This is a genomic window from Alkalihalobacillus sp. BA299, assembly GCF_017745675.1.
In the GTDB taxonomy this organism is placed as follows: domain Bacteria; phylum Bacillota; class Bacilli; order Bacillales; family Bacillaceae_F; genus Alkalihalobacterium.
Genome location: NZ_JAFLJM010000005.1, coordinates 115,344 through 230,686, shown reverse-complemented (window position 1 = coordinate 230,686; position 115,343 = coordinate 115,344). Strand labels below are relative to the sequence as shown.

The 115,343-nt window shown below is 36.5% G+C and carries 118 protein-coding genes, 1 pseudogene and 1 riboswitch (2 of these 120 cut by a window edge); of the genes and pseudogenes, 25 read left to right on the top strand and 94 right to left on the bottom strand.

Features of this window, described 5'->3' with window-relative positions:
* Nucleotides 1–68: the end of a TetR/AcrR family transcriptional regulator gene (locus J0N78_RS08925; RefSeq protein WP_209122687.1), read on the top strand. 520 nt of this gene lie to the left of the window's left edge; the window shows 68 of its 588 coding nt (coding positions 521–588); its start codon lies beyond the left edge, outside the window; it ends in the stop codon at nt 66–68.
* Between the two features lie 184 nt (nt 69–252).
* Here the strand turns inward: J0N78_RS08925 and J0N78_RS08920 are convergent, their stop codons facing one another.
* The 16 genes from J0N78_RS08920 to J0N78_RS08845 form a co-directional block, all read right to left on the bottom strand.
* Nucleotides 253–1,434 carry a dihydrolipoamide acetyltransferase family protein gene (locus J0N78_RS08920; protein ID WP_209122686.1) on the bottom strand — a complete coding sequence of 394 codons (1,182 nt, stop codon included), beginning with the start codon at nt 1,432–1,434 and terminating at the stop codon, nt 253–255.
* A gap of 79 nt (nt 1,435–1,513) precedes the next feature.
* Entirely contained in the window at nt 1,514–2,488 is a 975-nt protein-coding gene (locus J0N78_RS08915) for an alpha-ketoacid dehydrogenase subunit beta (RefSeq protein WP_209122685.1), read from the bottom strand.
* Between the two features lie 12 nt (nt 2,489–2,500).
* Nucleotides 2,501–3,505 (bottom strand): thiamine pyrophosphate-dependent dehydrogenase E1 component subunit alpha, encoded by a 1,005-nt coding sequence (locus J0N78_RS08910; protein WP_209122684.1) that lies wholly within the window; start codon nt 3,503–3,505, stop codon nt 2,501–2,503.
* 117 nt (nt 3,506–3,622) lie between these two features.
* Nucleotides 3,623–4,390, bottom strand: a complete 768-nt coding sequence (locus tag J0N78_RS08905) for an SDR family NAD(P)-dependent oxidoreductase (protein WP_209122683.1) — start codon at nt 4,388–4,390, stop codon at nt 3,623–3,625.
* 39 nt (nt 4,391–4,429) lie between these two features.
* Nucleotides 4,430–5,497 (bottom strand): zinc-dependent alcohol dehydrogenase, encoded by a 1,068-nt coding sequence (locus J0N78_RS08900; protein ID WP_247747203.1) that lies wholly within the window; start codon nt 5,495–5,497, stop codon nt 4,430–4,432.
* A gap of 48 nt (nt 5,498–5,545) precedes the next feature.
* Nucleotides 5,546–6,187: an MBL fold metallo-hydrolase gene (locus J0N78_RS08895; protein ID WP_209122682.1), complete on the bottom strand. Its 642-nt coding sequence runs from the start codon at nt 6,185–6,187 to the stop codon at nt 5,546–5,548.
* Between the two features lie 247 nt (nt 6,188–6,434).
* Nucleotides 6,435–7,154: a MerR family transcriptional regulator gene (locus J0N78_RS08890; protein ID WP_209122681.1), complete on the bottom strand. Its 720-nt coding sequence runs from the start codon at nt 7,152–7,154 to the stop codon at nt 6,435–6,437.
* A 533-nt stretch (nt 7,155–7,687) separates the two neighbouring features.
* Nucleotides 7,688–7,969: a hypothetical protein gene (locus J0N78_RS08885; protein ID WP_209122680.1), complete on the bottom strand. Its 282-nt coding sequence runs from the start codon at nt 7,967–7,969 to the stop codon at nt 7,688–7,690.
* 219 nt (nt 7,970–8,188) lie between these two features.
* Nucleotides 8,189–9,715, bottom strand: a complete 1,527-nt coding sequence (locus tag J0N78_RS08880; protein WP_307794915.1) for a gluconokinase — start codon at nt 9,713–9,715, stop codon at nt 8,189–8,191.
* Between the two features lie 100 nt (nt 9,716–9,815).
* Nucleotides 9,816–11,408 (bottom strand): ATP-binding response regulator, encoded by a 1,593-nt coding sequence (locus tag J0N78_RS08875; protein ID WP_209122679.1) that lies wholly within the window; start codon nt 11,406–11,408, stop codon nt 9,816–9,818.
* A 77-nt stretch (nt 11,409–11,485) separates the two neighbouring features.
* The gene (locus J0N78_RS08870) at nt 11,486–12,340 is read right to left on the bottom strand and encodes a CheR family methyltransferase (protein ID WP_209122765.1); all 855 of its coding nucleotides are present in this window, start codon (nt 12,338–12,340) and stop codon (nt 11,486–11,488) included.
* A 13-nt stretch (nt 12,341–12,353) separates the two neighbouring features.
* On the bottom strand, nt 12,354–15,077 hold the full coding sequence (locus tag J0N78_RS08865) for an ATP-binding protein (protein WP_209122678.1): 2,724 nt from the start codon (nt 15,075–15,077) through the stop codon (nt 12,354–12,356).
* A 424-nt stretch (nt 15,078–15,501) separates the two neighbouring features.
* Nucleotides 15,502–16,575, bottom strand: a complete 1,074-nt coding sequence (locus tag J0N78_RS08860; RefSeq protein ID WP_209122677.1) for a branched-chain amino acid aminotransferase — start codon at nt 16,573–16,575, stop codon at nt 15,502–15,504.
* A gap of 241 nt (nt 16,576–16,816) precedes the next feature.
* The gene (locus J0N78_RS08855) at nt 16,817–17,263 is read right to left on the bottom strand and encodes a hypothetical protein (protein WP_209122676.1); all 447 of its coding nucleotides are present in this window, start codon (nt 17,261–17,263) and stop codon (nt 16,817–16,819) included.
* Between the two features lie 227 nt (nt 17,264–17,490).
* Nucleotides 17,491–17,634, bottom strand: coding sequence for a hypothetical protein (locus J0N78_RS08850; RefSeq protein WP_209122675.1), 144 nt, complete (start codon nt 17,632–17,634; stop codon nt 17,491–17,493).
* Nucleotides 17,635–18,201: 567 nt separating this feature from the next.
* Nucleotides 18,202–20,241 (bottom strand): penicillin-binding transpeptidase domain-containing protein, encoded by a 2,040-nt coding sequence (locus J0N78_RS08845; RefSeq protein WP_209122674.1) that lies wholly within the window; start codon nt 20,239–20,241, stop codon nt 18,202–18,204.
* Nucleotides 20,242–20,532: 291 nt separating this feature from the next.
* Here J0N78_RS08845 and J0N78_RS26490 point away from each other — a divergent pair, with 291 nt between their 5' ends.
* The 3 genes from J0N78_RS26490 to J0N78_RS08835 all read left to right on the top strand — a co-directional run bounded on the left by J0N78_RS26490 (nt 20,533) and on the right by J0N78_RS08835 (nt 22,963).
* Nucleotides 20,533–20,913, top strand: coding sequence for a DUF5658 family protein (locus J0N78_RS26490; protein ID WP_374193894.1), 381 nt, complete (start codon nt 20,533–20,535; stop codon nt 20,911–20,913).
* Nucleotides 20,914–21,105: 192 nt separating this feature from the next.
* Nucleotides 21,106–22,290 carry a class I SAM-dependent rRNA methyltransferase gene (locus J0N78_RS08840; protein ID WP_209122673.1) on the top strand — a complete coding sequence of 395 codons (1,185 nt, stop codon included), beginning with the start codon at nt 21,106–21,108 and terminating at the stop codon, nt 22,288–22,290.
* 268 nt (nt 22,291–22,558) lie between these two features.
* Nucleotides 22,559–22,963: a hypothetical protein gene (locus tag J0N78_RS08835; protein ID WP_209122672.1), complete on the top strand. Its 405-nt coding sequence runs from the start codon at nt 22,559–22,561 to the stop codon at nt 22,961–22,963.
* A 117-nt stretch (nt 22,964–23,080) separates the two neighbouring features.
* Here the strand turns inward: J0N78_RS08835 and J0N78_RS08830 are convergent, their stop codons facing one another.
* A complete protein-coding gene (locus J0N78_RS08830) occupies nt 23,081–23,800 on the bottom strand; it encodes a YebC/PmpR family DNA-binding transcriptional regulator (RefSeq protein ID WP_209122671.1) in 720 nt (239 codons plus the stop codon).
* 181 nt (nt 23,801–23,981) lie between these two features.
* On the opposite strand from J0N78_RS08830, the gene J0N78_RS08825 reads away from it, so the two are divergent.
* From J0N78_RS08825 to J0N78_RS08805, 5 genes are all read left to right on the top strand, one after another.
* Entirely contained in the window at nt 23,982–25,187 is a 1,206-nt protein-coding gene (locus tag J0N78_RS08825; RefSeq protein ID WP_209122670.1) for an MFS transporter, read from the top strand.
* A gap of 156 nt (nt 25,188–25,343) precedes the next feature.
* Nucleotides 25,344–25,934: a hypothetical protein gene (locus J0N78_RS08820; protein ID WP_209122669.1), complete on the top strand. Its 591-nt coding sequence runs from the start codon at nt 25,344–25,346 to the stop codon at nt 25,932–25,934.
* Between the two features lie 118 nt (nt 25,935–26,052).
* Entirely contained in the window at nt 26,053–26,223 is a 171-nt protein-coding gene (locus tag J0N78_RS08815) for a hypothetical protein (protein ID WP_209122668.1), read from the top strand.
* Nucleotides 26,224–26,376: 153 nt separating this feature from the next.
* Entirely contained in the window at nt 26,377–26,619 is a 243-nt protein-coding gene (gene yidD / locus J0N78_RS08810) for a membrane protein insertion efficiency factor YidD (protein WP_209122667.1), read from the top strand.
* 291 nt (nt 26,620–26,910) lie between these two features.
* Nucleotides 26,911–27,471 (top strand): hypothetical protein, encoded by a 561-nt coding sequence (locus J0N78_RS08805; RefSeq protein ID WP_209122666.1) that lies wholly within the window; start codon nt 26,911–26,913, stop codon nt 27,469–27,471.
* 70 nt (nt 27,472–27,541) lie between these two features.
* Here J0N78_RS08805 and J0N78_RS08800 read toward each other — a convergent pair whose 3' ends face one another.
* Nucleotides 27,542–28,189 carry a YhcN/YlaJ family sporulation lipoprotein gene (locus J0N78_RS08800; protein ID WP_209122665.1) on the bottom strand — a complete coding sequence of 216 codons (648 nt, stop codon included), beginning with the start codon at nt 28,187–28,189 and terminating at the stop codon, nt 27,542–27,544.
* Nucleotides 28,190–28,483: 294 nt separating this feature from the next.
* Here J0N78_RS08800 and J0N78_RS08795 point away from each other — a divergent pair, with 294 nt between their 5' ends.
* On the top strand, nt 28,484–28,645 hold the full coding sequence (locus J0N78_RS08795; protein ID WP_209122664.1) for an aspartyl-phosphate phosphatase Spo0E family protein: 162 nt from the start codon (nt 28,484–28,486) through the stop codon (nt 28,643–28,645).
* A 131-nt stretch (nt 28,646–28,776) separates the two neighbouring features.
* Entirely contained in the window at nt 28,777–28,950 is a 174-nt protein-coding gene (locus tag J0N78_RS08790) for a hypothetical protein (protein ID WP_209122663.1), read from the top strand.
* 107 nt (nt 28,951–29,057) lie between these two features.
* Here the strand turns inward: J0N78_RS08790 and J0N78_RS08785 are convergent, their stop codons facing one another.
* Nucleotides 29,058–29,660 (bottom strand): YhcN/YlaJ family sporulation lipoprotein, encoded by a 603-nt coding sequence (locus J0N78_RS08785; protein WP_209122662.1) that lies wholly within the window; start codon nt 29,658–29,660, stop codon nt 29,058–29,060.
* A gap of 363 nt (nt 29,661–30,023) precedes the next feature.
* Nucleotides 30,024–30,206: riboswitch (Lysine riboswitch) on the top strand.
* A 101-nt stretch (nt 30,207–30,307) separates the two neighbouring features.
* Here J0N78_RS08785 and dapA point away from each other — a divergent pair.
* On the top strand, nt 30,308–31,195 hold the full coding sequence (gene dapA / locus J0N78_RS08780) for a 4-hydroxy-tetrahydrodipicolinate synthase (protein ID WP_247747202.1): 888 nt from the start codon (nt 30,308–30,310) through the stop codon (nt 31,193–31,195).
* Nucleotides 31,196–31,237: 42 nt separating this feature from the next.
* On the opposite strand, the gene J0N78_RS08775 is transcribed toward dapA, so the two are convergent.
* From J0N78_RS08775 to J0N78_RS08755, 5 genes are all read right to left on the bottom strand, one after another.
* Nucleotides 31,238–32,179, bottom strand: coding sequence for a DMT family transporter (locus tag J0N78_RS08775; protein ID WP_247747201.1), 942 nt, complete (start codon nt 32,177–32,179; stop codon nt 31,238–31,240).
* 13 nt (nt 32,180–32,192) lie between these two features.
* The gene (locus J0N78_RS08770) at nt 32,193–33,575 is read right to left on the bottom strand and encodes a hypothetical protein (protein ID WP_209122661.1); all 1,383 of its coding nucleotides are present in this window, start codon (nt 33,573–33,575) and stop codon (nt 32,193–32,195) included.
* A gap of 106 nt (nt 33,576–33,681) precedes the next feature.
* The gene (locus J0N78_RS08765; protein WP_209122660.1) at nt 33,682–33,861 is read right to left on the bottom strand and encodes a hypothetical protein; all 180 of its coding nucleotides are present in this window, start codon (nt 33,859–33,861) and stop codon (nt 33,682–33,684) included.
* A 63-nt stretch (nt 33,862–33,924) separates the two neighbouring features.
* Nucleotides 33,925–34,251 carry a hypothetical protein gene (locus tag J0N78_RS08760; protein ID WP_209122659.1) on the bottom strand — a complete coding sequence of 109 codons (327 nt, stop codon included), beginning with the start codon at nt 34,249–34,251 and terminating at the stop codon, nt 33,925–33,927.
* 131 nt (nt 34,252–34,382) lie between these two features.
* On the bottom strand, nt 34,383–35,168 hold the full coding sequence (locus J0N78_RS08755) for an NRDE family protein (RefSeq protein ID WP_209122658.1): 786 nt from the start codon (nt 35,166–35,168) through the stop codon (nt 34,383–34,385).
* 204 nt (nt 35,169–35,372) lie between these two features.
* On the opposite strand from J0N78_RS08755, the gene J0N78_RS08750 reads away from it, so the two are divergent.
* The 4 genes from J0N78_RS08750 (at nt 35,373) to J0N78_RS08735 (ending at nt 39,622) form a co-directional block, all read left to right on the top strand.
* On the top strand, nt 35,373–36,377 hold the full coding sequence (locus J0N78_RS08750; protein ID WP_209122657.1) for a toxic anion resistance protein: 1,005 nt from the start codon (nt 35,373–35,375) through the stop codon (nt 36,375–36,377).
* Nucleotides 36,378–36,417: 40 nt separating this feature from the next.
* Nucleotides 36,418–37,326 (top strand): hypothetical protein, encoded by a 909-nt coding sequence (locus J0N78_RS08745; protein WP_209122656.1) that lies wholly within the window; start codon nt 36,418–36,420, stop codon nt 37,324–37,326.
* Between the two features lie 163 nt (nt 37,327–37,489).
* On the top strand, nt 37,490–38,437 hold the full coding sequence (locus J0N78_RS08740; protein WP_209122655.1) for an MBL fold metallo-hydrolase: 948 nt from the start codon (nt 37,490–37,492) through the stop codon (nt 38,435–38,437).
* 171 nt (nt 38,438–38,608) lie between these two features.
* Nucleotides 38,609–39,622, top strand: coding sequence for a DUF2777 family protein (locus J0N78_RS08735; protein ID WP_209122654.1), 1,014 nt, complete (start codon nt 38,609–38,611; stop codon nt 39,620–39,622).
* Nucleotides 39,623–39,690: 68 nt separating this feature from the next.
* Here J0N78_RS08735 and J0N78_RS08730 read toward each other — a convergent pair whose 3' ends face one another.
* The 6 genes from J0N78_RS08730 to J0N78_RS08705 all read right to left on the bottom strand — a co-directional run bounded on the left by J0N78_RS08730 (nt 39,691) and on the right by J0N78_RS08705 (nt 44,232).
* Nucleotides 39,691–41,133 carry a PH domain-containing protein gene (locus tag J0N78_RS08730; protein ID WP_209122653.1) on the bottom strand — a complete coding sequence of 481 codons (1,443 nt, stop codon included), beginning with the start codon at nt 41,131–41,133 and terminating at the stop codon, nt 39,691–39,693.
* Nucleotides 41,126–41,641 carry a PH domain-containing protein gene (locus J0N78_RS08725; RefSeq protein WP_247747200.1) on the bottom strand — a complete coding sequence of 172 codons (516 nt, stop codon included), beginning with the start codon at nt 41,639–41,641 and terminating at the stop codon, nt 41,126–41,128. Before J0N78_RS08725 ends, J0N78_RS08730 begins: the two co-directional genes overlap by 8 nt.
* The gene (locus J0N78_RS08720; RefSeq protein WP_209122652.1) at nt 41,622–41,831 is read right to left on the bottom strand and encodes a hypothetical protein; all 210 of its coding nucleotides are present in this window, start codon (nt 41,829–41,831) and stop codon (nt 41,622–41,624) included. The genes J0N78_RS08725 and J0N78_RS08720 overlap by 20 nt, the downstream gene beginning before the upstream one ends.
* A 125-nt stretch (nt 41,832–41,956) precedes the next feature.
* On the bottom strand, nt 41,957–43,087 hold the full coding sequence (locus J0N78_RS08715; protein WP_209122651.1) for a conserved virulence factor C family protein: 1,131 nt from the start codon (nt 43,085–43,087) through the stop codon (nt 41,957–41,959).
* Nucleotides 43,088–43,394: 307 nt separating this feature from the next.
* On the bottom strand, nt 43,395–43,826 hold the full coding sequence (locus J0N78_RS08710; protein ID WP_209122650.1) for a BrxA/BrxB family bacilliredoxin: 432 nt from the start codon (nt 43,824–43,826) through the stop codon (nt 43,395–43,397).
* 94 nt (nt 43,827–43,920) lie between these two features.
* Nucleotides 43,921–44,232 (bottom strand): thioredoxin family protein, encoded by a 312-nt coding sequence (locus J0N78_RS08705; protein ID WP_209122649.1) that lies wholly within the window; start codon nt 44,230–44,232, stop codon nt 43,921–43,923.
* A 240-nt stretch (nt 44,233–44,472) separates the two neighbouring features.
* Between J0N78_RS08705 and J0N78_RS08700 the strand changes: the two genes are divergently transcribed.
* Complete coding sequence (locus tag J0N78_RS08700; protein ID WP_075384714.1) at nt 44,473–44,559, top strand: YjcZ family sporulation protein; 87 nt, start codon at nt 44,473–44,475, stop codon at nt 44,557–44,559.
* A gap of 89 nt (nt 44,560–44,648) precedes the next feature.
* Here the strand turns inward: J0N78_RS08700 and J0N78_RS08695 are convergent, their stop codons facing one another.
* Nucleotides 44,649–44,918, bottom strand: a complete 270-nt coding sequence (locus tag J0N78_RS08695; protein WP_209122648.1) for a DUF2524 family protein — start codon at nt 44,916–44,918, stop codon at nt 44,649–44,651.
* A gap of 139 nt (nt 44,919–45,057) precedes the next feature.
* Complete coding sequence (gene rnz, locus J0N78_RS08690) at nt 45,058–45,984, bottom strand: ribonuclease Z (RefSeq protein WP_209122647.1); 927 nt, start codon at nt 45,982–45,984, stop codon at nt 45,058–45,060.
* 301 nt (nt 45,985–46,285) lie between these two features.
* Here rnz and J0N78_RS08685 point away from each other — a divergent pair, with 301 nt between their 5' ends.
* Nucleotides 46,286–47,542 (top strand): C40 family peptidase, encoded by a 1,257-nt coding sequence (locus J0N78_RS08685; protein WP_209122646.1) that lies wholly within the window; start codon nt 46,286–46,288, stop codon nt 47,540–47,542.
* An 87-nt stretch (nt 47,543–47,629) separates the two neighbouring features.
* On the opposite strand, the gene J0N78_RS08680 is transcribed toward J0N78_RS08685, so the two are convergent.
* From J0N78_RS08680 to ilvA, 3 genes and pseudogenes are all read right to left on the bottom strand, one after another.
* Nucleotides 47,630–48,274, bottom strand: a complete 645-nt coding sequence (locus J0N78_RS08680) for a YitT family protein (protein ID WP_209122645.1) — start codon at nt 48,272–48,274, stop codon at nt 47,630–47,632.
* 311 nt (nt 48,275–48,585) lie between these two features.
* A pseudogene (locus J0N78_RS08675) lies at nt 48,586–49,220 on the bottom strand (chemotaxis protein CheW).
* 68 nt (nt 49,221–49,288) lie between these two features.
* Entirely contained in the window at nt 49,289–50,536 is a 1,248-nt protein-coding gene (ilvA, locus tag J0N78_RS08670; RefSeq protein ID WP_209122644.1) for a threonine ammonia-lyase IlvA, read from the bottom strand.
* Nucleotides 50,537–50,768: 232 nt separating this feature from the next.
* On the opposite strand from ilvA, the gene J0N78_RS08665 reads away from it, so the two are divergent.
* Both J0N78_RS08665 and J0N78_RS08660 read left to right on the top strand, forming a co-directional pair.
* Entirely contained in the window at nt 50,769–50,975 is a 207-nt protein-coding gene (locus J0N78_RS08665) for a hypothetical protein (protein WP_209122643.1), read from the top strand.
* Between the two features lie 97 nt (nt 50,976–51,072).
* Nucleotides 51,073–51,675, top strand: coding sequence for a trimeric intracellular cation channel family protein (locus J0N78_RS08660; RefSeq protein WP_209122642.1), 603 nt, complete (start codon nt 51,073–51,075; stop codon nt 51,673–51,675).
* 61 nt (nt 51,676–51,736) lie between these two features.
* Here J0N78_RS08660 and J0N78_RS08655 read toward each other — a convergent pair whose 3' ends face one another.
* From J0N78_RS08655 to racA, 3 genes are read right to left on the bottom strand one after another with little or no spacing between them, the layout of a single operon-like run.
* Nucleotides 51,737–52,573 (bottom strand): sulfurtransferase, encoded by an 837-nt coding sequence (locus J0N78_RS08655; protein WP_209122641.1) that lies wholly within the window; start codon nt 52,571–52,573, stop codon nt 51,737–51,739.
* A gap of 43 nt (nt 52,574–52,616) precedes the next feature.
* The gene (locus J0N78_RS08650) at nt 52,617–52,997 is read right to left on the bottom strand and encodes a YppE family protein (RefSeq protein ID WP_209122640.1); all 381 of its coding nucleotides are present in this window, start codon (nt 52,995–52,997) and stop codon (nt 52,617–52,619) included.
* A gap of 35 nt (nt 52,998–53,032) precedes the next feature.
* Nucleotides 53,033–53,548 (bottom strand): chromosome-anchoring protein RacA, encoded by a 516-nt coding sequence (gene racA, locus J0N78_RS08645; protein ID WP_209122639.1) that lies wholly within the window; start codon nt 53,546–53,548, stop codon nt 53,033–53,035.
* Between the two features lie 200 nt (nt 53,549–53,748).
* On the opposite strand from racA, the gene J0N78_RS26130 reads away from it, so the two are divergent.
* Nucleotides 53,749–53,871: a hypothetical protein gene (locus J0N78_RS26130; RefSeq protein WP_280637196.1), complete on the top strand. Its 123-nt coding sequence runs from the start codon at nt 53,749–53,751 to the stop codon at nt 53,869–53,871.
* A gap of 119 nt (nt 53,872–53,990) precedes the next feature.
* Here J0N78_RS26130 and J0N78_RS08640 read toward each other — a convergent pair whose 3' ends face one another.
* A complete protein-coding gene (locus J0N78_RS08640; protein WP_247747198.1) occupies nt 53,991–54,956 on the bottom strand; it encodes a DUF2515 family protein in 966 nt (321 codons plus the stop codon).
* A gap of 139 nt (nt 54,957–55,095) precedes the next feature.
* On the opposite strand from J0N78_RS08640, the gene recU reads away from it, so the two are divergent.
* Nucleotides 55,096–55,695 (top strand): Holliday junction resolvase RecU, encoded by a 600-nt coding sequence (recU, locus tag J0N78_RS08635; protein ID WP_209122638.1) that lies wholly within the window; start codon nt 55,096–55,098, stop codon nt 55,693–55,695.
* 286 nt (nt 55,696–55,981) lie between these two features.
* Entirely contained in the window at nt 55,982–58,591 is a 2,610-nt protein-coding gene (locus tag J0N78_RS08630; protein WP_209122637.1) for a transglycosylase domain-containing protein, read from the top strand.
* Between the two features lie 96 nt (nt 58,592–58,687).
* On the opposite strand, the gene J0N78_RS08625 is transcribed toward J0N78_RS08630, so the two are convergent.
* The 8 genes from J0N78_RS08625 to J0N78_RS08590 form a co-directional block, all read right to left on the bottom strand.
* Nucleotides 58,688–62,275 carry a dynamin family protein gene (locus tag J0N78_RS08625; RefSeq protein WP_209122636.1) on the bottom strand — a complete coding sequence of 1,196 codons (3,588 nt, stop codon included), beginning with the start codon at nt 62,273–62,275 and terminating at the stop codon, nt 58,688–58,690.
* Between the two features lie 165 nt (nt 62,276–62,440).
* Nucleotides 62,441–62,947 carry a YpoC family protein gene (locus tag J0N78_RS08620; protein ID WP_209122635.1) on the bottom strand — a complete coding sequence of 169 codons (507 nt, stop codon included), beginning with the start codon at nt 62,945–62,947 and terminating at the stop codon, nt 62,441–62,443.
* Between the two features lies 1 nt (nt 62,948).
* Nucleotides 62,949–63,608 carry an endonuclease III gene (nth, locus tag J0N78_RS08615; protein WP_209122634.1) on the bottom strand — a complete coding sequence of 220 codons (660 nt, stop codon included), beginning with the start codon at nt 63,606–63,608 and terminating at the stop codon, nt 62,949–62,951.
* A gap of 19 nt (nt 63,609–63,627) precedes the next feature.
* Entirely contained in the window at nt 63,628–64,326 is a 699-nt protein-coding gene (locus J0N78_RS08610; protein WP_209122633.1) for a DnaD domain-containing protein, read from the bottom strand.
* A gap of 351 nt (nt 64,327–64,677) precedes the next feature.
* A complete protein-coding gene (gene asnS, locus J0N78_RS08605; protein ID WP_209122632.1) occupies nt 64,678–65,973 on the bottom strand; it encodes an asparagine--tRNA ligase in 1,296 nt (431 codons plus the stop codon).
* 257 nt (nt 65,974–66,230) lie between these two features.
* Nucleotides 66,231–67,415, bottom strand: a complete 1,185-nt coding sequence (locus J0N78_RS08600) for a pyridoxal phosphate-dependent aminotransferase (protein WP_209122631.1) — start codon at nt 67,413–67,415, stop codon at nt 66,231–66,233.
* Between the two features lie 103 nt (nt 67,416–67,518).
* The gene (locus J0N78_RS08595) at nt 67,519–68,001 is read right to left on the bottom strand and encodes a cell wall elongation regulator TseB-like domain-containing protein (protein ID WP_209122630.1); all 483 of its coding nucleotides are present in this window, start codon (nt 67,999–68,001) and stop codon (nt 67,519–67,521) included.
* A 17-nt stretch (nt 68,002–68,018) separates the two neighbouring features.
* A complete protein-coding gene (locus J0N78_RS08590) occupies nt 68,019–68,189 on the bottom strand; it encodes a YpmA family protein (RefSeq protein ID WP_209122629.1) in 171 nt (56 codons plus the stop codon).
* A 115-nt stretch (nt 68,190–68,304) separates the two neighbouring features.
* Here J0N78_RS08590 and J0N78_RS08585 point away from each other — a divergent pair, with 115 nt between their 5' ends.
* Nucleotides 68,305–68,478 (top strand): hypothetical protein, encoded by a 174-nt coding sequence (locus tag J0N78_RS08585; RefSeq protein ID WP_209122628.1) that lies wholly within the window; start codon nt 68,305–68,307, stop codon nt 68,476–68,478.
* A gap of 77 nt (nt 68,479–68,555) precedes the next feature.
* Here the strand turns inward: J0N78_RS08585 and J0N78_RS08580 are convergent, their stop codons facing one another.
* From J0N78_RS08580 to J0N78_RS08520, 13 genes are all read right to left on the bottom strand, one after another.
* Nucleotides 68,556–69,860, bottom strand: a complete 1,305-nt coding sequence (locus J0N78_RS08580; RefSeq protein WP_209122627.1) for an amidohydrolase — start codon at nt 69,858–69,860, stop codon at nt 68,556–68,558.
* Nucleotides 69,861–69,909: 49 nt separating this feature from the next.
* A complete protein-coding gene (locus J0N78_RS08575) occupies nt 69,910–70,797 on the bottom strand; it encodes a ComEC/Rec2 family competence protein (RefSeq protein WP_209122626.1) in 888 nt (295 codons plus the stop codon).
* A 111-nt stretch (nt 70,798–70,908) separates the two neighbouring features.
* Nucleotides 70,909–73,734 (bottom strand): ATP-dependent DNA helicase DinG, encoded by a 2,826-nt coding sequence (gene dinG, locus J0N78_RS08570; protein ID WP_307794914.1) that lies wholly within the window; start codon nt 73,732–73,734, stop codon nt 70,909–70,911.
* Nucleotides 73,735–73,776: 42 nt separating this feature from the next.
* On the bottom strand, nt 73,777–74,814 hold the full coding sequence (locus J0N78_RS08565; RefSeq protein WP_209122625.1) for a tetratricopeptide repeat protein: 1,038 nt from the start codon (nt 74,812–74,814) through the stop codon (nt 73,777–73,779).
* A gap of 78 nt (nt 74,815–74,892) precedes the next feature.
* Nucleotides 74,893–75,276 carry an aspartate 1-decarboxylase gene (gene panD / locus J0N78_RS08560; RefSeq protein ID WP_209122624.1) on the bottom strand — a complete coding sequence of 128 codons (384 nt, stop codon included), beginning with the start codon at nt 75,274–75,276 and terminating at the stop codon, nt 74,893–74,895.
* Nucleotides 75,277–75,324: 48 nt separating this feature from the next.
* A complete protein-coding gene (panC, locus tag J0N78_RS08555; protein WP_209122623.1) occupies nt 75,325–76,170 on the bottom strand; it encodes a pantoate--beta-alanine ligase in 846 nt (281 codons plus the stop codon).
* 3 nt (nt 76,171–76,173) lie between these two features.
* Nucleotides 76,174–77,010 carry a 3-methyl-2-oxobutanoate hydroxymethyltransferase gene (gene panB / locus J0N78_RS08550; RefSeq protein WP_209122622.1) on the bottom strand — a complete coding sequence of 279 codons (837 nt, stop codon included), beginning with the start codon at nt 77,008–77,010 and terminating at the stop codon, nt 76,174–76,176.
* Between the two features lie 389 nt (nt 77,011–77,399).
* A complete protein-coding gene (locus tag J0N78_RS08545) occupies nt 77,400–78,368 on the bottom strand; it encodes a biotin--[acetyl-CoA-carboxylase] ligase (protein ID WP_374193895.1) in 969 nt (322 codons plus the stop codon).
* Complete coding sequence (locus J0N78_RS08540) at nt 78,368–79,537, bottom strand: CCA tRNA nucleotidyltransferase (RefSeq protein WP_209122620.1); 1,170 nt, start codon at nt 79,535–79,537, stop codon at nt 78,368–78,370. The genes J0N78_RS08545 and J0N78_RS08540 overlap by 1 nt, the downstream gene beginning before the upstream one ends.
* Nucleotides 79,538–79,552: 15 nt before the next feature.
* Entirely contained in the window at nt 79,553–80,680 is a 1,128-nt protein-coding gene (bshA, locus tag J0N78_RS08535; protein ID WP_209122619.1) for an N-acetyl-alpha-D-glucosaminyl L-malate synthase BshA, read from the bottom strand.
* A 17-nt stretch (nt 80,681–80,697) separates the two neighbouring features.
* Nucleotides 80,698–81,105 (bottom strand): methylglyoxal synthase, encoded by a 408-nt coding sequence (gene mgsA / locus J0N78_RS08530; RefSeq protein WP_209122618.1) that lies wholly within the window; start codon nt 81,103–81,105, stop codon nt 80,698–80,700.
* A 10-nt stretch (nt 81,106–81,115) separates the two neighbouring features.
* A complete protein-coding gene (dapB, locus tag J0N78_RS08525; RefSeq protein ID WP_209122617.1) occupies nt 81,116–81,922 on the bottom strand; it encodes a 4-hydroxy-tetrahydrodipicolinate reductase in 807 nt (268 codons plus the stop codon).
* Nucleotides 81,922–82,257: a nucleotide pyrophosphohydrolase gene (locus tag J0N78_RS08520; RefSeq protein WP_209122616.1), complete on the bottom strand. Its 336-nt coding sequence runs from the start codon at nt 82,255–82,257 to the stop codon at nt 81,922–81,924. The genes dapB and J0N78_RS08520 overlap by 1 nt, the downstream gene beginning before the upstream one ends.
* A 225-nt stretch (nt 82,258–82,482) precedes the next feature.
* Between J0N78_RS08520 and J0N78_RS08515 the strand changes: the two genes are divergently transcribed.
* Nucleotides 82,483–83,355 carry a YitT family protein gene (locus tag J0N78_RS08515; protein ID WP_209122615.1) on the top strand — a complete coding sequence of 291 codons (873 nt, stop codon included), beginning with the start codon at nt 82,483–82,485 and terminating at the stop codon, nt 83,353–83,355.
* A gap of 146 nt (nt 83,356–83,501) precedes the next feature.
* Here J0N78_RS08515 and J0N78_RS08510 read toward each other — a convergent pair whose 3' ends face one another.
* The 34 genes from J0N78_RS08510 to J0N78_RS08345 form a co-directional block, all read right to left on the bottom strand.
* A complete protein-coding gene (locus J0N78_RS08510; protein ID WP_209122614.1) occupies nt 83,502–84,188 on the bottom strand; it encodes a zinc metallopeptidase in 687 nt (228 codons plus the stop codon).
* 131 nt (nt 84,189–84,319) lie between these two features.
* Nucleotides 84,320–85,105: a sporulation protein YpjB gene (ypjB, locus tag J0N78_RS08505; RefSeq protein ID WP_209122613.1), complete on the bottom strand. Its 786-nt coding sequence runs from the start codon at nt 85,103–85,105 to the stop codon at nt 84,320–84,322.
* A gap of 171 nt (nt 85,106–85,276) precedes the next feature.
* Entirely contained in the window at nt 85,277–85,873 is a 597-nt protein-coding gene (locus J0N78_RS08500; protein WP_209122612.1) for a DUF1405 domain-containing protein, read from the bottom strand.
* Nucleotides 85,874–86,037: 164 nt separating this feature from the next.
* On the bottom strand, nt 86,038–86,811 hold the full coding sequence (locus J0N78_RS08495; RefSeq protein ID WP_209122611.1) for a menaquinol-cytochrome c reductase cytochrome b/c subunit: 774 nt from the start codon (nt 86,809–86,811) through the stop codon (nt 86,038–86,040).
* Nucleotides 86,812–86,844: 33 nt separating this feature from the next.
* A complete protein-coding gene (gene qcrB / locus J0N78_RS08490; protein WP_075384751.1) occupies nt 86,845–87,516 on the bottom strand; it encodes a menaquinol-cytochrome c reductase cytochrome b subunit in 672 nt (223 codons plus the stop codon).
* 14 nt (nt 87,517–87,530) lie between these two features.
* Entirely contained in the window at nt 87,531–88,031 is a 501-nt protein-coding gene (locus J0N78_RS08485; RefSeq protein WP_209122610.1) for a QcrA and Rieske domain-containing protein, read from the bottom strand.
* Between the two features lie 140 nt (nt 88,032–88,171).
* Complete coding sequence (locus J0N78_RS08480; protein ID WP_209122609.1) at nt 88,172–88,630, bottom strand: YpiF family protein; 459 nt, start codon at nt 88,628–88,630, stop codon at nt 88,172–88,174.
* Between the two features lie 143 nt (nt 88,631–88,773).
* Nucleotides 88,774–89,298 carry a ReoY family proteolytic degradation factor gene (locus tag J0N78_RS08475; protein ID WP_209122608.1) on the bottom strand — a complete coding sequence of 175 codons (525 nt, stop codon included), beginning with the start codon at nt 89,296–89,298 and terminating at the stop codon, nt 88,774–88,776.
* Nucleotides 89,299–89,416: 118 nt separating this feature from the next.
* On the bottom strand, nt 89,417–90,682 hold the full coding sequence (locus J0N78_RS08470) for a tetratricopeptide repeat protein (protein WP_209122607.1): 1,266 nt from the start codon (nt 90,680–90,682) through the stop codon (nt 89,417–89,419).
* Nucleotides 90,683–90,896: 214 nt separating this feature from the next.
* A complete protein-coding gene (locus tag J0N78_RS08465) occupies nt 90,897–91,817 on the bottom strand; it encodes a hypothetical protein (RefSeq protein WP_209122606.1) in 921 nt (306 codons plus the stop codon).
* Nucleotides 91,818–92,340: 523 nt separating this feature from the next.
* Nucleotides 92,341–93,624: a 3-phosphoshikimate 1-carboxyvinyltransferase gene (gene aroA / locus J0N78_RS08460; RefSeq protein ID WP_209122605.1), complete on the bottom strand. Its 1,284-nt coding sequence runs from the start codon at nt 93,622–93,624 to the stop codon at nt 92,341–92,343.
* Nucleotides 93,625–93,631: 7 nt separating this feature from the next.
* Entirely contained in the window at nt 93,632–94,735 is a 1,104-nt protein-coding gene (locus J0N78_RS08455) for a prephenate dehydrogenase (protein WP_209122604.1), read from the bottom strand.
* A gap of 14 nt (nt 94,736–94,749) precedes the next feature.
* A complete protein-coding gene (gene hisC, locus J0N78_RS08450) occupies nt 94,750–95,856 on the bottom strand; it encodes a histidinol-phosphate transaminase (RefSeq protein ID WP_209122603.1) in 1,107 nt (368 codons plus the stop codon).
* Nucleotides 95,857–96,038: 182 nt separating this feature from the next.
* Nucleotides 96,039–96,842, bottom strand: coding sequence for a tryptophan synthase subunit alpha (gene trpA, locus J0N78_RS08445; protein ID WP_209122602.1), 804 nt, complete (start codon nt 96,840–96,842; stop codon nt 96,039–96,041).
* Nucleotides 96,839–98,035 (bottom strand): tryptophan synthase subunit beta, encoded by a 1,197-nt coding sequence (gene trpB / locus J0N78_RS08440; RefSeq protein ID WP_209122601.1) that lies wholly within the window; start codon nt 98,033–98,035, stop codon nt 96,839–96,841. The genes trpA and trpB overlap by 4 nt, the downstream gene beginning before the upstream one ends.
* Entirely contained in the window at nt 98,013–98,672 is a 660-nt protein-coding gene (locus tag J0N78_RS08435; protein ID WP_247747197.1) for a phosphoribosylanthranilate isomerase, read from the bottom strand. The genes trpB and J0N78_RS08435 overlap by 23 nt, the downstream gene beginning before the upstream one ends.
* Nucleotides 98,656–99,429, bottom strand: coding sequence for an indole-3-glycerol phosphate synthase TrpC (gene trpC, locus J0N78_RS08430; protein ID WP_247747196.1), 774 nt, complete (start codon nt 99,427–99,429; stop codon nt 98,656–98,658). The genes J0N78_RS08435 and trpC overlap by 17 nt, the downstream gene beginning before the upstream one ends.
* The gene (gene trpD / locus J0N78_RS08425; protein ID WP_209122598.1) at nt 99,422–100,447 is read right to left on the bottom strand and encodes an anthranilate phosphoribosyltransferase; all 1,026 of its coding nucleotides are present in this window, start codon (nt 100,445–100,447) and stop codon (nt 99,422–99,424) included. Before trpD ends, trpC begins: the two co-directional genes overlap by 8 nt.
* Nucleotides 100,440–101,954, bottom strand: a complete 1,515-nt coding sequence (gene trpE / locus J0N78_RS08420) for an anthranilate synthase component I (RefSeq protein ID WP_209122597.1) — start codon at nt 101,952–101,954, stop codon at nt 100,440–100,442. The genes trpD and trpE overlap by 8 nt, the downstream gene beginning before the upstream one ends.
* Before the next feature lie 278 nt (nt 101,955–102,232).
* Nucleotides 102,233–102,616, bottom strand: a complete 384-nt coding sequence (aroH, locus tag J0N78_RS08415) for a chorismate mutase (protein ID WP_209122596.1) — start codon at nt 102,614–102,616, stop codon at nt 102,233–102,235.
* A gap of 2 nt (nt 102,617–102,618) precedes the next feature.
* A complete protein-coding gene (aroB, locus tag J0N78_RS08410; protein WP_209122595.1) occupies nt 102,619–103,707 on the bottom strand; it encodes a 3-dehydroquinate synthase in 1,089 nt (362 codons plus the stop codon).
* Nucleotides 103,707–104,879, bottom strand: coding sequence for a chorismate synthase (gene aroC / locus J0N78_RS08405; RefSeq protein WP_209122594.1), 1,173 nt, complete (start codon nt 104,877–104,879; stop codon nt 103,707–103,709). The genes aroB and aroC overlap by 1 nt, the downstream gene beginning before the upstream one ends.
* 416 nt (nt 104,880–105,295) lie before the next feature.
* Nucleotides 105,296–106,069 carry a CheR family methyltransferase gene (locus tag J0N78_RS08400; RefSeq protein ID WP_209122593.1) on the bottom strand — a complete coding sequence of 258 codons (774 nt, stop codon included), beginning with the start codon at nt 106,067–106,069 and terminating at the stop codon, nt 105,296–105,298.
* A 273-nt stretch (nt 106,070–106,342) separates the two neighbouring features.
* Complete coding sequence (gene ndk, locus J0N78_RS08395) at nt 106,343–106,786, bottom strand: nucleoside-diphosphate kinase (protein ID WP_209122592.1); 444 nt, start codon at nt 106,784–106,786, stop codon at nt 106,343–106,345.
* A 241-nt stretch (nt 106,787–107,027) separates the two neighbouring features.
* Entirely contained in the window at nt 107,028–107,999 is a 972-nt protein-coding gene (gene hepT / locus J0N78_RS08390) for a heptaprenyl diphosphate synthase component II (RefSeq protein ID WP_209122591.1), read from the bottom strand.
* 15 nt (nt 108,000–108,014) lie between these two features.
* Nucleotides 108,015–108,872 carry a menaquinone biosynthesis protein gene (locus tag J0N78_RS08385; RefSeq protein WP_209122590.1) on the bottom strand — a complete coding sequence of 286 codons (858 nt, stop codon included), beginning with the start codon at nt 108,870–108,872 and terminating at the stop codon, nt 108,015–108,017.
* On the bottom strand, nt 108,869–109,474 hold the full coding sequence (locus J0N78_RS08380; RefSeq protein ID WP_209122589.1) for a UbiX family flavin prenyltransferase: 606 nt from the start codon (nt 109,472–109,474) through the stop codon (nt 108,869–108,871). The genes J0N78_RS08385 and J0N78_RS08380 overlap by 4 nt, the downstream gene beginning before the upstream one ends.
* A complete protein-coding gene (locus J0N78_RS08375; RefSeq protein ID WP_307794913.1) occupies nt 109,471–110,334 on the bottom strand; it encodes a UbiA-like polyprenyltransferase in 864 nt (287 codons plus the stop codon). Before J0N78_RS08375 ends, J0N78_RS08380 begins: the two co-directional genes overlap by 4 nt.
* 37 nt (nt 110,335–110,371) lie before the next feature.
* The gene (locus tag J0N78_RS08370; RefSeq protein WP_209122588.1) at nt 110,372–111,076 is read right to left on the bottom strand and encodes a demethylmenaquinone methyltransferase; all 705 of its coding nucleotides are present in this window, start codon (nt 111,074–111,076) and stop codon (nt 110,372–110,374) included.
* A 3-nt stretch (nt 111,077–111,079) separates the two neighbouring features.
* Nucleotides 111,080–111,886 (bottom strand): heptaprenyl diphosphate synthase component 1, encoded by an 807-nt coding sequence (locus J0N78_RS08365; RefSeq protein WP_209122587.1) that lies wholly within the window; start codon nt 111,884–111,886, stop codon nt 111,080–111,082.
* A gap of 186 nt (nt 111,887–112,072) precedes the next feature.
* Nucleotides 112,073–112,291 carry a trp RNA-binding attenuation protein MtrB gene (mtrB, locus tag J0N78_RS08360; protein ID WP_209122586.1) on the bottom strand — a complete coding sequence of 73 codons (219 nt, stop codon included), beginning with the start codon at nt 112,289–112,291 and terminating at the stop codon, nt 112,073–112,075.
* Between the two features lie 96 nt (nt 112,292–112,387).
* Complete coding sequence (folE, locus tag J0N78_RS08355) at nt 112,388–112,957, bottom strand: GTP cyclohydrolase I FolE (protein WP_280637195.1); 570 nt, start codon at nt 112,955–112,957, stop codon at nt 112,388–112,390.
* 159 nt (nt 112,958–113,116) lie between these two features.
* The gene (spoIVA, locus tag J0N78_RS08350) at nt 113,117–114,595 is read right to left on the bottom strand and encodes a stage IV sporulation protein A (RefSeq protein ID WP_209122584.1); all 1,479 of its coding nucleotides are present in this window, start codon (nt 114,593–114,595) and stop codon (nt 113,117–113,119) included.
* 661 nt (nt 114,596–115,256) lie between these two features.
* Nucleotides 115,257–115,343: the 3' portion of a hypothetical protein gene (locus J0N78_RS08345; RefSeq protein WP_209122583.1), read on the bottom strand. It continues 663 nt past the right edge of the window; the window shows 87 of its 750 coding nt (coding positions 664–750); its start codon lies beyond the right edge, outside the window — the gene reads right to left on this strand; it ends in the stop codon at nt 115,257–115,259.

Sequence of the window (115,343 nt, the reverse complement as noted above, 5' to 3'; positions counted from 1 at the left end):
GTGGAAAAACTCAAGAGGAAATTTCTGAAGCATTTTCAGATTACCTATTACGGATTGTTAGAAAATAGCGTAAATAGCTACTTTATCAAATCTATCAAAACGATGATGAGAGGCTGACTTTTATTAAAAGTGTCAGCCTCTTTTTTTAGTATCTGCCAAAGAATTTTGTTGCAGAATGAAATTTTATCGTCCAGAATTATAATGTTATGAGTCAAATTGTGAATTTTGAGTCTAGTGTCTTTTTGATACTTTTTAAAGATGTTCGATCGTCAATGTCTCTAACGCATTTTTTAAGCGATTCGTAAACTCAGCAGCAGCTACCCCATCAATAAAACGGTGATCATAGCTTATTGATAGTTTCATTATCGGTGCCACTACGATTTCATCGTGCTCATTGACAACTGGTTTCTTTATAATTGCTCCTGCAAAAACAAGCGTCGATTGTGGCATATTAATAATCGGTGTACCTGTTTCAATTCCCAGGCTTCCTAAATTAGAAACGGTAATCGTTCCATGAGCGAAGTCATTGACTGAAAGCTCATTGTTTTGCGCTTTTTTACCTAATGCTTTCACCTCCTTTGACACTTCATTTACAGATTTTTTCTCTACATGTTTAACGACAGGGACGACTAGCCCTTGCTCACTATTTATTGCCACCGAGATATTTATATCTTCATAAACGAGGACTTCGTTTCCTTCTAGCTTACTATTGACGATCGGATACTCACTAACTGTATTTCCTACTGTCTTTACTAAAATATCGTTGATCGTAACACCGTCTAGCTCTTTTTTTACCTTTAAAACATTTTCCATATTTACACTAACCACTTGTGTAAATTGTGGGATGTTTCTCCAGCTATTTAACATGTTTTCTGACATTTTCTTCTTAACATTATTCAAATTTATCTTTTCTTTAATCTTTAGGTCTACAGATTCATTTGCAGGTGACGCTGTTGCACTTCGTATATCTTTTTCAGTGATGAGTCCATCTTTACCCGTTCCAACGACCGTATCAATTGCTACTCCTAGCTCCTTTGCAAGTTTTCTTGCTCGTGGTACAATTTTAACTCGACCATCATTTGTACTAGGAGCTTCAATGACTTGACTAGCTGTAGCTAATTGATTTTCCGCTTGATTATTTTCCCCTGAATCTTGTGTGCATTCTTTGTTTTCGTACTTGGATAAATCAATTTCTTCATTCTCATCACCGATAATCGCAATTACGGTATTAATGGATACTTCTTCGTCCTCTGGAATTAATATTTTTTTTAACACTCCACTTTCCTGTGCTTCAACTTCAACAGTCGATTTTTCCGTTTCTAATTCAAATAAAAAGTCGCCTTTTTCAACATATTCCCCTTCTTCAATTAACCAACTGGCTATTGTTCCTGCTTGCATTGTTACACCTAATCGCGGCATAATGACTTCCTTCATATTCCCACTCCTCACCTAAATTACTTTTTAATACAAAGTCAATATTTTCAGAAATATATTATTTTAGAATATTAGATTCCTAGTATTCCATTAACTCATTCACCGCATCGACAATTTGTTGCTCACTTGGACGATAATATTGTTCTAATGCAATACTTTGTGCAATCGGTACATCTGGACTACCAATTCGCTTAATGGGTGCTTGTAAGTCAAACATCGCTTCTTCCGAAATTTGTGCGGCAATTTCTGCCCCAGAACCACCTGTTTTTGGCTCTTCATGAACAATAACGACACGTCCCGTTTTTCTAACAGAGTTTAAGATCGTTTCTTTATCAAGAGGTGCTAACGTTCTTAAGTCAACAACCTCAGCTTCAATCCCATCATTAGCTAATGTTTTGGCTGCATTTAAGGCGGTATGAACTTGTAATGCGGTAGCTATAATCGTTACATCAGCACCTTCACGTTTGACATCCGCTTTCCCTAAAGGAATTAAATATTCCTCTTCTGGGACTTCTCCTTTCATATCATAAAGCACTTTATGCTCAAAAAAGAGGACAGCATCATTATTACGTATCGCTGTTTTTAATAACCCTTTTGCATCATATGGAGTAGATGGGATTGCAATATGCAAACCTGGTCCATGCATGAACAACGCTTGTGGGCTTTGAGAATGTTCTGGTCCTGCTCCCCCAGCAATTCCGATTGGTAATCGTAACGTCACAGGTACATCCATCGTTCCGCCGTGCATCCACCGCCATTTCCCCAACTTATTATAAACTTCATCAAAGGCGATCCCGACAAAGTCTCCAAACTGTAATTCAGGTATCGGCCTAAGCCCTGTTAGTGCCATACCTAAAGCAGCTCCAACTATAGTAGACTCTGCAATCGGTGTATCAAAAACTCGCTCACCAAATTTTTCATGTAACCCTTTAGTCGCTCCAAAAACGCCACCAAATTTACCTACGTCCTCACCAAACAACACTGCCTTTGGATCACGTTCCATTTCTTCCGTTAATGCTTCAATAATCGCTTGTCGCATATTTATTTTTCTCATGACTTTCCCTCCTTATGAAAATAACCCTTCATAAATTCTTTTCGGATCTGGTATCGGTGCATTTTCTGCTACCTCAATGGCTTCTAGAATTTCAGCTTCAACCGAATGATCAATATCTACAAATTCAGCTTCTGAACTTATACCTTGTTCAATTAGTTGTTTCGTGAAGTTCTTAATTGGGTCTTTATTTTCTTTCCAATCTTTTAACACTTCTGGGGCCACATAATCATAAGGATCGCCTTCATAATGGCCACGGTGACGGAAGGTTTTCGCTTCAATAAATGTTGGACCTTCTCCTCTTTTTGCTCGCTCAACTGCTTCTCTTACAATCTCGTTGACTAGTAATGTGTCATTTCCATCCACAACAAAGTTTGGAATTCCGTAACCATCTGCCCAATCGGCAATATGTTCTTTTACAGAGTGAGTTTCAGTGTGATGACATGAAATCGCGTACTCATTATTTTCACAAATATAAACGATCGGCAGCTTGTAAATGCCTGCCCAATTCAGTGAACCATGCAGTGGTTCTCGAGATGCCGCACCGTCCCCAAAATAGCACAGTGTTACACGATCATTTCCTTGCATTTTAGCTGAGTAAGCGGTTCCAACCGCAATATTAAATTGCGAGCCAATCGTCCCAGCTTGACCTAATACTCCTCGTGACACATCCGCACTATGAACGATCCCTGCACCTAACCCTCTCGTCGTTCCTTCAATCGTCCCTAAAAAATCACCATACAATTTGGATAAAGGTACACCTTTTGCAATTTTTTGGTTACATCCTCTATGGTTATAAAAAATATAATCCTCATCACGTAAAACATTTCGTATCGAACCAGCAGATAATCCTTCTGAACCAATACCTGAATGATAAAACCCAGACACCTTACCTTCCTGCATTAAACGAATTAAATGCTCATCAAACTTTCTAATTTTGATCATTGTTCGATAAAAATCATGTAACGTTTCTTTCGAATAACTTGATACATCAATGTCTTTTTTATAAATTTGTGCCATTCATGTTCACTCCTTTATTTTTTATCATTTCAAAAGAGAAACGGTCGAAATTACTATTTTATTGATTATTCGGAAAATTCTTGTTACGATTATACGTACCTTCAATTTTCCAAAATATTATTGAGCACTCCAGCCGCCATCTACTGGCATAATGAGACCTGTAATATAACTCGCTTCATCTGAGCTAAGAAACAATGCGGCATAAGCGATTTCCTCTGGCTGTCCAACTCTACGAAGCGGACCAGCTGCATAATTATTTGCAATTTCTTTATTCTGTAGAGCTTCTGCAATCATTGGTGTATCAATCGCACCAGGACAAATACAGTTGACTCTCACGTTGTATTTTCCGTAATCTACTGCCATCACTCTTGTTAAAGCAACCACACCACCTTTTGCAGCTGAATAGGCGTCTGCTCCCTTTACACCAATGATCCCGTTTAAAGATGAGTTATTAATTATACTTCCTTTTTTCTGATCAATCATAATTGGCAGAACGTATTTTGACATCAAGTAGACACTACTAAGATTAACATTTAATACTTTATTCCAATCATCAAATGGCGTTTTTAATATCGATGCCATCGTAACCTTCGATTTGGAGGAAAAACCAATCCCTGCATTATTGAATAAAATATCAATTGTTCCATAGCGACTCATCACTTCATCTACTAGCGCTTTCACATTTTCTTCATCTGAAACATCAGTTTGAACAAAAAGTGCCTGATATCCTGCACTATTAATCTCTTCTTCTACTTGTTTTCCATTTTCCTCATTCCACTCAGCGATGACGACAGTTGCTCCTTCTCTTGCAAACAATTTTGCGGAAGCTTTCCCTTGCCCACTTCCCGCCCCCGTAATGATTGCTACCTTATCTTTTAGTCTCAAACCATTTCCTCCTTTTTTAGAAAATCAAATGAAAAAACTTTAATTTGTTTTATAATCAATCATAACCTTCACTGCGTCTTTGGCATTCATCTGTGTCTCAAATGCCTCTTTCGCATGCTCAATTGGAAATGTGTGCGTAACAAGCGACTTCGTCTGAACTTTTTTTTCTTTTAATAACTGAATAGCTTTTTTAATATCACCACCTAAACATCCGAGGATTTTTGGAGCTTTATGGACTATCTTTGTCGTATCAATCGATGCCTTTTTTTCTGGTAATCCAACAAAAGCGATAACCCCACCACTACGAACGATTTCAAATGATTGTTCAACTGCAGACGGAGCACCTGCTGCATCGACGACGATATCTGCCATCGCACCCTCGTTAAAGTGATAAGGCCCAACACCAACAATGTCCTTCACTCTTTCTAACACATCTTCCTCAAGAGCATTAATAACGACATCAGCCCCGGCATTTTTTGCAAATTCTAGTCTTAATGGCGAAACTTCAGTCACAACAACTTGATGAACAGGTATCGCTTTCATCACTTGCATAACCGCATTTCCAATGAGTCCTGCGCCAAGGATGACGACTTGATCTTCTTTTTTCGGTTTACATTGATCGACGGTGTATACCGCAACGGATACGGGTTCAATTGTTGCAGCGGTAATGTCATCGACTTCATCAGGCACTCTAAAATAATTCATTCCAGCTTTGGCATTTGCAATTTTTACATACTCCGCAAAAGCCCCAGGAAGTCCGTAACCTGTCGATGCTTTAAACAGTTCAGGACAAAGTGTATATTGTTTACTTTTACACCAAAAGCAGGTTCCACAAACACCACTATAAAACCCCGTCCCTCTTTCACCCACTTCAATGTTTTGGACATTTCTTCCTACCTGAACGACCTCACCAGAAAATTCATGGCCCATAATTTGCCCCTTAGCAATATACAATCCAGTACTGTAACTATGTACATCAGATCCACATATACCACAAGCGCTTACTTTCAGTAAAATATCACTGTCCCCAATTTCTGGAATATCAATCGTTTCTACTTGAAGATCTCGTGGACCATAATAAACGGCAGCTTTCATTTTACTAGCCATTCAAACACCTCCTTAACTAGGTTTCTTTTCTGTTCACATTCTATTTCTTTAAGAATGAAAGACTTTTAGATTCGGTAATAAGTTATACTTTTTTTCATGACCAATCGTCGTAGTATGACCATGCCCTGGATAAACCTGAATTGATTCATCTAATTGAAACAATATTTCTTTTACTGAAGTTTTAATTTGATTGCGATTGCCGAATGGTATTTCAGTAGGACCTATTAATCCATTTAACAGCGTATCTCCTGAAAATAGATAGTTTTCTAGTAAGTAGGAAGTACTTCCGGGCGAGTGTCCTGGCGTATGGATAACTTTCAATAAATAAGGTCCGCATTTAAGCATTTCTTCGCCATTTAATAGAATATCTGGCCAATTACATATGATGGGGGTTTCTTGTTTTTCAGATAGATTTAGAGAAGGAGTTGTTAACCACATTGCTTCTGTATGATGGACGGCAACAGGTGCATTCGTATGTTGTTTAATCTTGTTCAATCCAGCAATATGGTCATGATGGCAATGGGTTAGAAAAATAAAGTCTACTTTTTTGTCCCTGACATATTCAATGACATCATCAGGCTCTTCACCAGGGTCGACAATCATACAAAATGTCTCGTTGATGTCGGTGACTACATAACAGTTCGTCTGTAACTGCCCTAAAGAAAAGGTTTTAATAATTAACGTTTCCACGTATAGCCTCCTTCCTAATCTCTACTTTTAAATAGAAAAATAAAACGCTTACATCTAAAGAAGTTTAGTAGGTATATATGAAATTATACCTCTAATTTACACAATATTCAATAATTAACTAAATTATTAGAATTTGAATATTGATTTAAATTATTCTTACCATAAAAAAATCAGGTTGAGTATAACCTCTACCTGATTCTTTACATAATAACACCATTAATAGAAGAGCTTGAGCTAAAATTTTTGATCAACAATAATCTTCTTTTTTGTCTTTGGAAAATTGGCTAAACCATTTAGTTACTTTTCTTTTTAACGATTGATCTTGTTTAGCTGCTGCCGTTTCTCTAAACTGTTGTACAAATTCTTGGAAATGTACTTCTCGCTCTTCTAATTTTTGATGAATAAAAAGCTTCTCTTCATTTTCACGTTCAATTTCGAGTCTTAATTTCTGTAATTCTTCCTTTGCTTGATCTGCAGTGTCTAGCATCATTTGCGAATAGGATTGCACGAGAGAACTCGTTTTATGATGACCAGAATTAATTTCTTTCTTTACTTCGTTTTTGATCTCCTCTTTCGTTTCTTGAATCATTTCATCCTTAAATGTAAAAATCGAGCTTGTCAATTTTTCTACGCTTTCAACCGTTTCTTGTTGTAAGGATAAAATGGTCTCATATTTATAATCTTCCTCTACGTCTGCCACTTCCTCGTTATAGTCGTCGACTTCTACTTCGATCTTCGTTTCGAGAATATACTTTACATCGTCATCTTTTATATTTTTATCTTTTAAAAGTTTAATTTTCTTTAATGTATCAATTTCATAATCCGTATATAATCTTGCACCTGTTTTTGTTCTTTGCACATAAAGCAGCCCATCAAAGGTCCTTTCCCATTTTCTCAAATTGCCGACAGGTATTTTCAATAACTTCGAAACTTCTTTTGTCGAATATTTATTAATATCATTTCCCACATAAATCGCTCCCTTCTATTTTTTATCAGGCATTGAGTATTTATTACATCACTATTAGATAGACCTATGCCCTACTCCTTCTAGGTGACAAAACTTCTAATAACAACCTAATTTTCTCCATTCCTTTTATAAATTAAAAAGAAGCACGATTTATCTCGGATTATGCTTATCTACAATTAAAGCCTAGGAATATCGGACTATTATTCTATCTAAATACGTAAAAAAAGATTGGTTTTTGACATTATCAACTACTAATTCGTTATTTCATTATTAGTAAAATATTAAGTTTTCATATATAATAAATATATTTCGTATTTCGAAATAAATACAAACTTACATTGAAAGGGGATAAATATAGAAGGCTTATAGTACTAACCGATTGGTCTCCCTCTCAATGGCATCAAATTGACTCCTTAGTACCATCACCCCCTATTTTCCTCTCTCGGTCACTTGAATGACTCCTTGGTAACCTTCACCTTCTTATTTCTTCCTTTTTTTGTCACCTAACTGCCTCCTTTTAGACTTATTTCTCCTCATTTTTTCTTTTCTTCGGAAAGCTCTACTTTTTTTCCACCGACCGATAAATAGTTATATACTTCTGTATCTTCCTTTAATTTCGTTATTCCTTTTATGTACGGTTTCACTAAATCCTTGAAGTCTTCGTACACTCCATCGTTAGCTAAATGACCATACACATAAATTTTTTTATCGTCAACAATATATGCAAGATACCCAATTGCTTGATCATCACGATCGACAATATTTAAAACTTGAGCATCCTGTTTATTTAACTCTGGAGAAAAATAAATATCCATGAGTTTCATCTCCCATCCAATTTATTTATAAAAGTTTATGTACTATCAGTTTGTCCAGTCTGTAATGTATTAAAGAATAAATCGGTATTAATTCACATTTTCGAAGCAAATAAGAGGTCAATTGCATTTATGTGATAATGCTCTATTTTCTAATTTTCCCCACACAAAAATTCCTAATTCAACCAATCCAGCTAAATTAGGAATTTTAACTGCCAACCCTTAATGCCTTCTTTGAAAATTACTTAACGCTTGATAATGTGGGCGTAATGCTTCATAAAGTTGTTTGAAGGTATGATATAAGTTTTGGTAGAGTTTACGATTAGCATCGTTTGGAATAAATGACTTTTCCATTGGAATATAATTTGCAATTTCTGTAAGCGACTTCACTTCACCTATACTGACTAATCCCATCCAAGCTGCTCCCCAAGCTGAGCTCTGATGACTTTTAGGAACCTGGATCTCTTGTTCAAAGATATCCGCTAACATTTGTAACCAAAGTGGCGACCTAGCAAAGCCACCGCTTGCGAAAATATTCTTCGCTGGACCGGCAAGTCTTTCTAAAGCTTCACTGACTGTCAGTAAACTAAAAATGACCCCTTCCATGCCAGCACGGATAAGATGTTCTTTTTTATGAGCTAAAGTTAATCCAATAAAACTTCCTCTAGCATTTGCGTTCCAATACGGTGCACGTTCACCATTTAAGTATGGTAAAAAAAGTAATCCATTCGCACCAGGAGCGACTGTATGAGCAAGTTGTACCAAACGTTCAAAAGCGCTTTCCCCCTGTTGTTCGGCCAGATACATTTGATGCTCACCGACGACCTCTTTTAACCACTGCAGAACAATTCCGCCGTTATTCGTTGGTCCTCCCATGATCCATGCACCTTTTGTAACACAATAGCAAAAGATCTCTTGTAACTCGTCGGTATGAGGTTTTGCAGCCATTTGGCGAATCGCGCCACTCGTACCCACTGTAATGGCAACATCTCCAGGTGATATCGCACCGATTCCAAGATTAGCGAGCGGTCCGTCACTCGCACCGATTACAAACTGAATATCTGAACGAAGACCGGTTTCTGACACTACATAATTTACTAATCCTTCACATACATAGGTAGGTTCCACTGGAGTTGATAACTGTTCTTTATGAATTCCTGTAATGGCTAACGCCTGTTCATCCCATTTAAAAGTATGTACATTAAACATTCCTGTTGCAGACGCTACTGAGTAATCGACAATATATTGATTAAACCATTTTTTTATTATGTATTCTTTAATTGAAATAAATTTTGCTGCTTTCGTATATGGTAAATAATTTGTTTCTTTCATCCAAATTAATTTTATGAATGGTGACATCGGATGGATAGGTGTTCCTGTTTTCAAATAAATGTCGACCCCGTTTGTTGCTTTCATGGCTTCAGCTTGTTGGACACTTCTTCCGTCTGCCCATGTGATCGATGGCGAAATTGCATTTCCTTTTTCATCCATACAAACGAGTGAATGCATTGCAGAAGAAATTCCTACGACAGCAATGTCACCACCTGAAGCTTTTGCTTTTTCTACGATGGTCTTCAAAACTTTTATTGCTGCAGCTTCTATTTCAATAGGGTTTTGTTCAACCCAAGATGGTTCAGGGTGATATACACGATATGCTGCTTCACATTCAGCTACCACTTGACCTGCCTTTGTAAACAGGACGGCTTTTGTACTAGTTGTACCAATATCTAAACCAATAACATAACTCACAATACGCTTCCCCTTTCAATAAACAACCTTATCAATACTATTGTTATTCCTTAACGAACGAAAAAACATAACCCTAATGGATTATGTTTTTTGATTAAAACTATAGCGTCGCTGCGCTATTTGTATCTTTGTATACTCTGAAGTTTTGTTGAAAAGTCACAATAAATGTAGTTCCTTTTGGACTCGTATCAATTTCGATGTTGGCCCGGTTCCTTGCTGCAATACTGTAACAGATCGCTAGACCAAGACCAGTCCCCTTTTCTTTCGTTGTAAAAAACGGAGTCCCGATATTTTCTAGGACCTCAGGCTCGATACCAGGACCTTCATCGTTAATATTCAAAACCGCTTTGTCACCCTGCACATACGTTCGAATTGTTAATTGTCCACCTAAAGGCATCGCTTCAAGTCCATTTAATGCTATGTTTAAAATGAGCTGCCTAATTTCCTTTTCATCAATGTAAAGAAGCGGGCAATCTTCTAAATCTAGTTTCACGTCTTTATTGCCTAACATCCCTTCTGCTTGAAGTAGAGGATGTAGGGCATTTATAATATCATTTAAATTTTCAAGGCGAGGGTCAGTCGCCTTATCTTTAGCTAATGCAAGGAATTCCGTTATAATTCCGTTAGCACGCTCTAGTTCTCCAATCATTAAATCGATATATTCGATAGGTGTTGGATATTCTTGTTGCTTTTTCGATAACTGTAAAAAACCAAGCACCGTTGTCATCGGGTTACGAATTTCATGTGCAATTCCTGCAGCCATTTCGCCGACTAAATTTAAACGATCTAAACGAGTAATTTCTTTTTGCATTTTTAATGTTTCTGTGACGTCTGTTATGACACTTATAATACACGGTTCACCATTGATATATACTAATTCTGTGGAAAGTAGACCATTTCTTGTCTCGTTCGTTTTCGTTACATACGTTACTTGATAGTTATACAGGCCCTCTTTTAGATCTAAAGGCTCATTATCAGATGCGAAATCATCTGGAAAAGCTGGTTGAATATGTAGTAAATTCTCAAAAGTATGTTTCAATTCATCAAACTCATATCCAGTAAATTCAGACCAAATTTTATTCACTTTCAAATAGCATTTACTTTGAACTGACCTCATCGCCATCAAATTAGGACTGCTATGAAAAATTTTCCGAAAGCTTTCTTGTGAAACTTTCAATTCTTCATTTGCTATAAGCAACTCTTTCGTTTTGTCGGCAATAATTGTTTCTAAATTAAAATATTTTTCTTTAAGGTCCGACGTTTGCTCTTCTAATACGTTTCTTTGCCATTCAATTTCTTTTCTATTTTTATAAATTTCTACGAATGCTTCGACCTTACTGCGCAAAAGACTGGGATTAAATGGCTTAAATATATAATCAACTGCACCAGCTGAATATCCCCTTGAAACATGTTCAGTCGCTTTACTTAAAGCTGTAATAAAAATGATTGGAATGTGCATCGATGTTTTTCGCTGCTTAATTAATTCAGCCGTTTCAAATCCATTTAATCCTGGCATTTGAACATCTAATAAAATGACTGCAAAATCATATTGGAGAACGTATTTTAAAGCCTCCTCCCCACAGTCAGCTTTTACTAGATTATAATTAGGTGACGCAAGAACAGCCTCTAATGCGATTAGATTTTCAGGTCGATCATCTACTATTAATATATCTACTCTCTCTCCATTCACCATATCTTTATCCCTCGGTTTCCTTTAGTAGTTTTATGTTATTCGGCAATCTAGAGTATAGTTATTGAAGAGTGAAGAAGTTAGACGATTTTAGTTACTCCCTTAATATAAATCTTCTCCTCCCTATCAATTTCTTGATAAAAGTGTGAAGTATCACCGCTTGTGAGCGCTTCCTTATTTCCTAAACCTAAATAACCACCATCACTTAAACTATGAAAAAAAAGATCATAAACTCTATTTTTTAAAGCAGTGTTAAAATAGATTAACACATTTCTACAAATGATCACATGAAATTCATTAAAGGAATGATCTGTGACTAAATTATGGTGGGCGAACACGATATTTTTCTTTAGTAAGGGCTTTAAAAGGACATAATCACGATGTGCAGTGTAGTATTCAGAAAATTCCTTGTGCCCACCCGCTTGCTGATAGTTTTTTGTGTAAAGCTGCATATGACTTAAAGGAATTTTTCCTTCTCTCGCTTTATCCAATATATCCTCATTCATGTCTGTTGCATATATTTTCGTTTTATCATAAAGACCTTCCTCTAGTAGTAAGATTGCCATCGAATAAGCTTCTTCACCTGATGAGCAGCCAGCATGCCATATGCGTATAAAAGGATAATTGCGTAAAGTAGGAACAACTTTATCTCGAAACGCCTTAAAAAAACTAGGATCACGAAACATCTCTGTTACATTTATGGACAAATCGTTTAATAAATTTTTTAAAACCATTGGATCGTGCAATACCTTTGATTGTAATTCAGAGATCGTGTTTAATTGTTCAGTACGGACTCTGTGCCATACTCTACGTTTGACCGAAGAGAGGGCATAGTTTCTAAAATCAAATCCGTAATGACGATAAATCCCTTCTAGTAATAGGTCAATTTCAATTTTTTCAACATCCACCTCTATATCTTCAGAAGAAATTCTCATTGGCATTTTTTCCTCACTTATATAACCATACTTTTATTAACGACAATAATTGATCCATCTTTACTGGTTTACTTATATAGTCTGACGCACCAGCCATGATACATTTTTCTTTGTCACTTTTCATCGCTTTGGCTGTTAAAGCAATAATCGGCAAGTCTTGAAATGCATCACTTTCTCGTATTTTCTTCATCGCTTCATATCCATCCATTTCTGGCATCATAATATCCATAAGGACTATATCAATCGTTGAGTCGCTATTAATGATTTCAAGTGCCTCTATACCATTTTCAGCAAATAACACTTTCATATTTTGCATTTCAAGTGCTGTTGTGATCGCAAACACATTTCGCATATCATCATCGACAACAAGAACGACTTTGTTTTCAAAAGGTTCGTTGTTATTTTCTGTAGGGTCGACATCATTTGATACTTCTAATTTCATATCATCAGTATGAGGTGAATCAATAACTATAACATTATTTTCTTGAGTTGCAGCTACTTCTGCCGTCATCGATTTTCTAATTACTGATAATTCATAATAATCAGGTAAATGAAGACTAAATGTACTTCCTTTTCCTTCCGTACTCTCAATCGTTACATACCCGCCTAGCAATTGTGAAAGTTCACGAGTGATTGATAAGCCTAAACCCGTTCCGCCATACTTTCTACTCGTCGTACCATCCCCTTGAAAAAAGGCCTCAAATATTTCTTGCTGCTTATGTTTTGGAATACCTATGCCTGTATCTTCTACTGAAAAGACAATTTTAGAACGAATATCATCATGACCTTTGCTCAAACGTAGATTGACTGAACCTCTTGATGTAAATTTAAATGCATTTGATAATAAATTTTTCAATATTTGTTTTAATCTTTGATCATCTGTAAAAATAACCTTCGGTGTATCATCAGCAATCGTAATTTTAAAATCTAATTCTTTATGCCGTGCTACTGGATTAAATTGACGTTCTACAAATGCTTTTACATCACTTAATAGAACCTGTTCTGGATAAACATCAATTTTCCCTGATTCAATTTTTGATAGATCGAGAATGTCATTAATTAAGTCGAGTAAATCACTACCTGACGAATGGATTGTCAGTGCATATTCAATTTGCTTCTCAGTTAAATTTCCTTCGCCATTCTCAGAAAGAATTTGTGATAAAATTAACATACTATTAAGAGGGGTTCGAAGTTCATGTGACATGTTCGCTAAGAACTCTGATTTATATTTTGAACTCAATTCAATTCCTCTATTTTTTTCTTCTAGATCGCGCTTAATTTTCTCAAGCTCTTTTGTTTTTTCATCTGAATTTTTGTATTGTACATGCAGCTGTTCATTCGTCAACCTCAGTTCTTCTTGTTGTTGCTGTAATTCCTCAGACTGTGCTTGTAATTCTTCAGTTAACGTTTGCGAATCAGATAAGAGCTTTTCAATTTGCATATGATTAATAATTCGATGAATAATCACACCCGATGAATCACTTACTTCTTTTAGTAGCTTCATTTGCAAGGACGAAAACCTTTCAAACTTAGCTAACTCAAATACTCCTAGCACTTCACCTTCGATTTCAACCGGTAAAATCACTAATGATGTCGGTGACGCTTCGCCAAGCCCTGACTTCGTAGAAATGTAACCTTCAGGCAAATCTTCAATATGTAGGACTTTATTGTCTAGTGCACATTGTCCTACTAACCCCTGCCCAAGCTTAATCGTTTCTTTACCGACTCGTTCGTTCTGATTTGAGGCATAGCCGGCAATAAGATTAATTTGATCTTCTTCTTTTGTATAAAATGCACCGTATGTCGCATCAACAGAAGATGCTACCTTCGATATGAATAATTCCCCAAACCGCTGTAAATTCTGTTGTCCTTGAAACTTCTTCATAATGTCTGAATACTTAGTTTTTATCCAATTCTCATTTTCTAAATACTTTTTTATATCCTTTTCTTGTTTAGAGTAGTCTTCTAATGCATGTGCCATTTCATTGTACGCCTCTGCAATTTCCCCAATTTCATCCTTTGAATTTACTTCAATTCGAGGTAATTGCTCATTAACATGACCTGGCACACTTGTTATCACATCTCGAACTTTATAAATACTTTTTGTAATACTTCGCACGACTGAAATCGTAATACCAATAACAATTATTACTGCGACGATAAAAAGACTGATTAAAAAGAGCACCGTAAATTGAAAGTCTGCTTCCGCATTAGAAAGCGCTTGTTGCATTGCACTTTCTTCTAATTGAGTTAATTTATCGAACCCTTCTACAATTTGAGCTCTCATTTCACGATGATCGTCAATCAGAACTTTTATCCCAGCATCTTGATCGCCTTCTATAGCGTATTGTATGGCATTATTAACGACTTCATAATAGATGGTATTCAGTTCTTTAAGTTGTGAAACGACATGACTACTTTCTTCAACGGAACGAGGAATACTTTCGATTCGTAAAAATAAATCAGCTGATGCTACTCGCGACTTTTGAATGATACTAATGTGATCCTCTAGTACCGCATCCTCACTCATTAACAAAAGTTCTCTAATTTCTCGGGCTGTCGTATTAATTTCATTTCTTAGTAATTCTATGAGCTTCAATCTTTCATAGTTTTCATTGACGATTGCATTCATATGATCCTTTTGTTGATGCATCGTATAAAAACCATTAATACTCAAAAAAACGATAATTAATAGAATTGATCCAAATCCAAGATATAGCTTTGTTTTTAGTTTCATTTCTTCCATAACCTTTCATTATTGATAGGAATGCAAAGTCAAACTCACTACTATTTTATGGATATTTTACTATATCAGCCGTTTGGATTCTACAATAAAATACAAACAATTCTAATATTTCATACATTCTATCATTTTTTTTATAAAAAAAGGTACATTTTATTATAAGTGTTCTGTTGTCGTAAACAAACATAAGGAATAACGCATCAACTTGAAGCATCCTAAATTGCATATTAATTTAGGGCCTTTGAATAAGATTAAAACGCTTAGACGTTTAAATCTAAGCGTCTTAATAAGCTAAATGATTGTTATTTCCTTTGCTAGTTCTCTTATGTTTTCATATGTCTTTTAACCTGCTATTTTAGCTTTTTTCCACAGTGTCGGAACTACTTAAAATCACCTCTGTCAGCATCCTAACAAGCCATTATTTTTCCACTTCTACTGTCCAACCATAAGGGTCATTTTGTTTACCTGTTTGAATACCTGTTAAAGTATCGTAAAGCTTTTTAGCAAGCTCCCCCGTTTGTTTATTATTAATTGTGATTTGACGACTGTTCCAAGTAAGCTCTCCTACTGGAGAAACGACCGCAGCTGTACCTGTACCAAATACTTCTTCTAGTCTGCCTTCTTCGTGGGCTTGGAATATTTCTTCAATGGAAATTCTTCTTTCAACGACAGGAATTTGCCAATCTTTTAAAAGTTCAATAATCGACAACCTTGTAATCCCTTCTAAAATACTTCCGTTTAGTTTTGGAGTAACGACTTCTCCATTGATTTTAAAGAAAACGTTCATACTACCTACTTCTTCAATAAACTTTTTCTCTACGCCATCTAACCACAGAACTTGAGAAAAACCTTTTTCTGTTGCTCTTTGCTGGGCAATATACGCTGCTGAGTAATTTCCTGCCGTTTTAGCCATCCCTGTACCACCACGCACAGCTCGTGTAAACTCTTCTTCTACAAAAATTTTAACTGGATTAATTCCTTCACGATAGTAAGAACCTACGGGCGATAAAATGATGTAAAATTGATATGTACCAGATGGAGCTAAAGAAAGATTTGGTTCAGTAGCAATAATAAAAGGTCGTATGTATAAAGAATAGCCTTCTGTAGTTGGAATCCAGTCTTGATCAATTCGTAGTAATTCTTGTAAATAGCTTAGTACTAGTTCTTCATCTAAAGTTGGAATACTTAATCTGTCACTCGATCGATTTAAGCGTTGGAAATTTTTTTCAGGTCGGAATAATAAAATCCGCTCATCCTCGGTTCGATATGCTTTTAACCCTTCAAAGACCGTTTGACCGTAGTGAAAAATCATCGCTGCCGGATCTAAAGTAATCGGCTCATATGGAATAACTCGAGGATCATGCCATCCTACGTCAATTGAATAATCCATCACAAACATGTGATCTGTAAATTGTTTACCGAAAGCAAGTTGATCATCTGCTAGTCTCGGTTTTCTATTCGTATTTTCTATAATTGTTAGCTGCTCTTTCATTTTCCCACTCCTTCTAAGACATACCATTTTTTCAGATTTCTATTTCTTTACCTATAACTATTATTTATTCTAATATATAACAGCTATATCATGCTAGTCCTCATTCCCTCTATTACCGATTATTGAAAGTGCTTGTCCAAATTTTAAATGAATTTATCATTTGAAAAGCTCTACATTAGTTTACCTTATCAAATGAAAATACCAAAAGAAAAAGCACTATATTCAGTGCCAGGTCCATCGATTAACGCCCCTGTTTTAATTTTAAAAGCTCTTGATTAAGCTCAACTAATTTCGCTTTTATATGTTCAACCGTTTTTTCATCACCATTCTTCATATAATCACTCATGTCCATTAAATATTGATCAATACGATTATAAATATCCTGCTCCTTTCTCATTCGGTCACCTTGTTCTTTTCGTTTTATTTCTTGGGATATGAACACCCATTGATCTAAGTTTTGAAGCATTTTTTCAGACTTAATATCGACCTCAACCAATTCAAGAAAATGTTTATGTTTCACCATTGTTAGTTTATGATTTGCTTCAGCAGAGTAAATATTCAATATCATTTTACCCCTGTCAAATCCCCAGAAAATACTATAATTCATACTTAATACGCCTTTAATCAGTCGATCTAGCTGCTGTTTATCTAATTTTATAGATAAATCACTATATTGTATTCTTTTCAATGGCTACACCTCGCTACTATTTTATTCCCTCCAGTATGATATTATATTTGCAAGCCCTTACATTAAACTATTTCACTTTTTGCGTAATCATGCTTGTAATATGAAAACAGTAAAAAGAGGCTAACTCACTATGTGTTTTTTCCTTTAAACATACAGAGTGCTTTTTACGTACACTACATTGTATGAAGGTACTTGACACTTTGGTGATTTAGCCTCTTACCTTTTCATTACCCTTTAATTCCCGCTAGCCACTCTTTATAGCATTCTTTACAAAGTGGTTGTTCAACATGATCACTATCTTGTATAAAAGAAGCATATTGAAAGTTGTTTTCCTCTAGTTCACTATTGCAATAAAAACATTGTTGTTCCAAAGTGAACGACTCCTTTTATTAATAATATCGGGACTATGGGTTGAAAAGAAACAACATTGGATTAAACCGCATATCACTATTGTTTCTCCATTCCCTGTTGTTATTTTTCACGAAAAATAACAGATCATACACTAAAATATTGCGTTGCATCCTAGAAAAAAATGAATGTAAATACCAAGAAAAGCGAAAGCGCCCGTTTAGCGACGTATGGACTGGAGACCTCCGTATGAGATAAAGGAAACACGGCGAGTGCTAGCGAGGCGATGTTGACTTATCGTAAGGAGGAGAGCGAAGTCCAATAGACGCTGGGCGCTGTAGCTAGACAAGAAAAGCGAAAGCGCCCGTTTAGCGACGTATGGACTGGACTGAGCCGCAGGAGATAAAGGAAACACAATGAATGTTAGTGAATTGATGTTGACTTATCGTACGGCGGTGAGGGAAGTCTCACTAGTCGCTGGGCGCTGTAGCTAGACATCCTCGAAATTTAAACTTCCTCATTAAAGTAGCGTATTTCTTTCTTATTCTTTTAAAAAGGACCTCTCCATATAGAGAAATCCTTGTAAATTTTTATTTTTTTAATACCTGCAAAAACACTTCTCTTACCTTTGGGACGACATAGGAACTTCCGGAACCTTCCACGTTCTCAACCATCATTAGAACGAGTAGTTCAGGATTGTCCGTATTCATCGCAATAAACCAACCGAATTCTTTTCCTAGTTCAGCTTGATTTGTTTTATATTCGGTCGTACCTGTTTTTCCTGCTAATGGGATACCTTCTATTTTTGCCGTTGATGCTGTACCTCTGGGACTTTCAATAACTTGTGAAAGGTCTGAAAGAATACGGTCTGCATGTTCATCATTAATCATATCTTCCTTCCATAGCATTGGGTCTTCATTTTTAAATAAGAGTGGCTTTGGAATATTTCCACTATTAATAAATGCAGTATAAATTAACGACATATGCAATGGATTGACTAACAATTCAGCTTGACCATATGCTGTATCTGCTAATTGAACTTCAGACTGAATTTTGTCATTTGCAACTTTAGACATCTTCAATGGGTATTCAAACGGAACACTTTCCTCAAATCCAAAAGCCTGAAAGCCTTCTGTAACTAAATTCTCCCCTATCTCAATTGCCATTTGCGCAAAATAAATATTATCTGAATAAACAAGTGCATCTGACAAATTCACATCATGGTTAGGGTCTTTCACGCGTCTTACTTCATAACTCCCCCAAGACGGATCCTTTCTCCAACCTAATCCATTGATCTTGCGCTTTTCATTTGGATCCCAACCATTCTTGAGACCAACAGCTGCTGTCAACGCTTTTATTGTTGAACCTGGTGCATATGCCTGTGTAAAGCGATTAAGCAAAGGCCGATTTTCATCTTCGTTATAATTTTGCCATGTTTCCGTAGAAATTCCTAAAACAAATTCATTTGGATTATAAGCTGGAGCGTTGACTAGAGCTAAAACTTCTCCGGATATTGGATGAAGAGCAACACCCGTTCCTGCATCGTTATCTTTTTTTAGCTGATGATAAATCACCGCTTGAATTTGACTATCAACCGTTAATTGGAGCGTTTTCCCGTCAACAGCATCTTTTTTTGCAAGTATATCTTTTTGATTCCCTTCTTCATCGACAATAAAAATGACAGCGCCTTTTTCTCCTCTTAATTGACCTTCATATAAACTTTCAAGTCCGGTTCGCCCAATGAACGAATTCGTATGATATCCTTTGTCTTTGTTCTTTTCTAAAAGTTCAGCAGTAATCGGTGTAATATATCCGACTAAATGAGCCGCTGCTTCACTTAAAGGGTATTCTCTTGCTGGAACTTCACGATAGGTTACACCTTTAGAAATTCCCCGTAATTCGTTAACAAAGTCCAATTGATCCTTTGGTACTGTTTTGATTGGAACAAAAACATCAGGTCTCACCCACGATTGATTCAACGCATTCTCAATGACCTTCTCTGACATATTGAGAGCTTTACTTAGCTCTGTAACCGTATACTTCTCAAGTCCTTCCATTCTGCCAGTCACTAAACCGATTTCAAGTGCGCTCCCGTTCTTTGCTAGTGCTACCCCGTTTCGATCGAAGACTTCTCCCCGCTCAGGAATTAAAGCTTTTACCCTCACTTCATCTCCTTGTTCTAGTGGAGGAAAAATCATCGCAGGTGTCCAATCGATTTTCCATTCTTTCACCTCATCTTGTTCTTCTAATCGTAAATCAACTGTCGAGTAAAACCGAAGCTCACCTGCGACAGTGTTCATTGCTTGTTCAAATTCGAGGATCACTTCGGTCATTGCTTTATCGATTTCTACATCAGGATCTCTAGTTGGAGTCGTTACAGAAAGGCTTTCTGCACGAATTCCGTCATAAATATTCGTATATCTCTCAACAAATTCATCTTTTGAAATGGTTTCTTTTGCATCAGAAGAAAGTAAACCATACATTAATTCATAATTTCCACTTTCCCAATGCGCTGCAAACTCACTTAATGCATCCTCTGGCGTCGGTAGTTCCTCCGAACAACTTACTAATATTAGAAAAATAAAGGATATAGTAATTAACCTGACTACTTTTTTTATCTGATTATCCATAGACATCTCCTCTCATTTTCAATATTCTGGATTTCCCTTCATTTTACCAAATTTTACTAACAATAGATACTCCGCCTGAAAACGTATGAGTTATAACGAATTCAATAATAAAAAAAACTGACTCAAAGCGTACAGTCATACCCATAACACATACATTTGAATCATCTTCTGTTTGATAAAGGTCTTTTCGTACCCTTTTAAGCTCAGTTCTTTCAATTTTCTTTCACTTTTCTTTAATTTATAGTATTCTTTATTAAGAACGAAATTCTTAATAAAGAATACTATTGAAGGATGTGCCTACCCGTGGTTAACCATATCATTCAACACCGAACCCCTTATTTACTAACCTGTTGCCTTTTGCTGCTATCTATTGCTGATGCAATATTTACAGATATTGGATTACGTCAAGCTGTCATCTCTGAAATGAACCCTATCATAAATTCCATATACGATAAAAGTGTCATTTTATTTTACCTCATTAAGATTGCCCTCCCTATCTCTTTAATTATTTGTGTTCCTTATGTTATTTCTAGTGGCATCGTAAAGCAAATATTAGCTTTTGCTGTCATCATTTATTTTTGCGTATTTATTTATCACATCGGGTGGTCGACATATGTTATTTACTCATATTTCCTATTTTACCCTCTAGCGGGTACCTATCCCTCTCTTTGATTATTCCATTCTACTTAGTTTTACGACTGCCTTCTCTTATCCTATTTCGTAGTTTATTACCTTTTGTTGACTCTCCTTTCATTGTAAATGAAAGGGGATTTATGTATGATATGTAGGGTAATACATAATGTGGACTTCCAACAGTTATACTGAAGACAAGTTCAAACACCAGGATAAATTGGAGTTGAGAATGTGGCAAAAGTAGTATTAAATCGAAAGCGCAAAAAACGATTGGAGCAAGGACATCCATGGGTTTATCAAAGTGAAGTAGCTTCTATTGAAGGTGATTATCAACCAGGTGATATCGTTGATGTTTATAATCATCAAAATTTTTTCTTAGCAAAAGGATTTATAAATCCAAATTCTCAAATGATCGTTCGGATATTATCCTATGAAAAAGACGAAGCCATCGATCAAGCCTTTTTCGATCGAAAAGTGAAAAAAGCATGGGCACATCGTGAACAGTTTATTCCTAATGTTCGTTCGTGCCGTGCGATATACGGTGAAGCCGATTTCTTGCCAGGCCTAATTGTCGATAAATACGATGATACGTTAGTCGTTCAAAATATGGCATTAGGAATGGAAGTGCGAAAAGAGCTTATTTTAGAAGCATTGCTTAACGTTTTCCAACCAAAAGCCATTTATTTAAGAAACGATGTTTATGTACGAGAGTTAGAAGGACTCAAACAAGAAAAAGGCTTCTGGTATGGTGAAGGGTCAACAGAAATTGAAATCGAAGAAAATGGCGTTAAATACGTCGTTGATATTGAAGGCGGACAAAAAACAGGATTCTTTTTCGATCAAAGACAAAATCGTGCAGCAATTAAACCGTTAATTACCCCAAAAGCAACTGTTCTAGATTGCTTTACGCATACTGGTTCTTTCATGTTAAATGCTTGTAAATATGGAGCGCACCATGTAACAGCGGTTGATATTTCAGACCATGCGATTGCTACAGCAAAACAGAATGCTGATCTCAACGGTTTTACAAACGTCGACTTTATTGTCGCTAATGCCTTTGATTACCTACGTGAGGAAGTTCAAAAAGGAACTGAATTTGACGTCGTTATCATCGATCCACCTGCATTTGCAAAATCACGTCATGCTGTAAAAAAAGCATTGCGTGGCTATAAAGATGTTAATTTAAACGGCCTTAAACTAGTTCGAGATGGGGGTTATTTTGTAACTGCCAGTTGTTCATTTCATGTGCATGGACATATGTTTGAAGAAATGGTGCAAGATGCTGCCTTTGATGCACATAAAGTCCTTCGTCAAATTTATTGGAGTGGTGCAGGGTACGACCATCCTAAACTCCTGAGTGCTGATGAAGGAGATTACTTAAAATTTGCTATTTATGAGGTAACCAATAGAGGGTAAACCGATTAGGTTCATCTTAAATTTTTGATCAGAATGTAAATATTTTGTAACGCTTATGCAATGTAAAAAAGATAAAATAGAGTCAAATCCAATTTGCCCTCCTTTATATTTATATAGATTTTCTTTTGACACGGACGTTGTTCGTGTTTTTTTTTTGCGCTTTCCTAAAAAGCGTTGTTTTTTGAAAAAAAGATGCTATTATTTAACATCATTGGACAACTTTGATAATATGAAGTTAAAGTTATTAATGAGCATGGGGTGAACTTAATTGTATAAATGTAAGGTATTATGTGAAGCCAATGTCTTGATGCCATCACGTAGTAATTATGAATTAACAGTTAATGAAGCTAATGAACATTTATTACACTTATTTGAACGGTTTTATCATCATGAAATAAACATTTTTTCTGTTCAAAACATATCAAGTAGAAAAAAACCTCACACAGAGATGTGTACTTATGCCACAGTATATGCTGAAGTCTTAGTACCTTTCAGTCCAACCTTTGCCTACCCCGAAGAATATCAAATATCTGCTTGTCATACCTTGAAGAAAAACATTCCCGTTAAATCCAATGTTGTAATAGCAAACGCCATAGAAATATATCATCCCCACCGAATCCATGGTTTTACTAAAAAAATATGGCTCTATACTTTATCAGGAACGTTAGATTAAGTTTATCAAAACTCTATGAAATTAAGCGATGTTATTGAGTTACCGACTACACATTATTAAAAAAGCTTACCCTTGTATGACCATTACACACAAAAGTAAGCTTTTTAATCCAACTTATTATTCACCTAAATCTACATTATGGTACACTTGTCCAACATCCTCTAAATCTTCTAATGCATCTATTAATTTTTCGAATTGTTCTTTGGTATCTTCTGGAAGCGTAATATCATTTTGCGCTAACATCGTTAGCTCTGCCACCGTAAAATCGGTAATGCCATCTTTATTGAACGCTTCTTGCACCTCATGAAACTGGTCAGGGTCTGCGTATACGATAACAGTATCTTCTTCCTCTAAAATATCTTTTGCATCGACATCAGCTTCCATTAAAAGTTCAAGTACTTCATCTGCTGTTTTTCCTTCAACACCGATAACAGTCGTTGCATCAAACATATAAGATACCGAACCACTAACCCCCATATTACCTCCATTTTTTTTAAAAGCTGCACGCACTTCTGCTGCTGTACGATTTACGTTATTTGTCAATGCATCAACGATAATCATCGATCCATTTGGTCCAAAACCTTCGTAGCGAAGCTCATCGTAGCTTTCTTCAGATCCGCCTTTTGCTTTTTCAATCGCACGATCGATAATCGTCTTCGGAACACTGTACGTTTTTGCACGCTCAAGAACAACTTTTAACGCTTGATTCGCTTCCGGATCTGGCTCTCCTTGCTTAGCGGCAACATAAATCTCACGACCAAACTTAGCATAAATTCGGCTCGTATTTTTATCTTTCGCCGCCTTCTTTTCCTTAATATTATTCCACTTACGACCCATAATGAACACTCACTTTCAGTTTTAAATCTACAAACTCTATTATACCTCATATTTTTTATTAGGTTAACTGAACTTCTGTTACATTTGGACACATCCATTTAACTTGGTGATACCCATCAAGTAATTCTATTAATGTCAGTCCTATTTGTACTATAATGGTTTAATGAAAGGTGGCTCGAAAATGAATTCTTATAAAATACTTTGGTTACTTTCAATCGCACAATTTTTAGCGATGCAAGTATGGTTTAATTTCTCTGCTGTACTCCCTGTCGTTGAAGCTGAATGGGGCCTCACTTCAACACAGTCAGGAATTATTATCGCTTTTTTTCACTTAGGTTATGTTATCGCCATTCTTTTTTATAGTTTTATGAGCGACAAATATGATCCAAAGCAATCTTTCGTATACGGGGCATTTATTGCTGCTATTTCCGGCATTCTATTATGCTTTTTTGCTCAAGGGTTTTGGACTACGCTTATTTTACGAACGATTAGTGGCATTGGAATTGCCGGAATTTATGTCCCAGGAATGCGGATCCTTTCACAGCTTTTCCCCGCAACCGAAAGAGGAAAAGCACTTGGAGTATACGTCGGATCCTTAGTTGTCGGGTCTGGATTTTCCTTACTCGTCTCTGGACTTTTTATCGAAATGATTGGCTGGCAAGGGGTCGTATTTATAACGTCTACTTTTTGTTTACTTGCGAGCTTAATTGTATTTTTTGTTAAGATTCCTCCGATGCCGAGTAGTAATGGAAGTGCTTTTGATTTAAAGAAAATCAAACGTGTATTCAAAAAGCCTAATTTACTCGTGAATGGGGGGTATGCAGGGCATTGCTGGGAATTGTATGCAATGTGGGCATGGATTGGACCGTTTCTTGTTTATTATTTCCTTCAACAAGGCTTTGAACAAGAATCGGCGATTCGATTTGGTAATATTGCTGGTGCTTTAGTGATAATGATTGGTGGGGTAGCTACATATATTGGTGGTCGTGTATCTGATGGGATCGGTCGCGTGAAAGCTGCTACTTTCTTTCTAGTGATCAGTATCTTCTGCTCCATTGCAATCGGTTGGTTCATCCAACTGCCGATTATAATAATGCTTCTTTTAGCCATTGTGTACGGGTTTACAATTGTCGCAGATTCTCCTATATATAACGTATCGATTACTGAGGTATCAGATCCAGATGTTATTGCGCTCGCTCTCGGTGTTCAATCTGTTCTTGGGTTTACTGTAACAATCTTTTCACCGATCGTATTTGGATATGTACTCGATCAATTCAACTGGGGAATGGCCTTTATGGTCATCGGGATCGTAACAATCGTAGCACCGATTTGTATGCTTTTATTAGGAAAAATCCAACACACAACTAAACTCCACCAGGGTCAATAAAAACGCTTCATCTAAGCGTTTTTATATTATTCAAGATGTCCGCAAAAGCAGCATTGGTAACTTTTTATATCATTTACTTAATAACTGCATACTGTCTTTTTATACAAAATATAGTACAATTGGTTGCGTATTTTTTTAATTTTGGAGTGAAAAAAAATGATTGAGTACGATCAAAAAAATAAGCAAATCTTGAGCTCGGCTTGTTTAAGCTGTAGTGATCCATATTTCCAACCGGGACATTCAAGTCTTCCTACTGTCGGTTGCTGTAGCTATAGTCCTATTATTAGCCTTTTTGAGATCCATCGAATGGTCAAACAAAATGATACTGACTTCTTTATTAATAATATATATAATAACCCAAACCGTACTGTATCTGAATATCACATTATTATTCACGCACATGTACATCCTCGTTTTCAAAGACAAAATACAGATCAGCTTTCTTCGATTGAAAAGGCCGATTTAAAGCTTAGTTATTCGATCTGCCAATTTTTCGAACGGAAAAATGGGTGTTCTCTTTTACCTTCCTATAAAAATGCAACCTGTCGTTCGTTTATTTGTTCCTCAATCGAACAACAGCTTGATGACCATACACAAAAACAATTATTAAATTGGACTCGCTCGATTCAATTAGAAACAAAAACGTTTAATACCTACCATGAAAAAGCATTAAAAAGTAAAGGGTTAACGTTAAAAAATAATGTCGAAGCCGTTATTTCTTATCTTCAAACCGTAAAAGAGAGTTAATTTAGTTAAATATTCTGCCTATTTTAACAAATACAGTTGACTACCTACTTATACTGTTATAGTATAGTTATAAGATATAAAACTGTTATAAAACAGAATAAATAGGAGGCGGTCGTAAATGTGTCAAACTGAAAAGTATCGACATGTGTGGTTCTTATATTTAAATAATTGTGAGAAATATGGAATTGAAAGTAGGTTAGATTTTTATCAGTTTGTCAACTCGATGACGTTAGATCAAATCGATCAATTATTTGAACAATCACAACATACGATTCAGCAAGTAGGGTAATTAATGGAGGTTTGCTAATGAAGGATGATGAAGCCGTTATATTTAATAATATTTAAAAACGTCTGTTTCTGCGAATGGGAAACAGACGTTTTTATGTTTTTGTTAATAGTATGATAAGATAGTAATCAAATAATGTAGAACGAGGTACACGACATGAAATGGATATTGCTCGGCATCATTTACTTTTATCAAAAAATAATCTCCCCACTAAAACCACCAACTTGCCGCTTTCATCCAACATGCTCCCATTTCGGTTTAGAAGCGATTAAACGACATGGGGCTCTAAAAGGAAGCTGGCTCACTATCAAAAGAGTTTTAAAATGCCACCCGTTTCATCCTGGGGGTTTTGATCCAGTACCAGAAAAAGACAAAAAGGAACATGATCACATCAACTAACTATAACCTCTTCCATCGCAACTGTTAAGTCCTGACCCGCTCGACACTTTTTATACCTTTATTCTGCTAGCGTATGTAAAATTGAACTTTTCCATTCAATCGTCAATAACACCATTTTTTAGCTTTATTCGGAGTACGTAAGCTCAATCCCATCTACTATTGGATCCCCTTCAGCCTGTTAATTTGTTTCATTCACTATGTATAAAATTGTACTGGTAAAAGGATAATAATCGAAGAAGAAAATGACAATGAATGGCATTATATTTTTATTGTAAAGGAGAACTTATGAATATGATCAAAAAAATTATTATTATCTTGTTAATATGTATGCTAGTTGCTGTAGGATGCCAAGATCGCCCTGAAGATATTACGCAAAGCATTGAAAAACAGCAAATGCTCACAACTGATGGAATTGAGCCAATCCACCCTTCAAATAAAGATCAAAATAAAACAAGACGTGACGTTTCTGAATCCATTGTCTCTTATGCTGAAGAATTTGGCTTTTACTTAAATCAGCTATATACGCATCTTGAGAACTTAAATGAATTATTTTATATAGAGCAGCCAACCGAAAACGACGCTAAAAAAGCTATTGAACATGTACGTACAGCTCAAGATTGGAGTGAGTACATACTCAATCTAAATTACCCAAAAGAATTCGAGAACCTTCATAAAGTTCACATAAGTACGCTTATTGAATTAGATTCACTCATGACAAGCCTAGAGAATATGGATGTAAATAATGACATTCATTTTAGAAGAGCCCGATTATATTACGAAAATAGTATTATTGCTTTAAAATCAATGGAACGAGAATACAGAGGTATCCTTGAAGAAAACGGAATAAAATAAAAAAAGGGTGACAGGTACCTTCACTGCGTTAATTTGGTAAAGGCGTCTGTCACTTATTATTTTCCAGCCATTATTTAATTTCTTCACCTTCTACGATAGCACGGATGCGGTTTACATTTCTTCGATCCGTTGCAATCCGTACATTTTCAAGGTCAACAATTTCTGAAATGGCTTCTTCTACTTCACGTATCAGCTTCGGACGGTTTTGCTCTGATGATTCTATTCCTATCACTAACATACCTTCATGCGAAAAGACATAAACCTCATCAATGGTTTCAATCGACATCACATGCTTTCGAACAGAATCTTCTTTACTCAAGTTTTGATTTTGCTGTTGGACTTGTTGTCGTCTTAAGTGTGGACGATCCCCAAGAATGTACTTATCTTTGATTGTACCAGGAGCGTTGTTATAAACACTTGATCCACCCCAATCAAGACCTTGACTTTTAAACCCAAGATTACGTTCACTCGTATAGTACATATTGTCATCAGCTATTAGTTGCGCACGATCAGTCCTTCCTTTTGGGGCACTATCAGGAACCATCATATCGCTAGCTGGCCCTTCCAAATACCTTGCTCGCTCAGTTCCATAGCCACTAAAGCCTTCATCTCGATAATGATTTGCCCCCATAGGGTGTTTTTGCTCGACAACGCCACATCCGGAGAACATCGCTAAAATAGTTAGAAACAAGACGATAAACGACAGTAGTCTTTTCATCATTCATTCTCCTTTCTACTTACTTATAAGTTGCGTACATTTTGTTGATTTATGAAAAGAAGTCTTCGGAAAATATTTTAAAAGTATGCATGAAATGCCAATTGCAAAATACCGTAAAACTTGTCGAAACGCCGCTTTTTTTTAAAGTTCATGACTACTTTTAGGGAATGTATTTCATTATTTTAAAATATGAGTATAATAATCTTTGTGTAAAATGATTTCAGACTGTCCTTAATAGGCAAATGATAGAAAATTTACACAAATTAATATTGATGAAAAATTGGAGTGGAAGAAATGTTATTGTATGCGATTGAACGTAAAAGAAACCAGATGATCTTATTAGCTGAGAAGTACGGATATACTTCAGAAGCAACTGTGAAATGTAGCCAAGAATTGGACAAGCTTTTAAACTTAGCTCAACAGCCTTCATCTTATACAGTCAAAATTGCTAAGTAACTTTATTTTTTGTTTGCCATTATCAGCTTCCATAGCTATAATAAAAAGTATCTTTAACACTACATATATACAGTTAACACCTTTGGTGATAAAATACTTTCTTCTACTTCAAAGTGTAAGGAGTTGTATCGGTGGACGGGGTAAAAATTGCTTGTCAAGAGATTCTAATGCGTCTTCAAGTTATTGATGGAGTTAAAGTGTCTTATTTAACACAAGAAGAGATGGAACGTATAATTAGAAGTACATATCATCTCGGGTATGCAGACGGCCAAATTGAAGCCGAAAAAAAAGAAGTCAAAATATAATGAACCTAATTACTGAGACTGAATTCCCTGGATAGTGCCAGGTCTTTATCAAGCAAATGATGAGTAAATATGCTTATTTACGTAATATACGACCTGACACTTATAGTTCAGTCTCTTACCTTGTTCCTTTCAAATGGACGTTGAAATATTCTCCCAAAGTCTTGCATAAAGTTTTCTGCATCTACTCCTTCTTCATAAGGAACATTTTCTCTAATATTCAATACCTGTCTTTGAAATTCAGAAAAATTCTCATTATCATGAATGACACGAACATCCGCTTGATTATTTCCCAATTGTGAAAATGCTGCTTCCCTTACCTTTTTTTCAAGCTTCTTATCCCATTCTTCTGTAGCTAAAACACCAATTAAAATGACCCTTCCTTGTATATAAACATGTGCATCTTCTACTTCATTTAATTGTTTTAGTTTCTCTGAAATTTGTTTGTTGGTGTTCCCGTAATAATATTCATAAAAATCAACATTATCGGTTCGGGTGTTCGTTCCATGCCCTGTATTACTCCTTGAAACGATCCACGGCCTACTTGTAAATGGACTTCGGTCACCAACTGTATGATCTATTCGAGACTCCAATTCAGGGACTTGTTGCACTTCAACAGGTACTGGTTCATCTTGAGTACCCATGCCCGTTGAACATCCAACTAAAGCAATAAGAATTGTAAACGACAAATAGCAATACCATTCTTTTCTCACAGAACACTCTCCTTTCTTTATTATCGTTTAATTTTTTTCTTTATAATAATCCTGTAAACTAAAGGAAAAAAGAAAAGCGGAAGCGACCGGTTAGCGACGTATGGACTAAAGTTCTCCGATTGAGATAAAGGAAACACGCAGAAGTGCTAGCGATGCGATGTTGACTTATCGTAAGGAGGAGAGCGTAGTCCACTAGACGCTGTGCGCTGCAGCTAGACAAAAAGAAAAGCGGAAGCCGATTGCGTCCGGAGCTAGACAAATAAATTATATAAAACCAAAAGAAATTTCCTTTTAACCATTGCAATCCATACTACAATTTGTTAATGTAGACACAACAAATGAATATTCTTTACTTCTAATTGAAGTGAGGATAGAGGTGCAAAGACCATAAGTAAGCAATGGGAGGAGGATGAGCTCTTTTGATCATTGCCTGAAAGGGGGATTTGCCGAAGTCTAAGGTGCTCATATCACTAAAGGCTGGTTCTGTATTGAATAAATGCAGAACTGTCATATAGTACAATTACTATATGGAGGGCTATCTTACGCAAGGAACAAAGTCTAATTGTCATTCCTAGCAACAATGAGCAGCTCTCATTGTTGCTTTTTATTGTGATTAGAATTAGTAATGCACTAAGGGGGATACTATAATGAATTTTGGAAAAGTCTTAACTGCGATGGTTACACCGTTCGATCTATATGGAAATGTCGATCTACAAGCAATAGAACAATTAGTAAACCATCTCATCTCAAATGGAACGGATGGATTAGTCGTTGCAGGAACAACTGGAGAATCACCGACATTAACAACGACAGAAAAGCTTACACTATTTAAACACGTTGTTGAAGTTGTTAACGGCCGAATTCCTGTTATTGCAGGAACCGGATCAAATAATACAGCAGCTTCCATTGAACTAACAAAACAAGCAGAAGAAATCGGTGTCGATGGCATCATGCTCGTTGCCCCTTATTATAATAAACCTTCTCAAGAAGGACTGTATCAACACTTTAAGGCGATCGCTGAACAAACAAATCTTCCTGTTATGATCTACAATATTCCAGGTCGTAGTGTCGTTAATATTTCAGCAGAAACAACAATTCGCCTTGCCCAAATTCCTAACATCGTTGCGACAAAAGAGGCAAGCGGTGATTTAGAAGCAATGGCAAAAATTATTGCCGAAACCGATAGTAATTTTAGTCTATATAGTGGAGATGACAGCTTAACATTACCAATTTTATCCATCGGCGGAACAGGAATCGTTTCTGTCGCATCTCACATCATCGGAAATGAAATGCAAAGTATGGTAACGAGTTTCTTAAAAGGAAACGTATATGATGCAGCTGAGCAGCATCGTCAATTACTTCCGATTATGAAAGCTTTATTTACTGCACCAAGTCCAACTCCTGTAAAAACAGCGTTAAATATGAAAGGTATTACAGTCGGTTCGGTTCGTCTTCCTCTCGTCCCGTTAACAGAGGAAGAACAACAGCAATTGCAAGCGACCATTTTCCCTGAAGTTTCCTACAACGTGGGGTAAACAGAACACCGGAGCAACGTGATTAAAGTCGCTCCGGTGTTTTTATCCTACTTTCTGAACTGTCTTTTTCTTCTTCGCTCGTTTTGATACATATTCATCAATAAACCCTGTACCTAATAAAACCCCTAAAACGATAAAAACAAAACCTGTTAATTGTAATAATGTAATTTGTTCTCCTAGCCACAGTGCAGAAAAAATGAGCCCAAAAAACGGTACAAAGTTATTGAATACTGCTGTTTGCCCTGCCCCTAGTCGATGAATCGCTGCGTTGAATAAAAAATGCCCGAGAGCTGTCGCAATAATCGATGAAATTAAAAATATTCCCCAGATCCAGCCCGTTTGCTTTACCATCTGCTGAGTGCCAGATGGCTCTATGAACAAACTAATGACATACAGGAAGCTCGCGCCAATTAGGAGCATTACTGCAGTCATAACTCTTGAGTCAATCGTATTCGTCCCTTTCTTAATATAGATAAAGGAAAGGGCTTGAACGAACATCGCAATGAAGATTGAGATATCGCCAACATTCATCGTTGCAAGACTTTCTCCACTTTGTAAAATAATTGAACTGACCCCCAAAAACGCTAAAATGATCCCAATGATCCTTAACCTAGTTAACTGATCCTTTAACAGGATTGAAGCTAAAATAGACGTAGTTAAAGGTAATAATGCTAATATTAAAACACCATTTGATGCAGTAGTCTTAGTTAATCCCCAGGCTAAGAAAAAGTGATGAGCGATCACTCCGAATATTGTTGAAACAAGTATATATTTCCACTCCTGCTTTGTAAACTTTCTTAATCTCTTTATAAAAAGGCATACCGACATCGCAACGACCCCTGCTAAAAAAATCCTGAATGACGTCATCGTAACCGCCGGAAAAGCACTAACAAGCATTTTAATAAAGACGACATTCATTCCCCAAGTGACCATTACAACCATAAGCAATAAATAAATAAGTATATTTGATTTTTCGTTATTCAAGTTTCTCTCCCCTTTATATGAGCTGTAGCCAATGAAACAAACAGAGGAATAAGGCCAGAACAATCATGCAGACGAGAACAAATTGACTGTTTTTCTTCGCAATGTCAATGGATGAATGACGCATTAAACCAGATGCCATAAGAACAGAACCAGAAAATGGTGAAACTTGCGTCGCTAACGTCCAGGCTATTAATAAGAGAATAGCCATAAACTCAGAACTAACGGAGAAAAGCTGTGGTGATAATGCACTTCCTATTCCAATCACAATGACAACAGGATGAATTCCAAATAAAGATAATAATATCGCAAAACAGATAACAATTAAAGACATCACATAAATGTACCCTTGTGATAAAGATAAAATCATTTGAGATACATAATCACCAATTCCCGTAACTGAAAGGGCTGCGCCAAAAAAGCCTGCACTAACAAAAATAACAATTTCATTTTTTAAACGGAAAAAACATTCCTTTACATATACGAAAAGCTCTTGAATATATTCTTGTAAATTTTTTGAAAAAATAGCCCATAACAGTGGATAGAAGAAACCTAATAAAGACACTACTGTTAACATATTGACAGGTAATAATAACTCTAAGATGAATGAGCTTACAAATAAACCTACTCCGAAAATAATCAATAATCGTAGAGAAGGAAGTTCTTTCTGCAGCCCCTTTATTGAAGCTTTAGATTGAATATGCTCCTCATCATTTGTAAATGACAATCTCGGAAAAAAGACAATAGAGATCAACACATAAATAATTCCAATGATTAAACCATATAATCCGATCGACATCCAAGATACATCAAAAAGTACTAACACAAGACCTACATTCACAAAATAGGGCGACCAATACATACAAAAGCCAAAAGCACGCAGTAGGATCATCACCATTTTTCTTCGTAAAAAGTTGGATAAACTTCCTTCAATAATTCGATGAACGAGAACCATCGAACCCAAATTCAGTACTGCTCCCATCGTTGCCGTTAAGAGAAACCCTAATCGATAAGGGTGTGACTCTCCGCTTTTTTCCTTCTCCATTTGTTCAATACGCATTTTCAAGGTTGTTAAAAATCCTGCTAAAGAAATAAATACTCCAATTAAAGGCACGAGTAAAAATAGTGAAAGTAAATTAATATTATAGCCAAATCCTAATAAAAAAGCTGTTGCATCGACCCTTGCTTGAAAAAACAACACCATTCCGATCGTTAATAATGGAATGGTAATAATGATTGTGCTCCTTCTCACAAATGGTAATGCAACTAATAGTAAAATAGCTGCTAAAAAACTATAGGTTACATTTAATAGTGAACTAGAATAAAACACAGATATTAAATACAATGCCACCGTTAAAAAGCAGGCAGATCCTATAATTATATCCCATTTCTTAATCATATTTAACTCCTAATTTGTTTTTACAAATACTTAGATTTATATTTATATATAAAAACTGTGGTACAACTGAAAAAAGCTGCAGATGCAGCTCTAATTTCGTCGTCCATTATAAAAATAAAAACAAAGTAATAATAAAAATAGCGATACATGAAAAGCCTATCGTAAAAAACGTTGCGGCTAATCGCTTATTTACTTTCATCATAAAGTAAAACCCTAAGCCACCAAACACTCCCGTTAATAGGAAAAAACCAATTCCTAATAAAACAATAACCATAGCTGGATCCATATTTCTAACTCCTAACAATCTATCTTTAGTTTATCAAATAATTCGTCGTTTGTAACGCATTAACTATTTTTCAAGCTCAAGTCGCTTTAATATGATATCAATAGGAACACCATCGGATGTATCAAAATCACTAAAATCGATTTTACTCAAATCTTTTTTCGAAATGTGAATGGGTTGATCCGATAACTTTACGGACCTTACAATTTTAGCATCCCAATTCCCTAATGAACCCATTTTCTGCTTTGCTAAAGTGTTTCGCTCGAGACTTGATAGCACCCTTCCCTGCATTACTGTTTCCTGTCCTGTTACGAGTTGAAAAATTACAATACTCCATACCGTTCCTAATGTTACAGACGCAAAAATGATTAAGAACCATTTTTTCATCATCAATCATCTTCCCCCAACCTATTTTAAACAACTTGTATAAATGTAATAGTAACATAGGTTATTGGTCCTATAAACATTGATTTTTAGACGGATTAATGACGAATAAACGGATACAATTGTCTCGACAGATTTAACTACTTATTCTCATTTCCACTCTTACTAGCCACTGAAAATTGGAATAAACGGTCTTCATATCCTTCATGCCCGGGCAAATAGGTTCGCTCACAAAACGTTACTTGTCGAGATTTGCTAATAGTTATTACCGTAGAGCATCTCGTACCGTAGCCTTCCATTTTAATAAACATTGGTGATAAATGTTTTTCCAACTCTACACCGACCCCTGTTTGAGGTAAATGCTGTTCTTCTGCTTTTTCATCATTTGTAAGTCCATCTAATAACCGTTTTACAAGATTACCATCTTCCTTAAGCGTCTCCTCTACTAATGCTTTGCCGCGTTCTACTTTTGGCCAGGACGTATTTAAAAGGGCATTACTAACACTATGTACACCAGGCTCTATTCTTTCAATTCCATTTTGTCGGTTAGAATAATAATATAATTCGTCAACAGAACCACATAACAAATTAAAGCCTAAGTATTCATCCCTTTTTTCATTTATTTTGTTTAAGTATTCTTCAGAGGAAATATTGTTATTTAAAAAATCAAGTACGAGTTCACCTCTTGAACGTTCATGCTGCTTTTCCCTAACTTCACGAAAATTTGTTAATGCTGCGAATCTTCCGTCTTGCGTAATGCCTAACCACGTTCCACCTTGTTCAAGATCCTTCCCTGCAATTAAGCCTGGAACGTCTGTCCAATAATCTGCTTGTTTTGTTGGTCGAGCAAAAAACTCATCGCGATTCGCAGCTAAAATAAGATCATAATCTGGGTGACTTTTATAGGCAAAATTAATTAAACACATAGTAGTCCTCCTTGTAGAAAAAGGTAAGAAATTGGTATAATTTTGTAGGCATAGTATAGTATGAAACTTTATTATGTGCCAATCGTAACTTATATAGGATGTTCAAAAAGTCCACGGCGAAGAATAGCAGGCCATTTTCTTTGGCTGTTTATCCGCTTTTTAAATAACTACTAATCGTGCTTGAACGGAAGAGGAGGAAAATGTATGACAGATAAACATACCGTATTAAAAGAACTTCTTGACATGTTTAAAAAAGAACAAGATGTAGATAAAGTATTACATAAAATCGGTGGACTCGGCGAATCCGCACAAAAAGAAGCTGGAGAATCCCTTGAAGCCTTAAAACGTCCTGTAAAAGAAATGCTCTCACAACCGAATAATGACCTCCCTGCACAGCTTCATCAATTAAAAGAAGTTGTTGGCGAACTTGAACCAGATTATTTAAAAGAAGGACAACTCAAAAAGGTGGTCAACAAACTACTTCGTCGGAGTCCGATTGAACAGTATGCTAAAAAATATCAAACCGTCGAATCACAAATCGAGAAGATCATTGAGGGACTACTGCACGGTAAAGACAAGCTACAAGAAGACTCTCTCATGCTTCAGCAATTAAAAGTTGTTGCTAGAGAAAGAATTTCAAGCTTAAATGACCAAATTGAAATTGGTAAACAGCTAAATGAAATGCTTGAAGCCGAAATGACAACCGAAGAGTGGAAGGATAACCCTACTGCCCTACAAAAAGGACAACAAAAAGTCATTTCACGCATAAAAAATATGTCACAAGCGATCATGGTTTTACAACAATCCGTCGCTTCCATTGACTTAATTATTGAAAACAATGATAAGCTTGAAGAAGCGATCTTTAACGCGATTACGATGACGAAAAATATTATTACCGTTACGGCCTCTATTCAACTCGCCTTAGGTAATCAACAAAAAGTCATCAAAGCCGTACAAAACGTCAATCAAGCAACCGAATCGATGCTACTAACGAATGCACAAATGCTTAAAGAAAATACTGAACAAACATTAAAAACACTAGAAGAGCCGGCGATTGCCCTCGAATCATTTAAAAAGGCATATGAAGATGTCTATTCTGCTATCCAATTAACCGAGCAATCAAATGAACGAATTATTAACAGCGGCAAGCGGTTTATTGCAGAAATGGATGAATTAAACAACCGAATGAAGACAAAGTTACTTCCATAACATCACCCATTTTGCTTATTGAGTAAAAGGAGCGAAAGCGATGCTAAATCGTTTACTTGAAATTCCTTGGATAGAAAATATTTTACCCGATCGACTACGTCCCGTCCAAGATGAAATTTTATTAGAGGAAGCCACATTGTATACATTACACGAAGCAGAGCGTATCCTTGAGCACGTCATCCAACAGTCTAGTAAATACAGTAAAAATCGAACCGTTAAAAAGAAGCACCACGAATATGTCATCACAGTCAAAATAAAAAAGAAAATGATTAGCCTTATTATTTTCGATACGTATTACTCAAAATCGAAATTTAAAAAGCGCATTTATATTCAGTGTTACCGCAAACATTTCAAAGCAGACCATGGAGTTGGAAAGTGTAAGGAAGCTTCGATACATTATACGAAAGATAAGAAAACCTACGTCCGAAGTGTGAAAAAATCGCCTTATACGCAAAATTTGTTTTATAAAATCGATAAATTAGATGACGCTTTACTCGGACAGCTTATTCAAAACGAAAAAGAAGCAAACTATCCGTCGCGAATCAATCAATTAAAAAGTAATGATCAAGTAAAAAGCTTAGTTATTGAGACGAATCGATTAATAAGTCATACGAGAAAGCTCCACATTGATCCATTGATTGAAAAACGGTTAGAACATATCATTGATCACACAGAAGCTCTTTTACCCGAATTCTCATTACTGGAAATCGAAGAAAGACATATGGTGAAACGAATGTTAAACGATGATATCCCGAATCTAATTCATACCTTCCTTTCATTATCACCAGAAAACAAACTAGAACAACGTGAAAACGTATTTGTAGCCTTATCAAAAATGGAGCTAACACTTATCCGCTTAAAAGAAGATCTGGAAAAAGCACGTGTCGAGCGAATGGAGCATTTATTAAAGCTTAATTACTTAAGATATTCGAATGAACGGAACGATTAGAGGTGAGATGCCCTTATAAGTCATTCTTTTCTCTAATCGTATGTATTTTGTAGATCTTATACAAAAATAAAGCTAAACTGCTTTACATCGATAAACCCTTCTTATAAACTCGAGTGTAAGGGGTTTCATTTAGTGTGGTGGATAAAACAAGGAGGAGACAACCATGACAAAAAAAATATTTGATTTAGGAAACCGAATTCATCTTATCGATGGATTTGATCTTAGCCTACCTTACCGAACTGGTACATACGTCATTCAAGATGAAAAAATTGCAATTGTAGAAACTGGACCAAGTCTTTCCGTTCCACATATTTTAAATGGTCTGAAAGAGCTTGAAATTGATCCTAATGACATTGCATACATAATAGTCACTCACATTCATTTAGATCACTCTGGTGGTGCAGGATTACTATTAAATGATTGCCAAAATGCAAAAGTGGTCGTACACGCAAAAGGAGCACGTCATTTAATTGACCCATCACGCCTGATTTCAGGAGCAAAAGCGGTTTACGGCGATGATTTTGACCGATTTTTTGACCCGATTTTACCCATTCCTGAAGACAAAGTTATCATTAAAGAAGACACAGAAACATTAGCTTTAAGTGAAACATGCGAACTTACCTTCTATAACACCCCTGGGCATAGTGATCATCACTTTAGTATTTATGATCCGGTTAGTAACGGAATTTTTACAGGTGATACGATTGGAGTAAATTATAATCAAATTCTTGAGGATACTGGAATTCAATTGTATTTACCTTCTACTTCACCGAATCAATTCAAGCCTGATGCGATGTTAGATTCATTAGAAAAAATTTATTCACTGAATGTAGATTGTATTTACTTTGGTCATTTTAATGTTGCGCGAGATGTGGAAGAAGTGTACAAGCAAATTAAATCATGGTTACCACTTTTCGTAGAAATTGGTGAAAAATCTGAACAATTAGGCAAAGATCATCACTGGATTGCTGATCAACTATACACCGCTGTTCAAGAAGATCTACAAAAGCTCGAAATTAAAGACACACACCCTGTTTATGAATTCATTAAATTAGATGCATCAGTATGTGCAATGGGCATTGCGGACTACTTTGCGAAAAAAAATCGCTAATTCATGGGAGGGCTAACAAAAGTTAGCCTTTTTTACATCGGATAAAAAAATTTATTCAATGGTTGGAATTTTATAAACAAAATTTACACAACAGCATTTATCAGATAAAATTGATGTGTAATCATTCGATCTATCATTTTTCTATACTATATTCATAAAGTGAGGTTAACCATGGACCGAAAAAAAGCAGAAGCACTAGTAGGAAATCTAGTTATTATAACTGAAAATCAACAAGGACAATACGTCGGAGAACTTCAACAAATCATTACCGCACCTAGAAAACCGTGGCGTGGGCTAGTTAAAATTGTCTCTGTTCACACGCTACCAAAACCTACTTTTAAAAACGGTGTAGAACTTGGTTTACCTATTTATTCAGCAGGAGAAATGATTGAAATTGCTGGTTCGAAAATAGTAGAATATGATGCGCCAACCGTTATGACATATGAAGAAGGACTGACTTCAGCTATTTCAAAAGAACTTGAAAGTGTATTAAATTTTGGTCAACAGAATCTACTACTATATGAAGCATTAGCCGACTACTTACACCAAGTCAATCCAATCGAAGCGTCAGCCATCATTAATGATTTGTCTGTTGTAGAAACACCAACGGAAGTAGACAATATAGAGTATCTATACTACACCCTTGAAAATAGGAATAACAGTCCTATTCTAATTGAAGAAATTCATAGAAAGGAAGTACCACTTGAAGGATGTCCGTTTGAATTTGAATTAAAAACGAGCCGCGGTTGGACAAAAGGATCTTATTACTCTAATTGGACATTTGAAGCTCTATCGGGGAAAAAATATAAGCTTAAGGAAGGAAAAATTTTAAGATTAAATAAAAAGCACCTTGAGCCGTATCAATTATTTTTGAATGAACTAGATAAACCGGCTCTTCAATCGTTCGAACATTTTTTAAAAACGAATGGATTAACACATAAACAAGTCGTCACCTGCCACAATTCGTTAGTTGGACAGCTCTTATTCTCATCTGAACAAAAAGAATTCATTGGAACGAACTTTATTACGTATCAAGATCAAAATGAAATTATCGTTATTCAACATCATTATGAACGGAAATTAAACCCCGGTACCGATACCGTTTACGACCGATTTGAATTAACATCCACCACAGGAATGCGTTCAATCGTCACATACACCAATTCGTATACTTCGGGAAAATGATATAGTGAAATTTCATTCAGTGGGAGTCTTAGCGCCGGTTAAACTATATAAAAAGGAGTGATGCCCTATCACTCCTTTTTACTATGTGACAACCAAGCTAATAATGCATGCCCCGTCTTTTGATCTAAGTCAACAACTGAAAATGTTTTGCCAAATAAACTCGATAGCACGGACAAACGAGCAGTCGTCAACGAACGATACCGCTGCATCGGTGAAGAAGTTATCTCTCCACTTTGCACCTTATTTTTTCGAATTAAAACAATATTTTTGGATAATGTACGATACGTTAGCATAACTTGATTCGACTGAAATGCAATCGCTGTATCACGATATTGCATATAACCAAGTAACGAGAGTAACAGTAGAATTCCACTAAAGTAGATAGCTTCCGAAAAAAAATAAGCGAACGCAAGAAATGCTAGAGCCGGGAAAAATACCATCCGAAATTGAAATCTAATCAACGAGCGTCTAGGGGCCCGAATTAATTCGTCACCGATCAAGTATTCAGGTAGATAAAGTGCTAATTCGTTATTAATATCACGATGCTTAATTAACGGAAATAACACCGTCGATCGTTGTTCTTCATTTGTCCCTCCACCTTTACTTTCAACATATACGGCGCTGTAACCAAAAGGCTGCCGGAAAATGTTACGGACGACTCGAACCGCTGTCACTCGATCCGTTTGTAAGGTCAGTTGTCTTTTCTCTAGTAACCCTCTAGTTATCGTTAATTCATTTCCAACTTTTTCGATGGAAAAGTTCCCATATTTAAATACGGTAATGACAATTGAAATAAGCCATGCTACAGCTAGAATAAATAAACTATAAAATAAAACTAACACATACGAAGTTCCCAAAAAGAAATCAATAAATTCTTCAAATAGCGTAATTGAAAACAGCTGTTCTATTTGTGGAAATAAAGCTATGACTGCTGTGAGAACAATGCCTACCCCACTCGAAGTAACCGATGCAATAGCTAAATCTTTAGTAGTAAGAACCCAGCGGTATGTTACGATTTGTACATGTTCACTTTGATCATCACTATTCTCGACACTCATTCTTTCTTTTTTTAATAGAAAATTTTTTGTCCTTATCGCTTCGTCCTTACTAATAGCGATTAAATGAACTTCCGGTTCGTTACCTCCACCCGCCGTTTCAATTTTTACACTAACTAAACCGAAGATGCGCTGGATAACGCCAGATGAGAGGTCTACACTTTGTACACGTTCGATACGAATATACCGCCGTTTTTTTATTAGAACTCCCTCTTTCACGCGCAATTCACCTTCTACCCATTCGTATCGAAACGTCAACCAGTACAATGTGCTATGTAAGATTGAAAAGAGTAAAACGATTAAAATCATATAAACATAATACGTTCCAAAAAGCATCGTATCATTTGTTCTTCCAAAAAGAAGACCGAATAGGACCGGGACGATCAAATGCTTAAGTGAAGTAACAAATGAAATAAGTATGGCTGACCAATGAAGACGATAACTCTGTTTATTCATCATCATCAGCTACTGTTGCTAATTTAACAATTCGATTTCTTAATTCATCGGCAACATCCACCGTTAAAGCTGGGATACGATGGGTTGTTGCTGCCGTTGAAATTGTAACTGCAGCCAAACCAAATTTTCGCAAAAGTGGGCCTTGTTCTGTATCGACATGTTGAACTCTTATCATTGGAATCAGGGTTCTTTTTACAATAATAACACCATACTGCACTTCAATTTCCTCGTCATACACTTCATATTTAAACTTTTTCCACCGCAGATACGGACCAATAATAACATAAACGATAAAAAAGAGAACGAACAGAGAGATTAGTACGTATAACATCCATGTAGGCATTGGGACATACCTCATTAAAATACCATAACCGATCGGAATCAAGGCAACTAAGATAGATTCTAGAGCCGTCCGAATTCTCCAAACGATTAATGCTGTTTTTGTAATTGCTTGAGTTGGAGCCGAGCGATTCGGCAAAGCGTCAGTGTTACTCATCATCGGTGACATAAATTATTTTCACACCTAATGCTGTAAGTAACTCAATAACTTTTGTATTTAATTGTTCATCGTGGACTAAGCCTAACGACTCAACAAGTTCCAGTTCTTCTAAATAACCTTCTTCAGCATCTTCGATTATTTCAACAATATCTTCTAACTTTCTTTCTTTTAAGACTTGCACTAACTCTTCTTTATTCAATTGGAAAACCTCCTGTTCACTGTCTACCTTTATTTTACCGTGAAAGCTCACTAATTGGAACATTTCTCCATAAAAGCTTGACTTGAGAAGTTGATTTTCTCATCTCCAAGCAGGAACAAGCCATCTTATTCTTCTTTTTTAGAAACGGCATCGGTCATTTGCTTCCAAACCGATCCTTTAGCTTCTTCACCTTTTTCAATTCTTTCGATGGCCATATTCACTTGCATGCTCACTTCGAATTCACTATCATTTTTTGCTTCATATAATCCCGGTAAAGCTTGCTCATCGCCAACTTCATAAAGAAACATCGCTGCACGCCAACGAACGAGCTTGCTTTCATCTTTTAATGCTTCGATCATAACAGGAATTGCTTCCTTATTACCGATGTCAGATAAACAATCTCCTGCTGTTCTTCTAACCGTTACAGATTGGTCCTTTAAAGCTTTATATAAATATACAAGTCCCGTATCTTCTAGCATTCCTAAATAAACTGTTGCCTGCCTACGAATCGAAGCTTTCTCATCTCCTAACGCTTTTAATAGAACAGGTAGATCTTCTTCTGTCGGATCCATTCGGTCAAGTGCCTCATAACGTTTCTTCCAATCTGGATCGTCTAACATCTCTAATGTCACTTTTTTATATAGGTTTTGCTTTTTAACAGGCTGAGATGAATTTTGTTCAATTGATAACTGGTTCAATCGATCCTCTGAATAAGCGGCTTCGAATTCCTCTGCTACCGTGTTAGCAACTTCTTCTAGCTCTCCGTAACGGACGTCTTGCTCTACCCATTTACGTTCTAAAACAACATTATCATTTTCAGATTGGACTTTTTGAAGAGCTGTCATAAATCGTTCAGGTAGACCGACTCTAATTTCTCGTTCTCCATCGGTTACTTTCACTTGCATAGGTATTTGCTTAAACATTTGCACTTGAACACGAACTTCACCAAAGGATTGTTCACCACCTTTCATTACTTGTTGGTTACTTTCAGTTTCAGCCGTTTCACCAAAGACTTCACGAACTTTTGGAAGAATTTCTTTCCAGTCAAACTTTGCATTTCTTTCCAATGCAATAAAATCTGCCACATGGTAAACTCCTTTAATTCCTTCAATAGAAAAGAGCTTTTGAATAAACTCTGGTGCGTCTGTAGCATTTTCTTTTGTATAGTTATTACGTTTCCCTGATGTTAAGGTTTCAGAAAGAATTAATTTCATCGTATTTGGACTTGGTGTTGGTTCAATCGTTTTTATATACAAGATGTTTCATCCTTTCAATTATTAATTGACCATTTTCATTTAATCCTATGCTACCATATTGAAAGAAACTGTTCTAACCATGTGCTTATCTCCCTCTTTGTCTTTTTCTTTCCGTAAAGCCTTAAAGTGAGAGTATTAGCGCCAGTTAAACGGGAGAAAAATAGAGGCTGTGTTAATAGCGCCCCTATCAACACAGCCTTACAATACTTTTGAAAGTCCATTCATTATTTCAATAAATGAAGCACAATCCCCAAATATATCGGTAATTTTTAGTTCCTTATTAAGAATTACGGTTGTAGCTTGTTGGCTAGCAATGAGTATTAAACGCCGCTGTTAAGTTAGCAACGATACTTTCAACAGACTGATCCTCAATTTGCTCTCTCGGGATGAAATGAACAATTTCTTTGCCTTTAAATAGAGCCATTGATGGTGAAGACGGCTCATAACCTGTAATATATTCACGCATTTTTGCAGTTGCTTCACGGTCTTGCCCAGCAAAAACAGTAACAAAATAGTCTGGCTTTTTATCGTTATTTTGGGACACAACCGCAGCAGGTCGTGCTAACCCAGCAGCACAACCACAGACAGAGTTAATGACAACAAGTGCCGTTCCCTCAACACTCTCCATAAAGTTTTCCACTTCTTCAACTGTTGTTAATTCATTAAACCCTGCATTTGTTAATTCTGCACGCATCGGTTGAACGACCTGGCGCATATATTCTTCATAAGACATTGACATTTATAATTTCCCCTTCCATTCCTTCTTTACATATAAAATCATCATACTATAGTGAAAACATTAAAATCAAATGATTACTGTTACACGATCTCTATTAATATTGCTCAAGAACATGAGTTAAGTAATCAATCGAGCGAAAGGCATAGATCTCTTCAGCAATTTGGCCATTCTTAAAAATGAGTAGTAATGGAACGCTTTTAATTTTTAATGACTGGGCAACATCAGGAACTGCATTAATATTACATTTATTAATATGTAATGTTGGGCGTATTTCAGTCGAAATCAATTCCAACATTTTTGTCGCTAATTGACAGGTCCCGCAAAAAGGTGAATAAAAGTAAATAAATGATACCCCTACTTGGCTTCCTAACATTTGTATTAATTGTTTTTTAGAAATTTCAACCATACATACCACCTAAACAATAATTACTAATACAATACCATATTTTAATTGAGTTTCCTCTAATTTATTAACAAAGATTTTGATGGTAACCAAGTATTTAGTGCTAGCTATAAGTTAATTGTCTTACTCTTTATAACTCCGTTTACAAAAAAATAGAAATTTCTGGGGGATCGCCCAAACAATAGGCTTCATTCAATCATAGCCTATAACTGTAAGGTGAATTCTTTTAAGGAGGTGCTTAGAATGGGACACACTTATAGCGGTGGTTTCACTCTAATTGTTGTATTGTTCATCTTGTTAATTATCGTTGGTGCTTCATACACTTGGTAATTTGAAAAGCGATAGGTCCTGGAAATCGGGCCGTAAGCTTATTTTCACTCTCACAAAGAAAGAGGCTGATGATGTCAGCCTCTTTCTTATTAATAATCAGATCGTTGTAATATCATTTGATTTTGCATTTGGCGAATTCGTTGTTGCGCCCTCTCTAATTGATCTCTTTGTTCAGCAGTTGCACTTCTTGATAATGCCTCAATTTCTTGGTGGATCTCCTCTAATTGTTGTTGTGCATTTGAATAATCAGCTGCGTCCCCTTCTTGAACTTGCATACCTAAATTTAATTGTTCTTGTGCCTGTTCAATCACTTCATTTGCTTTTAATAAAAAAAAGTCAACTTGTTGATGAATTGCCACACCATTCTCCTCCTCTAATACAGTCAAAATAGAATGGTATTAATTTGTCTTTTCTTTACCTGTTTTATTCCTATCAGCATAACATTTTCACTTATTATTATAGAATGGGCTCTTAATAGTGGGTGATACTCATTTGTTATCAATGATTATTATGACGTAAATGATGTACATAGGAATCGTAAGCTACATACGTATTCAAAAATATGTCCTTCGCTTCTTCCTCCAAAATATAGGATCTCCCTTCATATCTGGCGCTAATATGGTTTAAAATTAATGTCTTTACTTTTGCATCCCTTGCTACTTTTGCAGCATCATATGCTGTAGAGTGACCATATTGATGAGCCATATCCTCATGTTCTTTGCTAAAAGTTGCTTCATGAATAAGTACATTTGCAGATTGTGCTAACTGAAGGGCAGCTTCACACGGCTTAGTATCGCCTAGTATACTAACGATTCTTCCTTCAATATCCGGTCCAACAAAATCAATACCGTCTATCCACTCACCAGAAGGTAACTGCACTTTCTCTTTTGCTTTAAGTTTTTTATAAATAGGACCAGGTGTTACTCCTTTTTCTTTTAATTTGTCTACTAATAGTTCTCCGCTCTGTGACTTTTCTTCTATACGAAACCCAAAGGATGGCATGACGTGATCTAATAATGAGCAGCGAACAGTAAAGGCTTCATTCTCATAGATAATTCCATCTTCTAGCTCATGGATTTGGATTGGATAAAGCAAGGTTGTTTTTGAAATCGCTAGGCTTTGCTCAATAAAAGATCGAATACCTTTTGGTCCATAGATACTTAAAGGTGTTGTACCCCCTTGAAAAGATCTGCTTCCAAGTAGACCTGGTAAGCCAAATATATGATCCCCATGTAAATGAGTAATAAATATTTTTTCAAGCTTACTAAGCTTAACGGATGAATGTAAAACTTGCTGTTGCGTCCCTTCACCACAATCAATCATCCATAAGTTCCCATTTCGTTGTAAAAAACGAATAACGAGCGAGCTTACATTTCGTTTCGTTGATGGAACACCTGCTCCTGTTCCTAAAAAATGAAATTCCAACTAGGTTCCCTCCACATTGATTGAACATCATCTAACTCGGCTAACACAGTTACTTTTTCTTACCATTATTAGTCGTTGTATGAAGTTTCATTTTACTATGTTAACTTCTATATTTTCAAATTAAGCTTGCCCCAAATTTTTAGATTCGGCTGTGCTTAAGTACAATGTTGATATTAGGTTGATTTTGGTTTCTAAAGCCTTTGATTATAGTAATAAAGTACCAAGACAAACCTCCCTTGTTCTAATCGTAATGATCATTCATAAACTAATTCATAATGCCAAATAACTTAGGAGGAAAATGATGGGTTTATCTCAACCGTCTACTGGAACAGTGCTTGTATCTTCAGTCATTTTAAGTTCGGTTATGAATTTAGGCATGAGTGAAAAACTAGCAATCGAACCTAATGTGAATGTAAAACAAAATGTTAACCAGGTCCATCCTACACTACTTTTTGGTCAAGAAGGAGAAGCAATAACACAATTACAAGTTTTCTTATCCACTTTTATGTATTACAAAGGTCATGTTGATGGTTTGTACGGACTACTAACAAAACAGGCTGTTAGAGACTATCAAAGAGCACACGATTTAAAAGCAGATGGTATTGCAGGAAAGAAAACATTAAACCATCTATATCATGAACATACTGATGTTTATAATACGGTAAGTCTAAATCATTCGAACAACATCTCCACTTTTTACACAGAAGATATGAACGATACCACCACCTTACTTCTCTCGGCAGAGCCAACCAAAACATTAACGAAAATGAGTGAATTATCTACTGAACTTACAATTAGGGTCGATGATAAAGGTAAAGCCGTTACAATGATTCAAGAAAAGCTCGCTATTTTAGGTTATTATAATCATATTGATGGGATTTACGGGCCACAGACAAAAGCTGCTATTATGCATTATCAGAGCGCTCATCATCTACATGTAGATGGTGTAGCAGGTCCAGAAACGATCGGCCACCTTACAAGCGACAAACAAAAGAAAAATTATCAGGACTATTTAAAAGGATTACAAAAAAGAGCAGCGCAAAATGTGCATCAGGAACGAACAGTCATACCATCAGAAAACGTTACTAGACAAGTTGAAAGATCATTAACGACTGGAGAAACTCGAACTACAGTTAACGAAGAAGCTATTATACCTTCTGAAAATAAATCAAAGCAACAAGAAAAAAGTTCCCCTGCTCAAAACAATTCATCTATCATCTCCACTGCCAAATCACTCATCGGCACACCTTACAAATGGGGTGGTACGACCCGATCCGGCTTCGATTGTAGTGGCTTTTTACAATACGTTTATAAACAACATGGCAAATCAATACCTAGAACAACCACATCGATCTGGGGAGCTAGTTCACCCACCTCAACCCTACAGCCTGGTGATCTTGTGTTTTTTACAACCTATAAATCCGGTCCGTCCCATGTTGGTATCTATCTCGGTAACCGACAATTTATACATGCAAGCTCATCAAAAGGTGTAACGATTAGTAATATGGACATTTCCTACTGGAATACACGTTATCTTGGAGCAAGAACACTAAAGTGACTACCCATTACTTAAAAACCTTCCGCGAAATTTAAGGAAGAAGAATTCTGGTTGAAATTTCGAAAAAAAGCGGAAGGAGACTGTGGGTCAACCTTCTGCTTTTTGCGTTTGTGATGATATTGATGAAAACTTAGCTTCTTCTTCTTGAACTTTACTCTCATTAATTGGACTCTTTTTGTAACGTCCTATAATTGAGCTCGCTATACAAATAGCTCCAACAGAAAGGATCGCATTCGACCATCCAACTAACATTCCTGCTAAAAAGATAATTAAAAAGTCACTTGCAAAAATCGTTATACCACGATTAATCTTACACTTTTGATCTAAATATAAAGCTAAAATGTGAATTCCTCCCAGTGAAGAACCATTATTTAACACAAGCGTAACCCCAATCCCAATAAATAACCCACCAACAATTGTCGCAAGCCAGTCTGAGAAAGGAGTAACTTGAAATATATGAAACCACTCACTAATAAACGAAATCGCTGTAATCGACATAAGACTTGAGATTGTAAACCTCATTCCTAACTTTTGAATGGAAATAATAAAAAATGGCAAATTTACAAGAAAAAATAAAGTCCCCCACGACCAATCTGATAAAAATTCTAATACTGTCGCAACACCCGCTGTGCCGCCAAATGTAAAATGATGTATAGCTAAAATTCTTAACCCAAAAGAAGTTATAAATAATCCAACAATGATGATAAACCAACGTTTTATTAAATCTATCAAGGAAATACTCTCCTCCTATCTATCTTTCTACTATTAACAATACGCAAATCTAGTAAACTTTTCAATGCATATGAATGAATATTTATAAATCGCAATACTGTAAATTTTCAAATAATATATATATGTTAGCTTTTTACGCACCTAAAAAAAATGAATAAAGTAAGCCTCAGATTAAAAATCTATTGCCTTTTCCTATCCAATCAAAAAAAAAAAAAGAATGGTGCCAGGCACCATTCAAGACTCGATGCTTCTATAATTGCAAGACTCGCAATTACAGATAAGTCATCCTCTATATTTGTTAAATTAAAAATTTAATAAATAATATGAACAAGCTCGACATTTTCCGGTTTACTTACTTGAGCATCTGCCCCGACTCTTACCCCTTTATGGTATAAATCACCAGTAATTAATGATGAGAAAATAACTACTGGTAATACATTTAAACGAAGATCGTCTTTATTTACCCGACATTAATCCCTGAATTTGGATTAATATCCACAACAATTTTTTCGTAGTCTAGTAATAGGATCATTTGTTCATCCATTTTTACAACTCCGATCGTTGACGCCTCTAATCCTTTTGACAGTTCCGTAGGTTTTTCAATTTGTTCCCAAGAAATCCGGTGAATTCTTGACACACTGTGAACATGAAATGCAACCTTCATCTGATTCAGTTCTGCAACGATAAATTTATCTCTTTCACTGTCTTGTGAAGGGGGAAAACCTATTACTCTGGCTAAATCAACTACGGTAATGACTTCATCACGTAACCTAATAATCCCCTCGACATATTGATGACTATTTGGCACCTTTACGATAGGTAATGGATTAATAATTTCTCGAACTTTTAATACATTAATTCCAAATATACCTTCGTCAATAGAGAATGCAATTACTTCTAACTCATTCGTACCGCTTTCAAGCAAAATTCCTTTATGTTCGGACATTTTACTTCCTCCCCTACTCATATCTATCTAGTACTATACTACCATTAAACTATACGCCAAGTACTATTTTATATGAGTAGATTAAATAAACTCTCATTTTTATTTATTTCATCATACTCGAAGCCTTTTTTATTTAAACGTTCGATTAATAAGTGGTAATCTTCATCTCGTTTTAATTCAATCCCAACTAATGCAGGGCCATTAGCCTTATTATTCTTTTTGGTGTATTCAAAGCGTGTAATATCATCATCTGGTCCTAAAACATCTTCGATAAATTCTCTTAGAGCCCCAGCTCGTTGCGGAAACTGAATGATAAAATAATGCTGTAAACCTTCATAAATCAAAGACCGTTCCCTCATTTCCTGCATCCTACCGATATCGTTATTTCCACCACTTACGACGCAAACGACGGTCTTCCCTTTAATATCATCCTTATAAAAATCTAATGCAGCAATTGGCATTGCTCCAGCTGGCTCTGCGACAATCGCATTTTGATTGTAAAGTTCTAGGATTGTCGTACAAATTTTCCCTTCTGGGACAAGTACAATATCATCAAGAATATGCTGGCATATTTCAAATGGAAGTTGTCCTACCTTTTTAACCGCAGCTCCATCAACAAATTTATCAATTTTTTCAAGTTCTACAACTTTTCCAGCTTCAATCGAATTTTTCATACCTGGTGCACCCGCTGGTTCAGCACCAATAATTTTCGTTTTTGGACTAATGCTCTTGATATAGGTTCCTACCCCGGAGATTAAACCTCCGCCACCAATGGAACTAATTAAATAATCAATTTTTTCGTCGATGTCATTCATTATTTCCATACCGACAGTTCCTTGTCCAGCAATAATTTTTTCTTGATCAAAAGGGTGGATGAACGCCATTTGATGTTCAGTACTATACTTAATAGCTTCATTAAATGAATCATCAAACGTATCTCCAGTTAACATCACATCAACGAATTCTTTCCCAAAAAATTTTACTTGATCCACCTTTTGACGAGGGGTTGTTGAAGGCATAAAGATTTTCCCTTTGATTTTAAGAGTACGACAAGAATAGGCAACACCTTGTGCATGATTTCCTGCACTTGCACAGACGACACCATTTTTGAGTTCTTCTTTTGGTTGACTTTGAATTTGATAATATGCCCCTCTAATTTTAAATGATCGAACGACTTGTAAGTCTTCTCTTTTTAAGTACACATTGCACTGATATCTTTCTGAAAGTACTTGATCTTTCTGTAAAGGTGTATGAACAACAACATCTTTTAACGTTTGATTTGCAATAATGATATCTTCTATGTTAATTTTTCCCATCGTGTATTCCCTTTCTGACGTTAAAAATAACGATCTTTTTCAATTTAAGACCATGTTTACCGAACGTAAAAATATACTTTAACATCTTATCATAAGTTCACTACTTTGAAAAATCTTTTCAAAGCAAATTATATTGCGAAACGCTAAGGAGAATTCTATAATGTAAATGTTAGTTTTATTTGTACTGATGGAAGTCTTCTGTCATAATATGCGTAAAAGGGGTGGATCGAAAATGATGAAAAAATTAACTATGCTTACAGCGTTCCTATTCACTGTATTTCTTGTACCATTTTCTACTGTATTAGCTGCAGGAGGAGGCGGAGGAGAGGCTGCTGAAGGTGCTGCTGAACCATCTGGTCTTTTAATATTTTCTTTAGCTATACTTTCTTTTGTTACTCTCATTTATATGATTTTTTTAAACTTTTCTGATCACAATTAAAACGTTTCCTTACATAAAAAGGATTTAAAAAACGAGCGTGAACTTTCGCGTTCGTTTTTTAGCGAGCTTATTTGCCATTTGATAGGAGGCCGTGGTCATGGCTTGGGATATCTTAAATATAATTGGGACGGTTGCATTTGCCTTAAGTGGGGTCATAGTGGCCATGGAAGAAGATTATGACTTAATGGGAGTCTATATCTTAGGACTAGTCACAGCTTTTGGTGGCGGTGCAATTCGTAACTTACTAATTGGGGTTCCTGTTTCTGCATTATGGGAACAGGGTTCGCTTTTTACAATCGCAATCATTGTGATGACGATCGCATTTTTTATTCCTGTTCTTTGGGTGAATCATTGGATCAAATGGGGAATGTTCTTCGATGCTTTAGGACTTGCAGCCTTTGCAATTCAAGGAGCGATGTATGCGGCTAATATGGGGCATCCTTTAAGTGCGATTGTTGTTGCTGCTGCATTAACAGGTACCGGTGGAGGTATGATCCGTGATGTTCTAGCTGGTCGAAAACCACTTTTTCTCCAAAAGGAAATTTACATTGCGTGGACGATGTTAGCAGGTTTTGGTATAGGTCTTCATATTGTCAAAGAGACAGCTGGATTGATTTTACTTTTTATTCTGATCGTCACCTTACGTATGTTATCCGTCTCTTTTCAATGGAAACTCCCGCACCGAAAATTGCAAAATTAATTCACGGTGACAGGCACCTTCACTACATTAAAGCAGTGAAAGTGCCTGTCACCACATTTTTTTATCCTTTTTCGATCGTATAATCATCATATGTAATCCAGTCACTCCAGCTCCCTAAGTAAAGCCGTACATTCGGAAATTCTGCCTCATTCAACGTTAATACATTCGGACATGCCGTAACACCAGAACCACAATAAACAATAACTTCTTTGTCCGGATCTAGTCGTTCTATACGATCTTTTTGTTCTGCAACTGTTTTCCATTTTTGATTAGGTGCCAAATTACCCTTCCAGAAAAAGTGACGGGCCGTCGGAATACGACCAGCTACTTTATCGACAGGCTCCTCTAAACCAAGGTAGCGCCTTTCTTCCCTTGAGTCGAGTAATTGGATTTCTTCTTTGTTCGACTTTAGTTTCTCAACTAATTCTTGGCGGTCAATGAGTAAAGAAGAATTGATGTTCAGTTTAAATTCACGAGCAGGTATTTCTGGAATTTGATCGGTTATCGCATATCCTTTTTCTTTCCACTCACTATACGTTCCATTCAATACATAAACCTTCGAATGATCTAAATACTTTAATAGCCACCATAGTCTCGACGCAAATGGACCACCTTGATCATCATAAGCAACAACCGTTACATGTTCATCAATACCTGCAGCAGATAATTTTCTTGCCAACTGTTGTACATCTGGTAAAGGATGTCTACCCCCATGTGCTTTTATAGGACTAGATAAATCTTTTTCTAAATCAAAATAAAAAGCACCAGGAATATGATTTGTTATGTATGCATTGAAGCCATGCTGTGGATCTCCTAATTGAAACCGGCAATCTATAATACGAACAAGGGGATCTTCTAAATGACCATTGAGCCATTCCAAGTCTACAATGTTTTTCATCCAATCACTCCATTCAGAGTTTTCTTTCATATTAACATACTTCTTACTTATTGGGGTGCTGAAATTGAATAACCATCGTTTCTAAAATATAATCGATAGACTTGATCGTTTCTAAAAAACGTTTTGACTTTGTATCTTTCTGAAAAGCTGCAACAGACGTTTCTAATAATTGATCATAAGCATTAGACAGTTGCATCGGATAAACATATTTAGGTTTATACTCTTTCACCCATTGTTCAGCCAAGGGTTTCCATTCACTCGCGGCAACAAAAACACGATCAGCAAAAGGCTTTACGTCTGTATAAAAATCAGCAGTAAAGCCCTCATTGATCGTATGAGTTATATATTGTTGTTTCCCCTCATTGTTAAATTGGCGTAATTGATTTGTTAGCTCTGTTAACTTTGTTAATTCTTCATGCGTCATGACTATCACCTCATGACCATCATATCAAAAAAGAGTTAAAATGAAAAAATTTGCATAAATGATCTTCTTTTTTGTGGCATTTCTTCTATAGGGATTGTCATATTTTGTTTTATAACTTCATCCATTTCATCTAATCTTTGTTCGATCGACTGAAGGCTTTTGCTCATAGCTTCAATTTCTTTTCGATGATTAAGAAGTTGATACGTTACTACATCATCTGCTTTCGAAGCAAGTCTTTGCTCAAGTTCCTCAATCCGCTCCATCATCTGTTCTAATTTTTGTTCATATTTAAAGGTCGGAATCATTTCGTCAGACTGCTCATCTTTTTGAATCATGCTCGTATTCGATACCATGACATCTTTCATTTTCTTACCTTCACTTAATTGCCCTTGAATTTCCTTTAATATTTCAACATGTGGTGTTTGGAATAAATAATGTCCATGTTCATTCATTTGGCAATGAATATTAAAATACTTGACCCATCTTTGAACCGTCGTTGGATTAACACCTAATAGATCAGACACTTCCTTAGTTTTTAATACATTTTCCATTAGAAATCCCTCCATCACACTTTAGTTTAAGTTTACTATTCGAAGTGCTTTCTTTCTTTCCCTTCACCCTTGACAAAACTAGTTTTTATTCGTCAAAGAAAGTGACGATCTTCCAAATTAAGTCGTTCTTTTATATTCTAATGTATGGTTTTGTCTTATTAGCAAATACTATTCCGGAATAAAAATATGGAGGGTAAACAATGGCTAAAAACAATAAACGAGAAATGAAAAAACAAACAGCACAACCAGGAAGCCAACAAAATCCAGGCACTCCAGGTTATGGAGACAAAAAATTAACGGGACCAAATCGACCTGCTGAATAAGGTAAAAAGAGGTAAAAAGGCTGACGCAATGTCAGCCTTTTTTCTTGTTTGCTTATGCGGACCACAAGTATGCTATTTGAAAGTAAACAAGCGTTTTTCTCCACATACCTCCACTACTTTTAACGAAGCGCTTTTACAATCGCTTGTTCAAATTTCATAGCTAAAAATAATTCCAGCATCTTATGTTGATACCAGTTAGTCAAAATAAAATCGCGACTTGGATACTCCCACCTATAAAAAAAACGATCTAGGTTTTTTACCGATAAAGACCAATCTTTATCATTATCTTTTTGATGTAATATCGGTCGATAAACAGACCTAAGGATCGGACTGCATTTTGTAGTTTGCCACTTTAAATACTTTTCATAATCTCGTCTAGAACCTGTTGGCTCAATCTGAAGCGCAAAGGTTTGAATGTCCGAGCTTTTGTCAGACTTAAAAAGTAACCAGGCTAATTTTTTCCCTAACTCAATTCGTCGATCGACCTTTTTAAATCGTTGCACACTAAATCCATATAAATTCCCTTCAAGCGCCGGAAATAAAACAGTATTAAAATGAAGGTGCTCGACTAAAAAGTAAGGTAGCGTATTAAATACAAATTTGGAGAAAAAGGGATGTTCAATAACAGGTTGTTGAATTAAATGTTGTTCATTAATAATTTGTGCTGTACATAGTCGTTCTAATTCCCCCTTCTCCCAGAATACTCCCCATTCTCTAACCATAAATTCACTAACACCAAAATGTTTTAATAAATGAAAAAGTGGTTTATTTTCAAGCTTGGACACTTCATAAATGAGTAATTGTGGGAAAGCGTCTGAAAAAATAAGCCAATTGGCACGTTCAAATGTTAAAAATAATGTGTAACTATATTTTGGGGTCATCATGTTTTTATACCAGTTACTTTTTAAATCTGTCATGTTCCAACCTGCGTTACGAGAAACCATACTGGCTAAGAGAGCCCACCAGATCTCTTTATTTCTTTTATAATAATTCAAGTACGAAATCGTTCTACTTATATTATCTTGATTAGCAGCTTGTGTTCTAGCTTGAATGGTTCGTACCATTTGACTTTCATAAGGAACCATGAGCACTCACCTTTTCATCTTCTCTGATTCTTTGTTTTATGTTATGATAATGTGATGAAATTTTTTGATCATATGACTTCTTTTAGTCTAACATGATGAATAAAGACATACTCTTTGAACGAAAGGTTGCTGATCTACATTGGCTATACGATACCCTAACGGTAAAAAGTACTCCGCACCCGTTAACCGTTCAAGAATTAGTAAAAGCGAAACATTCAGTAATCGTGGGATGACACTTGAAGAAGATTTAAATGATACAAATGCCTATTATTTAAGTCGTGGAATTGCTGTGATTCACAAAAAACCGACTCCTTTACAAATTGTACAAGTTGACTATCCAAAGCGAAGTGCTGCTGTCATTAAAGAAGCTTATTTTAAACAACCTTCGACTACAGATTATAATGGTGTCTATCGCGGAAGACATATCGATTTTGAAGCAAAAGAAACAAAAAATAAAACGTCCTTTCCGTTGCAAAATATTCACCTACATCAGATTGATCATATGAAACAAGTCATTGCTCAACAAGGTATCTGCTTTATTATTTTGCGATTTACGTCATTAGACGAAGTTTATTATCTGAATGCCCAGCATTTAATTGACTTTTATGAAAAACAAAAGAGTGGACGCAAGTCGATCCCAAAAGCTGACATTGCTCAGCTTGGTTATTTAATTGAACAAGAATTTCATCCTAGAATTGATTATTTAAAAGTGGTTGATTTACTTTATTTTCAATCATAATGTAACCAAACATTCACAAAAATCGTTAATATATAAGGCTGCTTTCGTAAACTTTGTTGCTTTTGGACCGTTTTTTGAAAATAAAATAGCCTTTTCAAGACAAATTCATTTGTCTAAACGGCTATTTTATTTTCAAAACCTTCACGCTATGCGTGAAGAGCCAAGCATCCGCTTGGCTTACGGTCCAAAAGCTAAAAACAACAATCTTTGAGAAAAGAGCCATATATAAAGATAAAATAAAAGTTAGGTTATATTCTTTCGTAAAGCTTAGAAAGGAAGAACAAAAATGAGTGATAATATGAATACACGTACAGGTCGTCGTCGTGCTAAAGAGCAAACGAAGACGAATCCTAATAAAAAGAAAAAAGGGTTATTTAAGAAGCTTTTCATCGCAACTGCAGTATTTTTTTCTGTCCTTGTTATCGCTGGCGGGATTACCGTATTTTCTATGATCGCTTCTTCACCACAGCTAGACGAGGAGCGATTATTGCTTGCTCAGTCCACTGAAATTTATGATCAGAATGATGAATCTTTTACTCTACTTGAAGCAGTTGAAAATCGAATATATGTAAATATTAACGATGTTCCCGAGCTTGTCGAAAATGCATTCATTTCAGTCGAAGATATTCGTTTCCGAGAACACTTCGGAGTCGATGTCCGTCGTATGGTTGGTGCTGTAGCTGCTAATATTACTGGTGGATTTGGTGCTGAAGGTGCAAGTACAATTACACAGCAAGTTGTTAAAAACTTATTTTTGTCACCTGAAAAGACAATTTCACGTAAAATTCAAGAACAATATTTGGCGATTAAGTTAGAGCAACAATATTCAAAAGATCAAATTTTAGAAATGTATTTAAATGCGATTTATTTTGGAAATGGCGCCTACGGTGTTCAACAAGCAGCCATTACGTATTTTAACAAAGAAAACCTAGAAGATTTGACAATTGCAGATGCAGCTCTACTTGCTGGATTGCCACAACGCCCAAATTATTATAATCCATTAAAAAATCCTGAAGCTGCTGAAAAACGTAGAAATACGGTCATTAGTCTTATGGAACGCCATGGAAAAATTACGGCAGAAGAAGCAGAACAAGCAAAAGCCGTTTCAGTTGTTGATCAACTTAATCCAGCCAAACGTGAAGAAAGCCCTTATCAAGCATTTATCGATCAAGTGTTAACAGAGGTTGAAGCGATTGAAGGAATTACAACGAGTGACCTGTATACTGCTGGGTTAAAAATATATACGACACTTGATCGAAATGCTCAATCACATGTAGAAAAAGTATTACAGACCGATGAATTTATACAAGGTTATCCTGATAATGAGGACTTTCAAGCAGGTGTGACTTTGATCGATACAGCTACTGGTCAAATTAAAGCGATCGGTAGTGGTCGACATCAAAATGAAGTAAAACGCGGTTTTAATTTTGCAACTGATATTAAGAAACAACCAGGTTCTACGATTAAACCCGTCCTAGATTACGGTCCTGTAATTGAGCATTTTAAATGGTCGACAGGAAAAATCATTGTTGATGAACCACATAATTACTCAGATGGAACACCAATTCGTAACCATAATCGCTCCTATTCGGGCCCAGTTACGATGCGAAAAGCTTTAGCCGACTCATTAAATATTCCAGCTATTAAAGCGTTGCAAGAAGTTGGATTGGATAACGCTAGAGATTTTGCGAAAACACTTGGCATACCATTTGAAAATGATCAAATTTACGAGCCATATGGAATCGGTGGATTTACAACGGGAATATCAACTTTAGATTTAGCTGGCTCCTATGCAGCGTTTGGTAATGAAGGAATTTATATCGAACCACATACTGTTCGTAAAATTGAGTTTCCAGATGGACGTGTTATTAAGCTGACACCAGATCCAGTTGTTGCTATGAGTGACTATACAGCATTTATGATAAGCGATATGCTGAAATCTGTTGTTACTAGCGGAACTGGAACGCATGCCAATATTCCTAGTTTACCACTTGCAGGAAAAACCGGAACAACGAATTTTAGTGCAGAAGATAAAAATACATTTAACATACCTGCCAACGGAGTTCCAGATGTTTGGTTTGCTGGGTACACAACAAGATATACAGCAGCCGTTTGGACAGGGTATGATCGTAAAGGTGAAGGAAATTACCTTATTGGAAATGATCGTAGACTAGCACAGCAAATTTTTAAAGTAATCATGGAAGAAGTTTCAAAGCAGATTGAAACACCTGACTTCAATCAGCCTGATTCCGTTGTTAAAGTCGGAATAGAGCGAAAAACAGGGTTATTACCGAGTCCTTTTACACCAAAAAGTGAAATCGTGTACGAATATTTTGTTAAAGGGACAGAACCAACTAAAGTGTCTGAGGAGTACCAACATATTCCTACACCTACAGACCTTTCAGTCGCATACAACAAAGATTCAGATCAAATTATGCTAACTTGGGATTATCCGAGTGACCTAAAGGATGCTGTAACATTTAACATTATGCAAAGTATCGATGATGGTGGATTCGAGCCGATTATGAAGACAAAGGATATGCAACATATTATAACAAGTCCAACACCAGGTTCAACATACCGTATCCAAATTATTGCAGTCGCTGATGAAAGTCCTGAAGTAAAAAGTGATCCTGCTGAAGGTGAAGTTTCCATTCCAGAAGTTGAAATTGAAGAACCAGTTGAGGAAGACCCTGAACCACCAGAAGAATCCCCTACTGATGAAGACCTGGAATTACCAATTGACTTAATCCCAGATCCAGAGCCAGATTCTGAAGAAGAAACAGAGATAGAGGAAGAGAAAGAGGAAGAAGATACAGCAACAAGTACATCAACATCTTTAACAGAAGCAGTGTTGGATATCGAAAAGAAGAAGAAAGAAAAAGAACGAGATTAAACGAGAAAGAGGCTGATCTAAAGATCAGCCTCTTTCTCGTTTAATTTTAATTTACTTCAATCTCTAATCTATTGAAGTGCAAATCTTGACGTTGGGTTAAACGTGAGAAACATACCGTTTTAATTCTTCATATTCAGATATTAATGCTGATTTTGATTTCGTATCGAACAACGCTTCGAAGCGATTTATTTCATTTTGTATCGACTCAACTAACCGTTGTTTTAATTCGTGTTCAATAACTTGTAATTTTTGTTCAAATTCATTGGACATCTTTTTGGCGCTATTAGTAATAACGTCCCTTGCGCTCTCTACCACATCAGCTACAATGATTTCTTTAAATTCTTTCACTACACCGTTCTCAAAAAAATCTTTCTTCGTTTTCAAAAACGGTAAATATTTTTTCGTATCTAATGATAATGTCATATTTTTTAATTCAACAGAAATCGCTGGTAGATGAATTTCATCTTCACAATAAATGTAGGGTAACTCTTTTTTCAACATCGTGATTTGTTCATCAAGCCATTTTTTCGCTCGTTCCTTCACTTTCTCTTCCATGCGAATAACAGTTGCTTCTAGCTCTTGCTTTAAAAAGTATTCTCCTAAACCTCGCCATTCTTTTATGGCACCTGTTAACTGCTCATGGAGTTCTTTTTTACTATTACCAGTTAAAACAGCTACGTTAATCGCACTAGCAAAATAATCATTGAGAACAAAGCGCATTCTGTCACGTAAATAAAGAACAAGTTGATCGAATTCTAATAAAATATCTCTTAATGCAAACGCGAACGACGTGTTTTGAACATGGTCCATTTCTTTATTTACAGTTTGTTTTAGCTTTTCGTGCTTTTCTTTTTGTTCATTTGCCTCTTCATTCATAAAAGAAATACTATCTTTAAGCTTATTTGTAAACTGCTGGAGCTCATCTGTAATCATTTTCACACTTAACTGTTTTAGTTCTAGGATCGTATATTCATAAAACGAACGTTCAAACCTTGCAAAAGTGGTTTCAGTATCAAGCTGCTGCTTTTTTGCATGAAGCCCTTCTTTACTCGATAAGTGATAAAGCCTCGGACGTTCAATTCCATTACGCTTGAGCTGATCATAGACGTGTTTGCGGACTCCGTTTAACTCACCTTCACTACTCGCTAAATCGGCCGCATTTATAACAAAGTAAAGCTTATCATGACCAAAGCTTTCATTGACTTTCCCCATCTGTTGAAGAAAATACTGATCAGCTTTAGAAAAGGCATGGTTATAATAGGTCAAGTAGAAAATCGCATCAGACTGGCGCATTTGCTGGAAAGCAACATTCGTATGACGTCCGTGGATTGAATTAACACCTGGTGTATCAACGAGTACAATTCCTTTTTGTGTAATAGGGCTATCAAAATAAATATTCACTTTTTCAATTAAACACGCTTTACTTTCTTCAGCCACGAGCGACTGCATTTCATCGTGAGTCGCAGTAAATTCACTGCCGAGCTTCCAGTCAGTCGATGCAATACTTTTCTGAATTGTTACTAAGTACTCTGCGTACGTTTTTTGCCAGCTTGAAACGTACTCCTTCATATTCGGCTTCCATTTGACAAGTCGTTCTAAATCAAGAGACATGTCTAATTGCTCACTGACTGCCTGGATTTCATCATTTAAGGTAGCCTCAGATTTAACGGTTACTTTTGCTGTACCGTGAGGGTGATCGGCTGTAGACTTTTCCACTGTATTGACAGTAGCTGTAGTTGGGTTAGGTGAAACTGGTAAAATATTTTCCCCTAATAAAGCGTTAGCAAAACTAGACTTTCCAGCACTAAAGGCACCAAACAAAGAAATGATAAACGTTTGATTTTCATAACGTTCAATACGATCAACTAAGTGCTTGCGCTCATGAGAAACAATCATTTGATCTTGGTGTTGATTCAGCACGTTTTTGATGGATTGTAACCAAGTCAATGTCTCTTCTTCAGAAAAATGGATCTCTGATTTTTCTTCGACAACTTCCCAACTCGTATCAATGACACCATCTTCTGGTAAAATGACATTCGCAAAGCCATTCTCTGAGTTGTCTGGATATATTTTTTGCGAAGCCTTCGTTAGCTCTTCATTGTACTCTCGTTCAGGTGGATACGTTTGTAAATAATCTTGAACAATCTCAATTAGCGTATCAAAATTTGCTTTTACCTTGTTAATCTCATCGACATATGCCTCAATATCCTTAAACGTAGCTAAACGGATTTTAATCTTTTCTTCTTCCTCACGATACGTCTCTTTTAACCCTTCTATTTGCAAATCTGTTAACTCTCTCGCCCTGTTTCGAATAGCTCTTACAATAATTGCCGTCATTTCATTCGTAAAAGCAAATACGTAATCCCGACTTGCATGATCTGACTTTACATTCTTTTTTAATAATGCATCGGTTACTTCAAAAGATAACTCATTGATTGCAGTTTCTACTTTGTCAACGTTCGTTAATTTCGTGCGATCAATCTTTTGAAAATAAGCTTGAACATGGAACAATAATTGCGTTTTAACTTTATCCTGCAAGTCACGAACGAGTCGTTTTAAACGTTCTCCTTGTTCTTCTTGTGTTTTTTTCTTTGAAAATAAAAAACCAACTTTAAATCCAGGTTGAATACTTTCAATCCAATTTCGAGCTAAATCAGTTGTCGTATATGGAAATAAGATTACATTTTTAAAAAGACTACCTAATTCATCGTCAAACGCTTTGTAAATTGCTTTATCATACTGGCGAACTTCCATTAGCCTTTCCGTTAAATGTTGCTGTTCATCTAATTGAGAAGCATCATAGCCTTTCTCTTTCATTTCTGCTAGTAAGTGATCAACGGCTTCTAGTTTGTCTTCTTGCAGACGATTTTCCACCGCTTGATAAAAGCCTTGTTCTAAACGTAAACGTGATCCGGTTAATAAACTGTCACTATGATATAAAAGTGATTTTATTGTTTTTTCAAACTGCCTAAATTGATTTAGTGGATGATCTGGTTTTTTCATCGTCGTAAAAAACAAACCTAAATGACGAATCTCCCAGCGACCAAACACATCCTGAACAGATCTCCGAAAAACGGACAATGGGATTTCTTGCTCATTATGTTTATCAACTTGGTTAATGATGATATAAATCGGTTTCTTCTCAAGTGAAAGCTGTTTTAAAAAATATAGATTCGTTTCAGATTGAACATGATTATAGTCCATAACATATACAATTGCATCGGTTGTATATAGTTGGTCCACTGTTACCGCTTCATGCGATTCGTCTGTTGAATCGACACCAGGCGTATCAAGTATACAGCTGGTGTTTCCTAAAAAAGGTAAAGGTGCCGTTATAACCATATTGGATATTTCATTTCCATTCATCCCCCACTCACGTACTTGTGTCCAAGGGATTTCACCTTTCCATTGCTTTTGCCCGCCGTCTTTCGTATGTAGCGTTAAGCCTAACTCACCATTTTTAATACCAATAATATTTGCACTAGTTGGAATCGGGCTTGTCGGTAAGACTTCTGCCCCAAGTAAAGTATTTAAAATTGTTGACTTTCCAGCAGAAAAATGTCCACAAAAAGCGATTTCAAATGTTTTCTTATCTTGTTTCTCTGTTAATTTTTCAAGGCGATACTCTTCTTCTTGCGAGAAAGGGATTGACTCTATTTTCAATTTCTCTTTTACAACTGTCATATGTCTCCACACCATCCTTATCCCTTTTACTATAACGAATTTTCTAAAAAATGAGAAGATCGTATTTAAATTCATTAACGAACTAAACACAAGTTACACTTAAATAAATCATCTTCATTATCATGTCCTATGTGAATTATAGCACCGCGTAATAGCGCTCTTTGATTATTGCCTATTTTTAGCTATTATTTTATAGTACATTTTTTCGGCTTCCTCAAATAACGCTTTCAATTGATTATAAGATTGAAAATGATCAGGTTCAGCTACGATAAAAGATAGTCGCTCACTACTATTTACTGGCTTATATTGAAGTTGATCTAAAATACAGTTTAATTGATCTAAGTTAGCAACAGGTACCCCATTTGTCCAAAAGATCACTTGAATCAATTGGGCGATTTGCTGGATCATTAAAGGTTTAGCCGCTTGACGATCTCTTCTTTTATACAAATCACTTAAATGTAGATTTATTTGCTTCCATTGTTGAAAAAGTTCAGGTACATAGTTTTGAGGTGCTAGCCACGGTTTTGAATTTGGTACATTTAACGCTTCTAACATATCCTCATAAAATAATACGGATTGCCTCGCTCTCGTTTTGTTCAAATTAAAATTAGTTTCTTCTACATAAAACGGAAATACACAAAAAGAAGTCGGAATAGGGTAACTTTTTTCCATTCTACCCTTTTCCTCCTTTCACTTTCATACGTTTTTTACCTTCACGACAAATATCTAACAACGGACAAATTTCACATTGTGGGGACTGAGCTTTGCAATGGTAACGACCAAAAAAAATGAGTCGATGATGTGTAACCGACCATTGTTCTTTCGGAATTTTTTTCATTAATGTTTCTTCTACTTCTCGCACATTATCTTTCCAACGACAAATCCCTAACCGTTTTGACACTCGCTCTACATGGGTATCAACAGCTATCGCCGGTGTGTCAAAAGCGACTGAAACGACCACATTCGCTGTTTTCCGTCCTACACCAGCTAGCTTCATTAGCTCGTCTCGTTCAGTTGGAATTTCTCCGTTATATTGCTCAATTAATGATTGTGATAGTTTTTTGATATTTTTTGCTTTACTACGGAATAACCCAATCCGACGAATATCATTTTCTAGCACTTCTATAGGCACTGCAACATAATTTTCAGGTTTCTTGTATTTTGCAAATAAATCCGGGGTAACCTTATTAATAAGTGCATCCGTAGCTTGTGCAGATAATACAACAGCAATTAAAAGTTCAAACGGATTAGAATGCGTTAATTCACATTCCGCATCAGGGAACATCTCCCCCATCGTTTCAAGTACGTATTGAATGTCTTTCTTCGTAAGCATCGTTCGTTGACCTCCAGCATTATTTCTCTAACCAATTATAGGTAGGGAACGGCTCTACTTTTCGTTTTTCTTGAGTCGGTTGTTTAGAATGTTGATATTTACGGAACTTCTCTCCGTAAGCTCTCGCTTGTTGCAACGTTTGAACTCCATTTTTCTTCCACTCAAATAAAATCCGATCAATGTAGCGGAAATTTAATTTTCCAGAAACAACCGCTTCTCGGAGTGCCGCACGGATAATTTCTGGTGAATGATGATCTTGATCGAGCCACATCGCTAGTGTTTCACATTCAATTGGAGAAAGGGGTCTACTAAACTCCTTTTCAAACACCGAATAAATGTTAAACTCTTCTTGTTGTTTCGTTACATTTTCTTTTTCTATTTGTTCGTTTGTCATAAAATGAATTAACTTTTCCCATAGCGGTTCAATACTATAGGATTCGAATAAAATCCCGTCTTCATCTACATGTTCTCCAATGGATAGAAATCCCTTTTTCAGCAATTGCCGTAGGATTCTAGAACATTCTAAAGAAGAAGGTCCTCGCTCTGATAAATCTTCAGGAGTCGGAAACGGATGATGATCTGACAAAAAGTCATACACTTGAAGTAGCAATACGAATTCTTCCTCATTTAAACCGATCTTCCGATAATTTTTTAGTAAAAGCTTTGGCACTGAAAGCTGACCTTCAGTTATCCATTGCATTATAAAACGATTTTTCATAAAAACACCTCAACACCCATTATAACACGGAACCCCTTCAACATCATTTGGCATTACTCGACAGTTTTTCCTTTCATCAGCTACTCATCACATCTTTGATGAATATCTGGCTGATTTATGTTCAAAGGCTTCACGCCAAAGCGTGAAGAACCAAGCTTTCGCTTGGTTAACGGTCCAATAGCTAAAAGCAACAATCTTTTAGAAAAGAGCCTCAAAAAAAGATCAGATCACATAGTCATCAAGATTGACTTTGGGATCTGACCCATTCCTACATCCTTTCTATTTAACTGTCCTTTTTAGCCTGCCAGAATATCTGCTTGTCTGGACTGACAAAGTGACATTCGCTTTTCTTTACGGGTACAAACGGTTAAGTAATCTTGGGAATGGAATTGTTTCACGAACATGCTCTACTCCGCATATCCATGCAACTGTACGCTCTAAACCTAACCCAAAACCAGAATGCGGAACCGAGCCATATTTACGCAATTCCGCATACCACTTATATGCATCTAGATCTAAATCATGCTCTTTCATTCTTTTGGCAAGTAGCTCATAATCATGAATGCGTTCTGAGCCTCCAATTATTTCTCCATAGCCTTCTGGAGCAATCATATCAGCACATAATACAACTTTGTCATTTATTGGATCAGGTTGCATATAAAAAGGTTTTAAGCTCGTTGGATAATGCGTAATGAATACAGGTTTGTCGTACGTTTCAGCTATTGCAGTCTCATGAGGTGCACCAAAATCATCACCCCACTCGATATCATCAAACCCTTTTTCATGTAAAAGTTTAATCGCATCATCATAAGAAATACGAGGAAACGGTGCAACGATATTTTCAAGCTTACTCGTATTTCTACCTAACGCTTTTAATTCAATCGAACAATTTTTCAACACCGATTGAACAACATAAGAAACATATTCTTCTTGTACTTTTAAATTATCTTCAAATTCATAAAAAGCCATTTCTGGCTCGATCATCCAAAATTCAATGAGATGACGACGCGTCTTTGACTTTTCCGCACGAAATGTTGGACCAAAGGAAAACACCTTACCAAGTGCCATAGCTGTAGCTTCCATATAGAGCTGTCCACTTTGTGAAAGGTATGCATCTTCATCAAAGTATTTCGTTGCAAATAATTCGGTTGTACCTTCGGGCGCACTCCCTGTTAGAATTGGTGGATCGACTTTTACAAAACCTTCTTTGTTAAAGAACTCATACGTCGCTCGAATTATTTCATTACGTACTTTCATGTTCGCATGCTGTTTTTTAGAACGTAACCAAAGGTGACGATGGTCCATTAGAAACTCTGTTCCGTGCTCTTTCGGTGTAATTGGATAATCAATTGCTTCGTGAATAACCTCAACATTTGTTACCGTTAATTCATAACCTGATGGAGCTCGTTCGTCTTCGCGGACAACACCCGTTACATACAGGGATGATTCTTGAGTTATATTTTTAGCTTTTAAGAAAATCTCTTCTCCAACTTCTGCTTTTACTACAACACCTTGGATAAAACCTGTGCCGTCCCTTAGCTGAAAGAAAGCAATTTTTCCACTTGAACGTTTATTAGCAAGCCACGCACCTATTTTGACTTCTTGTCCGACAAAGTGTCCGACCTTTGAAATCGTCGTCTTATTCACTATTTTCCCTCCAAAAATATATGTATCTTTCTATGTATAAATTGTATATATACCAACAACCATTATACTAGCTTTTACTAATCTTGAGCAAGTTTTCATGCAGTTATTAAAGTATTATGGCATTTATTCCCTTTGATGATGACTTTATTCTCCTGATTTTTTCCTTCAGCGGGCACCTAGGCAATTAAAAATACTGAATATATTACAGTAAAAAAGGTTGACCACCCAAATGGATCGATCAACCTTTTGTCTTATCCCTATTTGCTTTTCTTTTCAATGAATCGTTCGATTCTTGTTAATGCTTCTTGAATGGCTTCAAGCGATGTTGCATAGGATAGTCTTACATTTTCTGGTGCTCCAAAGCCAGACCCCGGAACGAGGGCTACTTTTTCCTCTTCTAATAGAGCAGTTACCCAATCGTCCACATTGTCGTACCCGCAGTTTGTTGCTGCCTCTTTTGCATTAGGGAATAGATAAAATGCCCCTTTAGGCTTAACGCATGAAAGCCCTGGGATTGCAACTAACTGCTCATACACGGTGTGCAGTCGCTCTTCAAATGCTTGCCGCATTTTTTCTACAGAGCCATCATCTTCTGTGTAAGCTGCGATTGTACCAAATTGTGCGTTCGCCGTTGGATTGGATGTACTATGACTTGCTAAGTTGGTCATTGCTTTAATGACTTCAGCATTTCCTGCTGCATAACCAATTCTCCAGCCCGTCATTGAATGGGATTTAGATACACCGTTGATGATAATTGTTTGTTCTTTTAACTCGTTTGAAAGTTGAGCAATTGATGTGTGTTTTGCTCCGTCATAGACAAGTTTTTCATAAATTTCATCTGAAACGATAAGGATATCTTGCTTTAAGCAAACTTCACCTATTACCTGTAGCTCTTCTTCACTATACATAGATCCTGTTGGATTACTTGGTGAGTTTAAAATAAATGCTTTTGTTTTTTCAGTGATTGCACCCTCTAATTGTTCCTTTGTCACTTTAAATTCATTGCTTTCTTTTCCTTCAATATAAACTGGGTTTCCACCTGCAAGCTTCACTTGTTCAGGATAACTTACCCAATATGGAGTTGGGATAATAACCTCATCACCTTCATCAAGGATCGCTTGGAAAAGGGTATAAAGTGCATGCTTTGCTCCAGAGCAAACGATAATTTCATTTGCTGAATATGTAATGTTTTGATCTTCTTTAAATTTTCCAATAATTGCCTCTTTTAATTTCGGAAGCCCGCCAGATGGCGTATATTTTGTATGCCCTTCTTCCATTGACTTAACAGCCGCATTAATAATATATTGTGGGGTGTTGAAGTCTGGTTCTCCTGCTCCTAATCCGATGACATCATGACCTTGTTCACGTAATGCTTTCGCTTTTGCTGTAATCGCCAACGTCGATGATGGTGTTAATGTAGAAACTCTTTTAGCTAGCTTCATTTTGTCCTCCTCATTCCTCTTCTACTTTAGAAATACACACTATAACTATAATCATTGTGAAAACATGAATCAACCGTTATCTGAAGAATTCAATGATTTCAATTTAATCTTTCGCCTTTAAACTATATCGTTTTACAAATGTACCATCTTCAAATGTGATGTAGTAAAACGTATACCGATCATTTTCATCTAAATATGTAATTTCATAAATAGGTAAATGATTTTCCATACCAAGACGTATAGCAATTAGTTTTTTAGGAGCTAACTCGGCTAATGCAAATTGCTTTACTTCTTCTTTTCTTAATCCGTCTTTTGCATTTTTTACGATAATACGTTCTTCTTCATTTCCAACCCAAGCAACGACGCGATTTTCCTTACTTTGGCCTAAAATGACAGTATATGGTTTAGTACCATGATAAATTGAAACTTCCTCAACCGTTGTTATGTCCGTATCACTTAAAACTCTTTGAACTGCGAGTTGCTCTTGCTCATTAATCGAAGAGCGTATTGTTTGATAAAAATATGCAAATAAACCTCCTCCGATAAGGATAAGCAAACATACAATTGTTATAACCCACTTTTGCATAAACTAATCACCAATCTTTAGGTTCGATAAATGGTAAACACCATCTTATTTGTGTCTTCGTCATCGAGTGCTAGCCCAAACATAAGGTCCTTTTCCTTCAGTGTCCGATTTAGTGCATCGACAATTTTATACACGTCTGGGGCTTTCTCAATTTTTACGGTAGATAATACAACCACCTTCTGATCCATATTCTATTCCTCCAAATAATATTTAACTTCTTCCTGTCCGTGCAACGATTACTAAACATACAGCTACATTTGAAGGACATACTATACTTAAGCTCCCACAAAGGAGGAGTGGCAATTGAAAAACAATCAAATACAATGGCCTCATGTTCACCTTTCAACGGCAGAAAGGTATCAAATTGAAAAAGAATGGTTCTCTCTTTCGTCTCCGGTACGTCCAAACAAAGTAAAAACTATCGGTTGTAGTTTAAGACAAACCCAATTTCCAACGTTACTTAATCGCGGGTCATGAACAGTTTATCAAAAAAAATAACTCCAACTCACACCTCATTAATCCTGTGTCTATTATGATACAGGATTTATTCATTCTTACATTATCATCTTCTGATAAAATTGATTACATTGAAAAGCAATCTTTTCTTCATCAAGTAATAAACATTGTTTGTTTTTGACGAGTTGCTTACCTTTTACATATACATCTAGCACGTCTTGGCCACTTGCTGAATAAACGAAATGTGAACTTGCATTAATTTCAGGCTGCAAATGGGCGGCATGTGCTTCTAGAATAATAAAATCTGCTTCCTTCGTTGCTTTTATCGAACCAACCTTTTCGTTAAGTCCTAAAGCTTTAGCGCCGTTTGCTGTAATAAGTTTAATACCTTCGGCTGTTGTTACTGCAGTAGCATCTTGATTTATTCCTTTTTGTAATAAAACAGCCGTTCTCATCTCTTGAATAAGATCAAGATTATTATTGGATGCGACACTATCTGTACCGATTGAAACCGTAATTCCCTTGTTAAGCATAGTTTTAATAGGCGCGACTCCTGAGCCGAGCTTTAAATTACTCATCGGATTATGGGAAACCGCTACTCGGTGCTGTGCGAGTATATCTAATTCCTCATCATTTACATGTACAGCATGGGCGACTAATGCACTTCCATCAAAAAAGCCAGTACTCCATAAATGTTCTACAGGGCGCTTACCATACTTTTTAACATTTTCTTCGACCTCATGAGCTGTTTCAGACATATGAGTATGAACGGGTAATCCGAGCCCCCTCGCTTCATGAGCAATTTCGGCAATAAAATCAGGAGGGCATAAATAAGGGGAATGCGGGGACAACATAGCAGTAATTCTCCCCTCTCCCTTCCCATGCCAGTTTCTTGCTATTGAAAGGGCTTCATCTAGCTTTGCTTTTTGTTCCTCCCTAGAACATAACCCGATAATTCCACGTGTAATAACAGCTCTCATCCCTGCCTCATCCACAATATTTGCAATATCGTCAAGATAAAGATGATACATATCCAAAAATGTTGTCGTACCCGATTTGAGCATTTCCACCATAGCTAATTTTGAACTTGCTATAACTGCTTCCCTGGTTAATTTTTGTTCCATCGGCCACATTTTTTCTTTTAGCCACCGTTGAAGAGGCAAATCATCCGAATGTCCTCTTAAAAGTGTCATCGGTGTATGACCATGCGTGTTTATAAGTCCTGGGACAAGCCACTTGCCATTTAAATTATAAAACTCTGTATCTTGAGATGGAATATGATGAGGAAACCCATCACCGACTTCAAAAAAATGATCATCTTTCACGTGAACATAGCCAGAGGAATATACATGATCCTCTTCATCTGCTGTAATAATGACTCCGTTATAAAAAACTTTGTCCATACTATTGAAATATCCTTTCTTTTAAAAAAAATTACTAGTTAAATAATTATTATTTATTTGACGACGCAACTTTAAAATCCTGCTTACTTGCACGTACGGTCCAGATTTCATAATTTTCCGGCGTACATTTAATGGAAACAGCTCCCATTTTATTTGTTTGGTAAACGTCAATCCATGTTTCTTGTAATCGCTCTAAAACGTATTCACTCGGGCGCTTACCTTTAAGTGTAAAAAGAATCGCGACTTGCGGATCCACCTTCTCCAAAAATTGTTGTGATGTTCCGTAAGAGCTACCAAAATCACCGACCTTTAATATCGTCGATTTTAAATCATACTTGGACGTTAGTAGCTCCTCCACTTCTGCATTAGCAATCCCCATATACAAAGTCCGATGTTCTCCATACGAAAATAAAAGAACTAAGCCTGCTTCATAATCGTTACTTCCACCGGTAAAAAGTACTTCTGTTTTTAGACCTGGAAGAATTTCATGTATTTCTCCTTCTTTCCAGCCTGTTAATTTTTCTTTCCCACGAATGAGATTATCTTCAAGTGCTCCCTTTACCGCCTGTGGAACAATAATCGATGAAATTTGATAATGGTCTGCAAGCCACTGAATATTTCCACTGTACTCTTCACTATGATTCGTAATAATTAAGGAGTCAATGTCATCGACATGATACATATGTAGTTTTTTTGCTAATTCAACTTGCGACGATGGATGACCTGTGTTGATTAAAACCGTTCCACCTTGACCTGATTGTATTAATGTCGCCTCTCCACTAGGAAGGTCAAAATACGTAAAGGCAATTTCATCTTTTTCAAGGGAGAACTCAACCTCGAGTTGATCCGTCGTATTTACCACTGAGACTATTTGGCACCCCGTTAATAAAAACATGCAAAAAAAGAAGCATGCTAGCCATCTAATAAGCATCTGCATACGCGAAAACCTCCGAATAATTCCATTAGCTGTTTTAGTTTGTAACAATCCACCCAAACTTATGTTACTAAAACTAAATGTATGCTTCGCCTTCATTTATGATGATATTGGCTATTTTTTATACCACTCTTTTAATTCGAACAGTAACTCATCCGTATTTGCCTTAATTACAGGGATGTCTGGAATCGAGTGAATAAACATTTTTCCATAACGAGTTGTTGAAATTCTTTGGTCCATGACAACGATCACCCCACGGTCTTGCTCTGAACGAATCAGACGACCTACTCCTTGCTTAAACCTTAAAATAGCTTGTGGTAGAGCTAAATTCATAAATGGATTTTTCCCTTCAAGCTTCATTTGTTCAGAACGAGCTTGTAAAACAGGATCATCAGGAGGTGAAAAAGGAAGCCTAACAATGACCAAACAGCTTAGGTCTTCTCCTGGAATGTCAATCCCTTCCCAAAAGCTACTCGTTCCAAATAATATCGCTTGGTCACTTTGTTTAAACGTTTTAATTAGCTTCGAACGACTACTGCTATTAATTCCTTGTCCTATTAAGTAAAATTCTTCTTCTCCCATCACTTCTTTTATTTTTTGATACGTTTGTTTAAGCATAACAAAGGACGTAAATAATATAAGCATTCTACCTTTTGTCACTTGGGCTAACTTAATAATTTTATCTGCAATATCTTCAATAAAACGTTCTGATTGTTCATTAATATTAAATGTATCCGTTGGAATATATAATTTCGATTGATTTGCATAATCAAATGGTGATGGCAGCATAAGTGTCTTTGGACCAAAATCCGCTAAGCCTAGCCTCTCAATCATATAAGCAAATGCTCCTTTTACCGATAAAGTAGCTGACGTTAAAACAACGGAGGCTTTTTTTGCAAAAAATTGATCGGCTAATGTTTCACTTAAATGAATATGTTTTTTATATAAATAAGTAGCATTTTTTGCTCCTTTTTCCTCAATCTCCATCCAATATACAGCATTAGGATCGTATTCAAGAAGAAGCTGCTCAATGTTCTGCCTTACTTCATTAAAATGAGTGATTAGTCCCTGGAAGTCATTCAGCGTCCCTTTCTCCTTATAAGAAAAGTTATCCATGACTTCAGTCAAGCTTAATACGAATTGTTCCAACAGCTGAGTAAGTTCTATGAAAAACGAATGAACTCTTAACGAACACTCTAATATACATTGCCAGAGCGTGCCTTGTTCACTAGGTGCGCGGTACCGATAAGATAAACGTCCAATTTCAGTGGAGGATGACTTTTTCATTTTTAATACATAACTATGTAGCATTCGAAATAACTCATCAATTTCAACCTTTGCCGATTCAATTTTCTTTTCGATTGATTTTTTATCAACGATTAAACTTAACCCATATTTTTCTGTTATTGATAAAATTGCTTGGACATAGCCTTTTTGAGTTGTTGTTCCAAGACGGTTAAATAAAAAAGCAAGCTTGTGAAAGTCAATTGACACCCCTAAATGATTACTTGCTACATCTTCAAAATGATGTGCTTCATCAATCACTACTTGAGAATAACTAGGAATAATCGTTTGCATCTCTGCGACATCTGTAAATAAAAGCGCATGATTCGTAATGATAAGATCTGCTGTTTGGGCTGCTTTTTTAGCCTGTTGATAAAAACATCTCGAAAACCAAGGACATTGAGGTCCTAAACAAGTATTTGATTCGCTTTGAACTTCATGCCAGAAACTACGACCCCCAGATGGAAGATTTAATTCTTCAACATCACCAGTCAAGGTTTCAGTAAGCCAGATTAAGATTTGTCCTTTTGATAACAACGTATCATAATTATCATCTCCATGATTTTGGAGACGCTGTTCAAACTTTCTTAAACATAAATAATGGTTTCTGCCTTTTAATAAAGCAGCACGAAACGGAAAAGGTAACAGCTTTTTTAATTTGGGAATATCTTGATCTAATAATTGTTGCTGTAAAGGAATCGTATGTGTACTAATTACAACACGTTTTTTCTCGGCTTTTGCATAAAAGATCGACGGTAGTAAATAACCTAATGACTTTCCTGTTCCTGTGCCTGCTTCAACCAACAAATGACTTCGACTTTCATATGCAGCAAAAACTGCAGCGATCATTTTCAGCTGGCCTTGACGAACTGAATAATTCGGAAATATTTTATGCATTTCAGCACTATTTGTAAAAGTTTCGCTTACAAAACCTGAGAGCAGTGGCAGTTCTAGCCCCTGATCAGTATCCATCGCAACAGATTTTTTTCTAAGTGCAATTTGCCGATAAATATCATATCCAAAGTCCGCGTCCGTACTATAGCTCGTAAGCTTTCGAGTGATAATCGGTTCTAATAAATCATGGAAATCACTTTTTAAACGAGCGGTAATTTCCTTTAATTTTTGTAAAGTAATAAGCGGTAAATTTTCTAGTTTACTGAGCATTTTCAACAATAATAAAGCTGTGACTTCTGCATCACTATCTGCTTGGTGTGGGCGATCATGCTGGAAGTTAAAACTTTCAGCAAGCTGCTGAAGCTTATAACTTTCTTCGTTTGGTAAAAGTAATCTAGAAAGTTCTACTGTATCAATTACTGGACCTTGGAATAAACGATAACCCACCTCATCGAGCTGGGCTTGCAAAAATGATAAATCAAATTGGGCATTATGCGCTACGAAAAATGAACCTTCCAACATCTGAAGTAGCTCAGGAATCACTTGTTCAAATGTAGGTGCAAGAGCAACCATGTCATCTGTGATCCCTGTCAATGATTCAATAAAAGAAGGAATATTCATTTGCGGATTGACAAAGGAAGTAAAACGTTTAATGATTTCCCCATTTTGAACTAACACTGCACCTATTTGAATAATTCTATCTTGCTCAGCGGAATGTCCGGTTGTTTCTATATCTACAACGACAAAACGTGTTTCAATCACGAGTTTCACCTCTCGAGGACTATTCTAATATGACTACACGATTTATAGCATTTGCTCTATCAATGGATGAGAAATGTTTAATCGGTGACAATAGGATCGTACTTTTTCGAATTTTACTTTCTCACCCCATGCCTGCAATAACCATAAGTACGAAACCCAACAATTTACATGATTTGGATTTTCTCGAATTAAATTCATAAAAAGCTCATCTGCACTTTGGCGCATATCAAGTAATCCATAATTCCATGCTAACCCATGGTAAATTTCAACATCTTTATATCCGAGCGTTAACAGTCTTTTATAACAATGGATGGCTCCAGCGTAATATCCCATCCACTCCATTTCGTAAGCTAAGGTTTGTAACATCCCTCGAGTTTCAACGAGCTGTAGCCCTGTAATCCAGGTTTGACACGCTTGATCATATTTTTCTAGCTCTAAATAACAGCGCCCAAGAAAATAATAAGCTTCTCCATCTTCTGGAACTAACTCGATTGCTTCCTTAAAATACGGTAACGCCAACTTTGGTTGTTTCTGCAAAAAGTGACACATTCCTAAATTATACACTACATCTGAATTGTTGGTAAGAGATAATGACTTTTCATAATAGGGTATCGCTTCATCATATTTACCTTGTTGAGCCATAAGACAACCGAGGCCAACATATGCAAAATGCTGACTCCAAATGGATTCTTTACTGTGGATTAAAAAAAGAAACCATTCTTTTGCTTTGTCATAATTTTGAACGTATAAGTAGGAATAAGCGAGAAATAATTTTACGACTGGATGACCCTCACTCTGTATTTCTTGAAGAAATTCCTCGATTGCATTTTCATATAAATTTAATTCGAAATATGAAGTACCTTTTGATGAGTACTGAGTACACTCATTTGTAAAATTTTTGATTTCACTTTTTAAATAATGTAACTCTTCATCCATTTGTACCCATTTATCTAAAACAGCTTCATTTAGCTTCGATAATTCGTTAATATACTCATTTCGTTCATTTTCCCCGATTTTATGCCAATTATTTTTTAATTGTTTTATCATGGCTTCCCACTGTTTAATTTCTATTTTTTGCATAAAAAATCCCCCCTCATTAGATGCTGTTATCCATCAGTTTTCATCTAATAAGAAGGGATTATGTTAGTAATAGTTGGCTTACAATACAGTAGCAGCAGGCTCAGTTCCAATCATTTCAACTACTTCATTTTTTTCGTTCATAATGGCAACTTTTGGTTTATGTGTTGATACTTTCTCTTCGGCAACAAGAGCATAAGCAATGACTATAATGACATCATCTTCTTGAACAAGGCGAGCAGCTGCTCCATTTAAACAGAAAACCCGACTTCCTCTTGGACCAGCAATAACATACGTTTCAAAGCGTTCTCCATTATTATTGTTCACGATTTGCACTTTTTCATTTTCAACAATATTGACTTGATCCATAATATCTTCGTCTATCGTAATACTACCGACATAATTTAAATTAGCTTCAGTGACACGAGCACGATGTATTTTCGATTTCATCATTGTACGAAACATTGTTTTTCCTCCTTGGTCTCCCCACTTAGTAAAAAACGTTAGTCTTTATTAAATCTCTAATACGATATTATCAATTAATCGGGCTTTTGAATATTGTTGGGCAATGGCAATGATCACTTTTCCTTCCAATTGCTCTTGTTGATGTAAATCTGGGTACGATAAAAGCTCAATATAATCAATTGCTCCCGAACTGTTCTTTTGCAAGAAAGTAGTCATCTCTGCTTTAATAAGTGCAGCTTTGTGTTCCCCATTTAAAATGAGTTTCTTTGCAAGTTGTAAACTTTTGTATATTGACGAAGCTTCTTGTCTTTCTTCAGCTGTTAAATTTACATTTCGTGAACTTTTCGCAAGACCATCTTCTTCACGAAGCGTCGGACAGCCTACGAGTACCACTTGTAAATTAAAATCACGGATTAGCTTTTCAATCACGGCCACTTGCTGAGCATCTTTCATCCCAAAATAGGCACGGTCAGGTGTTACCATATTAAATAACTTCAAGACAACGGTTGCTACCCCATCAAAATGTCCCGGCCGGCTTTTTCCACAGAGAACATCAACACCTTCATGAACAATGACTTTCATCGCTGGTTCTGTCGGATACATTTCAGTTACATTAGGATAAAATAAAAGATCAACTCCAGCATTGTTAGCAAGCTGTCTGTCTCGCTCAAAGTTTTTCGGGTAACGATCGAAATCTTCATTCGGGCCAAATTGTAGTGGATTAACAAAAATACTCATCACAACAAAATCACAGTCTTTTTTTGCTTGTTCAACGAGACTTAAATGGCCTTCATGTAAAAATCCCATCGTCGGGACAAATCCGATAACGCTTTCATTTTTTTTCGTTTTTTTTATGATCGTCTGTAACTCTTCTACTGTTTCAACAATTTTCATTTTCTATTTTACGCCTCCATAAAGGTGCGAGAGATGTTCTTCATTCATAGTAAACGTATGTTTTTCTTCTGGAAACTGATTGTTTTTCACTTCTGTCACATAGTTGGAGACTGCTTGGTGAATAACTGGTGAAACGTCCGCATACTTTTTCACAAACTTAGGAACAAATCCTCCACCATAGCCAATCACATCATGGTAAACTAACACTTGTCCATCTGTATCCGCACCAGCACCAATTCCTATAACAGGGATCGTTAACTGTTTGCTAATATATTCACCTAACTGTTTTGGTACACATTCAAGTACGAGAGCAATTGCTCCTGCCTGTTCTACTTTTTTTGCATCTACTATTAGTTCGTTTGCACTTTCTTTATCTTTGCCTTGCACTTTATAGCCACCAAGTACACCTACAGACTGAGGGGTTAACCCTAAATGGGCAACGACAGGAACACCTGCCTTAGTTAAACTTTCAATCGTATGAATGACTTCACCGTTTCCTTCAACCTTTACGGCATGAGCTCCACCATCTTGCATAAGGCGTCTAGCATGATTCATCGTTTCACTAATCGAACTATGATAAGTAAGAAACGGCATATCCGTTACGACAAAGGTTTGTGTCGCTCCTCGTTTTACAGCTCGAGTATGCAAAATCATATCTTCTAGCGTGACTGGTACAGTTGAGTCATAGCCTAACACGACCATTCCTAAAGAGTCACCTACTAAAATCATATCGACTCCTGCTTGTTCTACTAATTTTGCTGATGGTGCATCGTATGCTGTAATCATTGCAATTTTTTCATTTGCTTGTTTCATCTTCTTAAAATCAGTTGACGTTTTCATCGTTACTCCTCCTTTTTAGTTAGAGGAAACTGAATAAACCGAAGAAGTCTAGGAAGTCAAAAAAATCCTTCTTTCCATACTAGGAAATAGAAGGATTCATAAAAAAATATGAATTCAAACTGTTTGCACAGTTGATCGGTTTGATTCATCCCTCTGTCCCAGTCCTGATTGGATCAAGGCAGACTACATTAGATTGTTTTTAAGTTGTTTAAAAGTTCAGTTGGTCACCCTTTTTAAACTACTTTATAAGTAGTTTTATCCATAAGGTGCAGTTCTAATGGATACTGCCCATAAAAAGAGTATAACAAATTGTAGAAGATTTGTGACAACTTTTTTTTATTTTAAACCCTTTTTTAAACTTTGTTCTTCACGTAATAGCGTGAAGAGCCTTATTTTATTTCAATATCTGCTGAATAAATGTGGTGAATAACTTTTTCATCATCCTCTAATAATAACACTCCATCATTTGTAATCCCTTTAGCTACCCCTTCGATAACACCTTGTATCGTCCTTGCAACAATCCGTTTCCCAAGACTTACCGCATAGCTTTCCCATAATGGTTTGATTACATTAAAGCCTTCGAGTAAATATTGATGATATAAAGCTTCTAATTCAAAGAACACATGACTAATCAATTTTGCTCGACTAACCTCTTCTCCTTTAGCAATAGCCAGTGAGGTTGCAATTTCACGAAGCTCCGACGAAAACTGTTCTTGTTTGTGATTGACATTAATTCCAATTCCAATAATGACAGAATGCACATAATCAGGTTCTGATTGCATTTCTGTTAATATCCCAACAATTTTCTTTCCATTTAGTAAGATATCGTTCGGCCACTTTATACTGCACTGTAGTCCCGTTGTCTTCTCAATCCCTCTTACAACAGCAACTGCTGCTAATAATGTTAATTGTGGCGCTTTTTGGGGAGAAACTTTCGGACGTAAGATAATACTCATCGAAATGCTTGTCCCAATTGGCGAATGCCAAACTCTACCTAATCTTCCTTTTCCTGATGTCTGTTCATCCGCTAACACGACATGACCTTCCTCTACCCCTTCTTGTGCGAGGCGATGGGCAATTTCTTGAGTAGAAGGTAATGATTCATAATAGGTTATTTCTTGACCGATTTGATCTGTGTTTAAATAAACTTTAATTTCATGTGGTGAAATCGTATTGGGCCTATTTTTAATACGATACCCTTTTCGTGGCACAGCTTCTACTTCATAACCGCTTTTTCTCAACTCCTCAATATGCTTCCAAATCGCCGTCCTTGAGCATCCTAAATGGTTACTGATTTTTTCCCCTGATACAAAGCCTGTCTCATCTTCTGACAGCATCTCTAAAAGCTTCTCCTTCATCATTTAAAACCCTCTCTTTCGTTTAGCCAAGCTAATATTTCTCGATGGTCATTTTGAACTTCAAGTGCTAACACAGCTTGTTCAACTTTCTCTAAAAGCTCATTGATCCATGGCCCTTGTTTCTTATGAAAAACTTGTATAAGTGTATGTCCATTAATTTTTAAATCATGGCGGCTTTTAATAGGAAGCTCAGCATACCTACTATAAAGCTCTTGTTCTGAATGTAAAGGATCAGAATGTATTAGTACGTAAATTAACCTCCGAAGCTTCAAGCTATTATCTAGACCAAGGTCGTAAATTAACTTATTGGAAAACCCTTCGGTTTTATATCTCTTAAGCCCTATATATAAAAGATGAACATAAGCTAAAATCTTTTTAGACTTTCTTAAACACTTAAGAAACATCATGTGATCACTTTCATTCCGATCGACAAATAAAAAGGCTGTCCATACTTCCTCAACGGACTGTAACCTGTCAAGCTTTAAGGCTACTAGGTTCTTTAGTACTTCCTCTTTATTTTCAAAAATCGAAATATATGAAGCTAAGCCTGTTTTAAGCAAATAATTGAGTCCGAGAGTAAAGAAAGTCGCAGTTAACAATTTTTCAAATTCTGAAACAATTCTTTCAACAGCAACATTTTCAATTTGACCACGACATTGGACAATCGATTGTAACGTATTCGTCTCAATTTGAAAATTCAACTGACTACTGAAACGACAAGCCCTCAGCATCCGTAAAGGATCTTCAGTGAATCGATCCATTCCGTTTCCGACTGCACAAATTAACTTACGATCAAGGTCTGACCGAAAATGAAACGGATCAACGACCGTCCAATCTTCGGTCATAGCGATTGCATTCATAGTAAAATCTCTTTTTTGTAAGTCATCCAACAATGAAATTGCTTTTTCATGACCTGACCGATACGTCGTTACTTCAAAAGAATGATCTTCGAGACAAACAACGACCGTACCATGATCTCTTCCCAGAGGAACTGTAGTTTTGAAAAGGTGTTCAATGATCTCAACCGATGCAGACGTCGTTATATCTACGTCATGAATCGGACGGTGTAATAAAACATCTCTTACTGCCCCACCAACAAAATAAGCTTCATAACCTGCTTGTTTTAATTTTCCAATGATTTTTGATCCAATTACAAACGCAGGTTCCATACTTTTTACTCCTCTTTATCGGCTAAGAGTTAAGTGATAAATTCGTTCATATTGATCAACAATGTCTTTTGAACTGAAGTGATTTAACACTCTTTGATAGGCGTTTTTTACCATGTTTTTATGAAGCTGCTCGTCGGTTAATAAAGTAATCGCCTTATCACTAATCGCTGATATATCGCCTACTTCACAAATATAACCTGTTTTTTCATGCTCTATTACTTCGGGGATCCCTCCAATGTTTGTCCCGATAACTGGAACCCCGCATGCCATCGCTTCTAATACCACTAAACCAAAACTTTCCTTTTCAGACAGTAAGAGTAGTAAATCGGAAATCGCTAAAATTTCAGCAACATCTTTTTGACTTCCTAAAAACATAACGTCCTTTTCAATCCCTAACTTTTTGACGAGTTGACATGCAATTGTTAACTCTGGCCCATCTCCAATTAAAAGTAATTTCGATGGAAGATGTTCATTTATCTTTGCAAAGCTTAATATAACATCCTTTACACGTTTTACAGGTCGAAAATTAGAGATATGAACAATCACTTTTTCGTCATCCTCAATACGATATTGCTTTTTCAAATTTGTAGTTCCACGTTTATAGTACACGCGTTCATCAATAAAATTATAAATCGTTTCAATTTCTTTATTTACATCTAATAATTCACGCGTTTGTTTAACAAGATCATTGGAGACAGCTGTAACAGTATCGGATTGTTCAATTCCAAATCGAATGACCTCACTTAAAGAAGGATCATCACCTAATACGGTAATATCTGTGCCATGCAATGTCGTGACGATTTTCAAATGTTCACCGACCATTTGCTTCGCCAAATAGGCACAAATGGCATGAGGAACTGCATAATGGACGTGAAGTAAGTCTAATTTCTGTCTTCTTGCTACTTCAGCAATTTTACTTGCTAAAGATAAATCATAAGGAGGGTGTTTAAATACCGAATATTGGTTCACTTCTACTTCATGAAAGAAAATATTAGGATCAATTTTATCTAGTCGAAAAGGCATACTTGATGTAATAAAATGAACTTCGTGTCCTCGTTCTGCTAATAGCTTCCCTAATTCAGTTGCGATAACCCCAGAGCCTCCGACTGAAGGATAACAACTAATTCCAATTTTTAGTTTCATATGTCTCCTCACTTTTTCTAGGCCTTAGGGCTCAGGTTTTCCTTTCTCCACTCCAGTTCTCCACGTTCAATTCCTTTCACTAACACTTCAGCCGTAGCCATATTCGTCGCTAGCGGTATAGAGTGAACATCACAAAGTCGCAGAAGTGCACTTACATCTGGTTCATGAGGTTGAGCAGTTAATGGATCTCTAAAGAAAATAATAAGGTCCATTTTATCTTCAGCAATTAGCGCTCCAATTTGTTGATCGCCTCCATATGGGCCAGATAAAAAACGGTTAATTGTTAAGGAAGTGGCTTCCATGATCCGTTTTCCGGTAGTACCTGTCGAATATAGTTTATGTTTTTTAAAAATTTGTTCATAAGCCGTAACGAAATTAACCATATCTGTTTTCTTTTGATCATGTGCGATAAATGCTATTCTCATTTGAATTCCCCTATTCAATAATATTTTCTAATCCGTAAATTAATGTATCTATTTTCATTACTGTATCTACAGACAACTGAATTCCAGGCATAAATGATGTACGATTAATCGAGTCATGTCTAAGCGTTAACGTTTGTCCTTGACCGCCAAAAATCACTTCTTGATGAGCAACTAGTCCTGGTAATCGAACACTATGTATATGCATGCCATCAATATTAGCTCCTCGTGCCCCTTCTAATTCTTCTTTTTCTTCTGGATGTCCCTGAACTTTTGAAGAACGCACTTCTTGGATTAACTGCGCTGTTTTTAATGCCGTTCCTGATGGCGCATCAAGCTTCCGGTCATGATGTTTCTCAATAATTTCAACATCAGGTAAATATTTAGCCGCTGCTTGGGCAAATTTCATCATCAAGATAGCTCCAATTGCAAAATTTGGTGCGATAATTGCTCCTAATTTCTTATCTTCAGCTATGTTACGTAATTCAACGATATCTTGTTCCGTAAACCCTGTCGTACCTACTACAGGTCTAACTCCATGATCAAATGCAATTTCCATATGTTTTCGACCGAACTTTGGTGCTGTTAAATCGATCAATACATGTGGTTCATGTTCAGCTAGACAGACAACTAAATCTTCATAAATTGGAATATCAACTGTAGGTTGTCTGTCAATATCTTTTAATAATTTTCCATTGTTTTTTGAATCGACAACTGCAACTAGTTGAAAATGGTCGGTTGACGTCACCATTTTTACTGCTTCACTTCCCATATTCCCTCTAGGACCAGCAATTACGATTTTGATTTTTTCCTCTGCCATTATGATTCCTCCTCAATTCTCGTCCAACGATTTGCATCTCTCGTTTTAAATTTTTCTAAAACTAGTTCTAATGCCTCATCTAAATTAATATTTAAAGAATTGGCAAAACATATAAGTACGAAAAAAAGATCGCCCATTTCTTGTTCCATTGAGCGTTCATCCTCGGAATGTTTTTTCGGCTTTTCCCCGTAATAATGATTCACTTCGCGTGCTAATTCACCTAGCTCCTCTGTCATCCGCGCTAGCATCGCTAATGGACTAAAATAACCTTCTTTAAATTGACTTATGTATGCATCAACTTCCCATTGCATATCTTTTAAGCTACGTTCTCCCATTCTCAACACCCCTTATGTTCATGTTAGCTAATTCATGAGCATTTGACAAATATTTATCGCATTGAAGCTTATTTTACAACATAAAATATTTTTTGTATTGTTTTCGAAGACTTAAACAATTAAATAAACAATTGCCCAAATTTTTCATATCCATTATAATATTCGATACAGTAAACATGCTAATAATAGAATACGTGTTCAAAAAGGAGGAAAAGGACGTATAAAATGAATTATCGCATAAAATTTAAAAATGTAGTTTTTATTCTTCTTGGATCTGCCATTCTTTCTTTTGGACTCGTATATTTTAATATGGAGAATAATTTAGCGGATGGTGGGTTTACCGGAATTACTTTAATCCTATTTTTTATGTTTAACTTTGATCCGGCCATTACGAACTTACTACTAAATATTCCATTATTCTTCGTTGGATGGTACATATTAGGCAGGCATACTTTTATCTATACTTTAATTGGTACATTAAGTGTCTCACTCTTTTTATATATTTTCCAACGTTATCCAATCATTTCATTACCTCTTCATGATGATATGACGCTAGCTGCTCTATTTGCTGGTGTATTTATCGGAGTTGGTCTCGGTATGGTATTTCGTTACGGGGGAACGACAGGCGGCGTTGATATTATTGCAAAATTAGGCTTTAAATATATTGGCTGGAGTATGGGAAAAACGATGTTTCTCTTTGATGCATTCGTTATAGCATCTTCACTACTTTATTTGAATTACCGTGAAGCGATGTATACTTTATTAGCCGTATTTATTGCTGCAAAAGTAATTGACTTTATTCAACAAGGTGCTTATTCTGCAAAAGCATCCTTTATTATATCAGACCATGTTCCTGAAATTGCGAGTGCTATCTTAAAAGAAATGGATCGAGGGGCTACTGTATTAAAAGGAAAGGGAAGTTTTACCGGTTCTGAAAAAGAAGTACTCTACTGTGTTGTCGGTAGAAATGAATTAATCCGCCTAAAAGGATTAGTTGAACGAATCGACCCACATGCATTTGTCACCGTTAATGATGTTCAAGATGTGATTGGGGAAGGCTTTACTCTAGATGAAGACAAAAAACCATTGGAAACATAGAAATATTACGTGACACATATATTAAAGGGTTCGGTTCTTGAGGAGAAAATAATAAATCAATGAGGGACATAAATCGAATTGTGATTTATGTCCCTCATTTTTTGATTGATCGCTGAAGTTAAATTATAAGAAAAATTTTTCTATTATTAGTCGTCATTATTCATCCCGATATACATTAATACAAAGCGGAGAAGTTCCATCACTGCTACTAATGCAGCAGCTACGTACGTTAATGCTGCAGCATCTAGTACCTTTCTTGTCTCACGTTCTTCATTATTACGAATAATTCCAGTAGAGACCATTTGGTGCATCGCACGACTACTTGCATTGAATTCAACTGGTAACGTAACAAGTTGGAAAAGTACAGCAGCAGCCATAAAAATAATCCCTAATAGAACTAATCCAGACATCCCCATAATAAAACCAGCTATAAGAATAATAAAAGAAGTATTAGACCCAAAGTTTGCTACAGGAACTAACGCATGCCGAAAACGCAAAAATGCATATTCTTCAGCATCCTGAATGGCATGGCCAACTTCATGAGCAGCAACAGCAGCACCTGCAACCGAATTTCCGTAATAGTTTTTTTCTGACAAACGAACTGCCTTTGCGCGTGGGTCATAGTGATCAGTTAACTCCCCACGTACTGGTTCAACAGATACATCATATAATCCATTATCATCTAATATTTTACGTGCTACTTGCGCACCAGTCATCCCGGATGAAGCTCCTATTTGAGAGTACTTTTTATATGCAGACTTCACCTTTCTTTGCGCCCAAAGCGGAATGATTAAGATAATCGCAAAATAAACTATAAACGCTCCTAAACCCATTTCATCAACTCACCTTTCGATGTATAAGTCGTATTAATAATAATTCTATTTTATATATCAAAAAAAGTCAATTTATAAACAAGCTATATTATGGCGAGTTAATGACATTTCTACATTGGTTAAAGTGAAATTTAATGATTTCTTTCTTTGACGCGCCGTTTTTCTGCACGATACTTTTTCCAGCCAACATAGGATAATGACATGATGATCATCCCTCCTATCGTTAGCATAACCCAAATGAGCGAAGGATCTGCACTATCTTCTTTAACTTGCTGATACAAATTTTGGAACTCTTTTTCCATGACAAATAATTGTTTCTGCATACTCGTATCATGAATCATATCAGTGCCATAGCGGTCCATAAATTGTACAAGTGATTCTATTTTTTGAACTTGCTCACCTTCTACACTCACTAATAAAGCAGGGCGAATCATCTGGTATAAACGTAAAAACTCATTGACTTTATGTCTAAAAGCTTGTGCATCTTTTTGCTGCATCGTGCCCTTTAATTCATTCAATGATTTCATAATGGATTGTTCTGAGCTTAACCAGAGAGGATGATGTGGACTTGCTAATGCATCAACAACCAGTCTAAATTCAGTCGCCAGTCTAACACGCTCAACGTGATTCATTGAAACAGCAGTAACTGATTCCATCGCTCGTTCAAATGATTTCGTTATGATTTGAAGATCACTCATCGATAAAGATGATTGTTGATGATCTATTGAAAGAAACTGCTTTGAAAAATAATCTAACAATTGTTTCGCTTCTTCATATTTTTCTTGTTTTACTAATTGTAACACCTTATCAGACGTATCATTTAAAGAACTCCAATACTCCTTATGTTCTGTAGCATAACTATATGATGGCATACTTAAGATCAAAATGGATATGATTATGAGTAAAAACGAGCGCATTTCGGTCCCTCCTTCATCTACTCTAAATCTATGAATAGGTGGACAAGAGTAGACCAATTTAGGACAAGTTTTTATAATAAATCTGAATAGCGGTGAATCATTCGAAACTTCTAAATAAACCAGCTGTGATTTGCTACGTTGACACTTTTTGTTTACGTATTATACTTGCTACTATCGTAACGAGAGCTTTAAACGGTCATCCCTAACCCCGTATAAATAAACAATGAATAACGAAAATACGCTAAGCCAAAAAGTGAAGTATCCAATATGATCGATATAAGGTTGGAGACTCCAAGAAACGTATGGGTGCATATTATACACATAGTCAATGATATCATTATGTAAAGTCCAAAGAGCAACAATCAAAAGGTGCCACCCTTTAATTCGGTAATAAGGTAAATAAAATACAGCTTGTAAGGCCATCCCTAAATGGGAAGCAATCAGCATATAATTTTGCCAACCTAACTCTGAACCAGTTAGCCCCGCTCCAATATTCATGGCGACCGCCCATAATCCATATTTAATTAAAGTCACCGCCGCAAAAGCCTCGACAAGCGGCAGATTTCTTCTTATGATAAAAGCAAGCAATGCAAATAAGAAAAACAAACTAGCCGTTGGACTATCTGGTACAAATAATAAAAAATGTGTCGGTGTAGCAGCTAGTTGATCTTTATACCAGTAATAACCGTAAATTGTTCCAAAAAAATTAATAATGACAAGCATATAAAGCATAAGTGGGTGACGAAACATTTTAAGAAATGAAATCATATAAAACACTCCTTGATTTCTAACAGATAACAAACTAGTGCTGTCAAAGCCTTTGATTAAACACTAGTCGAATAAATAATCCTTTTTAAGGGAAACTCATCATTTCAACAAATTTCAACCTTTCAAAAAAAGCTGACTAAAAAGTCAGCTTTCATCAATCGTAATTATTCAGCTTGTCCGTCATTGGCGATAAACTTAGCAAGGATTTCAAGCTCTTCCTCGGAACCTTCAAACATTCCAGGGGGCATTGCTCCACGTCCGTTGGTCACGATCTCTTTAATCTCATCCACTGATAATCCAGTTTCAAATAAGGCGTAACCGGCAGAGCCACCTTCCATTTGGTTACCGTGACACCCAATACATGATTGTGACGCATAAATTTCGTAACCCTCTGCTGTATCATCGATTTCATGTTCAATGATCGCCCCTTGCTTAGCTGCTGCTTCCCAGTCATGTTGGTCAACAGACTCCCAAGTTAAGTAAACTGTAGCGATAATCGCTAAAAGCATTAAACCTGTAGCAACAGGACGTCGCGATGGTTTTCTTTCTTTCCCAGTATCTAGCCATGGAGCTAATAGTAAAGCACCAAACGCTAACCCAGGAATAACAACTGCACCAAGTACAGTATAATCACCAGAAACATATTCATACTTTAATAATTGATACAAAAATAAGAAATACCAGTCAGGAAGTGGAATATAACCCGAGTCTGTCGGATCAGCCATACGCTCTAATGGCGATGGATGAGCAGCAGTCAAACATAAATAACCGATTAAAAATACCGCCCCAACCATCCATTCCTTTAAAAGGAAGTTCGGCCAAAACGCTTCCGTTTTACCTGGGTATTCAGAATAATCTTTCGGAATGTTGGGCTTTCTATGTTGCATATCTTTAACACGAGAGTCACCAACAAACTTCATCCCTTTACCACGATGCATCGATTTCCCTCCTTTATTAATTGTCTTTTATTTTTACAACGGTCCTGAAATACCTTGTTTACGAATCATGAAAAAGTGAGCTCCTAATAACCCTAAGAGAGCACCCGGTAAGAAGAATACATGGATCGCAAAGAAACGAGTTAACGTTGCTGCACCAATAATTTCTCCACCAGCAAGTAAAGTTTTCGCAAATCCACCGATAATTGGTGTTGCTTCAGCGATTTGCAAGCCTACTACAGTTGCAAAATACGCTTTCATATCCCAAGGTAATAAATAACCTGTGAAACCGAGTCCTAACATAACGAAGAAAATAAGTACTCCTACAACCCAGTTTAATTCACGAGGCTTCTTATATGATCCTGTAAAAAATACACGTAACGTATGTAAAAACATCATTACGATTACTAAACTAGCTCCCCAGTGATGCATTCCACGAACGATTACACCAAAAGCTACTTCATTTTGTAAGTATGCAACGGAATGATAAGCATTAATAATATCTGGAACATAATACATTGTTAAAAACATACCAGATAAAATTTGGATGACTGTGACGAAAAATGTTAACCCACCAAAGCAATAAACAAACGCTGAAAAGTGATGGGCAGGGTTAACATGCTCAGGCACTTCATGATCTGCGATATCACGCCACATTGGAGTAATATCGAGACGCTCATCAACCCAGTCATAAATTTTTTGTAACATGAATTACGCCCCTCCTATCCTCTTCGAATTGGTTTACCTAAATAAATTGTACCGTCTCTAACCTCTAAGTCATACACATCAAGTGGTCGTGTTGGTGGTGTTCCAGCTATATTCGTACCATTTAAATCGAAACGACCAAAGTGGCACGGACAGAAAAATTGGTTTTCATAGTCTGGATTTGTGTTCCAGTCAACCGTACAGCCAAGGTGTGTACAAGTTGGAGATAAGGCAATGATTTCATCACCTTTTTTGAAAATCCACGCCGATCTTGTTACTTCAGAAGTGTACCAAGCATCAACTTGTTCAAATTTAAAGTTAAATCTTTGTGGTTCCTCTGTAATTTCATCCACTTGTGCAACTGCTACTAAATCACCTTCAGCTCCAACTTTTAAAGCAGGGTCTAACGCAAAACGAGCCATAGGCATTATCATACCTGCAGCCATAAAACCGCCAACACCTGTTAGCGTATACGTTAAAAATTGACGTCTTGATACTTTATGATCTTTCTCACTCACTCTCTTTCCCCCCCTACGTTGTAAGTTAAGTCCATCCGGACATAATTTAACACATATAATACTAGGACATACTCATGATAGCTAACTACTCTTTCAATGTCAATCTTTTCAGAAGTCAAAATCTGTCGCATTTTAGAATATCAACGATTTTGCCACTTGTTTGTCAAAAAGGGAATAAGCTGCTTAATTTGCCCTTCTATCACATCAATCTTATGTTTTTGATCCATATGCTCTAAAGGGATCGAAGGTAGCCAAATAAGAGTTTCTGTCAAATCCTGTTTCACTTGCTCCCATTCAAAATCAGATGTGATAAAAATAATGTGGTTAATTTCATTTTCCTTCAGCTCCTTTTCCCAACTTTTTAGTCGTTCCATCTTACTATCCTTCTCACTTTTTAAATATGTAAATGGAGGAAACTCAATCACTCTACCTTGGAATTGACGTTCGAGCTCACTGGAAATAATCGAAATAAACTCTCCCATGGCAACAGTAGATTTTATTTCTTCTTGCCAGTTAATCGGGATCAAAGGAACAATCGCAGTATCCACATATTCTTTTGCTTGTAAATAAGTGTCCATCTCTTTAGCTAACCATCTCATCTATTACTCTCTCCTAACAACTAATAAAGTATTTATTACTATCTAATCTTATCGAAAAACAAACGAAAATAAAATAAGCTGATTTATAGGTTTTAGCTACTCTCTAAAGACTAACCAAACCCTTATAAATCAGCTTTACCTTTTTATTTCTTCTTTGTTAAGTTATTAAATGTTTTTTCATCTCTATTGTCTAATGCCTCATTAATTTCTTCGTACCACTGCTTTTCTCGAAATGAAGCTAACGCTTTATCAAGAAAAATCTCGGCTAGAATTGCATCAGAAGTTGCCATTTCGTTATCTGGCACGAACGGATTATCTTCAAGGACAGCAACATAATGTGAGTTCGTTTTTGCGTTTGAAAAATTCAACTGAATATAGACTTCCTCATTATTATTCAATCGAATATCGTGAAAAGCTTTTTCTGCATCCATCGTTACATGTTTTTGCTTATGAAAACTAAACGGGACATGATCGACGTCCGTCGTAGAAATAATTAATGCTTTCGGACAAAATTCAGCTCTTTCAACGAAATGGACTTTTTCCATTAAGTTTTCATCACTAATTAAGTAATTTAAAAGCCATGCACACTCTCTTCGTTTCAACTGATAGGCATTTAGAAACCAACGTAAAAACTCTTTTTTTTCGTAAACTGAAATTGTGCTGCTCATCCTGATTCCCTCCCCGAAAGGCTAATACATTTATTCACATCTACACGACAACCAGAAAGGATCTTATGTATATAATTATTCTTCATATCCTCATTCAAATCCTTTAATGAGAACAAATTTACTGTAGATCTTCTTCTAAATAATTAATTAACTCTTTAATGTGTAACCGAGTATCATCTATTGTTATTACCTGCTTAAGGACACGTAGACTTTCAATCCGCTCACCGTTTTCCATTAAAAACTTTCCATATTCCTCTAAAAAGTCAGCATCTTCACCGAAATCGACTTTTACAGCATCGAAGCATTCTTTCGCTTTATCCATTTCGTCACTTTCATATCTAGCAAGTGCTTCATACCATGTTAATACAGGGTCACCCTCACCTATATCTTTTAAATGTTCGATCAAGTCAATAAGGTCATCATAACGATTTTCGTGTTTTAAAAATGCCGCCAACGTTCGCACCGCTTCAAAATGACTTGGATTAATTGCAATCACTTCTCTTAAATATGCTTCACCTTGATTACTGTTATTCATTTTAAAACTTAACTTCCCGCCGTGAACATAAAGTTCCTCATTAAATTGATCAACATTCAGCCCTTCTTTAATTACCTTGAGTGCATCGTCAAAGCGGTGAAGTGCTTCATAACATTTGGCAAGGTAAGGATACACGCTACTAAACTCAGGATCAAGCTCCTTTAACGTATTAAATTGTTCAATAGCAAGCTCATATTGTTCAATCTGAAACGCCGTATACCCATAATTAAATAATGCATGTATGTCTAATTGTTGATCCAGGCCCTCAGCATAAAGCTTTAAGGCTTCTTCATATTCACCTGTACCACTATATGCTTCAGCCAAACGTAAAGCAATATTCATCCCATCCAATTTGACCTTTGCGTAATAGGCCTTCTTTAAATGTGGTAGACTTTTTTGAAAATCTCCTCTAGCTAAGTAAAAATCACCTAATCCATATGATACGATTGGCTCGTCTGGTGCTTTTTCAACTGCCATGAGTAATTTTTGCTCAGACACCTCATCTAAACCTTGCATTTGATATAAGTCCGCTAACAACAAAAGTGCTCTCAAATACGCAGGATCATCCTCTTTAATCTCTAAAAGCATTTCAATAGCTTCATCCTCTTGATCCAAGTCAATTAACAACTCTGCAGAAAATGTATATAGCTCCCCTTCATCAGGGTAAAGTAACATTAAGTCATCTACCATTTGCTTCGCTTTCTCAAGATGTCCTAACGAATAATAGGTTTCTGCTAATTCGAATTTTGTTTCATGGTTACTTGTATTCTCTAGTTCAGCTAATTGTGCCAGACCTTGATCAACTTTACCATTTTCTATTTTTTGTACTGCTTCAACAATCTTATGCATAAAAGCCTCCCGCTCAATCACTTACTAAAATTTGGTGCATCAGCGTCATTTTAATTCGACTTACCTCAGGAAAGGTATCCTATTTATACTATCTTATTTTCATGACATTTTGTAAATAAAAACACCACCATAATTTTATTATGATGGTAGCACAATTATTAATAAAAAATCTCTTTTGATGATTACACTATCATTACGCATTATTGACAACATTTCAATAATCTATAACTTTCTTAAACGCCTCACTAATCGGCAAAAAGTGTCTAGGTAACGTGATACGTACCTCTCTGCCAAAGCCTGGTTTGAAGTATACGTAATCACCAGCTTTTAATACTTTTCCCCGTAATACGACGACTGCTGGTTCGATCGGTATGATAGGATCAGGATCTTGTTCTGTTTCACCATTTTGAAATAAGATATAATCTACATGGCTGCCAACAATCAGTTCACTTTTCCTTGGGTAAAGGCCAATTTTTTTCGAAAGAACCTTTGGTAATGGTTCGTGTTCACCCGGAAACGGAAAATGCGTTGGAATTCGATATTGATTAGATATCATATCCCATACTTCAGCAAGCTTTTCCTCCAACTTCCTTGTCAGTGACGTTTCTGTCCATTGCGGAATGATTAATAGCTGATAAGTAAGCATTGCTTCTTTAATTCTTCCCCAAGCAACCCCTGTAATGTCGTCAAGTGATTGAATATTCACGATAATGACCGGCACTTTTTCAAGCCTACATTTTCGAATTAGTAACGGTGTTAGGCTGTGAATTGACGTTTGAATTCCGATCACAAAATCAATCGGGCTGTTAATAAGCTTATGACGAGCCAATCTTAGCTTCTTTTTTAGCTCATTAACTTCATCTACATAAGGATACGTAATAATCGTCGTACACCCTTTTTCAATCAAACGTTTAAACCGCATTTTATATGCTTCTTTGTGATCGAAATTCATTAAATTGAAATCATTCATAATATGTCCAGCAGCCAAAGTAAATCCAGTCAAATTTATTCGTGTGAATTGAAGTTTGTCCATTTTATCATTTACATAAGATACTGAGTCATTCTCAATGTAGTAGGATTTTTTTTGAAATGGATTACCTTCTTCTCTTTTAGCATCTGCAAGAATGTATTTCATCACTATCCCACCTTCCTTATATAGACAAGCTATGAGGAGGCAGATAAAAACATTCCAATTTTTCATTACTAACCATTTCTAACCTAATGCTTACAAAATAATAGAAGCGTATTAGCAAAAAAAAGACCTATTCGAAAACGTAAACGCTTTCAAATAGGTTTAGCAAGACGCTAAAAAGTCTATTAGTATGGATAGGAGTGGAGAGAAACCATACGCTAATTTTTATTATATAGAAAATACTGACAAAGTCAATACCTAAAATCAGAAAAATATAAATTATGGCTGTTTTCGTAAACTTTGTTGCTTTTGGACCGTTTTTTGCGCTATGCGTGAAGAGCCAAGCATCCGCTTGGCTTACGGTCCAAGAGCTAAAAGCAACAATCTTTGAGAAAAGAGCCTAAATTATTTATACAGTTCTTAAAAAAATGAAAAAAACTTTTACAGCAAGATGCAGTTGCATACAAACCGGAATACATCTACACCTTGCATTGAGAGTTCAGACATTCATGAAGCTAGCATAATATTATTTTAAATTGTTAATATGCTCAAAGAAATTAGGGTATGACACAGCAATGGCCCCACTATTTTCAACAGTAACATTACCATTAGCGATACATCCGGCAATGGCCATTGCCATTCCGATACGATGATCTCCATGACTATTAACCGTATTTCCTTGAAGTTGTACAGGTCCTTCTATGATCATGCCGTCATCTGTCGCTTCAATCTTTGCTCCTAGTTTCTTTAATTCACTTACGACCGTATCAATTCGATTCGTTTCTTTCACTTTAAGTTCTTCTGCATCACGAATCACAGTTTTCCCTTGGGCTTGTGTCGCTAATACTGCTATAACTGGAATTTCATCGATTAATCGTGGAATGATATCTCCATCGATTTCACATCCTTGAAGCTCAGAAGTAGAAATTACAAGATCAGCTACAGGCTCTCCATTTGTTTCTCTTTCATTCATTAATTCAAGATTAGCACCCATCTGCTGTAAAACATCTATAATTCCAGTACGCGTAGGATTTACCCCTACATTTTCAAGAACGATACGACTACTAGGAACAATTGCACCTGCAACTAAGAAAAATGCAGCAGAAGAAATGTCTCCTGGAACAACGATATGTTGTGAGGTAAGCTCTTGTCCACCTTTTACAGATACGGTCAGTCCTTCTCTTTGCACGTCCACACCAAAAGCTTGGAGCATTCTTTCAGTATGGTCTCGTGATAAATGGGGTTCCGTTACACTTGTAACCCCTTCACTTTGTAATCCGGCAAGTAAGATCGATGACTTCACTTGAGCACTCGCCACTTTAGAAGTAAAATCAATTCCACTTGTATGACCACCTCGGATTGATAATGGAGTCAAATCCCCATTGTTACGTCCATCAATAGTCGCCCCCATTTGTCGTAATGGTTCAGTAACTCTTGACATCGGTCGCTTCGCAATCGACGCATCACCTATGACCACCGAATGAAAAGGTCGTGTAGCTAAAATTCCTAGCATTAATCGAGTCGTTGTTCCTGAATTTCCAACATCGAGAATTTCAGTCGGCTCAACTAATCCACTCCAACCTTTACCGTCAACTTTTACTTTGTCACCACTGGCTTCTATTTGAACGCCTAATTTTTGAAAGCAATCAATTGTGCTTAAACAATCATCACCAGGAAGAAATCCTTCTATCGTCGTCGTTCCATTAGCGATCGCTCCAAACATAACGGCACGATGAGAAATTGATTTATCTCCTGGTACTTTTATAGTTCCGTTTAAGCCACCAGTCACTTTTTCTACTTTATTGTTCACTTCTCTCTCACTCCATTACATTAGTTTCATACAACTGGGATTTCAAACTCATCTCTGCCTTTTCTCGATCTTCATTTGAACGGAAGCTGAGCCTGAGGACACCCATAATATCTTCTCTCGTCTCAATAATACGAATGTTCGTTATACTAATATTTTCTTTAGCTAAAATACCAGTTATATCCGAAATAACCCCTGGATGATCGGGGACATCTACATATAAATCATAGAACGCAGGAATAGCACCTTTTTTGTGAATCGGTAATCCATCACGAAATTTCTTCGCGTGGTCAAAATACTGCCGGATCTTCTCGTCTTCTTCTTGTTCTATAAGCACTCTAACATAGTTCATTTCTTCTTGCCATTTATCTAACAACTCAATCAAGCTGTCTTTATTATGAATTAGAATATCACGCCACATGACAGGGCTACCTGATGCTATTCTCGTTATATCTCGAAAGCCTCCAGCTGCTAGCCGTGAAACTAGCGGATCTTCTTCCTCTATTTTTGCAACCTGGTGGACGAGACTGGCAGCCACGATATGAGGAAAATGACTAATCGCACCCGCGAGTCGATCATGTTGTTCAGGTGACATTTCGATAAACCGAGCTCTCGTTCCTTTTAACCAATTTTGCAGCTGAATGATTTTATTCATATTTGTTTGCTCAACAGGTGTTAGGATATAGAAAGCATTTTCGAATAAATGCGCTCTCGCTGCTTCGACACCACTTTTATGAGAGCCAGCCATAGGATGCCCACCGATAAATGTAACGTCCATTTCCTGCAGGCAATTTGCACTTTGGAAAATACGTTTTTTTGTACTTCCTACATCCGTAATGATTGCACCAGGTTTTAATTCATAGGTTGAAATATCTTCTATTAATTGTTCAGTTTTTGTAACTGGTGTTGCTAATATAATTAGATCTGCATTTTTCACCCCGGCTCGGATTGAATCGGCTACATCATCAATCACTTTTAAAGAAAGACCCATTTTTACTTGGTGTTCATTGATATCATATCCAACAATGTGGACTTCGTGTTCTCTTTTTATTGCTAATGCAATAGAGCCGCCGATTAATCCAAGACCGATAACAAATACTTTACGTTTCTCCACGTCACAATCTCCTTCTAGCCTACAGAGTTCACTTTTCTTTCTTCAAGCCAAACTGAGAGCTCTTGAATAATACCCGCATTTTCTTCCTGGCTCCCTACTGTTATTCGTGCACATGTAGGAAAACCGAGCGCATTCCCTGAACGAATAATATACCCTTTCTTTAATAGATAATTAAAAATTTCATCCCCTTGGATGCCGAAATCAATTAATAGAAAGTTCGTTTGAGTTGGGTAATATTTGAGCTCGTATTTCTCACAAAAAGTAACGTACTGCTGGATACCCTCTTTATTCTTTGCATAACAATCTTTTATAAATTGTTGATCATCCAAAGCGGCCATCGCAGCTGCATGTGCAAATGTTGTCGTGTTAAACGGTGGACGAACGGGTTCAATAAGTGAAATGACTTCCGCATTTGCTATGCCATAACCAATGCGAAGAGCAGCCATTCCATATGCCTTCGAAAACGTCCGTAAGATGACTAAGTTATTATATTGCTCTAATAACGGAACAGTTTCTGGAAAATCTACAGCTGTCACATACTCATAATAGGCTTCATCAGAAACGACAAGTACATCTTTTGGAACACGTGATAAAAACGATTTAAAAGCTTGTTCATTAACGTATGTACCTGATGGATTGTTCGGATTACATACCCAAACAATTCTCGTATTTTCATCAATCGCTTCAAGCATCGCATCTAAATCATGTACCCCATCAACAGACGGAACTTCCCGAACTTCAGCACCTTCAATGACTGCGTTTAACTTATATTGTGAAAAAGTAGGATCAGCAGTAACGGTATTCGTATCCGGCGTTAAAAATGTCCGACATAGCAATTGAATGACTTCATCGGAACCATTTCCAAATATAAGCTGATCTGGTTGTACATTTACAAATTGTGCAACTTTATTTCGTAGTTCTGCAGCATAACCATCAGGATAAATCGCTGTATTAGCCGCATTATTTGAAATCGCTTCTGCTACTTTTTTCGATGCTCCAAATGGATTTTCGTTTGATGCAAGTTTAACAACTCGCTCTAACCCTAATTCACGTTTAACTTCCTCAATCGGTTTTCCTGGCTTATAAGCAGGCAGTCCTATCACTTGTTGTTTTGCTTTCACTTGTTAGCACCTCTTTCTATGTAATTGTAAAATGATACAAGTTGGGGCTGACTCAAAAGCAAAGCGACAGGCACCTCCGTTCAATCCATGAACGAGTGAAGCGCCTGCACTTATGAGTCAGCCTCTACTTTAATAGTATAAGTTATACTTTTATAATATAAGTGAAAATCTATACTCCTATGTTACGACGAAATAAGTGAAAGAACAAATCTTTTTATATGATCAAGTCCATCTTTTCTTAATTTTTCATCCTTCAGCTGTTGCTCTACACTTTCAATCTCACGAATAATTGCACTTCCAACGATAACCCCATCACAATGAGATTCGAGCTGTTTTACTTGTTCATTGTTAGAAACACCAAATCCCACTACAACTGGAACATTACTATTTGCTCTCACATCTTCTAAAAACTCATACACTTTAGGGTGAAACTCATTTCGCACCCCTGTTACTCCTAAAGAAGAGACACAATATATAAACCCTTGAGCACTTTGTGCGATTTTTTCAATTCTTTGTTTCGATGTAGGAGCAACTAGTGATATAAGTTGAAGTTCGTTCTCTTTACATAACTGAGCAAGTTCAGTACTTTCCTCATAAGGGAGATCAGGAACGAGCAAACCATCGACCTGGCATTCTCTCGCTTTTTTCATGAATTGCTGTTCACCAAATTGAAGGACAGGATTGTAATACGTAAACGCAATAACTGGGATCACCAAGCCTTTTTCACGCATAAGCGGGACAAGCTCTAATGCTTTTTCTAGTGACATTTGTTGAGTTAGCGCTCGTTTTGCTGCTCGTTGAATGACCGGTCCATCCGCAAGAGGATCTGAATAAGGAATTCCGAGTTCAAGCGCATGTGCCCCTGCTTCTTGTAGTGTTAAAGCGATCTCTACCGTTACTTCTGGTGTCGGATCTCCTGCCATTATAAATGGAATAAACAACCCTTGATCCTGCTTGCGAACGTATTGTTCAAATCGTAACGTCATCCTTGTTCACCTCGCTCAACTTTCATTAACGTGTGAACATCTTTATCGCCTCGTCCCGATAAACATACGAGAATAATATGATCACTTGTTAACTGTTTGGCTCTTTCAAACGCTTTAGCTAAAGCATGCGCACTTTCAATTGCTGGAATAATCCCTTCTGTTACTGATAATTTTTTTAAAGCTTCAAGTGCTTCATCATCTGTTACAGCTTCATAGGATACTCGCTCGATACTTGCTAAATAAGCATGTTCAGGTCCAACACCTGGGTAATCAAGCCCTGCAGAAATAGAATAAGGCTCTATAATCTGTCCATTCTCGTCTTGAAGTAAATAGGTAAGCGAACCATGAATGACGCCTTTCGTTCCTTTTGTAATCGTAGCAGCATGTTGAGTCGTTGTTACTCCTTTACCAGCCGCTTCGACACCAATTAATTTGACGTCGTCATTTAAAAACGGATAGAACATACCAATGGCATTACTTCCGCCTCCAACACATGCGACAATTTCATCTGGTAAACGTCCTTCTAGTTCTAACATTTGTTTTCTTGATTCGTCGCCTATAATTCTTTGAAACTCTCGCACCATTTTTGGATATGGATGCGGACCGACAACCGATCCAATTAAATAAAATGTATCTTCAGCATTTCCAACCCAATATCGAATAGCTTCATTAGTTGCATCTTTTAAGGTTTTACTTCCAGATGAGGCTGGAATAACTTCTGCACCAAGTAACTCCATTCGAAATACATTTAATTTTTGCCGTTCGATATCTTCTTCGCCCATAAACACTTTACATTCTAAGCCAAAGCGGGCTGCAATCGTCGCAGTCGCTACTCCGTGTTGTCCTGCTCCCGTTTCAGCAACAATTTTCTTTTTACCCATCCGTTTAGCAAGAAGGGCTTGACCGATTGCATTATTTAATTTGTGTGCGCCTGTATGAAGTAAATCTTCACGCTTCAAATAAATTTTAGCTCCACCCAACTCTTTAGAAATGTTTTCTGCGTAGGTTACAGGGGTTTGCCTACCTGCATACTCTTGTAAATGATGATGGTACTCTTCAAAAAAAGTAGGATCTTGTAAAGCTTCCTCTAGTGCCTTCTCTAAATCTTCAACGGCATTCATTAACGTCTCTGGGACAAATTTGCCACCGAATGGTCCAAATCTTCCTCGTTCATCTGGATAGTTTGCGATCATAATGATTTATCCTTTCCTCGATCTGTGTGATCAACGTTTTATCTTTTATTCCGTTATATTCTATACCACTAGAAATATCAATACCGTACGGACGATAAGCTAGTAATTGGTCAATATTCGTTGGGTTAATTCCTCCAGCAATGTAGACTGGGGTTTGAAGTAAATTTCCTTGTTCAATATATTTAGGAATGTGACTCCAATCAAAGGTTTTCCCTGTACCGCCCCATTGCCCCTTTACTTTACTATCGATGATAAATGCGTCGACATAAGGCGAATAGTTTTGCAGGTCATTCCATGCTTCATCTTTATGATGAATAACTTTCCAAATCGGTTTGTTCACCCTCTGCTGCAATGCTTGAACTTCTTCTGGAGTCTCATGACCATGACATTGAATGATGTCGATAGGAGCTAAAGAAACTACTTTTTCGATTTCGGCAACCGATGCATTAACAAACAAAGCAACAATTTTTTTATTATCATAGGTTTTCACATTTTCAAGCCAGCTAGCTACCACATTAGCTCGAACCATCCTCTTACTCTCAGCAAACACAAAGCCAATATAGTCTGCATTGGAGCTGGCGACATTTTGTACATCTTGTAATGAGTGATTTCCACAATATTTAAGCTTTGTTTGCAACCGCTTCTCCTCCAAATAGAGCATTAATTCCGTCTTGTGGTGTCGTCGCCCTCATTAACGACTCTCCAACCAATATCCCGTTTGCTCCTGCTTTCCATACACGGTCTACATCATTTGGACTGTGAATACCACTTTCACTAATAAATAAGCTTTCATTTGGAATTAATGAGCTTAATGATTCAGTTTGTTCTAATGAAGTTTCAAAGGTTTTTAAGTTACGATTATTGACTCCAAGTAATTTGGGTGTGAACACTGAGAGCACTTCTTCTAGTTCTTCTTTAGAATGGACTTCTACTAAGCATTCTAGCCCTTTTTCATAAGCAATTGTATATAGTTCTTGCAATTTTACTGTTTCAAAGATACCTGCAATTAATAAAATCGCATCCGCCCCAATTCGAACACTTTCTTCAATTTGTAATGGACTAATAATAAAGTCTTTACGTAAAATCGGAATGTCCACTTCTTCTTTAATCGCAGTTAAATAGCTTCGATGTCCTTGGAAATACGTTTCGTCCGTTAACACCGAAATCGCATCTGCTCCAGCAACTTCATAAGCTTTTCCGATTTCAACAGGATTAAAATTTTCTTTTATTACGCCTTTTGACGGTGAAGCTTTTTTGGCTTCAGCAATTAAACCAATTTTTCGATTAGGTTGAGAGAGGTGCTTATAAAGTGATTTCCGCTCTACTGAAATTTCTGAAGGTAATATTAATCTATCAAGTTCTTCCACTTTTGTTTCAATAATCTTTTTAAGCATCGACACTTCCAACCCTTTCTTCTTGTAAATTGATAAATTGATCGTATACTGTTCCATTAGATAGTGCCTTTAAAACTTCGTCAACACCTTCTTTTATGGTAGAAACTTTGTTTGCAACATAAAGGCCCGCTCCTGCATTAAAAGCGACAATATTTCGAGCAGTTTCATTATTACCGCCTTGAAAAATATTTAATATCACCTGTGCACTTTCTTTAGGTGTATTCACCTGGATGTCGGTTAGTGGACCCCGAGGCAATCTAACATCTTCTGGTGTCAGAACATACTTCGAGAGCTTTCCGTCTTTTAATTCCGTTACAAATGTATTTGTATTAATTGAGATTTCATCTAACCCTTCTGCACCCGTTACTAGCATCGCTCTTTTTATTCCTAACTCTCGTAATGTTTCTGCCATTAGTTCACCGTATTTCTCATCAAACACACCCATTAATTGAGCTTCTGCATTCGCAGGATTCACTAATGGTCCTAATAAGTTGAAAATAGAGCGGAAGCCTATTTCCTTTCTAGGAATCGCTACATTTTTCATAGCTACATGATAAAGTGGTGCAAATAAAAAGCTCATTTTCTTTTCCCTAAGCGCATTGGCTGCCTCTTCTGGAGTTGTTTGAATTTGAATGTCTAACTCTTCTAAAACATCGGCACTACCACTTTTTGAAGAGACAGATCGATTTCCGTGCTTTGCTACCGTTACACCAAGGGAGGATAAAACAATCGCTGTAGCCGTAGAAATATTAAACGTCTTTGCGTGATCCCCACCTGTACCACAAGTATCAATGACTCCCTTTTCATTGTGCGGAATCGATATAGCATGCTCTTTCATTGACTTTGCAAATCCGACCATTTCATTTAACGACTCGCCTCGAAAGCGGAGAACAGTGAGTAAACTAGCAATTTGACTGTGTGTAGCTGCTCCTGACATTATTTCATCCATCACTGATTTCGCTTCTTGCTCCGTTAACTCTTCACCTTGAATACATTTTTGCAACATCTCTTTAAGCATTACTAATCGCCTCCTCCGCATTCTTTTTAACCATTGCTTCTGCTAATTGAACCGCATGTAAAAGGGCTTTCGCTTTATTTCTCGTCTCTTCATATTCATTTTCTGGGATAGAATCTGCTACAATTCCAGCTCCTGCTTGAACATAGGCTTTCTTATTTTTGATCACCAATGTACGTATAGCGATGCATGAATCAATATTACCATCAAACCCAAAGTAACCAATTGCACCTGCATAGATGCCACGCTCTGTCGGTTCAATTTCTTTTAAAATTTCCATTGCTCTAATCTTCGGTGCTCCTGACACCGTCCCTGCAGGAAATGATGAAGAAAAGGCTTGTAAAGGGTGTGTACCATCTTGTAAGCGCCCCGTTACCTTCGAGATGATATGCATCACATGTGAAAAATTTCCTACTTCTAATAATACAGGCGTTTCAACTGAACCATATTTTGCGACCCGTCCAATATCATTTCGAGCAAGATCAACTAACATATAATGTTCGGCTCGTTCTTTTTCATCTGCTAATAAATCTTTAGCTAAAGCTTCATCCTCAGCTGCTGTTTTTCCACGGGGTCTCGTTCCTGCGATTGGATGGATTTCCATATGCCCGTCTTGTATTTGTACAAGTCGCTCTGGTGAACTTCCGATAATTTCGTTGTCACCAATTTTGATATAAAACAAATAAGGAGATGGATTTACCATACTTAACACTCGATAAATATCCAATCCAGATACATTGATATCTACTTCAAATCGCTGGGATAAAACTGCTTGAAACACGTCACCTGAACGAATATATTCTTTAATTCGTTCTACATCTGAAAGAAATTGCTCTTTTTTATAATTCGACCGAACATTATCAAAGGATACATCAACTTTATAAGTTGGAGGTGGTAATACACGCTTATCTTTAGAACCGGCCATCATTTGCTCAACGACCTTTTTCATCGTGTCAACCGTTTTATTATAGATGGTTTTGTTTTCTTCATCACTTTTACCTGACCTTGGAAGAGAAATAAGATACATTTCTTTTTTCTGGTGATCATAGGCAATGACCAGTTCACAAAACATAAAGTGAATCGTTTCCTTGTTCGTTTCCTCTTTAGCAAGGACCGGCTCAAATTGCTCAACAGCATCATATGACACAAATCCAACCATACCACTATGAAATGGAATAGGAAGTTTTAACGGCTTTACATCAACATACTCTGTTACGTAATCAAACGCCTGTTGGAATGAAGCTGAATGATGTATGACCTTGTCTTGCTCTTTAACATAGAATTCTTTCCCTTTATTACATAAAAATAATTTCGGAAAAATTCCAATAAATGAAAATCTAGACCAAGGCGATTGCTCATCCTTACTTTCTAGTAAATAGACAGCGTCTTGTTCTAACTGTCGGAAAATTTGGATCGGTGTTAACGTATCTGCAAATAAATGGTTAATAACGGGGACTGTCTTAAATTGTTTTGCATCCTCTAAAAAAGATGCGACTGAGGTATTTAACATCGTTTTCACTCCTTATGATTATGAGTGAAAATGAATGCGAGAAGGTCTCGGGGAAAGTTATTTAAAATTACGGTTTTTCATATCATATAAAAACCCTTAAACTGACAGTTTAAGGGTATCATTAATAAACGTACTCCCTCTGCTCAGCTCTACTCAACTATTCATTCTCATCTCAGCTCTACTAATCAAATTTTTAACTAAAAGCTTCTTTATATTTATAATATAAAGAAATCCGACTCAACTTAACTAATCTAACTCTCATCTCAACTACTATTATCTTACCTTGAATCTTCATTATTTGTCAATTGTAAATCCGGTCGAAGCATAACAGCCTTCCCTAAATAAATATGCTCAACTTCTGCTTGAGGTATATCTGTATCGGCTGTGATCATTATTCGGATACATTTGGGTAAACTATTTGGTACTGGAATTTCTAAGGCGCACATAATAGGAACAAACTTCCAGCCTTCAAAACGTCGCAATGCTTTAGCTGGGAATGTAGCAGTCAAATCATGAGTAACGGTTACTATAATTTGAGCAACACCCTCTGGCTCGATTTGGTTTTTCGTAATCATTTCTTCGAGTAACTTTTCTGTTGCATCCAAAATAACTTCTTCTTCATTTACTTCAACTGTTGTTGCTCCGCGTATCCCTCTTATCATTTCTACTCCCCCTTTATAGCCTTTAAGAGCATCTCTTTGATCAGCTCTTCATCAACGCTAATAACCTCTACTCTCCCAAGTTCTTTCATTAGCACCATACGGATAATACCTTTATGGGCTTTTTTATCTTTTTTCATCGTATGTAATAATTGATTAGCATCTAAATTTGATGGTACATTTGTTGTAAATCCTAATTTTGTAAGCCAATCTTTTACATCAGCTACTGGTAATGATATCCCGTAGTAGCTTTCACTTAACTTCATCGCAAATACCATACCGATCGCTACTGCTTCACCGTGTGTCATTTTTCCATATCCGAGCTCTTTTTCAATCGCATGACCCAATGTATGGCCAAAATTTAAAATCGCACGAATTCCTGTTTCCTTTTCATCCTCACTAACAACCGCAGCTTTCACACGAATCGAACGCAAGAGAAGCTGTTCAGCTAATTCTCCTTTAATTTGTGTGAAATCATAAATGTAGTCTTTCAACCATTGATAAAATGAGGCATCCCAAATTAAAGAATGCTTAATCGCTTCAGCAAATCCAGACCGCCATTCATGCAATGGTAAACTTTGTAGCGCTTCCGGATCATATAAGACAGCTTCCGGCTGATGAAATGCACCTACCATATTTTTACCTAGCGGATGATTTATGCCAACTTTACCACCGACACTACTATCATGAGCTAGTAAAGTAGTAGGCACTTGAATAAATGGTATACCTCGCATATAGGTTGAAGCAACAAAACCAGCTAAGTCCCCGATTACTCCACCACCTAAAGCAATAATAAGGGAGTTACGATCTAAACTGTTTTCTAACGCAAACGTTTGTAGCTCATAATATTGTTGAAACGATTTCGACTGTTCCCCGGCAGGAACGATAAATTCGTAAACTTTTACCTCTTTACTTAACCCATTTTTCACATCATCTAAATATAAAGGGGCTACATGTGAGTCTGTAATAATTAAAACAGAGGTTAAAGCTTGCTTTAATGAATCAGGAAGGTATTCAGAAATTTTAAGGCGTATACCTTCACTAATCCATACTGAATATTGCTTAGAGGATGTATTGATGTGTAACTGTTCCATTAGAACAACCTCGCTTGCTCATTATGGCGTTCGATATTCTCCTTAATTTCATCAACTCGGTCGCTTCCAAACTTCTCAAGAAGTGCATTTGCAATCTCCCAAGCTACAACAGCTTCTGCAACTACCGATGCGGCAGGAACTGCACAGCTATCGGAACGTTCAATACTCGCAGCAAAAGGTTCTTTCGTATCGATATCGACACTTTGAAGTGGTTTATATAAAGTCGGAATCGGCTTCATTACACCACGAACGACAATTGGCATACCGTTTGTCATTCCACCTTCTAGCCCTCCAAGGTTATTCGTTTTACGAGTGTATCCATTCGCTTCATCCCACAGGATTTCATCATGTACTTGACTCCCAGGCTTACGAGCCGCTTCAAAGCCAATTCCAATCTCAACACCTTTAAAAGCATTAATGCTCATAATCGCTGCGGCTAATTTTCCATCTAGCTTTCGATCATAATGGACATGACTGCCAAGGCCAATTGGAACTCCTTCAATAACGATCTCCACAATCCCACCAATTGAATCGCCTTCTTTTTTCGCTTCATCAATGGCGTTCATCATTTTTTGTCCTGCTTCTTCATCTAAACAACGAACTGGAGAAGCTTCTGAACGTTCCTTTAAATCCGCCACTGACGTATAAGAAGTAGCTTCTGCTTTTACGCCACCGATTTCAAGGACATGGCCACCGACTTCAATGCCAAATTCTTTAAGAATTTTTTTGGCCACAGCACCAGCAGCAACACGAACCGTTGTTTCACGAGCTGATGATCGCTCTAATATATTTCTCATATCACGATGCCCATATTTAATCGCACCATTTAAATCAGCATGTCCAGGTCTTGGACGTGTTACTTTACGTTTTATTTCTTGCTCTTCTTCTTCGGTTAATGGTTCAGCACCCATAATTTTCGTCCAGTTTTTCCAGTCATTATTTTCAACAACGAGTGTAATTGGTGCTCCTGTCGTTTTCCCGTGACGAACTCCACTTAAAATTTCAACAACATCTTTTTCGATTTGCATGCGACGTCCTCGTCCATGGCCACCTTGTCTACGTGCTAAATCGATATTAATGTCTTCAGATACTAAATCTAGATGTGCTGGCACACCTTCAATAATTGTCGTCAACTGTGGACCGTGGGATTCTCCAGCTGTAAGGTATCTCATGTATACTCCTCCTCCAACCTTTTCTCTCTTTAACGCTTTTATGCACTAAATTATAACACAACTTTATTTTTTTGTCTTTTTAAATTTTTCTCTAAAACACATAACGACTATCCATGGTGAAATAATATTAGAAGTTTCAGTTTATCAGAAAATTTTCAAAAAATAAAGATGAACCCTATGTTCACTCCTATTGGCTGTTATACGCAGTAACCTTCATCTAATATCTACTCTATATAATACCCAACTTTACCACGAGTTCTTTTTAATTGGCTGTTTTCGTAAACTTTGTTGCTTTTGGACCGTTTTTTGAAAACCTTCACGCTATGCGTGAAGAGCCAAGCATCCGCTTGGCTTACGGTCCAAAAGCTAAAAGCAACAACCTTTGAGAAAAGAGCCTTTTAATTTTATGTACTCTACTATTTTTTGCGGTAAAAAAATGTATCCTCGGTTTCAAACCTATATATATGTGGATTAAAGATTTGTTCAGTACTGCCTACAAATAACACACCACCAGGTCTTAAAGCTGCACTGAATTTCTGATATAATTCATGCTTGGCTTCTTCCGTAAAATAAATCATAACATTCCGACAAACAATTAAATCAAAGTTTGTTTCAAAGCGATCTGCAAGAAGGTTTCCTTGCTTAAATTTGATTGCCTTTTTTATTTCATCCTGGATCGTATACCCAATGGAATCTTTCTTAAACGCTTTCTGCAGCACGTCTTTTGGAACATCCTTTATCGAACGCTCCGTGTAAAAGCCCACTTTTGCTCTTTCTAAAATTGCTCGATCAATATCGGTTGCCAAAATTGAAATTTGAGATAGTGGTATAAAATGACTGAGAATAATAGCAAGTGTATATGGCTCTTCTCCTGTAGAACAAGCCGCACTCCAGACTTTAGGACGCGAGGTTTCCTTTAGTAGCCTCGGTAAAATTTTCTTTTCCAAAACTTCCCATCGTTTCGGATTCCGATAAAATTCAGATACATTTATCGTCATACGCTCTAAAAATTCATCGAATAATTTTTCATCTTTTAGCATTGCCTGAAAAAAACTAGTAAAGTCACTATATCCTTTTTTTTCGCGTAATGATGTTAACCTACGTTTCATTTGTGCTTCTTTATATAGGTTTAGATCAATGCCAGTTTTTCTTTTTACATTATCTATAAATGGAATATAATCACAATTCATCTCAAGTTGTCCCCTCTTACAACAAACTCATATATTTCTTTTTATCACAAATCACCCGATAAAACTACAAAAAGTTACAAAGTGATAGATATATAGATAAGCAAAAGACTCCCGTTTAACCCCAAGCAATTCTGATTATTTTAGAATTAGGAATGCGAAAAGCAATACTTACATCTCGTCTCGTATAAATGAAGCTCTTTCTCACGCTTTTATAATTTCCTAGTTCAATAAAAAGAGAAGGCCTCTAATTATAAGAAGCCTTCTCACTATTTTTTATACCCATTTGCTAATCGTTTTATCATATGAGTTCAATTCTTCTTCTTTAAAGAAGATACCGATTTCACGAACAGCACTTTCTGGAGAGTCAGATCCATGAATAACGTTCATTGCTACTTGTGCTGCAAAATCACCACGGATAGTTCCTGGTGCTGCATCAGCAGGGTTAGTCGCTCCCATCATAGTACGTGCTGTAGAAATTACTTTTTCCCCTTCCCAAACCATTGCGAAAACTGGTCCGGAAGTGATAAAATCTACTAATTCACCAAAAAAAGGACGCTCTTTATGTTCAGCGTAATGAGTTTCAGCAAGCTCTTTTGTAACCGTCATCAATTTTGCACCAACTAAATTAAAACCTTTCTTTTCAAAGCGATAAACGATTTCCCCAACTAAGTTACGTTGAACTCCGTCTGGTTTAACCATTAAAAACGTTCTTTCCATTATAAAACCCTACCTCTCATTTTTCATGTTATGTAAAAGCCTTTTCGATTATATCAAATTTGGACGAATTATACAATAAAGTGAAAAATTTATGAAAAATAATAATGAGGTTAACTCATAAGTGTTTGCGCGCCTCGTTTTAATACAAAAAAGTTGCTACTAAATTATAATAGCAACTTATTATGAGGTTGAGGTGCCTGACACTATGCTACTTAAATCACCATCATTCAATAGACACTTTTTAAAACTTTCGTTTCCCTATGTATTTTGCGATTTCAAATAAATATTTTTTCGCATCAATGTTAGGTAAATCTTTTAAACATTGCAATGCCTTCTCTAAATACTTATCACTAATCGTAAGAGAGTATTCAATTCCCCCGGAACTTTTAATAACGTCTAACACTTTCTTCATGTCTACTTTATCAACGTACGGATCATCGAGCGTCTCCATGACTATTCGCTTAATCTCCTTGTCTTGCTCCATCGCATATAAAGTAGGTAATGTCACATTACCTTGTAACAAATCCCCACCAGCAGGCTTTCCTAATTGCTTTTCTGTGCCTACAAAATCAAGGACATCATCGGTAATTTGAAAGCTCATCCCGACAAAATACCCAAAATAATGAAGACGTTTTTGTATATATACAGGAGTATTTGCTGCAATTGCTCCTAATTCACAACTCACTGCAATGAGTAACGCTGTTTTCCGTTTAATGCGACGTAAATAATGTTTAAAGTTTTGGTTCCAGTTGTATTGGTCACGTATTTGTTCTACCTCACCTATACACATTTCCATCATCGCATTAGCTAGTATTTGATGTATTCTCGGGTTATCATAATAAGTTGAAACTTCTTGTGCTTTAGCAAAAATATAGTCCCCAGTATACATCGCTATACGATTATCCCATTGAGCTTTCACTGTTCGTTTTCCACGACGAGTTTCCGCATCATCAATGACATCGTCGTGAACTAGTGACGCCATGTGAATAAGTTCTAGAGGAACGGCAATGTTTTTTAAGGAATGAATATCATAATCACCAAATTTCCCTGCTAACAAAACAAAAACGGGACGAATTCGTTTCCCACCGGCTTTTAGAAGTTGAGTGGAAGCCTCACTTAAAATAATGTGTTCAGCTTGGACTGTCGCCTCTAATTCTTTTTCAATGATGTTAATATCCTTTTGTAATTTATAATAAATGTCAGCTAATTTCATTTCTTCCACCCTAAACTACATGGAATGACAATGGTCAAAAGCACTCCATAATGAAATTGTTTGTACCTTTTTCTTCAAATAACCTAATTCATATGCTAATTGATAATAATAATTTAACCCTTGAAGCATTTGATCATTTAGGTCATAGGATAATCCTTGAAAATACTGTTCCCAAAAAGCTTGCGTTCCACCAAAATTATTTTTTATATCTTTAATCATTGGTTGGAATCGTAAATCGATACTTTTCATTTTGCTATTGATAAGCTGTTGATACAACACACTTAATTTTTCAGGTTCTGTTTGAAGTACCTCATTTCTTACCGCAAATACAGCAAACGTCATCGGTAAACCAGTATGATCATACCAAAGTTGACCGATGTCATACATATAGTATTGATCGGATTTATTCCACACTGTCTTAATTGCATCATCCCCAATAAGAAGACATGCATCATGGTTTTCGAGCATCGATTCAAAATCAGGCTTCATAACCTTATACTGGACAGAAAATTCATAGAAACGTTCTAAAATTATTTTAAGTAAATGAACGGTTGTCGCTGAGCTTGATGTTAAGGCAATCGATTTTCCATTAAGCTCTTCAATTGGAATTTTTGAAAATAAAAATAGTGACCCTACTCGAGAGTATGCAGAAACAGATAAATTCGGTAATAGTGTATAGCGATCAAAATTTTCTCCATAAGCAAAGGATGAAATCCCACCTACATCCACTGCTCCAATGGCCATTCCACGATTTAACTCAGCTGGAATCTGTGGAACAAATCGACAATCTAGATCGTTTAATTTTTCACGATCTAAGTAATAAAAAGTCGGCAAAATATTCGTATACGAAATTTCCCCAATAATTAATGTCACTTTTTATCCCCCCAACGGGTAAAGAGCTCATGCCCTACACCTAAACTATCTAGTGCCTTACCAACGACAAAATTAATTAGGTCATCCATTGACTTCGGTAATTGATAAAAACCAGGCATAGCCGGTAAGATTTTGCCACCTACTTTTGATATTTTCAACATATTTTCCAAGTGAATTTGATTCAACGGCGTTTCTCTAGGGACAATAATTAACGGTCGTCCTTCTTTTAACATCACATCAGCTGTTCGTTCCAACAAGTTTCTTGATGAACCGTGAGCGATTCCAGACATCGTCCCCATAGAACAAGGAATAACAATCATTCCATCATTTTGATAGGAGCCACTTGCAATTGGCGCTGTATAATCTTGCAAAGTATGATATGAAAATTGTTCGCAATTTTCACCAAACAATTTTTGAATAACTTCAATTCGATTTGTCGTGTCAAGACCTAACTCTTCACGAAAAACTTGCCAGCCGGCCTCTGTAACAATTAAATGGATTTTATAGTTTTGTCTTATTAATTCTTGAACGAGTCGCACCCCATAAATGGCACCACTTGCTCCTGTTATACCAACCGTAAAAATTCCACGAAATTGTTTCATAGTATTAAGTCTCCTATAGTGAATACTAACATGACCATACTTATTACTCCATTCATTGGAAAAAATGCGACACCTACTTTGGATAAGTCATTCTCTGAGATAATCGAATGCTCGTACACCATAATCACTCCAGCAATCACAACACCGATCAGGTAAATCCAGCTTAAAGGACTGACGAAAAACATCGCTAACATGGAAAAAAAACTTAATACATGAAGTCCTCTTGCAATTTGCAGCGCTTTTTTAATGCCAAAAAAACTAGGAATGGAATAGAGGCCGACTTTTTTATCGTAGTCCGCATCTTGTGTAGCATAAATCACATCAAACCCTGCAATCCAAAACACGACGGCCAAAAATAAGAATGCCGCAACCCAAGGTAGTGTACCCGTCGTTCCTACCCAGCCACCAAGAGGTGCAATTCCAATTGTAATACCTAGAATAATGTGACAAGCCCATGTAAATCGTTTCGTATAAGAATAGATAAATAGGAAAAAGACGGCTATCGGCAATAAATAGACAGCGAGTACATTTAATTGATACGAAGAATAAATTAGAAGTGCAAAAGATAAAATAGTAAATGCAATGACCTCTACTTTTGAAATAAGATTTGCAGGTATTGCACGGTCAGCTGTTCTTGGATTATGCTTATCAATTTTTTCATCAATGAGACGATTTAATGCCATAGCTGCACTTCTAGCGCCAACCATAGCTAAAGTAATCCAAATCCACTGATGAAGAGTCGGCCACGAGCCATTTACCATTATACTGCCAACAACTGCTCCTAAAAATGCAAAAGGCAGTGCAAAAACTGTATGTTCAAATTTAATCATTTCCATGATGATTTTTATTTTTTTTATCACTTTATTTTCCCCAATTCTACTTCTCTCTTTAAATATTTTACGATTTTTTTCCTAAATGCATGGCGCAAACTCCGCCAGAATAAGATTTAACCTCAACGTCTTTAAAACCAGCCTTACGAAACATCTTTGCTAGCTCTACTTTACCTGGGAAATTTAACGTTGACTCTTGCAACCATGAATACTCATCATAGCTTTTCGCAAAAAGCTTTCCAAACATCGGCATAACAAACTTAAAATAAAAAAGGTATAGCTGCTTAAAGCCGATAAGTGTTGGTTGGGATGTTTCTAAACAAACTACTTTACCCCCTGGCTTCAGGACGCGGTGCATTTCTTTTAGAACTGTCATATAGTCCGGTACATTTCTCAACCCAAATCCGATGGTAACATAGTCGAATTGATTATCATTAAATGGAAGCTCCATTGCATTTCCATGTAATAATTCTACCTGTGGGAGCTTCGCATCTTTCACCTTTTTCTCTCCAACTGTCAGCATATTTTTGCTGAAATCTATACCATATACTTTTCCAGTCGGCCCAACCGCTTCTGCTAAAGCGATCGTCCAGTCAGCCGTTCCACAACAGACGTCTAGAGCTTGACTACCTTCTGTTACTTGCATCTTTTTCATCGTGTCTTTACGCCATGCTTTATGTCGTTGAAAGCTGATTACAGAATTCATTACATCATACTTCTTGTAAATCGACTCAAAGACTTGATGTACTCTTTGTTCTTTTGTTTGTGTCATTTTTTACCCTTCTTCCGCAACTTTTTCACTATAATTTATTGGTGAAAATAGTCGTTCCATTTGTTTCAAAATAAACTCTTGTTGAAATAACGGGTCTTCTAAATACTTTTCGATCCGCTCTTTTCCTTCACTAATTCTATGATTAAGGATTTCTAAAATTTCATCGTCCTTTAGTTTCGTTTGTTGGTATGTTTTCTCTTTTTGATCATTTAAAAGGGCTCGTAAAATCGATAATTTTTTTCCTTCAAACCACTGGTCTCGTTCAAAAAGCATTCTCTTAAGAAAGAAGAATTCAGCAATGATCTTCTTCCAATGTGGTAATTTAAAATGTTCAGCTAAATTTTGAAGTAAGACTGATTCTATAGAACTAATATCTTCTCTAATTTCAGCAAAGCTTAAATCTTCGTTTTGATAGATATTCATTTTATATTCATTAATCTCTTGAATGGATAAGCTATACATTCGGATCATTGAGATTTTACCAGCTTCTGCTAGCAATGAGTAATAGAGACTACAAAAATAATCTCCAGCAAGCACCGTGAGTTGCCGATTTTTTTTCACGTAGTCTGAATTAATTTTGTTAAGGGAGACTTTTTCATGTGTATTTAATGCTGCATCAACGAGAATAGCAGATAATGCATACACTTTAATATCCTTTAGTGGTACTCGCTCAGATAACATCGCATATATAAATCGAAGCTTGTCCTCATCAATAATCGGTTTTTGTACATACTTTTGTAAAAATGTGTGTTTCGTGATCGAAAAAAATTTTTTCTTACACTCGTTCACATGTTCATTCAAATCATTCATCATCAAAGTCCCCCGTTAATCTTTTGTGCGCTATTTATTTTTATGTATTCATTAACGTCGAACTATATTATATCATAATTGTAAAACGTCAATAAACACGTTTACAAAAAGTCACTGTCAATTTCATAATGGAAACTTTACCTTAATTAAGTAATATTAAAAGAAAGCAGGGGTTTCCTGCTTTTTCTACACTTCAGTATCCATCTCACCATGACTTGTCTGAATAACGGCCTTCCCACGCACTTTAATAGCAGACGTATGTTCAGTAAATTGTGCAATCATTATTTCACCTTTATCTAATTTTTCTAAATGGTGAAAACGAGTATCGGAACCTCGTGTTAAACCGATTACATTTACTCCGTCTTCTTTTGCCTTAATTAAAATGAAATCCTGTGCCGAACTCATTCAAAAGCCCTCCTCTTCTTAGCCTTTATTATAAAGAGCTTCAATAAAATAACTATCCCCTATTCAAATCTATTTGTCAATGACATAAAGTCATTCTTATCCTTTTATAAAGGATAAGACTTCAGCACGTGCTGTTGAATCTTCAGCAAATGTTCCTCTGACAGCAGAAGTTACTGTTTTCGAACCTGTTTTTTTTACTCCGCGCATCGTCATACACATATGCTCAGCTTCAACAACAACAATTACTCCGTGAGGATCCAACTCACTAACTAATGTATCTGCTATTGTTGATGTAATTCGTTCTTGGAGTTGTGGTCTCTTTGCAACTGCATCAACTGCACGAGCAAGCTTACTTAGCCCAGTTACTTTTCCACCTCTAGGGATATATCCAACATGAGCTTGTCCATAAAATGGAACTAAGTGATGTTCGCACATTGAAAAGAATGGGATATCCTTAACGAGAACAATCTCTTCATGATCTTCACCGAAAATCGTTTGAAAATGTTCGGCTGGATCTTCATTTAACCCACTAAATACTTCTTGATACATTTTTGCTACTCGCTTTGGTGTATCTAATAAGCCTTCACGATTCGGATCCTCTCCGATAGCTTCTAAAATCATTGTGACACCTTGTTTAATTTTTTCTAAGTCAAAATTGTTATTCAATATAAATGCCTCCATTCAAAAAACACTCTATGTAAAATGACAATAGGTAAGCTGAAGAAATTTTAGCATAAGGAACCTATGAAAGCAAAAAAAACGATCACTAAAATGGTGCCTGGCACCTTTAGTGAGCTAAAGGTGCCAGACACCACTTTTTACTTTTTATAGGATAATGGCAATTAATCCTCCAGATCCTTCATTGATGATTCGTTCTAATGTTTCTTTTAATTTATAACGTGCATTTTCCGGCATAAGTGAAAGTTTCGCTTGGATTCCTTCACGTACGATCGAATTTAGCGATCTTCCGAAAATATCAGACTCCCAGATTGATAATGGGTTATCTTCAAAGTCTTGCATTAAATAACGAACGAGCTCTTCACTTTGCTTCTCTGTGCCGATAATTGGTGCGAATTCTGATTCGACATCCACTTTAATCATATGAATAGATGGGGCAACGGCTTTTAAGCGAACACCAAATCTAGATCCTTGGCGAATGATTTCTGGTTCATCTAAACTCATATCCGTAATCGCAGGTGCAGCAATTCCATAACCCGTTTGCTTCACCATCCGTAGTGCATCTGCTACTTGATCATATTCTGCTTTGGCATGAGCAAAATCTTGCATCAATTGTAACAAATGATCTTTCCCACGAATTTCTACGCCTACAACTTCTTTTAAAATCTGATCATAAAGGTCATCTGGAGCATAAAGATCAATTTCAGCTACCCCTTGCCCCATTTCTATACCCGCAAGTCCCGCTTGATCAATGAAATCATATTCCCCAAATTGTCCAACAACCCGGTCAACATCACGTAGTCGTTTAATATCCTTTACTGTACTTCTTACTGCTTCTTCATAGCTTTGACGTAACCAATGTTCTTCTTTTAATACCATTACCCAGCTTGGAAGGTTTACATTCACTTCATGAACTGGGAATTCAAAGAGCACTTCTCTTAAGACGTTATTTATATCTTGATCTGTCATACTCTCAATACTCATCGCAAGTACTGGTACATCGTGCCGCTCTGAAATTTCCTGACGAAGTATATCAGTGTCAGGGTGATGTGGTCTTACACTGTTAATGATGACGATAAACGGCTTTCCTACTTCTTTTAATTCCTCGATGACTCTTTCTTCCGCTTCTAGATAATCATACCGAGGGATGTCGCCGATTGAACCGTCCGTAGTAACCACAACGCCTAACGTCGAATGTTCTTGAATAACCTTTCTCGTTCCAATTTCAGCAGCTTCTTGGAACGGGATCGGTTCTTCATACCAAGGTGTGTTAATCATACGAGGGCCGTTCTCATCCTCATACCCTTTCGCACCTGGAACAGCATATCCCACACAATCTACTAAGCGGACATTTACGTCCAAGCCTTCGTCGACATGTATAGAAACCGCAGTATTTGGAACAAATTTTGGTTCCGTTGTCATGATCGTTTTTCCAGCTGCACTTTGAGGTAACTCATCTTGAGCTCTAGCTTTATCTCCTTCATTTTCAATGTTGGGGATTACAACAAGCTCCATAAACTTTTTTATGAAGGTAGACTTTCCTGTTCGAACAGCCCCTACCACTCCAAGATAAATATCGCCACCAGTTCGTTCTGCGATATCTTTGAAAATATCAATCTTTTCCACGTGATCCCCTCCCGATCATGTATAAATTTAGAAGTTTGCATTCTAACACCGTAATTGTTGGACATTACATACTTATGTCGTTGTCCAAAAAATATGACAACCCTAAAAAAAAGAATAAATATTTACAAAAAAACGTCATATGTGCTCCAAGGTGCAGGCAAACTTCATTATTTAACATTGTTAAGAAGAAGCGCATTTTAGATTTCAAGACACATAACACTCCTTCCTCTTGTATGTATATGACTGGGAGAAAACTTTATAACTCTTTAGCACATAAAAAATACCACAGCATTTATACACTGCACTAGACAAGAAAAGCGGAAGCGCCCGTTTAGCGGCGTATGGACTGGAGCCCTCCCGTATGAGATAAAGGAAACACGGCGAGATTCATCGAGCCGATGTTGACTTATCGTAAGGAGGAGAGCGAAGTCTACTAGACGCTGGGCGCTGCAGCTAGACATTAGAAAAGCGGAAGGTGTCTGCTTATCGGCGACAAGCGCTGGAGGGCCAGCAATTAGTGTCTTGACTTTTAGACACGTTGGATGGACCGAAGCGACCTCGAGCCGATGACACCTGAAGCTAGACATCTTCGAAATTTATACTTTCTTACTCGCAAAAAACAGGCCCTCTAATAGGAAAGGGCCTACCACTTATCATTTATTTAATTAGTTTGTTCTACTCTTCCGTAGACTAAATCCATAAAATAATCCGGTTCGCCTTGCTCATTAATCGTATAAGGAATAGAAAA

Excerpts from the sequence above, each read along its gene's own strand:
- J0N78_RS08745 (WP_209122656.1), top strand. The coding sequence starts at position 36,418 with ATGCTAAATCGTTTACTTGAAATTCCTTGGATAGAAAATATTTTACCC.
- trpE (WP_209122597.1), bottom strand. The coding sequence starts at position 101,954 with ATGTTAAATACCTCAGTCGCATCTTTTTTAGAGGATGCAAAACAATTT.
- J0N78_RS08575 (WP_209122626.1), bottom strand. The coding sequence starts at position 70,797 with ATGCAGATGCTTATTAGATGGCTAGCATGCTTCTTTTTTTGCATGTTT.
- trpB (WP_209122601.1), bottom strand. The coding sequence starts at position 98,035 with ATGATCGCAAACTATCCAGATGAACGAGGAAGATTTGGACCATTCGGT.
- J0N78_RS08630 (WP_209122637.1), top strand. The coding sequence starts at position 55,982 with ATGAGTGATAATATGAATACACGTACAGGTCGTCGTCGTGCTAAAGAG.
- J0N78_RS08755 (WP_209122658.1), bottom strand. The coding sequence starts at position 35,168 with ATGTGTTTAATTAATTTTGCCTATAAAAGTCACCCAGATTATGATCTT.
- ypjB (WP_209122613.1), bottom strand. The coding sequence starts at position 85,105 with ATGCGCTCGTTTTTACTCATAATCATATCCATTTTGATCTTAAGTATG.
- trpC (WP_247747196.1), bottom strand. The coding sequence starts at position 99,429 with ATGCTTAAAAAGATTATTGAAACAAAAGTGGAAGAACTTGATAGATTA.
- panB (WP_209122622.1), bottom strand. The coding sequence starts at position 77,010 with ATGAAAACGTCAACTGATTTTAAGAAGATGAAACAAGCAAATGAAAAA.
- J0N78_RS08875 (WP_209122679.1), bottom strand. The coding sequence starts at position 11,408 with ATGGTGAATGGAGAGAGAGTAGATATATTAATAGTAGATGATCGACCT.
- J0N78_RS08500 (WP_209122612.1), bottom strand. The coding sequence starts at position 85,873 with ATGATTTCATTTCTTAAAATGTTTCGTCACCCACTTATGCTTTATATG.
- qcrB (WP_075384751.1), bottom strand. The coding sequence starts at position 87,516 with ATGTTACAAAAAATTTATGACTGGGTTGATGAGCGTCTCGATATTACT.
- J0N78_RS08620 (WP_209122635.1), bottom strand. The coding sequence starts at position 62,947 with ATGGAAAAAAGTTACCCTATTCCGACTTCTTTTTGTGTATTTCCGTTT.
- J0N78_RS08740 (WP_209122655.1), top strand. The coding sequence starts at position 37,490 with ATGACAAAAAAAATATTTGATTTAGGAAACCGAATTCATCTTATCGAT.
- panC (WP_209122623.1), bottom strand. The coding sequence starts at position 76,170 with ATGAAAATTGTTGAAACAGTAGAAGAGTTACAGACGATCATAAAAAAA.
- J0N78_RS08400 (WP_209122593.1), bottom strand. The coding sequence starts at position 106,069 with ATGAATTGTGATTATATTCCATTTATAGATAATGTAAAAAGAAAAACT.
- hepT (WP_209122591.1), bottom strand. The coding sequence starts at position 107,999 with ATGAAATTAGCTGACATTTATTATAAATTACAAAAGGATATTAACATC.
- J0N78_RS26130 (WP_280637196.1), top strand. The coding sequence starts at position 53,749 with ATGGCTAAAAACAATAAACGAGAAATGAAAAAACAAACAGCACAACCA.
- J0N78_RS08595 (WP_209122630.1), bottom strand. The coding sequence starts at position 68,001 with ATGCAAAAGTGGGTTATAACAATTGTATGTTTGCTTATCCTTATCGGA.
- J0N78_RS08820 (WP_209122669.1), top strand. The coding sequence starts at position 25,344 with ATGATTGAGTACGATCAAAAAAATAAGCAAATCTTGAGCTCGGCTTGT.
- J0N78_RS08685 (WP_209122646.1), top strand. The coding sequence starts at position 46,286 with ATGGGTTTATCTCAACCGTCTACTGGAACAGTGCTTGTATCTTCAGTC.
- racA (WP_209122639.1), bottom strand. The coding sequence starts at position 53,548 with ATGGAAAATGTATTAAAAACTAAGGAAGTGTCTGATCTATTAGGTGTT.
- J0N78_RS08870 (WP_209122765.1), bottom strand. The coding sequence starts at position 12,340 with ATGAGAATTTCTTCTGAAGATATAGAGGTGGATGTTGAAAAAATTGAA.
- J0N78_RS08625 (WP_209122636.1), bottom strand. The coding sequence starts at position 62,275 with ATGACAGTTGTAAAAGAGAAATTGAAAATAGAGTCAATCCCTTTCTCG.
- J0N78_RS08920 (WP_209122686.1), bottom strand. The coding sequence starts at position 1,434 with ATGAAGGAAGTCATTATGCCGCGATTAGGTGTAACAATGCAAGCAGGA.
- J0N78_RS08520 (WP_209122616.1), bottom strand. The coding sequence starts at position 82,257 with ATGGGAGAACGTAGCTTAAAAGATATGCAATGGGAAGTTGATGCATAC.
- J0N78_RS08510 (WP_209122614.1), bottom strand. The coding sequence starts at position 84,188 with ATGGGTTTAGGAGCGTTTATAGTTTATTTTGCGATTATCTTAATCATT.
- dapB (WP_209122617.1), bottom strand. The coding sequence starts at position 81,922 with ATGGCAGAGGAAAAAATCAAAATCGTAATTGCTGGTCCTAGAGGGAAT.
- J0N78_RS08580 (WP_209122627.1), bottom strand. The coding sequence starts at position 69,860 with ATGGACAAAGTTTTTTATAACGGAGTCATTATTACAGCAGATGAAGAG.
- J0N78_RS08700 (WP_075384714.1), top strand. The coding sequence starts at position 44,473 with ATGGGACACACTTATAGCGGTGGTTTCACTCTAATTGTTGTATTGTTC.
- J0N78_RS08370 (WP_209122588.1), bottom strand. The coding sequence starts at position 111,076 with ATGACACAAACAAAAGAACAAAGAGTACATCAAGTCTTTGAGTCGATT.
- J0N78_RS08610 (WP_209122633.1), bottom strand. The coding sequence starts at position 64,326 with ATGAAAAATCGTTTTATAATGCAATGGATAACTGAAGGTCAGCTTTCA.
- bshA (WP_209122619.1), bottom strand. The coding sequence starts at position 80,680 with ATGAAACTAAAAATTGGAATTAGTTGTTATCCTTCAGTCGGAGGCTCT.
- J0N78_RS08710 (WP_209122650.1), bottom strand. The coding sequence starts at position 43,826 with ATGTCAATGTCTTATGAAGAATATATGCGCCAGGTCGTTCAACCGATG.
- J0N78_RS08845 (WP_209122674.1), bottom strand. The coding sequence starts at position 20,241 with ATGGATAATCAGATAAAAAAAGTAGTCAGGTTAATTACTATATCCTTT.
- J0N78_RS08765 (WP_209122660.1), bottom strand. The coding sequence starts at position 33,861 with ATGGATCCAGCTATGGTTATTGTTTTATTAGGAATTGGTTTTTTCCTA.
- trpD (WP_209122598.1), bottom strand. The coding sequence starts at position 100,447 with ATGCTTAAAGAGATGTTGCAAAAATGTATTCAAGGTGAAGAGTTAACG.
- trpA (WP_209122602.1), bottom strand. The coding sequence starts at position 96,842 with ATGACGTTACGATTTGAACAATACGTTCGCAAGCAGGATCAAGGGTTG.
- J0N78_RS08475 (WP_209122608.1), bottom strand. The coding sequence starts at position 89,298 with ATGAGCAGCACAATTTCAGTTTACGAAAAAAAAGAGTTTTTACGTTGG.
- J0N78_RS08860 (WP_209122677.1), bottom strand. The coding sequence starts at position 16,575 with ATGAAAGAGCAGCTAACAATTATAGAAAATACGAATAGAAAACCGAGA.
- J0N78_RS08540 (WP_209122620.1), bottom strand. The coding sequence starts at position 79,537 with ATGGAACCTGCGTTTGTAATTGGATCAAAAATCATTGGAAAATTAAAA.
- J0N78_RS08800 (WP_209122665.1), bottom strand. The coding sequence starts at position 28,189 with ATGAAAAGACTACTGTCGTTTATCGTCTTGTTTCTAACTATTTTAGCG.
- J0N78_RS08915 (WP_209122685.1), bottom strand. The coding sequence starts at position 2,488 with ATGAGAAAAATAAATATGCGACAAGCGATTATTGAAGCATTAACGGAA.
- J0N78_RS08600 (WP_209122631.1), bottom strand. The coding sequence starts at position 67,415 with ATGAAGCTAGCTAAAAGAGTTTCTACATTAACACCATCATCGACGTTG.
- J0N78_RS08590 (WP_209122629.1), bottom strand. The coding sequence starts at position 68,189 with ATGGATCAGAAGGTGGTTGTATTATCTACCGTAAAAATTGAGAAAGCC.
- aroH (WP_209122596.1), bottom strand. The coding sequence starts at position 102,616 with ATGATAAGAGGGATACGCGGAGCAACAACAGTTGAAGTAAATGAAGAA.
- mtrB (WP_209122586.1), bottom strand. The coding sequence starts at position 112,291 with ATGAGTTCGGCACAGGATTTCATTTTAATTAAGGCAAAAGAAGACGGA.
- J0N78_RS08660 (WP_209122642.1), top strand. The coding sequence starts at position 51,073 with ATGGCTTGGGATATCTTAAATATAATTGGGACGGTTGCATTTGCCTTA.
- ilvA (WP_209122644.1), bottom strand. The coding sequence starts at position 50,536 with ATGGGAAAAATTAACATAGAAGATATCATTATTGCAAATCAAACGTTA.
- J0N78_RS08900 (WP_247747203.1), bottom strand. The coding sequence starts at position 5,497 with ATGGCTAGTAAAATGAAAGCTGCCGTTTATTATGGTCCACGAGATCTT.
- ndk (WP_209122592.1), bottom strand. The coding sequence starts at position 106,786 with ATGGAAAGAACGTTTTTAATGGTTAAACCAGACGGAGTTCAACGTAAC.
- nth (WP_209122634.1), bottom strand. The coding sequence starts at position 63,608 with ATGCTTACGAAGAAAGACATTCAATACGTACTTGAAACGATGGGGGAG.
- J0N78_RS08470 (WP_209122607.1), bottom strand. The coding sequence starts at position 90,682 with ATGCATAAGATTGTTGAAGCAGTACAAAAAATAGAAAATGGTAAAGTT.
- J0N78_RS08750 (WP_209122657.1), top strand. The coding sequence starts at position 35,373 with ATGACAGATAAACATACCGTATTAAAAGAACTTCTTGACATGTTTAAA.
- J0N78_RS08515 (WP_209122615.1), top strand. The coding sequence starts at position 82,483 with ATGAATTATCGCATAAAATTTAAAAATGTAGTTTTTATTCTTCTTGGA.
- J0N78_RS08795 (WP_209122664.1), top strand. The coding sequence starts at position 28,484 with ATGTTATTGTATGCGATTGAACGTAAAAGAAACCAGATGATCTTATTA.
- J0N78_RS08910 (WP_209122684.1), bottom strand. The coding sequence starts at position 3,505 with ATGGCACAAATTTATAAAAAAGACATTGATGTATCAAGTTATTCGAAA.
- J0N78_RS08725 (WP_247747200.1), bottom strand. The coding sequence starts at position 41,641 with ATGTCACCGATGATGAGTAACACTGACGCTTTGCCGAATCGCTCGGCT.
- J0N78_RS08545 (WP_374193895.1), bottom strand. The coding sequence starts at position 78,368 with ATGAAGGAGAAGCTTTTAGAGATGCTGTCAGAAGATGAGACAGGCTTT.
- panD (WP_209122624.1), bottom strand. The coding sequence starts at position 75,276 with ATGTTTCGTACAATGATGAAATCGAAAATACATCGTGCTCGTGTCACT.
- J0N78_RS08640 (WP_247747198.1), bottom strand. The coding sequence starts at position 54,956 with ATGGTTCCTTATGAAAGTCAAATGGTACGAACCATTCAAGCTAGAACA.
- J0N78_RS08365 (WP_209122587.1), bottom strand. The coding sequence starts at position 111,886 with ATGAATGATTTGAATGAACATGTGAACGAGTGTAAGAAAAAATTTTTT.
- J0N78_RS08655 (WP_209122641.1), bottom strand. The coding sequence starts at position 52,573 with ATGAAAAACATTGTAGACTTGGAATGGCTCAATGGTCATTTAGAAGAT.
- J0N78_RS26490 (WP_374193894.1), top strand. The coding sequence starts at position 20,533 with ATGTGCCTACCCGTGGTTAACCATATCATTCAACACCGAACCCCTTAT.
- J0N78_RS08830 (WP_209122671.1), bottom strand. The coding sequence starts at position 23,800 with ATGGGTCGTAAGTGGAATAATATTAAGGAAAAGAAGGCGGCGAAAGAT.
- J0N78_RS08480 (WP_209122609.1), bottom strand. The coding sequence starts at position 88,630 with ATGAGATGGTTAGCTAAAGAGATGGACACTTATTTACAAGCAAAAGAA.
- J0N78_RS08650 (WP_209122640.1), bottom strand. The coding sequence starts at position 52,997 with ATGACGCATGAAGAATTAACAAAGTTAACAGAGCTAACAAATCAATTA.
- J0N78_RS08665 (WP_209122643.1), top strand. The coding sequence starts at position 50,769 with ATGATGAAAAAATTAACTATGCTTACAGCGTTCCTATTCACTGTATTT.
- J0N78_RS08815 (WP_209122668.1), top strand. The coding sequence starts at position 26,053 with ATGTGTCAAACTGAAAAGTATCGACATGTGTGGTTCTTATATTTAAAT.
- aroB (WP_209122595.1), bottom strand. The coding sequence starts at position 103,707 with ATGGAACAGTTACACATCAATACATCCTCTAAGCAATATTCAGTATGG.
- J0N78_RS08495 (WP_209122611.1), bottom strand. The coding sequence starts at position 86,811 with ATGCATCGTGGTAAAGGGATGAAGTTTGTTGGTGACTCTCGTGTTAAA.
- J0N78_RS08380 (WP_209122589.1), bottom strand. The coding sequence starts at position 109,474 with ATGAAACAATTTCGTGGAATTTTTACGGTTGGTATAACAGGAGCAAGT.
- dapA (WP_247747202.1), top strand. The coding sequence starts at position 30,308 with ATGAATTTTGGAAAAGTCTTAACTGCGATGGTTACACCGTTCGATCTA.
- J0N78_RS08735 (WP_209122654.1), top strand. The coding sequence starts at position 38,609 with ATGGACCGAAAAAAAGCAGAAGCACTAGTAGGAAATCTAGTTATTATA.
- J0N78_RS08865 (WP_209122678.1), bottom strand. The coding sequence starts at position 15,077 with ATGAAACTAAAAACAAAGCTATATCTTGGATTTGGATCAATTCTATTA.
- J0N78_RS08885 (WP_209122680.1), bottom strand. The coding sequence starts at position 7,969 with ATGGATATTTATTTTTCTCCAGAGTTAAATAAACAGGATGCTCAAGTT.
- aroC (WP_209122594.1), bottom strand. The coding sequence starts at position 104,879 with ATGAGATACCTTACAGCTGGAGAATCCCACGGTCCACAGTTGACGACA.
- J0N78_RS08825 (WP_209122670.1), top strand. The coding sequence starts at position 23,982 with ATGAATTCTTATAAAATACTTTGGTTACTTTCAATCGCACAATTTTTA.
- mgsA (WP_209122618.1), bottom strand. The coding sequence starts at position 81,105 with ATGAGAATAGCATTTATCGCACATGATCAAAAGAAAACAGATATGGTT.
- J0N78_RS08465 (WP_209122606.1), bottom strand. The coding sequence starts at position 91,817 with ATGAAATACATTCTTGCAGATGCTAAAAGAGAAGAAGGTAATCCATTT.
- J0N78_RS08805 (WP_209122666.1), top strand. The coding sequence starts at position 26,911 with ATGATCAAAAAAATTATTATTATCTTGTTAATATGTATGCTAGTTGCT.
- J0N78_RS08730 (WP_209122653.1), bottom strand. The coding sequence starts at position 41,133 with ATGAATAAACAGAGTTATCGTCTTCATTGGTCAGCCATACTTATTTCA.
- yidD (WP_209122667.1), top strand. The coding sequence starts at position 26,377 with ATGAAATGGATATTGCTCGGCATCATTTACTTTTATCAAAAAATAATC.
- J0N78_RS08705 (WP_209122649.1), bottom strand. The coding sequence starts at position 44,232 with ATGGTTGAAATTTCTAAAAAACAATTAATACAAATGTTAGGAAGCCAA.
- J0N78_RS08565 (WP_209122625.1), bottom strand. The coding sequence starts at position 74,814 with ATGCAAAAAATAGAAATTAAACAGTGGGAAGCCATGATAAAACAATTA.
- J0N78_RS08770 (WP_209122661.1), bottom strand. The coding sequence starts at position 33,575 with ATGATTAAGAAATGGGATATAATTATAGGATCTGCCTGCTTTTTAACG.